We start from the raw sequence: 112,606 nt of genomic DNA, 5'->3' as shown, positions 1-112,606 counted from the left end.
GATCCAGCGTAGTGGCCATCTCCTGATGCATGCGCTGTGGATCATCGCCACAGACAAAGAGCGGCTCATAGCCATACCCGCTGAAGAGCTGCTGCAAATCTTCGTCGCTGGTGCGCCCCAGCAGCGTCGGATTAGCGATCTTGTAGCCATTGAGGTGAAGAACAGGCAATACGGCCCCGTCACGCTGCGGATTAAGAAAATGGATCCCGTGCCAGCTGGCGGCCAGCGGACCGGTCTCTGCTTCACCGTCACCAATAACGCAGGGCACAATTAAATCCGGATGATCGAATGCGGCGCCAAAAGCGTGCGAGAGCGAATAGCCCAGCTCTCCCCCTTCATTGATTGAGCCTGGCGTTTCAGGCGCCGCATGGCTCGGAATGCCGCCGGGAAAAGAGAACTGTTTGAACAGACGCTGCATACCCTGCTCATCTTCACTGACCTGCGGGTAGATTTCACTGTAGGTTCCCTCCAGCCAGCTATTGGCCACCATACCGGGGCCGCCATGCCCGGGGCCGCAGACGTAAAGCAGGTCAGCGTTGCGCTGGCGAATAACGCGGTTGAGGTGGGCATAGATAAAGTTGAGTCCGGGCGTGGTCCCCCAGTGTCCCAGCAATCTTGGTTTAATGTGCTCAGGCAGCAACGTTTCACGCAGCAGCGGATTCGCCATCAGGTAGATTTGGCCCACAGACAGATAGTTCGCTGCTCGCCAGTAGCGATCAAGCAGTTCCAGTTCAGCCGTGGTCACAGAGTCGGTCATCACCTCTTCTCCTCGTTACAGGGTAATAACTAACCTTAATCGAGAAAACAACATGCTGCGAATCAGCCCGCCGACAATATTCATCTGATGCTTCAATAAATTAATTGTTAACCGAAGCGCATAAATATATTTAAGCGATGCGTTAATTGTCGCTGCGCTTAAATATAATAAAGACTACAAAATCAGACTCTGCAGATAATTCTTATGAGCACATAATCAAACCGTCCCGCTTGCAGATTAAAGAAACGCGATTACTATTAAATACGCAGCTCGCACATGATTGGTCATTCAGATCATGTCATTATCAACTCATGAAGAGGAAATATATTATGACTCAACATCGAGGCGGTTCAGGTAATTTCGCAGACGACAAACAGCGGGCATCTGAAGCGGGTAAAAAAGGCGGACAGCATAGCGGCGGAAGTTTCGGCAACGACCGTGAAAAGGCGTCTGACGCTGGCAAGAAAGGGAGTCAGAGCGGCAATCGCGGCGCCTGACAGCTTATTTCAGGGATGACCCCTGCGGTGCAGTGATTGCGCGTTTAATGACTATTCCGCATCAGAGAACGCTAACCTCTGCTGTCTGAAATCTCATATTAATGAATAAACTACATACGTCATTCGACGTCTGCTTTGCTGTTTATTACTGCATGGAGAACGCTTATGAAAGTTGAATCTTTGCTCGACCTTTTTATTCACGATCTTTCAGATGTTTATAGTGCAGAAAAACAGATTACCCGCGCGCTGCCCAAAATGGCGCGTGCAGCTTCTGATGAAACGCTTAAAGCAGCTTTTAAACAACATCTGGAAGAGACCCAGGGACAAATTGATCGTCTTGATCAGGCAGTGGAAGCGCACGAAGAATTACGCATTAAACGCATGAAGTGCCATGCGCTGGAAGGTCTGGTAGAGGAAGCGCAGGAGCTGATTGACGCGACCGAAGCGGGCCCGGTGCGTGATGCTGGCCTGATAGGCGCGGCGCAGAAAGTTGAACACTACGAAATTGCCACCTACGGCACGCTGGTGGCCATGGCCAAAAAGCTGGGCCTCGATCAGGCCGCCAGTCTGCTGGCAGAAACGCTGGCTGAAGAAAAATCTACCGATGAAAAACTCACAACCATTGCGGAACAGCAGTAACGCATTATTACAAAGGCCAGCCTATCGGCCTGACTGTTAACACTGAGGTGAGCCATGTTTCGACACGTTAAAAAATTGCAGTACACCGTCAGGGTAAGTGAACCGAATCCCGGACTGGCTAATCTGCTTCTGGAGCAGTTTGGCGGCCCGCAGGGCGAACTGGCAGCTGCCATGCGCTATTTTACTCAGGGTCTGGGAGATGACGATCTCGGACGCCGTGACATGCTGATGGACATTGCGACCGAAGAGCTGAGCCATCTTGAAATTATCGGTTCGCTGGTAGGTATGCTTAATAAAGGAGCCAAAGGCAAGCTGGCTGAAGGCACGGAAGCGGAGGGCGAACTTTATCGCTCTATTACCGGTGCGGGTAATGACAGTCATCTTACCTCTATTCTCTATGGTGGCGGCCCGCCACTGACAAACTCAGGTGGCGTGCCATGGACCGCAGCGTATATCGATACTATTGGCGAAGTGACGGCGGATTTGCGCTCCAATATCGCCGCGGAGTCACGCGCTAAGATTATTTATGAACGCCTGATTAATGTGACTGATGACGTCGGCGTAAAAGATGCACTGGGCTTTCTGATGACGCGTGAAGCCGCCCACCAGCTCTCTTTTGAAAAGGCGCTCTACTCTATCCGCAATAACTTTCCACCGGGTAAACTGCCGCCAATCGAAGAGTATGCGCATACTTATTTCAGTATGTCTGACGGGGATGATGTACGCGGCAGCTGGAATTCAGATGAGAACTTCAACTATGTCGCCGATCCTCAGCCTGCCGTAGATGGCGGCGATGGTCACGCCTCAGTGGTGCTCTCTGCGGATGAAGCGGCAGCGCTGAAGGCTATGGCCACCAGAACCGCCTCGAATCCTGATGTTAATCCGGAAACCGGTGCTGAACTGGGTAGTGAAAAGCCACAGACGTAACCCGTAAGGAGAGATCAATGCATCATAAACCTCTACAGCGTGCTCACGCAGGTTATCAGCCTGGTAAAGATGAGCCTGAACTGCCTGATGATGATGCGGGCAGTGCGCCAGAATCGGGTGATAAGCAGCCTGAATAGACGCCCCTCCTTCTGACCGCCTTCGGGCGGTTTTTTCATCTTAAAAGCAATTTTTTTAACGGCGTAAGCCAGCCTCAGGCGCAAAAATAATAAGCGAGACGGTAAAATCGCGTTAATTAACGCAGCAAACTCAGCACGTTAAAATTTTTATTTTTTTATTCTGGCGTTTTTCTGATTCTGGTCTATGTTCCTTTAGTCACGTTAGTACCAATAATCACTATAAGAAGTTAAGGAACTTTTATGGATTTCGCTCGATTTAAAACACGGTTACAGCAATGGGAGCATTTGCACTTTACCAGCGTAGAATTACAGCAGCGCGATGGCCGCTTTGAAATCTACGCTACTGCAGCAGAGCATCAGACGCTCAGCCAGCTCTTTATCTGCAATGTCAGCAATGAATCTGCCGCGCAGGAAGAGATAAAACAGTTGCAAAGCTGGCTACAAAAAATTAAGTCCGGCAGAAGTAAGCGTCTGAATGCGCGCCCGGTTCGTCAGGTCACGGTAAATGTTCCTGGAGTGAGCCTGAGCCGTTAAGCAACCGAATAGCTATTTCAGCGTTAATCAGGCAGATGTACAACTTTAAACTGAATGACGTTAATTAAGCGCGCTGCTTTTAATTAACTGTACAACTCAGCTAAAAGTGTACAGAAAAAAAAGAAACGCATGAGCAGGATTGAAAGGAAAATGGAAGAAGCTCTTCACGGATGGAAGAGCAGAAAGCGTGGTCAGGCATCGTCTGGCGTATAGCCAACAACAATTTCCAGTGTGCGACGCAGAACGTCAGCTTCAGCGCTGCCACTGGCCGATTCCAGCGCCATAATCAGGTAAAGAATAATCGACTTATTAGTCACTCGTCCCTCAGTAGCAAGGATGCTGCGTATTACCCCATCCAGCACCTGTGACTCATCGCTTAACGCATGGCCGGCATCGCGAAAATGCGCAGCCAGCTCATTATCAGGCAGCACATTGTATAAGTTTTGAAAATCTGCCATTTTCCGTCTCAAACTGTTAAAGATAAGGCCGCAGTATACCTTATCGGGCTGGATTAATGTTTACGGCTATTGCCGGATGACTGGTCATTGCCAAACAGGGGATGAACGTTATCTTTTTCCGGTTCGTTTCGTTGTTGCTGACCAAGAGAAATGCTGGTCCGGACCTCTTTCAGGGCCATGCTGATTGCGGTGCGATACTCTTCATCGGTGGCCTGCATCTGCATATTCTGCAGCTCTGCCATCAGCGCGTGGGTATTAACAGGCCCGGAGCGCTGAAGCAGCGTCAGGGCAGCTTCACCGATGATTTCGTCTATACTCTTCTGGTGTTTGCTCATCTTCATAGTGAATCTCTGTTTGCCGCCACTTCAAGATGAAGTACGACAGTAAAACAGCGCCACGCAGTGCGTGGCGCGATACAGCTGGTCACAGGTTATACATGAGGTTGTGCACTCTTCCCTGTTTACTTAGTCTGAATATAACCCGGTCGTAAATCTGGTATTAGCTTTCCCGCTCAAACAGCAAGCCGATAAGCTGATGATAATGCTGCTCTTCTTCTGCTTCTGTTGCCAGTTCAAGGCGACGTAACAGCTTAGTGCAAATGGATTTGCGATTCAGGTTGCGGCCTTCACGCAGAATCTCCACGACAATCTGTCCCAGCGTTTCCTGCTGAGACGGCAGCGATGCTTTACTAAAGTAGTTGGCAATCGCCTCAACTGAGTTCGGAGCATATCCGTTCTGGCGCATAAGTGACTCCCGTAAAATGTTAAAATTAACAATAAAAAGTGGAAATCTAACCTGTTGTACAGGATTTCCAAAAAACTTGTACAGAGAATAATGAATGGTGAGGTAAGTTTTTTTTGCAAAAAGTGCTATCAGATGAGGATTGAGACAAATTTACGCACATTTTCAGACGGGAGATCAGCGGGAAGTGCGCTCATCGCCGCCACAGGCTGACGATGAGCAGGGAGCTTAATGGCGGCGTGCACCGTTACCGGTGCCGGCAACGGTAACGCTATCCGATCGCTCTGACAGCGCTTTTAACGGCGAATCAGAACGACGGTCGGCCTGCTCTGTAGAGCGATAGTCCAGCAGCCACTGCTGCGCCTCATGGATCTGGCTGTCGCGCACCGCATCTGTTTCGCGGCAAGCCATCTGATGCAGTTCAGCCGTGAGGGATGCCAGGGTCACATCTGCACGGCGCATCATTAACGCCCAGGCGGCTTCCCCAATAACCGGATACTCATTTTTCATACTTTACCTCCTGAGAATGTGAGCTTGCGCCAGGTTCTCAGGTTTCAGTATAGACCACTACTGGCAAATGTCGTCCGTTATAGCTACACGCCTGGCGGCATTGCGCCATACGATATTTATCCCTTTGCCAGATCTGTTATTTATCGCCCTGCCCTTGCCCCGCTACGCTTATATTTCAATGCAGAATCTGTAATTACCATACGACAGAACCCCTGCCTGATTAATAAGCAACCCCTTCGGATTGACCCGCCCCGCTTAATATATTCTTCTGCTGAGTTCATATTAACCAGATAAAACGGACTCACCATCTATAATAATTATCATCCGGCAACGTTTATTTAATCGAAGCGTGGCTGACTGACATTTAAATAATAAATCGGGATGCATATATGAATCAGGAATTAATCGAAACGGCAACTATTCTGGGCGATCTTCTGCTTGAAAGAAAACTGACTGTCACCACCGCAGAATCCTGTACTTCAGGCTGGGTCGGCTCTACCCTCGCGGCCGTCGGCCAGAGCAGCCAGTTTTACAGCAGCGGCTTTATTACTTATACCGATCAGGCGAAACATCGGGTGCTGAACGTCAGTGAAGAGACGCTGGCACGTGACAGCGCCGTCAGCGAAGCCGCCGTGCGTGAAATGGCCGCAGGCGCAAAAACGCTTTCCGGCGACGATAGCAGCATTGCAGTGAGCGGTTATGCCGGACCAGATGGCGGCGAGGATGGTACACCAGCCGGCACCGTCTGGTTTGCCTGGGGCCTGCCTGATGGCACTATTCAGACCTGTTGTCAGCGTTTTTCCGGCGAAAGCGAAGAGGTCGTCCGGCAGGCAACAAAATATAGTCTTGAGCAGCTGACGGCACGACTCCAGGCTCTGCTCAGCCAGTCCGCCCCGGACAGCTGAGTACGTTTTACCTGAACAGCCTGTGCGGTCTGCGATTATCGGGTTGAATTCCGCTCCGTTCACCCGCACTCTTAAGCTTTCGACCTGACAGGAGTAAATGTAATGGCAACCGAATATGCGATCGTTGCGGGCGGCTGTTTCTGGTGTACCGAAGCCGTTTTTAAAGATGTAATTGGTGTTGAATCGGTTGAAAGCGGCTATACCGGCGGGGAGCGCCCTGATCCGACTTATGAGCAGGTATGCAGCGGGGCAACCGGTCATGCTGAAGCTATCCGTATCGGGTTTGATCCGGCGCAGATAAGCTACGGCGATCTGCTGGATATTAGTTTTGCCACGCACGATCCTACCCAGCTTAATCGTCAGGGAAATGATATCGGAACGCAGTACCGCTCAGCGATTTTCCCTGCTAATGCTGAACAGGAAGCAGAAGCGATTGCAGCCATTGCGCGCGCGCAGGAAGATCATGATGTGCCGGTGGTGACAACCGTAGAACCGCTCAAAACCTGGTATCCGGCGGAAGCCTACCATCAGGACTACTGGGAAGGTGCGGGTCAGCGCAACGGCTACTGCATGGCAGTCATCCCGCCTAAACTGCAGAAGCTGCGTAAAAGCTTCGCCAGTCGTGTGAAAACCGCTTAAGTTCTGCATACCGTCTTATCTGCAGGCCATTATTCAGAGTGGCCTGTTATATTTTCCGCAACCGCGCCGCCATTATCCGTCATAATAGGCCCCTTTTCCGCTAAGTGAACGCCACCATGACGCCTTCAGTCCCTGCTACGCCGATGCGCCGGCGGACAATGAAACTTAATACGCTGGTCACGCTGATGCTGAGCGCCGTGATTGTCCTGGTGCTGTGTACCGTGCATATGTTCTATTTCTTTCAGATTGGTGCCTCTACCCGGTCACAGCTGGAAGATAAAGCGATGGCCGTCGCGCGTACGCTGGCCACATCGCCAGATGTTCAGCGAGCGCTGCTGCTCTCCCCCGCTGAAGCTCATCTGCAGCCGGTCGCAAAAGCGGTTGAGACCAGCAACAATCTGCTTTTTATCACGATCACTAATATGGCGGGCATACGCTACTCCCATCGTAATCCGGAACTGGTTGGTCAGCATTTCATCGGCAACGATATTCAGCCTGCGCTGCGCGGTCAGGAAAATGTCTCTGTTAATCAGGGCTCTCTGGTTCGGGCACTGCGTGTTTTTACCCCGGTGTTCAATGCCCAGCATCAGCAGATTGGAGTGGTGGCTATCGGTATCTCACTGGATGCCGTCACCGATCAGATTAACCAGAGCCGCTGGATTATCCTCTGGACTATTCTGATCGGCGCGCTGGCGGGCGCGCTGGGTACGCTGATCCTGGTGCGCGTGCTGAAACGTATTCTGTTCGGGCTGGAACCTTATGAGATTTCTACCCTGTTTGAGCAGCGTCAGGCCATTCTCAATTCCGTCAAAGAGGGCGTGGTGGCGATGGACGATCGGCATGAAGTGACGCTGATCAATCAGGCTGCTTGCCATCTGCTGAGCGACGCAGCACAGACGCAGCGCGCGCCTGATGAAAGCTGGCGCGCTGACACCACCGCCGTCGAACCGCAGCTGCGCAGCGTGCTGCAGAGCGGACGGGCGCGGCGCGATGAGGAGATTAACGTGAATGGCCGACTGCTGCTGACCAATACCGTTCCGGTACGCACGGCGGAGCGGATTATTGGCGCGGTCTGTACGTTCAGGGATAAAACTGAGATCAGCCAGCTGATGCAGCGCTTAAGCGGCATGGTAAACTATGTCGACGCCCTGCGTGAACGCTCGCACGAGTTTATGAACAAGCTGCATGTGATCCTCGGCCTGCTGCATATGAAAAACTATGCGCAGGTTGAAGCGTATATCCTGAAAACCGCCAATAACTATCAGACAGAGATCGGCTTTTTGCTGGATAAGATCAAATCCCCGGTGATTGCGGGGATCCTGTTAAGTAAAATCAATCGCGCCTCAGACTGCGGGCACCGGCTCACTATCAGCGACGCCAGCTACCTGCCAGACAGCGGCAGCGAAGCGCAGATGGCGGCGCTGATTACCGTAACCGGCAATCTGGTCGAGAACGCGCTTGATGCGCTGCGCGAGCAGACCGAAGGAGAGATCCACCTGATGCTCCATTATCAAAACGGCTGGCTGACCTGCGAAGTGAGCGACGACGGACCGGGCATTGATGCTGCGCATCTGGCGACCATTTTTGATAAAGGTTTCTCCACCAAAGGTGAGAACCGCGGAGTCGGACTGTTTCTGCTTAAGCAGCAGGTGGAAAGCCTTGGCGGCAGCGTCAGCGCAGAGTCTGAGCCCGGCGTATTCACGCAATTTTTAGTCCAGCTACCCTGGGATAAAGGAAATTAAACCGCATGATTAATGTTTTAGTGGTTGACGATGATGCCATGGTTGCCGAACTCAACCGCAGTTTTATCGGTCAGGTACCCGGTTTTAACTGCTGTGGTACGGCGGCAACGCTGCAGCAGGCGCGCGATTTTTTATTCAATAGCGACACGCCGATCGATCTGCTGCTGCTGGATATCTATATGCAGCAGGAGAATGGCCTGGATCTGCTGCCTGAGCTGCGAAAAGCGCAAAGCCCGACAGAAGTGATTATTATCTCCTCTGCGGCTGATGCAGAAAATATCAAAACATCGCTGCACTACGGGGTGGTGGATTATCTTATTAAGCCGTTTCAGTTTCCGCGTTTTGAAGAGGCGCTGACCAGCTGGCAGCAGAAAAAATCGCTGATGGATAACCACCAGCACTATCAGCAATCTGACGTCGATCTGCTGATCCACGGCAATCCGGCAACGCATCACGACAATAAGCGTCTGCCCAAAGGCCTGACGCCACAAACGCTGCGCACGCTCTGTCAGTGGATAGATGCGCACCCCGCACAGGAATTCTCGACCGATGAGCTGGCTGCAGAGGTGAATATTTCACGCGTCTCCTGCCGCAAATATCTCATCTGGCTGGCGCAGATCAATATTCTGTTTACCAGCATTCACTATGGCGCCACCGGACGTCCGGTCTATCGCTATCGTCTGCAGCCGGAATATCGCTCGCTGCTGCAGCAATATTGTCAGTAGTGCAGTTTCCACGTGGTATCAGCTGGCCGGAATCGGTAGTGACGCGGTGAAGAGCAGACGATCTGCCGATCGCGGGTGACAAAAATGGCATCGATGTCGGACTGGCTGGCGAGCCAGTTCAGTCCCTGTTCTGTGCCCATGCCATACAGTAGCGTGGTATAGATGTCGCCATCCAGCGAGCGGTCACTTATCACCGTCACGCTTAACAGTTCATTATCCAGCGGATAGCCGGTACGCGGGTCAAAAATATGGTGCCAGCAGCGCCCCTGCTGTTCAAAGTAACGCTCATAGATCCCGGACGTGACGACTGATTTCTCCCGCACCTCGATTACGCCGAGTAACGCGTTATCGTCAGCAAAGGGCTTTTTCAGCCCAATTTGCCACCCCTGCGGTTCATGCGGGGGCGCACCCAGCGTCTGCACATTGCCGCCAAGATTGATCAGCGCCTGCGTCACTCCCTGCTGACGCAGCCACTGCTGCACCCGATCGGCAATATAGCCTTTGGCTATGGCACCGAGATCGATCTCCATACCGCGCTGCGGCAGATAAACCGACTGCGCCGCAGCGTCCAGCACGACCTGATGCGGGTTGGTAAGGGGCAACAGCGCGGTGATGTCAGCGGCAGCGGGCACGCTGTTACCCTGAAAACCAATTTTCCAGCGCTTAACTATCGGACCAATGGCGAAGTTGAACGCGCTGTCCGGCAGCGTGCTGACCGTATGGGCCACCTGAATCAGATTAAACACTGCGGGACTGACCGCCACCGGTCGCTCGCCAGCGGCATGGTTAATTGCCATGACCTCTGACTGCACCCGGTTGACGGTAAACAGATTCTCCTGCTGTGCAATCAGGCGAAACACCTGCTGTGCCAGCGCGGCGTTATTTTCAAAGAGTTTCAGCAGCACAGGCGATCCCATCTGAACGGCTGAATAGCTGTAGACACCTGCCTCGTTAGCCATAGTTGCCTCATTACTACCGGTGCCCGCGCAGACGGGCACCGGTGCAGGTTAATTACCTAAGGCGAGTTTAGCGGCGTTATGCCCCGCTTTGATACCAAAGATGATAATATCCGCTACGGCATTCCCGCCGATGCGGTTGGCGCCGTGAATACCGCCGACCACTTCCCCGGCAGCCCAGGCGCCGGTGATCGCCTGGTTCTGCGCATTCAGCACTGCGGTTTCCGTGTTGATGGTGACGCCACCCATGGTGTGATGAACGCCAGGCGCCACGCGAATAGCGTAGTAAGGCCCCTGATTCAGCGGATGGCGCAGCGCCGTTTTGCGGCCAAAATCTTCGTCATGCTGGTTAATCACACACTCATTGTAGCGACCCAGCGTACTCTGCAGTGATTCCTGGTCCATATTGAGCTTAACCGCCAGCTCGTGCGGCGTGGGTGCGCTGATGACAAATCCTTTGGCGATATATTCATCAGCGGCTTTGTTATTACGGCGCACCTGCTCATCGAAGATGATCCAGGCACTTTTCTCCGGCAGCGCAATAATCTCCGCAGAGACTTTATCGCGCGTCTCCATTTCGTTATAGAAACGCTTGCCCGCCTGGCTTACCAGAATTGCCCCGCCGCCGCGCATCGCTTCTGAAATCAGATAGGAGGTGGTCTGTTCAACCGTGGGATGGATCTGAATCTCGCCCATATCAACCGTACCGGCGCCAATATGCTGCAGCATCGCAATGCCGCTGCCGGTGGCGCCGGCGTGGTTAGTCGTGACAAAGCCATCCAGTTCCGGGCGATATTTCACTACCATCTCCCGGTTGGCGCTGAAGCCGCCGGTGGCAACAATCACACTTTTTGCGTTGAGAATGCGGCTGTCGTTATACTCATCCACCACCTTAACCCCGGTTACCACGCCGTTTTCACACAGAATTTCAGCGACTGAGGTCTCAAGCAGCACCTCAATGTTGCGCTGGTTAACATTTTTCACCAGCCCGCTGATCAGGAAGCCCCCTACCGCTGAGCGATCTTCAGGCCGGTGCGTACGGTCAATGCTCATTCCGCCCGTGATAGTGATATCGCTGAGCTCAATCTGCTTCGCTGCCAGCCACTCAATGGCTTCCGGCGCGCGTTCGACAAACTCATGCAGCAGCTGCGGATTATTTTTACCTTTACCGCCTTTCAGCGTCTCTTCATAAAACAGCGCTTTGCTGTCTTCAATGCCTTTCAGCCTCTGATAGCGCGTCTCGGCGGCGTTCATCCCCACTGACGCCTTAATGGTATTTCCGCCAATGGTGGGCATTTTTTCAATCAGTACCACGCGGGCGCCGTCGTCATGTGCCTGAATAGCCGCCGCGAGACCTGCGCCGCCGGTGCCGATGACCACAACATCGTAATTGACCGGCGCGTTCGGGTTGCCCCCTTCCTCAATCACATACTCTTTGCTGGAGGTTGCCAGCGCACGCGATACCGCTTTTTTCAGCGCCTCGCTTTGCGTAGTGGCCCCGGTAACCGCATCGACGTGCGGACTGTTTGCAACCAGAATGCGCTCGCGCAGGCTTTCAAACGTACTGGTGAAGTCAACATCCAGCGCCGGATCCGGCACCAGTTCGATGTCGGTAATACGATCGGTATCCAGCGTGACGTTGATTTTCAGCTTCAGCGCTTCCGCCTCTACCTTCGCCTGATACACACCGGCTTTATATTTGCGATGGCCGTCGCTGACGTCGCGGATCATGGCGTCCACCAGCGAGAAGCGCCAGAGCGGCTCCGGAATTGTCAGCTCCTCGCGTTTGGTACTGTCGATGTAGAGTTCAAGGTGCTCATTGTTAATAATGCGATCCGCCCAGTTGGGCCAGGCGATACAGGCTTTCCCGACGGCAACCAGATCGAAGCCCGATTCCAGCGCCAGTTCGGCATCCTCTTTATTCACCACGCCGCCGACGCCAATAACCGGAATGCGGGCCAGCTGTGCTGAACGCTGCGCAATGTATTTGGTAATCAGAGGCGTGGGGTCGCTGGTGTCAACAATGGAAGGACGCAGCAGCTGACCGACGGAGAAGTGCACGTAATCAAGGCCGCGCGCGGCGAGCTTCTCCAGCAGATAGAGGGTGTCATCCCAGCGAATACCGGGCACTTCAATCTCTTCCGGTGAAAAGCGATAGCCGATAATAAAGTCCGCGGCAGCAAAGCGATCGGCCATCTGATGCGTGATTTCCAGGACCTCCAGCGGAAAGCGCGCCCGGTTATCGCGACTGCCGCCCCATTTGTCACTGCGCTGGTTGGAGTTAGGCGAATAGAACTGCTGAATAAGATAGGTATTGGCACCGTGAATTTCCACGCCATCAAAACCCGCTTTGATGGCACGGTTCACCGCATCACCAAACTTTTTGATCATGACATCAACTTCATCTGCGGTCAGCGCCTGCGGTGTGGTGGCCCCTTCGCGCGGCGCGGCGATGGCGCTGGGCGCGACAGGCGTTTTCCCGCCAATCAGCGCCGGCTCAACCATGCGGCCACCGTGGTAAATCTGCAGGATAGCTTTAGAACCCTGAGATTTGATCGCATGCGCTATTCTGGCCAGTCCCGGGATCTTATTGTCGCTGTCGATGGCGATGGCGCCAGGAAATGCCGGACCACGATTATCGATAAACGCACACTCTACGATGACGGTGCCGATTGTGCCGGCACGCACCTGATAGTAGTCAACCAGATCGCTGGTGACGCCACCGTCGTAATAGCCGGTACAGGTTGTCATGGGTGCCATCACCAGACGATTCTTCAGCACGGCACCTTTAGGCAAGGTAAGGGGTTTTAGCAGCGGGGTAAGCGTGTTCATGATAAGCGACTCCGAAAATCAAAAATGAAATTCAATTCCTGGCAGTGTGACCGGTTAAATAATTAAAGTGGTCCGACTTCATGCTGTAAATATAACATTTAATTTAGTTACATAACTTATATCATTAGTTATATAAAATACCGATAAGGAAAGCCTATTTTCAGCAAGGAGGGAGCGTAACGCGTTCCGCTAAGTTTCGTTCAAAACTTGATTAAAATCAAAGTTAAATCAAAACATGAAAATAAACTATATATTTCATTGATTTAAAAATCAAGCGCCTGCCAGATATTGGAAAGAAAGCGCTTCACATCCTGCATTAGATCGTGAGGCAAGCCCTGAATAAGCGTCATAACACACTGAAAATAACGCAGATAAAAATAAGCGCTCTATTTTATTGATCTGGATCAAAATAGGTATTTTAATTAATCGCATCATAGCAACATAAATTAGATAATTCGCGAAACAAAATTGCTTTCTGCTTTAACACAAGCGTCATGAACTTCCTGTATCGATGCCGCAAAATGGATCATCCAGGTATAAAGGCACCCGGTACTGATATCGCATTCTTCTCAACGTGCAGACAAAAACTATGAACCTATCAACGCAATCGCATGAACCCACCAAAGCGCCGCCTGCGGCGCCGGGTAAAAAAAATCGCCTGCTGATGCTCTGCCTGCCGGTACTGGTTGCACTCCTGTTGCTGCTGGTGCCTGCACCTGCCGGACTGGAGCCCTACGCCTGGCACTTCTTCGCCATTTTTGTCGGTGTTATTGTCGGCCTGATTTTTGAGCCGCTGCCGGGCGCCGTGATTGGGCTTACCGGCGTGGTGGTCATCGCGCTGTTTAGCCAGTGGGTGCTGTTTAGCCCGGCAGAGCTGGCCGACCCGGCATTTAAAACGGCAGCGCAGTCGTTCAAATGGGCAGTCAGCGGCTTCGGCAACTCTACGGTCTGGCTGATTTTTGGCGCCTTTATGTTTGCAGCCGGCTACGATAAAACGCAGTTTGGCCGCCGGCTGGCGCTGATTCTGGTGAAATATCTCGGTCGCCGCAGTCTGACGCTGGGCTACGCGATTACTTTCGCTGACCTGCTGCTGGCGCCGTTTACGCCGTCTAACACCGCCCGCAGCGGCGGGACTATCTATCCGATTATTGCCAACCTGCCGCCGCTCTATGGCTCTAAGCCTAATGACCCCAGCGCCCGCAAAATCGGCTCTTATCTGATGTGGGTGGCGATTACCGCAGCCTGTATCACCAGCTCGATGTTTCTCTCTGCGCTGGCCCCTAACCTGCTCGCACTGGCCCTGGTTAAGAGCGTTATTGGTTTCGATATCAGCTGGGGGATGTGGTTCCTCGCTTTCCTGCCGCTGGGGATCCTGCTGATTCTCACTATGCCGCTGCTGGCTTACTGGCTCTATCCGCCGGAAGTCAAAGTCAATGATGAGGTACCGCGCTGGGCGACCGCCGAGCTGGAAAAGCTGGGCCGCCTGTCGCGCAATGAGATCCTGCTGCTGCTGTTTGTCGTCGCAGCGCTGATGATGTGGATTTTCGCAACGGCATGGATAGAGCCCGCTATGGCCGCGCTGCTGGTGATTGTGCTGATGCTCTGGACCGGCGTACTTAACTGGAGTGATATCACCAGCAATAAAGCCGCCTGGAACACCTTTGCCTGGTTTGCCACGCTGGTGGCGCTGGCCGATGGTCTGGCACGCGTCGGTTTCATTGCCTGGCTGGGCAAAGAGGGGGCGGTGCTGCTACAGGGTTACGATCCTCAGGTCTCCGCAGTGGTGCTGCTGATTGCCTTTTATCTGCTGCACTATCTGTTTGCCAGCACCACGGCGCATACCACCGCCCTGCTGCCCGCCATGCTGACTATCGCCGCCTCAATTCCAGGCATTAATATGCCGGTGTTCTGCCTGATGATGTGTACCTCGCTGGGTGTGATGGGCATTATCACCCCTTACGGTACCGGCCCAAGCCCTATCTATTACGGCAGCGGCTATCTGCCGACCAAAGATTACTGGCGGCTTGGCACCATCTTTGGCGCCCTCTTCCTGGTGGCGCTGATGGTTATCGCTTATCCCTGGATGGTCATGATGTTCTGATGATGTTGCTTTGATGTTAAAAAACGCAGCCGCGTCAGCCTGTTTCAGTGTTACTATGCTCGCCAGTCAGCTCCTGATACGGGCTGGCGAGAGAAAATAGCACCACAGATCGCCTAATTTGCCGCCCGCCGCGCAGGCGGGCAACACGAAGCTAAGTGAGCCAACATGTCGAACAAACCCTTCTATTACCAGAACCCCTTTCCTCTCGCCAAAGATGATACTGAATATTACCTGCTGAGCCGCGAGCACGTTTCGGTCGCCAGCTTTGAGGGCGAGGAGGTGCTGAAAGTCGCACCAGAAGCGCTGACGCTGCTGGCTCAGCAGGCGTTTCATGACGCCTCTTTTATGCTGCGCGCCTCACACCAGCAGCAGGTTGCCGCTATTCTGGCGGATGATGAAGCGAGTCAGAATGACAAGTATGTCGCGCTGCAGTTTCTGCGTAACTCAGAAATCGCTGCTAAAGGCGTACTGCCAACCTGCCAGGATACCGGCACCGCGATTATCATGGGTAAAAAAGGCCAGCGCGTCTGGACCGGCGGCGGCGATGAAGCGGCGCTGTCGCAGGGCGTCTATAACACCTATATCGAAGATAATCTGCGCTACTCGCAGAACGCCCCGCTGGATATGTACAAAGAGGTCAATACCGGCACCAATCTGCCGGCCCAGATCGATCTCTACAGCGTGGATGGCGATGAGTATAAGTTCCTCTGCATCGCTAAAGGCGGTGGTTCAGCGAACAAGACCTACCTCTATCAGGAAACCAAAGCGTTAATCACGCCGGCAAAATTAAAAAACTACCTGATTGATAAAATGATGTCGCTCGGCACCGCTGCCTGTCCGCCCTACCATATTGCATTTGTGATCGGTGGCACCTCTGCGGAGAGCACGCTAAAAACGGTTAAGCTCGCCTCAACGCATTACTATGACTCGCTGCCAACGGAAGGCAACGAGCACGGTCAGGCGTTTCGCGATACCGCACTGGAGCAGGAACTGCTGGAAGCGTCGCAGCAGCTCGGACTGGGCGCGCAGTTTGGCGGTAAATATTTCGCTCACGACATTCGCGTGGTCAGACTGCCGCGTCACGGTGCCTCCTGCCCGGTAGGCATGGGCGTCTCCTGTTCTGCTGACCGTAACATCAAAGCTAAAATCAACCGCGATGGCATCTGGATTGAGAAGCTGGAAGATAATCCGGGACGCTATATTCCGGAAGCGCTGCGCCAGCAGGGCGAAGGCGAAGTGGTGCAGGTAGATCTTAATCGCCCGATGCAGGATATTCTGGCCCAGCTCTCCGCTTATCCGGTGGCTACCCGCCTGTCGCTGAACGGCACCATTATTGTGGCACGCGACATCGCTCACGCCAAACTCAAAGAGCGTATCGATAATGGCGAAGGGCTGCCGCAGTACATTAAAGATCATCCGGTCTACTATGCCGGTCCGGCCAAAACGCCGGAAGGACACGCGTCCGGTTCCCTCGGCCCTACCACCGCAGGCCGGATGGACTCTTATGTCGATCTGCTGCAGTCGCACGGCGGCAGCATGGTAATGCTGGCCAAAGGTAACCGCAGCAAACAGGTGACTGACGCCTGCCATAAGCATGGCGGATTCTACCTGGGCAGTATTGGCGGCCCGGCAGCGGTACTGGCGCAGCAGAGTATTAAAAGCCTTGAGTGCGTTGAGTATGCCGAACTGGGCATGGAGGCGATCTGGAAAATTGAAGTGGAAAATTTCCCGGCGTTTATTCTGGTCGATGACAAAGGTAACGATTTCTTCCAGCAGATCCACAATCAGTGCTCTGCCTGCGTAAAGTAAAGCGCTGAAGCAGACCCTGTAAAAAATCCGCGGCACCAGGCTGCGGATTTTTTTATTAATCTGAGAGCGCTTTCTTATGCGCGCAGCGACATTTCCCGCGCGGCGTCGCGCTCGGCACTCTGCTGGCGCGCATGCTGCAACGCATCATAAGTGGGCAGATTGACGCTGATAATGTCCTGTTCGACCGCATCCAGCACCTCATCGTGCTGCTCCATATAATCATATCCTGCGTTCATGATCTCTCCTTTGCGCAGAGGCGTTTCTCATATCCTGTCCTGCAAAGATGACAGGTTTATGAAAATATAGCCTCTGCAGCGACCGCCGGTACGAAAATCAGAAGAACCCGAGCGGCTGTGTGCTGTAGCTCACCAGCAGATTTTTAGTTTGCTGATAGTGATCCAGCATCATTTTATGCGTCTCCCGCCCGATGCCCGATTTCTTATAGCCGCCAAACGCAGCGTGAGCCGGATAGAGATGGTAGCAGTTAGTCCAGACGCGTCCGGCTTTGATTGCTCTCCCCATACGGTATGCGCGGTTGATATCCCGCGTCCAGACGCCAGCGCCAAGCCCGTAAATCGAATCATTAGCAATGGCCAGCGCCTCCGCTTCATCTTTAAACGTCAGTACGCCGACCACCGGTCCGAAAATCTCTTCCTGAAATACGCGCATGCTGTTGTTGCCTTTCAGCAGCGTGGGCTGAATATAGTAGCCGCCGCTGAAGGCTTCACCAATCTGCTCAACGTTACCACCGTGCAGCACTTCCGCCCCTTCCTGCTGCGCAATCTCAAGATAAGAGAGGATCTTATCAAACTGCTGCTGCGACGCCTGAGCGCCAATCATGGTTTCCGTATCCAGCGGATCGCCACGTTTAATGGTTTTGATGCGCTTCATCACGGCCGCCATAAAGGGCTCAAAAATCGATTCCTGCACCAGCGCGCGCGACGGACAGGTACAGACTTCCCCCTGGTTCAGGAAGCCGAGCACAACCCCCTCGGCCGCTTTCTCAATAAAGCTCTCCTCCGCCTGCATGATATCTTCGAAAAAGATATTTGGTGATTTCCCGCCCAGCTCCACCGTGGACGGGATCAGGCTTTTTGCCGCCAGCTCCAGAATATGGCCGCCGGTCGCTGTTGAGCCGGTAAATGCGATCTTGGCAATGCCCGGATGCGATGCCAGCGCTTCGCCCGCCTCTTTACCGTAGCCGTGCACCACGTTAATGACGCCGGGCGGGACCAGATCTTTGATCAACTCAACAAACAGCGTGATGGAAAGCGGCGTCTGCTCGGCCGGTTTCAGCACCACGCAGTTACCTGCGCCCAGCGCCGGTGCCAGCTTCCAGGCGGCCATTAGCAGCGGGAAGTTCCACGGAATGATCTGCCCCACCACGCCCAGCGGTTCATGGAAGTGATAGGCGGCCGTGAACTCATCGATTTCGGCGGCGCTGCCTTCCTGCGCCCGGACACAGCCGGCAAAATAGCGGAAATGGTCCACCGCCAGCGGCAGGTCAGCGGCCAGCGTTTCGCGTACCGGCTTGCCGTTATCCCAGGTTTCATTAACGGCGATATATTCCAGATTCTGCTCCAGGCGGTCAGCAATCTTCAGTAACACCAGCGAGCGCGCCTGCGGTGAGGTCTTGCCCCACTGCTCTGCCGCCGCCTGGGCCGCCGCGACCGCATTATCAACATCTGCCCGATCGGAACGCGGGAATTCGCCGATTGCGCTGCCATTAACCGGTGAGGTGTTGGTAAAATAGTGACCGTTAACCGGCGCAGTAAACTCGCCGTTGATAAAGTTGCCGTACTGCGATTGCAGAGTGATCAGAGAACCCTGTTCTCCCGGAGCAGCGTAACGCATGGTATTTCCCCTTACAGAGCGAATGGAAGTTAACAACTTTTAAACTGTTGATTAACATTGCGCGATCGTTTTTAGCCTGTCAGGTCTGCAGGCGGGAAACTGTGAGCCGACGCGGGAAATCGGTGTTAAAGCGGGACAGAATCATTTGTGCCGGAATGTTCTGAGTTTGGCTTTTTTGCCGCGCTAAAGCGAAACCTGAGCGTTATCTGTGGTCAATACCCTGCAGACCACAGATTCAGGAGAGAAAGATGCTGGCTTCAGCCATGATGCTAATGCGGGCCAAAGCGAACTTTGTACAGCAGTTTATTCGCGATCCGCGCACAATCGGCAGCGTCACCCCTTCATCAGCGGCGTTATGCCGCTGTATGTGCAATGCGGTAGAGTGGGATAGCAGCCTGCGGGTGGCTGAACTGGGCGCCGGCGATGGCGTGCTGACCCGCCAGCTGCTGTCGCGTATGGTACCGGCCGCGCAGCTTGACGTGTTTGAAATTAATCCGCAGCTGGCAGCAGAACTGCGTCAGTGGCACGATCCGCGCATGCAGGTCCAGGCACACTCAGCGGAGCTGCTGCAGGGTGAATATGACGCTATTTTTTCCGGCCTGCCGCTGCTGTCGCTGCCTGCGGCCACGCGTCACACCATTCTGAGCGCGGTGCATAATGCGCTGGCGCCCCAGGGCGTATTTGTCCAGTTTCAGTACACCTCGCTCACCCGGCACGATCTGTCGCGCTATTTTGTCTGGCAGCGGCAGCGGGTGCTGAAAAACATGCCGCCCGCCTGGGTTTATCGCTGTCAGCGCTGCGACGCTTCCTGATCCCGGGGCCGTACCTGCTGCCAGAAGCGCTGCAGCAGCGTACGCGCCCAGTCAGTATCCCCCATTACCGCGCTATCCGGCTGTACGTCAGCCGGTGTACAGGCCGTCATGATCTCGCGACTGAACTCCGGATGAAACTGAACGGAAAATGCCTGCGGCGAGTAGCGTAATACCTGACACGCATCCAGCGCTGAGCGCGCCAGAACCGTGGCCTGCGGCGGCGGGGCCAGTACCGACTGCCGGTGCGACAGCCAGGCGCAAAAGTGCGCCGGTAACCCGTCCAGCCAGGGATCAGAAGCCGTGCGCGTGACGGTCTGCAGCCCGCGCTCCCAGCCGCGGGGATTATCGCCCACCTCACCCCCCAGCGCATACGCCATCAGCTGATGGCCGTAGCAGACGCCAAGCAGCGGCATCTGCGCCTCCATTGCGCCGCGTATCCAGGCCGCAGTGCGCTCACTCCATCCGGCGTGGTCGGTTACCATCGCCCAGGAGCCGCTGAGGATCGCCCCGCTAATCTCCTGCCAGCCGGGAAGTGCGTCACCCCGGTGCGGACGCACGATAATATAGTCATCCGCCTGCAGCTGCAGCGCGTCAATAAACCACGCAGGCTGTTCGCCAATTTTCGCCACCACCTGCGGGGGCGGAACTTCAAGCTGTATTAATGCCAGGGGTAAAGTATAACTCTCCGTCATTGCCGGCAGGCTCCTCTGCTGCGTCCGCTGTTAAGCGCTACTGTGACAGCAATTGCCAGCCGTGTCTTATGTTATTCCGCAACATGCTTATGCAGAAGCGAATGTCAGGATAGCGTTCAGATAATAGTATGTTGTAATTATAAGGCGGCGATTTTGCTGTTGAGTGCTAAACCGCCAGGTTGATGTGTCCTGTGCGGCAGGCTTCATGCCATTATTAAGCGTAAGTTCATTTTTCTGTGAAGGATAACAGCGTGGCCGTACGGCATTTTTTTCTGATTCTGTTTGTGGTTTCAATCTGGGCGTTTAACAACGTGGCGGTTAAATGGGGCCTTCTGGAGCTGCCGCCGCTGTTTCTGACGTGGATGCGCTTTGTCGTGGTCGCTCTGATTCTGGTGCCCTTTTGCCGTGTCACGCGCGCGCAGCTGCCGTGGCTCATTACCCTCGCATTTACCTTTGGCTTTATGCATTTCTCGCTGCTGTTTGTCGGCATGCGCTATACCGATGCCGGTACGGCGGCTATCGTTGTACAGCTGGGCACACCCATTGCGATGCTGCTGGCGATGGCGATCCTGAAAGAGAAGCTGCGGCTGGTGCAGCTGTGCGGCATCGCTATCTCTCTGAGCGGCGTGGCCGTGCTCTCGGGCAGCCCGACTATCCCTGCCTGGTGGGTACTCTGTATCCTGCTGTGCAGCGCGTTTGGCTGGGCGGTCAGCAACATGATTGTCAAAAAGTCGCCGCCTATTAGTCCGCTGACGCTGACCGGCTGGATCTCATTCCTCGCCGTGCCGCTGGTTGGCGCTGCCTCATGGCTGACAGAGTCGAATCAGTTCAGCGCCCTGCAGGCGGCGGGCTGGCACGGCTGGTTCGGCATTCTTTACAGCGCTATCGCCTCTTCGATTGTTGCCTATACGCTGTGGTACGCCCTGCTGAAAAAATATAATGTTAATCTGATCATGCCCTATTCGCTGCTGACGCCGGTGCTGGCTGTCATCATGGGCGTGACGGTGCTGGGCGACAGCATGAACAGTTTCAAAGTATTTGGCGCATCGCTGGTGGTGCTGGGCACCGCCATTGCCGTGCTTAACCTGCGCAATCTGCGCATGCACGCACGTTTTCCGCGTCTGCGCCGGCGTTAGTCTCTCTTGGCTTAACCTGCATCCGCCGGAGTCTGCAATCTTTAGCCGCACGTCACTGCTTGTTGTGCAGCTGCAGCGAACGTCTCCGGCAGCCGCTCCCCCTGCGGGGAGCGATTACGCCTGCGGCGTATCGTCTTCGCTCAGCTCATCATACATCGTCTGGATCGCCTCGCGGCTCAGCTCAGCCAGCGTACGATAAAACGCCGTGGTGGCGTGCGCTTCAACTTTGCCGAGGAACGCACCGCACCACGGCAGCAGATAAGATTCAAACAGCGCGCGCTGCGCGTCTGATTCATCTTCTGCAGACTGATCTTCCAGCCACGACGCCGCCAGCAACAGTACGCCAAAGTGATCGGCAGGCGCGTCACTGAGCGGCATGCCGCGCGCGCTGAGAAACGCCCGGATCTCCGCTTCCGGCGCGCCTTCCGGCCACTGTGACGCGTAAGGCGGCACGCTGCACTCCTGACCGACAAACAGCGCGTTGTAATCCGCTGCCAGCGCCTGCGGATCGCTGCTCTGCTGCAGACGCGTCAGCAGCGCATCCTGCTCCAGCGGCCACTGTGCCTGCATTTTGCCTTCGCGCAGCAGCGTAAACAGCGGCATCAGCAGCGGATCCTGGGGCTGACGGTTAAACAGGGAGCCGATCACCCGGCAAAGCATAGAAAATTCATTCATCTGGCAGCATTCCTCACTACAACATTAAAAATCCAGTAATTCCGCGATCCGTTTACCGCTGCGCTGCTCCAGAAAATCGAGCAGGCGGCGCGGCGTGACATTTAACACCCGATCTTCAGGGAAATCCACCTCGCGCGTGATGCGCAGGCAGTGCTCAAAATGCCCCAGCGTAAAGGCGGTATGGGAATCGGAGCCAAATGCCAGCTGTCCGCCCGCGTCACGCACCGCCTCCGCAATCGCACGGCAGTTGGGTTCGCTGCCCGGACGCGAATGGGTAAACGAGGAGTTATTGATCTCCAGCGCCACGTTGTAGTGGGCTGCGGCTTCGGCAATGGCGCGAATATCCACCGGGAATTTGGGGTTGCCCGGATGGCTGATGATATGCACCAGCCCGCCTGCCATCGCGGCGATCATCGCCTCGGTATGGTGTGCTTTATCGCGCGGCGTGTAGACCGGCTCGTGAAAGCCCGCCACGATCAGATCCAGGGCATCCAGCATCGGCCCGCTGCAGTCGATCTCGCCCTGCTGATTCTTAATGTTCGCTTCAATTCCGCGCAGGATGCCGACGCCGTCAATAACCCGCGGCCAGATGCGCATATTGATGAAATGCCAGTGATGCGGCGCATCCGCCATATCGGGGCCGTGGTCGGTAATGGCAAATAGCTTCAGGCCGTTCTGTTTCGCCTGGGCGACATAGTCGTGCAGCGTGCTGTAGGCGTGCGTGCTGGCAACGGTGTGCATATGCAGATCAACGGGATACATATTTTGCTCCTCTGAGATAAGTTAATAGCCGCGCTGGCGATCCACGCGCCCCGGGGGCTGCTGCCCTTTTTCCAGCTGCTGAATGGCGCTGGCGATGGCGTCCATCGCCTGCTCCGGCAGCGTAATAGCGGCACTGTGGGGCGTGATGGTGACGTGCGGATGCTGCCAGAGCGCATCGTCCGCCGGCAGCGGCTCCTGCTGAAAGACATCCAGCGCGGCGGCGGCAAGTTGCCCGCTGTTAAGGGCTGCCAGCAGGTCCGCTTCAACCACGTGCGCGCCGCGCGCCAGGTTAAGAAAGTATGCGCCGTGCGGCAGCGCGCGCAGGAAATCAGCGTTGATAAGATCGGTGGTTTCCGGCGTGGCGGGCAGCAGATCAATCACGACCTGGCAGCCGGCAAGGAAGTCGTGCAGCGCGGCGGCACCGTGGAAGGCGTGCACGCCAGGCAGGCTCTTCGGCGTGCGACTCCAGCAGCGCAGCGGGAATCCCCACTGCTGCAGGCTCTCCAGCACGCTGCGGCCCAGTACGCCCGCGCCAAGCACGCCAATGATGAAGGCGTCGCGCGCCGGCAGCGGCAGCGGCTGCCAGCAGTGCGCCTGCTGCTGGCGCTGATAGTCAGCAAAGCGGCGATACCAGCCCAGCACGCACCAGTTCGCGTACTCCTGCATCTGCTGTGCCATGCCGGTATCCTCGAGGCGATACAGCGGCACCTGGGCGCTGAGCCTGTCAGGGTGCTGACGCTGCTGCTGCAGAAGTTCATCGACGCCCGCACCCATCGCGAACACTCCCTTCAGGCTTCGCTGCGCCAGCATCTCCACCGGCGGCGAACGTACAACGGCATAATCTGCACGGCCATTATCGCCTGGCTGCCACAACCGGATTTCCGCGTCCGGCAGCCGCCGGCCGAGGCCCGTGAGCCAGCGCTGCGCGTCCATTGACGGGTGATACCAGATAATCTTCATACGCCTCCTTATTTTCTTTCAGCCTCCGGTAAACCGCGCGACGGAGCAAGTAAAAACCGTCAGCGGCAACAATTTCCCACGTAATTACCCGGCAGCGCTTCACATTTCCATCGCCCTGCAGCGCCAGCCAGCACGATAGCGACTAAAGTTGGTTGAGTGGTCAATACGTTAGCGCACCACGTTTTCGGACAAGGAGAAAAACCGATGAGAAAAAATGTCATATTGATGCCCGCGCGCCTCTCTCTGCTGCTTACCACTGCCCTGCTGGCAACCAGCACGCTGGCCCATGCCGAAACCGGAAGCCGGATGCTGAGCCAGCAGCCGCAGCCGCCCGATGTACGCCTGGGGCCGCTCTTCAGCGCCGTGCAGAAAGCGCAGTTCTATCCCGATCAGAAAACCTTTGCTGACGCGATCCCGAAATACGATCCCGCCTCGATTCTCGCTGACTGGCAGATGCAAAAGAAGCAGCGCAATTTCGATCTCAAACGCTTCGTTGACATGAACTTTACCCTGCCCAAAGAGCAGGATAAATATGTACCGCCCGCCGGGCAGAGCCTGCGTGAACATATCAACGGTCTGTGGCCGGTGCTGACGCGCAGCACGCCTGATGCCAGCCAGTATGATTCACTGCTGCCGCTGCCGAAGCCTTACGTTGTGCCGGGCGGACGTTTCCGCGAGGTCTATTACTGGGACAGCTATTTCACCATGCTGGGCCTGGCGGAAAGCGGTAACTGGGACCGCGTGCAGGATATGGTCGATAACTTTGCCACCGAACTCGATCGCTACGGGCATATCCCTAACGGCAACCGCAGCTATTATCTCAGCCGGTCACAGCCGCCGTTCTTTAGCCTGATGGTGGACCTGCTGGCCACGCATAAAGGCGATGAGGTTTACCGGCACTATCAGCCGCAGCTGCAGAAAGAGTATGACTACTGGATGGCTGACAGCGACAGCGTGGCGGCCGGTCACGCCAGCAAGCGGGTGGTAAAACTCTCCGATGGCACCCTGCTTAATCGCTACTGGGACGCACGCGACGTGCCGCGTACAGAATCCTGGCTGGACGATGTGAAGACGGCAGAAAAAACCCCGGAACGTGACAAACCGCAGCTCTGGCGCGATCTGCGCGCCGGCGCGGCGTCGGGCTGGGATTTCAGCTCGCGCTGGTTTACCGATGCGCATAATCTCGCTTCGATCCGCACCACAGCGCTGGTGCCGGTCGATCTCAACAGCCTGCTGTTTCATCTGGAGCAGACGCTGTCAAAATCAGCCAGGCTGGCAAAACAGGACGACCAGGCGAAAGCCTTTGCCGCGGCGGCAGAAAAACGCCAGGCCGCGATCAATCGTTATCTGTGGGATGAGAAACAGGGCTGGTATGCTGATTACGATTTCAGTAAAAAACAGGTTCACAACCAGCTGACGGCGGCCGCTCTTTTCCCGCTCTATATGCAGCTGGCCGGAGATAAGCAAGCTGAACGTACCGCCTCTGCAGTTGAAAAACAGCTGCTTAAACCTGGTGGTCTGGTGACAACCACGGTCAATAATGGCCAGCAGTGGGATGCGCCTAATGGCTGGGCTCCGCTGCAGTGGGTAGCGGTAGAGGGGCTGGAGCATTATAACCAGCCGCAGCTGGCACGACAGATTGGCCAGCGCTTTCTGCAAAACGTCCAGCAGACCTATGACAAAGAGCATAAGCTGGTAGAAAAATATGTGGTTGAGGGCGCGCAGCTGGGCGGTGGCGGCGGTGGCGAATATCCGCTGCAGGATGGCTTTGGCTGGACCAACGGCGTGACGCTGATGCTGCTGGATAAATATTGCCCGAAAGAAAAAACCTGTAACAGCGCCAGTGATATCCCTGATATGCCGGCGCTGCAGCGCGCGAATTAATTTCGCACCGGCTACAGCCGAAAAAAAACCGCAGCCCCGGGGCCGCGGTTTTTTTTATGCGGGCAGAATTAACTGCGCACTTTACGGTAGATAAACAGCACGACAATGGCGCCGATCACCGCGACAACAAAGCTGCCGAAGTTGAACCCGTCAACTCTGCCAAAACCAAACAGGGTACTGATCCAGCCGCCGACAACCGCACCGATAATACCCAGTACCACGGTCAGGATAAAGCCGCCGCCATCTTTACCTGGCATAATCCACTTAGCGAGAATACCGGCGATCAGACCAAAAATAATCCATGAAAGAATACCCATTTGTTGCTCCTTACGTTATGAATCAAGGTGTTCACTGCGATAAGTATAGACGGGATTTTTTTCCCTGCAGCGCGACTGCCGCTTTAATCATCAGCCAGCCGCTAAAGCTTCAGAGCGTTACGCCGATAATCGTCGCATAACGATGATAAGCGCAGCAGCGGGGAGCAGGATGTGAAAGATGCCGATAACGAACAGTATCTCAAGCGGGGTACGTTAGCGGTCTTGAATGTGATGAGGGATCTGTCGCGCTACCAAACTCCGCTAATGGTGACCTTTAATCGCGGGCAGTTTATCAGCCGCCTGCTGGTTGCCGATGAGGAGTGCATCATTTTCGATCTGGGCAGCAATGCGCTGAGCAATGAGTGGGTGCTGGAGAGTCCCGACTTCAGCGTCTGCGCCGAAACCTACGGCGCCAAAATTGAGTTCACCCTCGCTGCCCTGACGCTGGTTGAATATGAAGGCTTACCCGCATTCAGCGCACCGCTGCCGGCGTGCGCCTGGCAAATCCAGCGCCGCGAATTTTTCCGCATCAACGCCCCGCTGGAGCCGGTTTTCTGGTGTTACACCCGGTGGCCGGACGGCAGCCAGGCGCGCTTTCGCCTGCAGGATCTTTCGCTGGGCGGGGTCGGGGTATTGCCGGAAGGGCCGCTGCCGGAGGGCCTTACCCGGGGGGATAAGTTCAGCCAGCTGCGGGTTGAGCTGGGCGAATTTGGTCAGTTTGAGGTTACCGCAGAGCTGCTGCATATTGGCGAGCGCAGCGTAGTCCGTAAAGGCGAAGCCTGCGTAATACCGCGGCTGAGCTTTCGTTTCACTGCCATTGAACCCGTGCAGGAGCGTCAGCTGCAGCAGGTGATCTTCGCGCTTGAACGGCTGGCACGCGATAAGGCGAGCCGCTTTCAGTAACTGCCGTTACGCCTGCAGGATATCTCAGACAGGCTATGCTTCTCCTTGCCCTTTATTTTAACCAGCGCCCGGCAAGGAGAAACTCCCCCATGGAAAACTGGCTTTCAGCCTCTGGCTGGCAACGCATTTTTCTTAATCAAACCGTCTGGATCAACAGCGCCATCATCCTCTTTGGCACCCTTATTGTCTGGTGGCTGTTGCGCACCGCTATCCGCTTTGTTTCGAATCGTATCGCCCGCTACAGCGAACAGCGCCATGTGCGTTTCACTGCCATTCTTGTTGAGATCCTGCGCAGCACCAGCCAGTCGCTGCTGCTGATCTTCTCACTGCTGATTTCGCTGAAGTTTGCGGACCTGCCGGCCAACTGGAGCGTGGCGATTGCCCACAGCTGGTTCCTCGCGCTGATTTTGCAGTTCACGCTGTGGATCGACTGCGGCATCCGTTTATGGCTGAAAAGCATGCTGCGCGATCCGCTGCACGTACGTAATCCGGTCACCACCGTGATCCTCGGCATTCTGCTGCGAGTGGTGGTATGGGTAATGATGCTGCTGGCGATCCTCTCCAACATGGGCATCGACATTACCGCACTGGTGGCCAGTTTAGGCGTCGGCGGTATCGCCATTGCGCTGGCGATTCAGACCGTGCTGAGCGATGTGTTTGCGTCGCTGGCGATCGGCTTTGATAAACCGTTTGAGCACGGTGATTTTATTGTATTCGGCGATATTGCGGGTTCCATTGAGCACATCGGCCTGAAAACCACGCGTCTGCGCAGCCTCGGCGGCGAACAGATTGTCTGCTCAAACACCATTCTGTTACAGCAGACGATCCACAACTACAAACGGATGCAGCAGCGGCGCATCGTGTTTAAGTTCGGCATTAACTACGGTACGCCGGCGGAGAAAGTGCGGCAGATTGGCGGCATGGTGAAAACGATTATCGAAGGCGTGCCCGACACCCGTTTTGACCGGGCGCACTTTCTCTCGTTTGATGAGTCGCAGCTGACGTTTGAAGTGGTCTATTTCGTGCTGAGCGCGGATTACAATGTTTATATGGATATTCAGCAGGAGATTAACCTGCAGCTGATGGCGCAGCTGGAGCAGAAGCAGATCCGCTTCGCCTTCCCGATGCGCCGCGTCGAGTTTACCGGTGGGGTACTGCCGCGTATCAATCTCAGCGATGCGTCCAACGAAGCACCGGCACAGAGTGCGCAGCGCTAAGCTGCGCACCGCGCGCTAGCCAATTGTGCGGTAGGCGGTGGTCACTTTCCACAGATAGCGCGGTGCCTGCGCGGCCGGATGTTTGTTTTGCACGTGCTGGTAAAACTCATCCGGCGACATCGCGTTAATCATCGCAATGGCGCGGTCGCGGTCGCGTGAGAAGGTGCGCAGTAGCGCACCGGCTCCATTGGCATAGGAGACAATGGTGGCGTAGCGCAGCGTCAGCGGATCGCGGATACCGGCCAGCGCCGACTCCTGCAGAATACGCAGATAGGCGACCCCGATATCGATGTTTTTAGCCGGATCGCGCAGCTCGGCCGTTGAGGGCTGCCCGTGACGGCCCTGCACGCGATAGACTTCGCGCCCTGCCGTCGAGGCTTTGATCTGCATCAGACCCACCGCGTTAGAGCGGCTTACTGCAGCAGGATTACCGCCCGATTCGACACTGATAATGGCGCTGATTAACTTCTCATCAACGCCATAATGAGTGGCAGCATCTTCTGTAAACAGCGCCCAGGCATCATTAATTTTTGAGGGCGGAGCCTGAGTGAGAGGCGTATTGCGCTCAGGCACTCTGGGTTTTTCCGGTTCACTGGCACAGCCTGCCAGCAGTAAAGCAGAGAGCATAAGTAGTCGAAATTTCACTGTTTTTCAGGTTCCGCTATAAGAGAGGCGCAGGCTATCATAGCCATGACGGCCGGCAGTAAAATTACCGTTATTCTGAAAATGACAAAATTCATTTTGCTGTCGTGACGCCGTTCACGCAGTTTGTCACTATGCACACTTAAGCAGAGAGCAGGAAAAGCGCAATGCACCCAGCCCGTTCCTTTCGTTTAATCGCCCCTTCTGGCTATTGCCACAACCAGGATGCTGCCCGGCGCGGCATTGAGCGGCTTCAGCATGCAGGCCACCGGGTGGAGAATGGCGCAGTGGTTGCCCGCCGCTTTCAGCGCTTTGCCGGTACGGACGCAGAACGTCTGGCGGATATCAATGCGCTGGCTGCATCAGACCCGCTGCCGGACATTATTCTGGCAGTGCGCGGTGGCTACGGTGCGACCCGCCTGCTGGACAAGCTGGATTACCGCGGTATCGCGCAGCGTCTCAGCAGTGAGCCAGTCGCGCTGTGCGGCCACAGTGACTTTACCGCTATTCAGCTGGCGCTGCTGGCGCAGACCGGCCTGATAAGCTTCAGCGGCCCGATGCTGGCCGGTAATTTCGGCGCGGATCCCGTTTCAGCGTTTACCGAACACCATTTCTGGCAGGCCATTTCCTCTCCGGAACTGAGAGTAAACTGGCAGAGTGAAAGCCCGGACTGCGGCAGCTGGCAGGGCCGCCTGTGGGGCGGTAACCTGGCGATGATCTGCGCGCTGGTTGGTACGCCGTGGCTGCCGCAGATTGAAGGCGGCATTCTGGTGATTGAAGATGTCAATGAACATCCGTTTCGCATCGAGCGCATGCTGCTGCAGCTGCAGCAGTGCGGCATTCTGGCGCGTCAGCAGGCGATTATTACCGGTAGTTTTACCAGTACCTCCCTCAGCGCCTATGATAACGGCTTCGGTTTCGACACTGTCTGGCAGCGCCTGCGCGATGAGTATCAGCTGCCGGTGATAAGCGATCTGGCGTTTGGACATGCGCCTGATACCGTCACGCTGCCGCTGGGTGCGCATGCTACGCTTGATATGAGTGCCGGTAACGCGCGGCTCAGCATCACCGGACATCCGGTGCTGCGATAATATGACATGCAGGAGATCGCCCTCTGAAGCCGCTTTATGAAGACTTATGGATCTCCACACCGGAATTTCCCGCTGAAGAGACCGCTAATGACCTGATGATGCATGGCTTTATGCTGCGGCATCCGCGCGGCAACCTGCTGATTGGCCGGGTTGAGAATCCGCTTGATCATGAGTTTCTGGCAGAGGCGGGTGGCGTTATTCGTCACTATCTTACGCACTGGCATGAGGCGGCGCCGGGAGCACGGCTTATTCAGCAGCGCTTCAGCAGTGCGCTTTACTGCCACAGCCGCTCGCTGGGGCCGGTTAGCCTGGTGGTTGAGCCGGATGAAACCTTTACCCGCAGGGAGGTGCATTTTGGCGACTTCCATCTGCTGCCAACGCCCGGCCATACGCCGGGCAGCAGCAGCTATCTTTACCACTCTCCGCTCGGGCAGACCTATCTGTTTGTCGGCGACACCCTCACCTGCGACTACAACCGCTGGATCAGCGTGCTCAAGCCTGACAGTAATCCTGCCGAGCTGCAGCAGTCGCTGGAACTCTACCGCACGCTGCGACCCGATGTGGTGCTGATGAGCACCACGCGGGGTCACCTTTCATGGGTAAAGACAGACCTGTCCGGCTGGCTGGCAGCGATTGACGAAGCGGAGCAGTCGCCACTGGATCTGCGGCAGCAGCCGCTGCTGTAGTCAGAGAGCTTTGGTGAGATAGTGGCGCTGATGATGGCGCGGATAGTTATTCAGGCTGAACCGGAGCTGATAACCCTGTTTTTCATAGAACGGACGCGCCTGAAAGCTTGCCGTATCCACCTGCGCATAGACGCAACCCCGCGCCCGCGCTTCGTTCTCTGCTGCCGTTATCAGCCGGGTGCCGGCCCCCTGCCCGCGCAGCGCGTCACTGACCCACAGCATGTCGATACGCAGCCAGTTACCGCAGGTTGATCCTGTCAGGCCTGCTATTTTCCCGCCGTCTGCATCATGAATAAACACGCCCAGCACTTGGATCTCGCTGACGTCAATAAAGCGGCTGTTGAACGCGTTAAGACCCTGTCTGATATCGTCGAGATCCTGCGCAGTAACGCTGTCAGTAACGCTGAGTGACATGGTGTTGTTCCTGTCGGTGTTAAGAAGAGGCGTGCTGACGATCGTCATAACGATCGAGAGAGACGATGGCGGCATCGCGCTTCACTGAACGCTGACAGGGAACCAGTTTGTCGCTCTGCGCATAAACAAAAAAGGTTTCACCGCTCTCTTTATTGATGACCAGCCGGTCGCCGTTGCGGAACCGCGTGATGGCAACGCTGTCGCCCCCTTCAAGGTGGAAACGCTGTTGTCCGGCGGCCACCTGAAAATGCCGCTTCGGCCACATCAGCGTGCTGAGCCCGTAACTGGCGCGGGATACCGTCATCGTGGCCCGCCCCGGACAGGTGATCTGAAATTCACTTTCGCTCCATGCCGGCGCAATCTGACAGGCCAGCAGGCCCGCGGCTATAACCAGAATTTTCATGCTGTTTTTCGCCTGAGTGTGATGTAAAGGTTCGCAGGGTAACATAGCGGGAAGCAGATTAATGCATGGCGTGCCGTACATCAGAGCGGGCGCGCCGAACATCTACATAGTAATAAAGCAGAAACAAAGCCGATATTGCATCGGCCTGAAGCTTACTCTGCGGCCACCTGAGCGGCCACCAGCATCAATGCCAGTCCGGCATCTTCTGGATCGAATTTATGCATCACATCGTGGATCGCCGTAACACAGTTTATGACCTGTTTTTTCTTATCGGCGTCCAGCTGATCTATCGCCTGCTGAAGAATCATTAAGCTGGCTTCTTCTTCTCTCATTCAATTACCCTGTCTTTTTCCTGTCTGGTGCACTGCGCTGGCAAGAATACCGTTTATCTGCTACCAAAGTCACCCCTTTACCTGCTTACCGCTTAACAGTTAAACAAAATGCAAATGGGAAGTGCAGCCAGACCTGCTATGCTCATATAAGCGATACGCGTTATCGGGCCACTGTCAGACAGGGAAAGAACCAGGAACAGGACCATGTTAAGACTGACTTATTTCATCATTATTATTGCGCTGACAGGCTGCAGCTCGACGCCAAAAGGGGTGGATTGTCCCGGTGAGGTGACCACGATTTATGGTCAGTCGCTGGGAAACACTCACGCCTGGATTTTTGATCTGGCGACCGCTTTCTCCGTCAGACGTGACAACGTCACGGTAAGCAGTGGCCCGCTCCACTCGACCGATCGCTTCCGCTATATCCCCTCTGCCATTACGACCGAAGGTTTTTATGCCCAGCGCCTGAGCGATAAACAGTTCCGGCTTATCAATCCTTACGAAAACACCATGATCACCTGGCAGTGTCCATAGCCCGTGCACCCCGCCGCGGGATAGTTTATTGTCAGGGTTTACGCTTGCGGCAGATACCGATAATGGAAAAGAGTCTCGATAATAACGGCTACATCGATTTCCCCTTCCCGGCCACCACCAATGAAGATGGCTCAGTGAATCCCTGCGGGTTTGATCTGACGCAGCAGCCCGAGCGGATCGACGAAATTAAAGCGGGTAATGATTCTGAAAATATGCGCCGGCTGCTGGAAGAGGTGAATCTGCAGGAGGGACTCTTTATGACGCTCGCCTGCGATCGTCAGCAGCGTGAAGACAGCGTCTGCGGATTTATCGACATCGCTTTTCGTCCGGATGTACTGCATACGCATGATGAAGCTGAACAGCTGGAAGCACGCTTTGAGCACTACCTCGGCTGTCAGGAGAGTCAGCATGAGATGCCTGCCGGCTCGCTGGTCAACTATGCGCGCGCCGTGCTGGACTGGGGCTGGTCGCCGCTGCACCTGCGTCAGCAGCGCTATGAAAAAGTGACCGTCCGGTTTTACTGCCAGCAGCCCGAGGATGCTGAGTGGTGTTTTGATCATTTACGCCACTTCCTGGTGAGCTGGTACCCCTCCTGGCGCTGCCGTCAGGGGTAAACCGTTCCTGAACAAGCGTCGTTAAACAGAGATTGTTACATAACCTTTACCGCTGTCGGGTTGCCGGTCCGCCATTCTCTGACTACGCTGAAAGTGACATTCACCACTATCAGGGAGTCAACATGACTGACAAAGCGGAAGCAAAATTGAATGAAGCAGCAGGTGCAGTTCAGGAGAAATTTGGCGAACTGACGGGTTCTTCCCGTCATCAGGCAAAAGGTGCAGCACGGCGCTATCCGGCGCAGGCGAGCTATGCCGTACAGGATGCAGCTGATTGCGTGGTGAGGTCGGTCCGTGATAACCCGACTACGGGTCTGGCCGTGGCTGCCAGCATCGGCGTGATCGTCGGTTTCCTGCTGGGCCGCAAATAATCTGGTCAGCGGGGCCAGCCGGCCCCGCTGTTCCTGCGCTTACGCCGCCGCGCGTCGTGCTTTATAGCGCGCTACCATGGTACGCAGCGCCTGATAGATTAATCCCGCATACAGACTCATTACCACTGCCATGCCCGGCTCTTTTCCCTGCGCCTGCCAGGAGACAAACCACATAAACACGCCCCACAGCAGTGAAAAAAGTAGCCAGCCTTTCACAAACTTCACGATACCCTGCATAGTCTCTCCCCCGATACTGAGCGCTGACGATAGCGGCTTCTGCTGCAAAAGGCACGGCTATCCGGTTCAGGATGTTAACTGCTTCAAACTATGAGACTGGCCAGCGCGCAGATGGCACGGGTAATTATCTGATGCCGCTCGTCAGTCAGGCGGGCTTAGTGGTATAACTGCAGCCGGCAGTCAGCGGTGCTGAACTATTTTCTGACTGACACCGCAATTGCGCACGCGTCGCTTATCGCCCCGTACGGCTTTATGCTTGAATTCCCGCCACCCCGGACCGGCTACTGATTAACATGAGCTACTTCTATACATTCCAGAATTTTCTTGCCGGTGACACGGCGCTTGCGGCAACGGTCAGCCTGCTGCTGCTGGTCGCGGCGGCGATGATTGCGCACTTTATCTGTAAATTTTTTGTGGTAAAGGTGGTGCGTAAAGTCTTTTTCAGCGCGCATAAAAATCAGGTACCGCTGGATAAAGATGTCCGCCTGTCGGAAAAACTCTCTAATTTTATTCCGGTCGTTATCGTCTACTATCTGCTGCAGTTTATGCCGGGTCTGCCGCAGCATCTGCAGATTGCGGTCAAGACCATCTGCGGCATTCTGTTTTTTATCTATCTTTCGCTGTTCTTTACGGAAGTGCTGGAAATCATCAACATCTCCTATACCAAAAAGTCGCGGCGTAAAAATCACTCGATTAAAGGCTATATCCAGATCGGTAAGATTCTGGTGCACATCCTCTCTGCGATCATGATCCTGGCAATTATGTCGAATAAGTCGCCGGTGATTATTATTTCCAGTCTGGGTGCGGTGGCGGCCGTTCTCATGCTGGTATTTCAGCACACGCTGCTGTCGCTGGTGGCCAACATTCAGGTTTCATCCAATGATGTGCTGCAGCTCGGTGACTGGATTGAGATGCCGGATAACGGCATCAGTGGTGAGGTCATCGATATTGCGCTGCACACCATTACTATTCGCAACTGGGACAACACGCTGTCGCGCATTCCCACGAAGAATTTTCTGACCGAAACCTATACCAACTGGCAGGCAATGTTCTCCTCCGGTGCGCGGCGTATCATGCGCAGCTTCTATCTTGACCAGACCTCAATTCGCTTTCTGGACTATGAGCTGGTGCAGCAGATGATGCAGATACGCGGGGTCAGTGAGCAGCTTTCCGTGCTGATGGATGGACGTGAACCCAGCGCGCCAGGCGACCGCTGGTTTGCCGAAAATGGCCTGACTAATCTGACCATATTTCGTAAATATCTGACCGCCTGGCTGACGCAGCGCGATGATATTAAGAAAGATATGTATATCGTGGTACGGGCACTCAAACCCTCACCCGAAGGGCTACCGGTTGAGGTCTACTGCTTTACCTCTTCCGTCATGTGGGCTGATTACGAAGATTCACAGTCAGCGATATTTGAGTATATCTATGCCATCGTCGGACAGTTCGCCCTGCGGATTTATCAGCATCCGGGCGGCCACGATTTCTGGCGCCTGTCGCAGGCGCGCGATGGGACGCTGCGTCAGAGCGATACAGCAGGCGAATAAAAAACGGGAGCCAGTGGCTCCCGTTTTGCACTCTGCCTGAAGCAGATTACATGTTGCTGATGATCGCGTCGCCAAACTCTGAACATTTCAGCAGTTTAGCGCCATCCATCAGACGTTCGAAGTCATAGGTCACGGTTTTAGCCGCAATTGCGCCTTCCATACCTTTGACAATCAGATCAGCCGCTTCAAACCACTCCATGTGACGCAGCATCATCTCAGCAGACAGGATCACTGAACCCGGGTTCACTTTATCCTGACCCGCATATTTTGGTGCAGTCCCGTGCGTGGCTTCAAACAGCGCGCACTCGTCACCGATGTTTGCGCCAGGTGCGATACCGATACCACCAACCTGTGCCGCCAGGGCGTCAGAGATGTAGTCGCCGTTCAGGTTCATACAGGCAATAACGTCATACTCTGCCGGACGCAGCAGGATCTGCTGCAGGAAAGCATCTGCAATCACATCCTTGACGATGATCTCTTTGCCGGTATTTGGATTGTTGAATTTCATCCACGGGCCACCGTCAATCAGCTCACCACCAAACTCCTCTTTCACCAGCTGGTAGCCCCAGTCCTTGAAAGAACCTTCGGTGAACTTCATGATGTTGCCTTTATGAACCAGCGTCAGCGAATCACGATCGTTAGTGATGGTGTATTCTAGCGCCGCACGGACCAGGCGTTTGGTACCCTCTTCCGAACACGGCTTCACGCCGATACCGCACTGCTGCGGGAAGCGAATTTTCTTCACGCCCATCTCTTCACGCAGGAATTTGATCACTTTATCCGCTTCCGGCGTACCCGCTTTCCATTCGATACCGGCATAGATATCTTCGGAGTTCTCACGGAAGATCACCATATCGGTCTCTTCCGGACGTTTGACCGGGCTTGGCGTGCCTTTGTAGTAGCGTACCGGACGCAGGCAGACGTAAAGGTCCAGCTCCTGACGCAGTGCCACGTTCAGCGAGCGAATACCGCCGCCAACCGGGGTGGTCAGTGGGCCTTTGATGGCAACGCGGTACTCTTTGATTAAATTCAGGGTTTCCTGCGGCAGCCAGACATCCTGGCCGTAAAGTTCTGTTGATTTCTCACCAGTAAAGATTTCCATCCAGGAAATTTTACGCTCGCCGTTGTAGGCTTTCTTCACGGCAGCATCAACCACTTTCAGCATGACCGGGGAAACGTCAACGCCGATACCATCACCCTCGATGTAAGGAATGATTGGGTTATGCGGGACATTCAGTTTGCCCTGATCAAGGGTGATTTTCTGACCTTCTGCCGGAACAACTACTTTGCTTTCCATTAACCTCTCCTTCGAGCGATTTTTTGTTAATGATTTGTAAGATGCGGGTCAATACTACTTGAATATTTCCCCTACGCCAATCACCGTAATTTCGCGTTATAATGCGCCGATTGTTACTTACTGCAAAGCTCATGCGAAAAACATCTCAGAAAATTCACCCACCTAAACGCACCGCGGCGTCACGCCACGCTGCGCGCCGCCCGGCACGCCCCGTCGGCCCGCGCCGCGTGATTTTATTTAACAAACCCTTTGATGTGCTGCCGCAATTCAGCGACGACGCCGGGCGCCGCACGCTGAAAGATTTTATTCCGGTCAGCGACGTCTACGCGGCAGGCCGTCTGGATCGCGACAGTGAGGGGCTGATGCTGCTGACCAACGATGGCGCGCTGCAGGCGCAGCTTACTCAGCCCGGCAGGCGCACGGGGAAAATTTACTTTGTTCAGGTCGAGGGTGTGCCGCAGGAATCAGATTTATCCCGGCTGCGCAGCGGCGTTGAGCTTAACGACGGCATAACGCTGCCGGCGGGTATCGAAGCGGTCAGCGAGCCGGAGTGGCTATGGCCGCGCACGCCACCAGTGCGCGAACGCAAAACCATCCCCACCAGCTGGCTGAAAATCACCCTGTATGAAGGGCGCAACCGGCAGGTACGACGCATGACGGCGCATATCGGTTTCCCGACCCTGCGCCTGATTCGCTTTGCGCTGGGAGAGCATCAGCTTAACGGGCTTGCTCCCGGCGAATGGCGCGATATCAGCGCTGAGTTTCAATAACCGCAGGTTAATCAGAGCGAGCGAACGATGTTTAAACCTCATGTAACCGTCGCCTGTCTGGTACAGGCGCAGGGTAAACTGCTGGTGGTTGAGGAGCGTGTCGCCGGACGCGTGACCTGGAATCAGCCAGCGGGCCATCTCGAAGCGGATGAGACGCTGCAGGAAGCGGCGCTGCGCGAGCTGTATGAAGAGACCGGCATCCACGCAGAGCTGCACTATTTTCTTGGCGTGCAGCAGTGGATTGCGCCGGATAATACACCTTTTGTGCGGTTTCTCTTTGGTGTTGATCTGCCAGCACCGTGCGTGACCACGCCGCTCGACAGCGATATCGATTGCTGCTGGTGGCTAACACCCGAGCAAATTCTTACGTCCGATCAGCTACGTTCGCCGCTGGTCGCGGAGAGCGTGCGGCTGTGGCAACAGGGCGTGCGCTACCCGCTACAGCTGGTGGCGCCGTTTAACTGGCCGTTTCACAAGGGTGCGCATACCGTGACTCCATGATAGAATGCGCCGCCTGTTTTACTGTAATCAAGAGTGCGTCATGTCTGACAACAGCCAGAAAAAAGTAATCGTCGGAATGTCCGGCGGCGTCGATTCTTCCGTTTCCGCGTGGCTACTGCAGCAGCAGGGCTACCAGGTTGAAGGCCTGTTCATGAAGAACTGGGAGGAGGATGACGGCGAGGAGTATTGCACCGCCGCAGACGATCTGGCTGATGCACAAGCCGTGTGTGACAAGCTTGGCATAAAACTGCACAAAATTAATTTTGCCGCTGAGTACTGGGACAATGTGTTCGAGCATTTTCTCGACGAATATAAGGCGGGGCGCACGCCTAATCCCGATATTCTCTGCAATAAAGAGATCAAATTTAAAGCCTTTCTTGAGTTCGCTGCTGAAGACCTCGGCGCAGATTATATCGCGACCGGCCACTATGTGCGTCGGGCCGACGTGGCGGGCAAAAGCCAGCTGCTGCGCGGACTCGATGGCAATAAAGATCAGAGCTATTTCCTCTACACCCTGAGCCACCAGCAGATCGCCCAGAGCCTGTTTCCGGTCGGTGAACTGGAGAAGCCGGAAGTGCGCCGCATTGCCGAAGAGCTGGATCTGATTACCGCAAAGAAAAAAGATTCTACCGGCATCTGCTTTATCGGCGAGCGCAAGTTTCGCGATTTCCTCGGCCGTTACCTGCCTGCGCAACCGGGCGAAATTGAGACGGTCGAGGGTGAAATTGTCGGTGAGCATCAGGGGCTGATGTACCATACGCTCGGTCAGCGCAAAGGTCTGGGCATTGGCGGCCGCAAAGAGAGCAATGACGATCCCTGGTACGTGGTGGACAAAGATGTCGCACGTAACCGGCTGATTGTCGCCCAGGGCGGCGACCATCCGCGCCTGATGTCTGTGGGCCTGATTGCCCAGCAGCTGCACTGGGTCGATCGTCAGCCGGTGACCTCCCCGCTGCGCTGCACGGTTAAAACCCGCTACCGCCAGAGTGACATCCCGTGTGAAATCCTGCCGCTTGGCGACGATCGCATCGAGGTGCGTTTCGATGAAGCGGTTGCGGCGGTGACGCCGGGCCAGTCTGCGGTGTTCTATCTGGATGACGTCTGTCTCGGTGGCGGTATTATTGAGCAGCGTCTGCCGCTGCCTGAGGCGTAAAACGGCGCCGCTGATTTTTCTGCAGGAGTAGAGCGTGGCTAAAAATTTTTATGATATTACGCTGGCGCTGGCGGGCATTTGCCAGGCTGCACAGCTGACGCAGCAGCTGGCGCATCAGGGCCAGTGCGACAGCGCGGCGCTGCAGGTATCCATACGCAGCCTGCTTGATCTCAATCCCGCCTCCACGCTGGCGGTGTATGGTAATGACGAAGCCAATCTGCGCACCGGTCTGGAGACCTTGATGGCAGTGCTGAACAGCGGCAGCCGTCAGGGTGCCAGTGCGGAAGTGACGCGCTACACGCTGGGTCTGATGGTGCTGGAGCGCAAGCTCAGCGGCAACAAAACCGCGCTGGCGGCGCTGGCACAGCGTATCGGCCAGCTCGATCGTCAGCTGGCGCACTACGGTCCCGAATCTGACACCATTACCAGCGCCATGGCGGGCATCTATGTCGATATCATCAGCCCGCTGGGCCCGCGCATTCAGGTTACCGGCTCACCGCAGGTGCTGCAAAATACTCAGGTACAGAACAAAGTACGCGCGGCGCTGCTGGCGGGGATCCGTTCAGCGGTGCTCTGGCAGCAGTGTGGCGGTGGCCGCCTGCAGCTGATGTTTTCGCGTCAGCGCCTGCTGAATGAAGCCAAAGCTATTTTATCCCGGCTGGGTCCGGCGTATTAAACGCCGCCCTGCCCTCATCTGTTAACGTTTCAGGAGTTGCACTGATGGAATTATCCTCTCTGACCGCCGTCTCACCCGTTGATGGCCGTTACGGCGATAAAGTCAGCCCGCTGCGCGCCATTTTCAGTGAGTTTGGTTTACTGAAATTCCGCGTGGAAGTGGAAGTTCGCTGGTTACAGAAACTGGCTGCGACCGCAGAGATCAGGGAAGTTCCTGCATTTGATGGTGACGCAAACGCTTTCCTTGACGCGATTGTCAGCAATTTTGATGAAACTGACGCTGCACGCATCAAAACCATAGAGCGCACTACGAATCACGATGTCAAAGCGGTTGAATACTTTCTGAAAGAGAAAGTGGCTGATGTGCCTGCGCTGCAGGCGGTCTCTGAGTTTATCCACTTCGCCTGCACCTCTGAAGATATCAATAACCTCTCCCATGCGCTGATGCTGGAAACCGCACGCCGCGACGTTATCACGCCCTACTGGCAGAAAATCATCGCTGCGGTGAAGGGACTGGCGCAGGAGTATCGCGATATTCCGCTGCTCTCCCGTACGCACGGCCAGCCCGCTACCCCTTCAACCATGGGCAAAGAGATGGCCAACGTCGCCTACCGCATGGAGCGGCAGCTGCGTCAGCTGGGCAACATTGAGGTGCTGGGCAAAATCAACGGCGCCGTCGGCAACTACAACGCGCACATCGCTGCTTATCCGGAAGCGGACTGGCATCAGATCAGCGAAGAGTTTGTCACCTCGCTTGGCATTACCTGGAACCCCTACACCACGCAGATTGAGCCGCACGACTACATTGCAGAGCTGTTTGACTGTATCGCGCGTTTCAACACTATCCTGATCGATTTTGATCGCGATATCTGGGGCTACGTTGCGCTGAACCACTTCAAACAGAAAACCATCGCGGGCGAAATTGGCTCCTCAACGATGCCGCACAAGGTCAACCCTATCGACTTTGAAAACTCTGAGGGCAATTTAGGCCTGGCAAACGCGGTACTGCAGCACCTCGCCAGCAAGCTCCCGGTGTCACGCTGGCAGCGCGATCTCACCGACTCAACCGTTCTGCGCAACCTCGGCGTCGGCGTCGGCTATGCGCTGATTGCCTATCAGTCCACGCTGAAGGGCATCTCAAAACTGGAGGTGAATCGCGATCGCCTGCTGGATGAGCTGGATCACAACTGGGAAGTGCTTGCCGAGCCGATTCAGACCGTGATGCGCCGTTACGGGATTGAAAAACCTTACGAAAAGCTTAAAGAGCTGACGCGCGGCAAGCGCGTGGACGCGGCGGGCATGCAGGCCTTTATCGACAGCCTGGCGCTGCCGGAAGAGGAGAAAGTGCGTCTGAAGCAGATGACCCCGGCTAACTATCTGGGCCGCGCGGTGCAAATGGTCGATGACCTGAAGTAATTCCGCCTGCACAGGCGCGCACCGCGCGCCTGTTGCGTTGTTCTCTGGTTTAGCTCCCTTCACGTATACTCACTTTATTATCACTGAGTTTGCAGGTAAGGAAAAAGTATGCGTGTTCTGGTTGTGGAAGATAATGCTCTGCTGCGCCACCATCTCGCCGTTCAGCTGCGTGATATGGGGCATCAGGTTGATGCCGCTGAAGATGCGAAAGAAGCTGACTACTTTCTTCAGGAACATCTGCCTGACATTGCGCTGGTTGATCTTGGCCTGCCCGACGAAGATGGCATGTCGCTGATTCGCCGCTGGCGTAGCGACGCGGTGCGCCAGCCGATCCTGGTACTGACCGCACGCGAAGGCTGGCAGGCAAAAGTTGAAGCCCTGGAAGCCGGCGCGGACGACTACGTTACCAAGCCTTTTCATATTGAGGAGGTTGCTGCCCGCCTGCAGGCGCTGATGCGCCGCAATAGTGGCCACGCATCGCAGATCATCTCCCTGCCGCCGTTTCAGGTCGACCTGTCACGTCGCGAGCTGGCGGTGAACGACGTGCCGGTGAAGCTGACAGCATTTGAATATACGATTGCGGAAACGCTGATCCGCAACGCGGGTAAAGTGGTCAGCAAAGATTCGCTGATGCTGCAGCTCTATCCTGACGCTGAACTGCGCGAAAGCCATACCATCGATGTGCTGATGGGCCGCCTGCGCAAGAAAATCCTGGCACTGCATCCGACCGAAGTGATCAACACGGTACGCGGTCAGGGCTACCGTTTCGATCTCTGACGCCATGAACTGGTTTCGCCAGCTGCGCCCGCTCTCGCTCCGTACCCGCTTTCTGCTGGCGACCGCCGCCGTGGTCCTGTTTATCTCTCTCTCCTATGGCATGGTCGCGGTTATCGGCTATGTCGTGAGTTTCGATAAAAATACCTACCGCGTGCTGCGCGGTGAAAGTAACCTCTTTTTCACTCTGGCGCAGTGGCAGGATAACAAACTCACCATCGCGCAGCCGGAGCGCATGACGCTGAATTTCCCGACGCTGGTCTTTATCTACGATGAGCGCGGCAAGCTGCTGTGGCAGCAGCGCGACGTGCCGGAGATCCGGGAAAAAATTCAGCCCGAGTGGCTGCTGAAGCCTGACTTTTATGAAATTGACACCAGCAACCGCACCAGCCTGACGGCATTAGGCGATAACATTCAGGCGCAGCAGCAGCTGCACGCGCTGGACAGCAACAGTAACGACACCTTTACCCATTCGGTTGCGGTGAATCGCTACGATGCGACAGTCAACCTGCCGGCGATGACCATTGTGGTGGTGGATTCCATCCCGCAAGAGCTGCAGCACTCAGACGTAGTCTGGTCATGGTTCAGCTATGTGCTGGCGGCTAACCTGCTGCTGGTGATCCCGCTGCTCTGGCTGGCCGCTCACTGGAGCCTGCGCCCGATTGGCGATCTTACCGCGCAGGTGCGCGAGCTGGAGACTGGCCAGCGGGAAAACCTGGGCGACAATCCGCCACAGGAGCTGAAAAGCCTGGTGCGCAACCTCAACCTGCTGCTGACCAACGAGCGTCAGCGCTATACCCGCTATCGCACCACCCTCTCTGATTTAACCCACAGCCTGAAAACACCGCTGGCGGTGCTGCAGAGTACGCTGCGCTCACTGCGCAACGGCAAATCGCTCACCATCGAACAGGCGGAGCCGGTGATGCTGGAGCAGATCAGCCGTATTTCACAGCAGACAGGTTACTATCTGCATCGCGCCAGCATGCAGGCCGATCACAATCCGCTGCAGCGTGATTTTCACTCGGTTTCCGCCCTGCTCGACAGCCTCTGCTCTGCGCTCAACAAGGTTTACCAGCGCAAGGGCGTGGAGATCACGCTCGACATTCCCCCCGAGCTGGTGTTTGTCGGCGATCAGAACGATTTTATGGAAGTGCTCGGCAATGTACTCGATAACGCCTGTAAATATTGCCTGGAATTTATTGAAGTCAGCACGCGCCAGACTGACCAGGCGCTGCATCTGTTTATCGACGATGACGGGCCGGGTATTCCTGAAAGCAAGCGCGATCTGATTTTTGTCCGCGGCCAGCGGGCCGATACGCTGCGGCCGGGACAGGGGCTGGGGCTGGCGGTGGTGCGGGATATTCTTGAACAGTATGCCGGAACCGTCAGCGCCTCTGCCAGCCCGCTGGGCGGCACGCGCATGGAAGTGGTGTTCAGGCGGCAGGAAGTTACACATCACCGCGAGTAGAACCGGCTGCGGACTGTTATACTTGCCAGCAATTATTGCTCCAACCGGAACGCTTCGTATGGATTATCAGCTCGATATCAACCAGACCGACTTTATTCAGCGCTACTGGCAGAAACGCCCGGTCGTGCTTAAGCGCGGCTTCAAAAATTTCGTGGATCCCCTCTCGCCGGATGAGCTGGCGGGACTGGCGATGGAAAATGAGGTGGACAGCCGCCTCGTCAGCCACCATAACGACAAATGGCAGGTCAGCCACGGCCCGTTTGAGAGCTATGACCATCTGGGTGAAAGCAACTGGTCGCTGCTGGTTCAGGCGGTTAACCACTGGCATGAGGGCTCTGCTGCCCTGATGCGCCCGTTCCGCTTTCTGCCCGACTGGCGCATCGACGATCTGATGATCTCGTTTTCAGTCCCGGGCGGCGGCGTGGGTCCGCATTTCGACCAGTATGATGTCTTTATCATTCAGGGTACCGGCCGCCGGCGCTGGCGCGTGGGTGAAAAGGTCCCGATGAAACAGCACTGCCCGCATCCCGATTTGCTGCAGGTTGCGCCGTTTGACGCCATTATCGATGAAGAGCTGGAGCCGGGCGATATTCTCTACATTCCGCCGGGCTTCCCGCACGAGGGCTACTCGCTGGAAAATGCGCTCAACTATTCAGTCGGGTTCCGGGCGCCAAATGGCCGCGAGCTGATCAGCGGCTTTGCTGATTATATGCTGGCTCATGAGCTGGGCAGCTATCGCTACAGCGATCCGGAAGTACCTTCACGCAGCTGCCCGTCGCAGATCCTGCCTTCTGAAGTTGAAGGCATTCGTCAGGTTATGCTGGATGTGATCAACCAGCCGGAGCAGTTCAGCCAGTGGTTTGGCGAATTTATTTCGCAGTCGCGCCATGAGCTGGACGTGGCGCCACCGGAGCCGCCGTATCAGCCGGATGAGATTTACGATGCGCTGCAGCAGGGTGACACGCTGACGCGGCTTGGCGGCCTGCGCGTACTGACGCTGGGTGATGCCGTCTATGTTAATGGCGAGCAGATCACCAGCCAGCATCCGCAGGTACTGGCCGCGCTGGCGCACCAGCATGAACTTGCTCTGGCAGATTTTGGTGACGCGCTGGATGACCCGTCACTGCTGGCGCAGCTGGCTGGTCTGGTAAACAGCGGCTACTGGTTCTTCGCTGATTAAAACCATGCGCCTCTCCCGCTTCCGGGAGAGGCGCTCTTCTGCGTTATGTCCGCTTTTCTGCCGCCAGCGCAGAGAGCCGCACAATCACTTCTGTCGCTTTTTGCATCACATTCAGTGAGGCAAACTCATGTTTGCCGTGGTAGTTATAGCCACCGGTAAAGATATTCGGACAGGGCAGCCCTTTCCACGACAGCGCGGAACCGTCAGTGCCGCCGCGAATCGGCTTCACGTCAGGCTCAATGCCGCAGTCGCGCATCGCCTGCAGCGCCAGCTCAATAATATGCGGATGCGGCTCCACTTTTTCGCGCATATTGCGATAGCTGTCGCTAATCTCGACTTTAACCGAACATTCGCTCTGCAGCCCTTTGCCCACCCGCTGTCCGATGTTCTCCAGCAGCTGTTTGCGCTGTTCATAGCTGTCTGCATCAAAATCGCGGATCAGATACATCAGCTCAGCGTGCTCCACCGTGCCTTTGATAGAGTGCAGATGGAAAAAGCCTTCGTAGCCGTCGGTAAACTGCGGCTTCTCCTGAGCAGGCAGCTCGGCGTGGAAGCGCATCGCCAGATCCAGCGCATTCACCATGACATTCTTTGCGCTGCCGGGATGAACGTTATTCCCGGTGATATAGACCATCGCAGTTGCGGCGTTGAAGTTCTCAAACTCAAACTCGCCGAGACCGCTGCCATCCATGGTGTAAGCCCAGTCAGCCGCAAACCCTTCCACGTCGAAGTGCGACGTGCCGCGGCCGATCTCCTCATCCGGCGTAAAGGCAACCCGGATAGCGCCGTGCGGCACGTCACCCTTTGCCAGCTCCGCCATCGCCGTCATAATCTCCGCAATGCCCGCTTTATCATCCGCACCCAGCAGCGTTTTGCCGTCGGTCGTGATCAACGTATGTCCGGTCAGCTTATGCAGCACCGGGAACATCACCGGCGACAGCACTTCATCCCCATTACCCAGCGCAATGTCGCCGCCGCGATAGTTCTCCACGATCTGTGGATTGACGTTTTTCGCCGTGTAGTCGGGCGAGGTATCCATATGAGAAATAAAGCCGATAACCGGCACTGGCCAGTCGACGTTGGCCGGCAGCGTGCCCATTACGCAGCAGTGGTCGCTCAGCGATACATCGACAAAGCCCAGTGCAATCAGCTCTTCCTGCAGCTGACGCGCCAGGATCCACTGCCCCTCACTGCTCGGCACCTGCCGCGCCTGCGGTTTAGCCTGCGTCTCTATCGCTACGTAGCGCAGAAAGCGTTCCAGTAACTGTTCCATCCGTTATCCCCCCTGTTTAAGCCGGTGTTATTATTGCGGCGGCAGCTGCCCGCCGTGTTGCGCGATATCACTCTTCTTTAGGTTAGCCTGCCTGCCATAGCGTGTACCAGGTAAATTATTGCCGGCTGGCCTGTCACGCACAGTTCGGTAGTTTGCCCTCTTTTCCAGGTAATTCAGCGGTAAATTATGGCATTAGATAAATTTTCAGGTATTATCCCGCCTTCACTACGGCTCGCTGTCGCCGGCAGCGAGCCGCTATCCTGATCCCTTCAGACTGAGTGACTAAAATGACGCAAACATGCGCACAACAGGCGCTGGTTACGCTTTCTGGCATCAGTAAAGCTTTCGATGGGAAAACCATCATCTCTGATTTCAACCTGCATATCGGACACGGAGAGTTTATTACTCTGCTGGGCCCGTCAGGCTGCGGGAAAACCACCATTCTGCGCCTGCTTGCCGGCCTGGAAACCACCGACAGCGGCCGCATCACGCTGGATGGCAGCGATATTACCGATACGCCCGCCGAGCAGCGTCATATCAATACTGTGTTTCAGAGCTACGCGCTGTTTCCGCATATGTCCGTGTTTGAGAACGTCGCATTCGGTCTGCGCATGCAGAAGCGCCCCGCCGGTGAGATCGTTCAGCGCGTTAATGAAGCGCTGGCCATGGTGCAGCTGGAGAGTTTCGCCGACCGGCGCCCGCATCAGCTTTCAGGGGGACAGCAGCAGCGGGTCGCTATCGCCCGCGCCGTGGTTAACCAGCCAAAAGTCCTGCTGCTGGATGAGTCTCTCTCGGCGCTGGATTATAAGCTGCGTCGTCAGATGCAGAACGAGCTGAAAGCGCTGCAGCGCAAACTGGGCATCACCTTTGTTTTTGTCACCCACGATCAGGAAGAGGCGCTCTCTATGTCAGATCGTATCGTGGTGATGCGCGACGGTCGCATTGAGCAGGATGGCACGCCGCGTGAAATTTATGAAGAGCCGGGCAACCTGTTTGTGGCGCGTTTTATCGGTGAAATCAACGTCTTTGACGCCGAGGTGATCGCGTGCGACCGCGCGCCCACCATCCGCGCGCGCGTTGAAGGCATCGCCTGCGATCTGCACTGCCCGTTTCCGGTAGCGCCCGGTGATAAACTGCACGTGCTGCTGCGCCCGGAAGATCTGCGCGTTGAAGAGATTGCTCATGACAGCCGCAGCGAGTATCTGACCGGTTTTGTTCGCGACCGCAGCTATAAAGGCATGACCCTGGAGTCCTCGGTGGAGCTGGAGAACGGCAAGCTGCTGACGGTCAGTGAATTCTTCAACGAAGATGACCCCGATTTTGACCACTCGCTGAATCAAAAAATGGCCATCCGCTGGGTGCCGGACTGGGAGGTGGTACTGCCCTATGAAACTGATGCGTAATCGTCTGCAGAAAGCGATTGTTGCCCTGATTGTCAGCTGGCTGACGCTGTTTGTGCTGCTGCCCAATCTGATGATTATCGTCACCAGCTTTCTGACGCGCGATGATGCGCACTTTGTCAGCATGGTACTGACCTTTGATAACTACCGCCGCCTGCTCGACCCGCTCTATGCCAGCGTGCTGCTGCATTCACTGAATATGGCGTTTATCGCCACCCTGTGCTGTCTGCTGCTGGGCTATCCGTTTGCCTGGTGCCTGACCCGCCTCTCGCCGCGGCTGCGTCCGCTGATGCTGTTTTTGCTGATTGTCCCCTTCTGGACCAACTCGCTGATCCGCATCTATGGGCTGAAGATCTTTCTCAGCACCCGCGGCTGGCTGAACGACTTTCTGCTCTGGCTCGGCGTAACAGATAAACCTTTTCGCATCATGTTCACCTCTGAAGCGGTGATTCTGGGATTAATCTATATCCTGCTGCCGTTTATGGTGCTGCCGCTTTACTCCAGTCTGGAGAAGCTCGACCGATCGTATCTTGAAGCGGCGCGCGATCTCGGTGCCAGTAAGCTGCAGACGTTTGTACGCATTATTCTGCCGCTGACCCTGCCCGGCATTGTCGCGGGCTGCCTGCTGGTATTTATCCCGGCGATGGGCATGTTTTACGTTGCCGACCTTATGGGCGGCGCCAGAAATCTGCTGATCGGAAATATTATCAAAAGCCAGTTCCTGAACATTCGCGACTGGCCCTCTGGCGCAGCCACCAGCGTGGTGATGACGCTGCTAATGGGCATTATGCTGCTGTTTTACTGGCGGGCGGCGCGGCTGCTGAATAACCGGATGGATCTCTCATGATAGCGCGTCTGCTACGCGGCGGCTTTATGGCCGCAATCTATGCCTGGTTCTATATTCCGATGATTATCCTGATCGTGAACTCCTTCAACGCCTCGCGCTTTGGCATTAACTGGCAGGGATTAAGCACGCGCTGGTATCAGCTGCTGCTGAACAACGACAGTCTGATTCAGGCAGCGCAGCACTCACTTGTCATGGGTGTGATCTCCGCAACCTGCGCCACGCTGATTGGCGCGCTTACGGCTGTTGCGCTCTACCGCTACCGTTTTCGCGGTAAACCCTTTGTCAGCGGGATGCTGTTTGTGGTGATGATGTCGCCGGATATTGTTATGGCGATCTCCCTGCTGGTGCTGTTTATGCTGCTGGGGATCTCGCTCGGCTTCTGGTCGCTGCTGTTTTCGCATATCACCTTCTGCCTGCCTTTTGTGGTGATCACCGTTTACTCGCGGCTGAAAGGGTTTGATGTGCGCATGCTGGAGGCGGCAAAAGATCTCGGTGCCAGTGAAGTAACGATTCTGCGTAAAATTCTGCTGCCGCTGGCGATGCCGGCCGTGGCAGCGGGCTGGCTGCTGAGTTTTACCCTCTCTATGGATGATGTGGTGGTCTCATCATTCGTTACCGGGCCGGGTTTCGAAATCCTGCCGCTGAAGATCTACTCCATGGTGAAAGTTGGTGTTTCACCCGAGGTGAACGCGCTGGCGACGATCCTGCTGCTGCTGTCGCTGCTGCTGGTGGCGATCAGTCAGCTACTGCTCCGTGATAAAACCCAATAGAGGATACCCCATGAAAAAACACGCTTGCTGGCTGATAGCGGGAGCGATGGCGCTGTGTATGCAGAGCGCGCAGGCTGACAATAAAACGCTCTACTTCTATAACTGGACGGAGTATGTGCCGCCGGGTCTGCTGGAGCAGTTTACCAAAGAGACCGGGATCAAAGTGATCTACTCCACCTATGAATCCAATGAGAGCATGTACGCCAAGCTGAAAACCTGGAAAGATGGCGCTTACGATCTGGTGGTGCCTTCGACCTATTTTGTCGCCAAAATGCGCAATGAGGGGATGCTGCAGAAGATCGATAAATCGCAGCTGAGCAACTTTAAGAATCTCGATCCCGACCTGCTCAACAAGCCGTTCGATCCCGATAACGACTACTCCATTCCCTATATCTGGGGCGCGACCGCTATCGGTGTCAACAGCGATGAGATCGATCCTAAAACGATCACCCGCTGGGCCGACCTCTGGAAGCCGGAATATAAGCAGAGTCTGCTGCTGACGGACGATGCGCGCGAAGTGTTCCAGGTGGCGCTGCGCAAGCTCGGTTATTCCGGCAACACGCAGGACCCGGCGCAGATCGCTGCCGCGTCAGAAGAGCTGAAAAAGCTGATGCCGAACGTGCTGGCGTTTAACTCCGATAATCCGGGCAACCCGTTTATGGAGGGCGAAGTCAACGTCGGTATGATCTGGAACGGCTCCGCTTACGTGGCGCGTCAGGCGGGCACGCCGCTGAGCATTGTCTGGCCGGAAGAAGGCGGCATTTTCTGGATGGATAACCTGGCGATCCCGGCCAATGCGAAAAACCGGGAGGGGGCGCTGAAGCTGATTAACTTCCTGCTGCGCCCCGATGTGGCAGCTCAGGTGGCGGAAACCATCGGTTACCCGACGCCAAATCTGGCGGCAAAAAAGCTGCTGCCTGCGGCCGTTGCGCAGGATCCGTCACTCTATCCGCCTGCTGACGTCATCAGAAAAGGCGAGTGGCAGAATGATGTCGGAGCCGCCAGCATACAGTATGAAACGCTGTTTCAGAAGCTGAAAGCGGGCCGCTGAAAGGCGTAACGGGCGCCGCACAGGCGCCCGGTTTAGTGCTCCAGGCTCTGCAGCAGGCGCTGCACAAACGCCGGTACCTCTTCGCTCGCCAGGCCATATTTTCCTTCGGCAAACTCATTGCCCACCTGACTTGGCTCCAGGTTCAGCTCAACCGTATGCGCGCCTTGCAGCGTGGCTTCATGTACAAATCCGGCGGCAGGATAGACATGGCCTGAGGTGCCGATGGCGATAAACAGATCCACCTGCTGCATCGCCTCATAGATCTCTTCCATGCCGAGCGGCATTTCGCCGAACCACACCACGTGCGGCCGCAGCCGCGCCGGAAACTGGCAGCAGGTGCAGCGATCGTCGGCGGTCACGTCGCGATGCCACGCCACCACCTGGCCACTCTCCTCACAGCGCACTTTCAGCAGTTCGCCATGCATATGCAGCACGCGCTGGCTGCCGGCACGCTCGTGCAGATTATCGATGTTCTGTGTGACCAGCAGAAAGTTATCGCCCAGCGCCTGTTCCAGCTCTGCCAGCGCCAGATGTGCGGCGTTAGGCTGGATCTCCGGCTGCTGCAGCTGCTGGCGGCGGATATTATAAAAGCGCTGCACCAGCGCCGGATCGCGGCGAAAGCCCTCCGGCGTAGCAACATCTTCAATACGATGTTCTTCCCACAGGCCGTCGGAGGCGCGAAAAGTACGAATGCCCGATTCAGCAGAGATGCCGGCACCGGTCAGTACCACCACGCGCGGCAGCGGATGCGCGGCGAGTTCAGCGCTGCGATCGCGCTCAAAGATGCGCTGGCGAAAGCGCTGATGCACTTTACGGCGGTTTTTCCGGTCGCGGGCGAGCCTCAGGCGGCGGCGCTGTATGCGCATAAAAACTCCTTGATCTGCGGCGCAGTACGCCGTGTTTCGGGTGTTGTAGTGGGCAATGCTGTCCCGGTAATAGCGACTGCGTGGCGACTCCGTCGTACGCAGGCGCTGAAACCGGACGCAGCCGCCGGAGCGGCTGCGTCCGGGCGGTTACTGACCGCTCAGCACGCGGGCCGGATCGAGGCGGCTGGCGCGTCGCGCCGGGTACCAGCTGGCGATCAGGCTCAGCACGATAGCGGTTACCAGTACAATGACAACATCCAGCCAGTGCAGTTCCGACGGCAGAAAATCGATAAAATAGATATCGCCTGCCAGCAGCGTATGCCCGGTCAGATGTTCGATGCCGCGCATCACCGGCGTCAGGTTCAGCGCCACCAGCACACCGGTGACAACGCCGCTGACGCTGCCCAGCAGGCCCGCCAGCAGCCCGTACCAGATAAAGATAGCGCGGATAAGCCCATCTTTAGCCCCCAGGGTACGCAGTACGGCAATGTCTGCGCTCTTATCTTTAACTGCCATCACCAGCGTGGAAACGATATTGAAACAGGCGACGCCAATCACCAGTACCATCGCCAGATACATAATGGCGCGGATCATCTGGATATCGCGATACATATAGCCGTAGGTGCCAATCCAGCTTTTGATATAAACATAGGCGTGGGCTACCTCACCGGCCGTGCGCACCAGCTTTTGCGCCTGAAACGGATCGCTCATCTTCAGTGCGATACCGCTGACGCTGTCGCCCAGGCCCAGATAGCGCTGCGCATCCGCCAGCGGAACCAGCGCCAGGCTGTGATCGAGCATGCCGCTCAGCTGAAGAATACCGCTGACCTGCAGCCGGATGCGCTTTGGCTGCTGCAGCTTATTATCCGCGCTGCTGTTAGGGATCATGATGGTGATCCAGCTGCCCTGCTTCACGTTCAGTGACTTGGCGATACCGCCGCCCAAAATAATCTGCTGCCTGCCGGCGGCAAACTGTGCCCAGGCGTCGCCGGCGACAAACTGCGGCAGTGCGCTGAGACGCGACTCCTGCTGCGGATCAACCCCTTTGACCTGCAGCGCCTGTAGCCTGGCGCCGCTCTCAATCAATCCGGTAAAATTAACGTAGGGGGCCGCCGCCGCGATGCCGGGCACCTGCTCCATCGGGGCAATCAGAGATTGCCAGTCGCGCAGCGGCCCTTCGACCGGCTCAATTTCACCATGCGGAACGACAGCCAGAATGCGGTTATTCAGCTCACGCTCAAAACCGTTCATGGCGCTGAGGCCGATGATCAGTACCGCCACGCCCAGCGCAATTCCCACGGTGGAGATCACTGAAATCAGCGATACCATGCCGCCGCGCCGCCGGCCCCGGCTGAAACGCAGCCCCAGCAACAGCGAGAGTGAAGAGGTCATGCCTCTGCTCCCAGCGTCAGGCGATCGCTCAGCTGTCCGTCACGCATCTCCATCTGCCGCGTCAGCCGTTTTGCCAGCTGCAGATCGTGAGTCACCACCAGAAACGCCGTGCCCTGACGCACGTTAAGCTCGCCCAGCAGTTCAAATATCGCGTCGGCGTTGCGCGCATCGAGATTGCCGGTGGGCTCATCCGCCATCACCAGACGTGGACGGTTAACCAGCGCCCGGGCAATCGCCACGCGCTGACGCTCGCCGCCTGAGAGCTCAGAAGGACGATGCGCGGCGCGCTTCTCCAGCCCGACCGCCGCCAGCATTTCGCGGGCGCGACTCTCAGCTTCCGCTTTGGCGGTTTTGCCAATCAGCAGCGGCATCGCCACGTTCTCCAGCGCGCTGAAGTCAGGCAGCAGGTGATGGAACTGATAGATAAAGCCCAGTTCGCGGTTGCGCAGCTCCGCTTTTGCGGCGGCGCTCATGCCATTAAGCGAGCGGCCATCAAACACCACGTCGCCCGAGGTCGGCGCATCCAGCCCGCCCAGCAGATGCAGGAGCGTACTTTTACCAGAGCCGGAGCTGCCGACAATCGCCGCCAGCTCGCCGGGCTGCAGGCTGAAAGCCACGTTGCGCAGCACGTCGGTCTGCACGCTGCCTTCCTGATAGCGTTTGCACAGGTCGCGACACTGCAACAAAGGGGTATTACTCATAACGTAAAGCCTCAGCGGGTTGAACGGCGGCAGCGCGCCAGGAGGGGTAAAGGGTTGAGAGCAGCGCAACCGTCATTGAAATCAGGGCGATCATCACCACCTGCCAGGGATTGATGTCCACCGGCAGCGCCGCGCCATCGAGAAACAGGCCGATGACCGGCATCAGCGTGTTCAGCTGGCTGGCAAGCAGCACGCCAAGCAGCGCACCCAGCAGCGCGCCAATAATACCGGCACTCGCGCCCTGCACCATAAAGACCGCGACAATCTGCCGCCGGGTTAAGCCCTGCGTCTGCAGAATCGCCACTTCGCCCTGCTTCTCCATAATCAGCAGACCCAGCGAGGTGATGATATTGAACGCCGCTACGGCGATAATCAGACTCAGCAGCAGCCCCATCATATTTTTTTCCATGCGTACGGCCTGGAAAAGATCGCCTTTGCGCTCGCGCCAGTCTTTCCACACCGTGCCCTGCGGCAGCGGCTGGGTACTCAGCGTATCCACGCTCAGCGGCTTTTCCAGCCAGAGCCGCCAGCCGGTGATGCTGCCTGCCGGATAGCGCATAACGCGCGATGCATCCTGCTGATTAACGAGGATCTGGTAACCATCTACCTCACTATTTGCCGCGTAAGTCCCGGCAACGGTAAAGATGCGCTGGCTGGGCAGGCGCCCGACCGGCGTAAACTGGCTGACCGAAGGCACCATCAGACGCAGCGCGTCGCCCCGCTTCACGCCGAGCTGTGCAGCGAGCTGCTCACCGAGGATCACATTATATTTGCCCGCCTGCAGCACCTGCTGCTGCGTGTTAACCAGGTAAGGCGTGAGCGGATCGGGTTCGTCCGGATTAACCCCCAGCATCACGCCGACCGAGACGTTGTGCGCACTCTGCAGCACCACATCGGCCGTGGTCAGGGGAGCAACGCGCGTGACGCCCTGCAGCTTCAGGCTGTCAGCCGGCAGCTGCTGCGGATCGATACTGCCTTTGTCACTGGTAATGAGCGCCTGCGGCATCAGCCCCAGGATATTCCCCTCCAGCTCACGCTCAAAGCCGTTCATCACCGACAGCACGGTCACCAGCGCCATTACGCCCAGGGTAATACCGATAGTTGAGAGCCAGGAGACGAAGCGACCGAAGCGGTCTGAAGCCCGTCCACGCATGTAGCGTAAACCGATAAATAGCGCAACTGGTTGATACATGAGTTCCGTTCTGGCCATTGCCTGATAATAAGGTAGAGGGATGATAATGGAGCCGCCTGCTTTATGAAACCTCTAACCCACTGAGTGATGAGCGAAGTTGCATCAAAATGCGTCCCTGCCGCGCCACAGGAGAGATTTCTTTCGCCGCAACGGTTCTGCCCCGCCGTGCGGCCGGATAAAAGCTGTACGAACGGTTGCCGCTGGCGGCGCGCGCATACCATCACTGGCATATCGGGACTATTATATCTGTCAGGCTGATAGCGCGGAGTCGCTGTCGCTCCCTTCCGGCCTGCCTGCGGGCACAATGGAGAGATGATCATCAGGGCGGTTTATGGAATGATGACGCCCTGAAATACAAGGAGAGCACGTCGAGACCCTATGTCGGAACAGCATCGTTATACCCTGCCTGCCAAAGCAGGAGACCATCGTCAGCTCGGCCAGCTGGTGGGCGCCGCGCAGGCGGTTGAGTGCGCCAGTATCACCGAACGCCATCAGGGTCCGGTGTTGATGATCACCCCGGATATGCAGTCCGCGCTGCGGCTGCAGGAGGAGATCCGTCAGTTTACCGACCTGCCGGTGATTAATCTGCCGGACTGGGAAACGCTGCCCTACGACAGCTTTTCGCCCCATCAGGATATTATTTCAGCGCGCCTCTCTACGCTTTACCAGCTGCCGATGCTGGCTCGCGGCATGCTGATTCTGCCGGTCAATACGCTGATGCAGCGCGTCTGCCCGCACAGCTTCCTGCACGGGCACGCGCTGGTGATGCAGCAGGGACAAAAACTGTCCCGCGACGCGCTGCGCGATCAGCTGGAACAGGCGGGTTACCGCCACGTCGATCAGGTGATGGAGCATGGCGAATACGCCACGCGCGGTGCCCTGCTCGATCTCTTCCCGATGGGCAGCGACCAGCCCTATCGCATCGACTTTTTTGATGATGAAATTGACAGCCTGCGCCTGTTCGACGTCGACAGCCAGCGCACGCTGGAGTCAGTGGATGCGATTAATCTCCTGCCGGCGCACGAATTTCCCACTGACAAAGCGGCGATTGAGCTGTTTCGCACCCGCTGGCGCGAGATTTTCGACGTGCGCCGCGAGCCGGAGCATATCTATCAGCAGGTCAGTAAAGGCACGCTGCCCTCCGGCATCGAATACTGGCAGCCGCTGTTTTTTGAGCAGCCGCTGCCCACGCTGTTCAGCTACCTGCCCGCCAGCACGCTGGTGCTGAACTGCGGCGATCTGCCTGGCAGCGCGGATCGCTTCTGGCAGGATGCGCACGCCCGCTTTGAAAACCGGCGCATCGACCCGATGCGCCCGCTGCTGGAGCCGGCCACGCTCTGGCTGCGGCCCGATGCGCTGCTCAGCGAACTGAAAGCCTGGCCGCGCATGCAGCTCACGGCAGAAACGCTGCCGGAAAAAGCCGCCAATACCAACCTGGCATATGAACCGCTGCCGGAGCTTACCGTGCAGGCCCAGGCGAAAGCCCCACTCGACCTGCTGCGCCAGTTTCTGGAGCAGTTCAGCGGCCAGGTGATTTTCTCGGTAGAGAGCGAAGGCCGCCGGGAAAGCCTGCAGGAGCTGCTGGCGCGCATTAAGCTACGCCCTCAGCCGGTTGAACACTTCAGCGAAGCGGCGGCTCAGCCTTACAGCCTGATGATTGGCGCCAGCGAGCGTGGCTTTATCGATACGCTGCGCGATCGCGCGCTGATCTGTGAAAGCGATCTGCTGGGCGAGCGCGTCAGCCGTCGCCGGCAGGATAATCGCCGCACCATCAATCCGGACGTGCTGATCCGCAACCTGGCGGAGCTGCATCCGGGGCAGCCGGTGGTGCATCTGGAGCACGGCGTCGGACGTTATATCGGACTCACCACACTGGAGGCTGGCGGGATTGTGGCGGAGTACCTGATGCTCTCCTACGCCGGCGACGCCAAGCTTTATGTACCGGTCTCCTCACTGCATCTGATCAGCCGCTACGCCGGTGGCGCCGATGAAAATGCGCCGCTGCACAAGCTGGGCAGCGACGCCTGGTCACGCGCGCGGCAGAAAGCGGCGGAAAAGGTACGCGACGTGGCGGCGGAGCTGCTGGATATCTACGCCCAGCGTGCTGCGAAAAGCGGCTACGCCTTTAAGCACGATCGCGAGCAGTATCGGCTGTTCTGCGAGGGCTTCCCGTTTGAAACCACGCCGGACCAGGCGCAGGCAATTAACGCCGTGCTGAGTGATATGTGCCAGCCGCTGGCCATGGATCGCCTGGTGTGTGGCGACGTGGGCTTTGGTAAAACGGAAGTGGCGATGCGCGCGGCGTTTCTGGCCGTGGAGAACACCAAGCAGGTGGCGGTACTGGTTCCCACCACCCTGCTGGCGCAGCAGCACTATGACAACTTCCGCGATCGCTTTGCCAACTGGCCGGTGCGTATCGAGATGCTGTCACGCTTCCGCAGCGCGAAAGAGCAGGCACAGGTGCTGGAGCAGGCGAGCGAAGGCAAAATCGATATTCTGATCGGCACGCACAAACTGCTGATGAGCGATCTCAAATGGCGCGACCTCGGGCTGCTGATTGTGGATGAAGAGCACCGCTTTGGCGTGCGGCACAAAGAGCGCATCAAGGCGATGCGCGCCGACGTCGATATCCTGACGCTGACCGCTACGCCTATTCCGCGTACGCTGAATATGGCGATGAGCGGCATGCGCGATCTGTCGATTATCGCCACGCCCCCTGCCCGTCGCCTGGCGGTGAAAACCTTTGTGCGCGAATATGACAGCCTGGTGGTGCGCGAAGCGATTCTGCGCGAGGTGCTGCGCGGTGGTCAGGTTTACTACCTCTATAACGACGTGGAAAACATTGAGAAAGCGGCGCAGCGGCTGGCGGATCTGGTGCCGGAAGCGCGTATCGCGATTGGTCACGGCCAGATGCGCGAGCGCGATCTGGAGCGGGTAATGAACGATTTCCATCATCAGCGTTTTAATGTACTGGTCTGTACCACCATCATTGAAACCGGTATCGATGTACCCAGCGCCAACACCATCATCATTGAACGTGCCGATCACTTTGGTCTGGCGCAGCTGCACCAGCTGCGCGGGCGCGTTGGCCGCTCGCACCATCAGGCCTACGCCTGGCTGCTGACACCGCACCCGAAAGCGATGACCACCGATGCCCAGAAGCGGCTGGAGGCGATCGCCTCGCTGGAAGATTTAGGCGCCGGCTTTGCGCTGGCGACGCACGATCTTGAAATCCGCGGCGCCGGTGAGCTGCTGGGCGAGGATCAGAGCGGTCAGATGGAGAGCATCGGCTTTACGCTCTATATGGAGCTGCTGGAAAATGCGGTGGATGCTCTGAAAGCGGGACGCGAGCCGTCGCTGGAAGATCTCACCAGCAATCAGACCGAGATTGAACTGCGGATGCCGGCGCTGCTGCCCGACGATTTCATTCCCGATGTCAGCACCCGTCTTTCACTCTATAAGCGGGTTGCCAGCGCCGCCGACGAGCAGGATCTGGCTGAACTGCGGGTAGAGATGATTGACCGCTTTGGCAAACTGCCTGACGCCGCGCGCAATCTGCTGGATATCGCCGCGCTGCGCCTGGCCGCGCGCGAGCTGGGCGTGCGCAAAATTGAAGCCAGTGACAAAGGCGGCTTCTTTGAGTTTGCCCCGCAGAACCAGATCGATCCCGGCTGGCTGATTAGCCTGCTGCAGAAAGATCCGGCACAGTGGAAGCTGGATGGCCCGACGCGGCTGCGCTTCACGCGCGATCTGGCTGAACGCAAGCTGCGCATGGAGTGGGTTCAGGAGTTTATCACCGAACTGGCAAAGCACCGGCTGCCGGCGGGCTGATGCAAAAGAAAAAAGCGCCTTACGGCGCTTTTTTTATCTGGTTTGCTGTGAAATAGCTTTGCCCAATCAGGCCTGATTCGAATTCAGGATGAGCTGACCGTTGCGATCAAGCGGGATGCGGGTGCCAGGGTCATTCTCCATACGGATTTTGCCCTGCTGGTCGCCTATTTTATAGGTCACATCATAACCCAGCATCTTTTCCTGTTTACTGTATACCGTTCTGCAGCGCTGTTCGCTGGTGGTGTAGGTGTCCCGCTCCTGCAGAGCGCCCTGCACCTGATTACCGCCGTAGCCGCCGGCCAGCGCACCCGCTACGGTAGCCACATCGCGACCGCGACCGCCGCCGAACTGATGACCCAGCACGCCGCCAGCGACGGCACCCAGCACTGAACCGGCAATGCGGTTCTCATCCTGTACCGGACGACGGTGCGTCAGCGTAACGTTACGGCACTCCTGACGCGGCTGTTTGATACTCTCTTTAATCGGGGTGGCTGACAGCACCTGAGCAAATTGCGGACCGCGATCAAACACGTTCATGCTGGCGACCGCCGCCACGCCCAGCGCTGCTGCTACGCCGATTCCGATACCCGCAAGCATTGATTTATTCACAGGAATATCCTCCTGACAGTGTTACCGCGCATTCCCGTCGCTACAGGCTGTAGCGGAGGCATAACCGGCGTGCGCGCCGCGCCGTGTTCCTGAAGATAAGTTTTGCAGATGGTCCGGAATTGCAACATCAGATTAATGGAGGAAACGCAGCGTAAGCGCAGCAGGGCCAGCTTTTAGGAGAGTTCCGAGCCGCGGATTCGGGGCGGGTAATGTTGCGGTGAACTGATGATTATCAGCAGCTTATTGCGGGCAAAAAGGGAGCGGGCGACATTATGTCGCCCGCTATTGATTAGTGCAGTTTAAGTCGCGGACGCAGTACGCGGTTCAGACTGCCAACCAGCATCATCAGGCCGGTCTTGAAGTATCCATGGAGCGCAATCTGGTGCATACGATACAGAGAGATGTAGACAAAGCGCGCAATGCGCCCTTCCACCATCATTGAGCCGCGCATCAGGTTACCCATCAGACTGCCCACGGTGGTAAAGCGCGACAGCGAAACCAGCGAGCCGTGATCTTTATAAACGTACGCTTTCAGCGGCTTGCCTTTACGCTGTGCGAGGATGTTATCCAGCACCCGTGACGCCATCTGATGCGCCGACTGCGCGCGCGGCGGCACGAAGCCGCCACCTGGCAGCGCACAGGAGGCGCAGTCGCCGAGCGCGTAGATATTTTCATCGCGCGTGGTCTGCAGCGTCTCTTTAACCACCAGCTGGTTAATGCGGTTGGTCTCCAGGCCGCCGATCTCTTTCATAAAGTCAGGCGCTTTGATGCCTGCTGCCCACACCATCAGATCGGCAGCAATATACTCACCCTCTTTGGTGTTAAGCCCTTTCGCATCGGCGCTGGTCACCATGGTCTGCGTCAGAACGCGTACGCCCAGTTTGGTCAGCTCCTGATGGGCCGCCGCAGAGATGCGCGGTGGCAGCGCGGGCAGAATGCGCTCACCCGCTTCCACCAGCGTGACGTTGAGCGCGCTGCTGTCGAGACCTTTGTAGCCGTAGCTGTGCAGCTGCTTCACCGCATTGTAGAGTTCAGCGGAGAGCTCCACGCCGGTGGCGCCGCCGCCAACAATGGCGATATTGACCTTCTGCAGCTCACCTTCGCTGGCAGAAAAACGCAGGAACTGATTCAGCATCTCATTATGGAAGCGACGCGCCTGATGCGGATTGTCGAGGAAGATGCAGTGATCTTTTACGCCCGGGGTGCCGAAATCATTGGACGTACTGCCCAGCGCCACCACCAGACGGTCCCACGCCAGCTCACGCTGCGGCACCAGAATCTCGCCCTGAGCGTCGCGGATTTCCGCCAGCTCAATGGTTTTGCGATCGCGATGGATCTGCGTCAGCGAGCCCAGCTGAAACTGAAAGCCGTGGTTGCGGGCGTGAGCCAGATAGCTCAGCGCGTCAATGCCCTCATCCATAGAGCCGGTCGCCACCTCATGCAGCAGCGGTTTCCAGAGATGACTGTGGTTGCGGTCAACCAGAATAATCTCCGCTTTTTTGCTGCGCCCCAGCTTATGCCCCAGCTGCGTTGCCAGCTCCAGGCCACCGGCGCCTCCGCCAATAATGACGATCTTTTCCATGGTTGTAGTCAATGCAGACCCCCTCAAAGTTGTAAACCAAAAGTTAATTAATGGTTAAATAAAACCTTAATAAACATAGGGTTGGCGATGTTTAATCGCGCGCTGAGGGCAGAATATCACGCCGGTCTAACCAGATCATAAGGAAATTGATGCAGATCAATCTTTCGCGGGGATTATCAGAATGTTACACGTTTTGTGAATAGCATCACACGACAAACGCCGCATTCCCCCAGGGAACGCGGCGCTTCGCAACGCTTACTGCTGTGCGTTATGCGCCAGCCAGCGCGCCTGCAGATCGCTGAGCTGACGCTGATTCTGCCGCCAGCGCGCGCTGCTCTGCAGCTCATCCAGCGTATGCTGCCCGCGATGCCAGAGCCGTGCAATACGTTCTGCCGGACCCGCCTGCAGATTATCCAGCACGCTAATGGCGCCCGCCCGCTGGTTGCAGACCAGAATCATATCGCAACCGGCATCCAGCGACTGCTGCGCCCGTTCGGCGTAGCTGCCCATCACGGCGGCGCCCTCCATTGAGAGATCGTCGGAGAAGATCACGCCGTCAAAGGCGAGCTCCTGACGCAGCACCTGCTGCAGCCAGTAAGGCGAGCCGCTGGCGGGCAGCGGATCGACCTGGGTGTAGATAACGTGGGCCGGCATCACCGCATCCAGCAGCTGTTCACTGATGAGCTGCTGAAAAATAGCCATATCGTGCTGGCGCAGCGTGGCGGCGTCGCGCGTATCACGCGGTGTCTCTTTATGCGAATCCGCGCTGACCGCGCCGTGGCCGGGAAAATGTTTACCGGTGGTTTTCATACCGGCTTCGCGCATGCCGTTAATAAAGCGCCGCGCGATCTGCAGCGCAATGGCCGGATCGGCATGAAACGCCCGATCGCCGATTGCGGCGCTGATGTGGCCGATATCGAGCACCGGTGCAAAGCTGATATCGATATCGAGCCCGGTGATCTCCGCCGCCATCTGCCAGCCCGCCTGCTGCGCCAGCTCGCCTGCCGCAGTCAAATCGTGCAGGGCAGCAAAGGACTGCATTGCCGGCAGCTGCGTGAAGCCTTCGCGGAAACGCTGCACGCGCCCGCCTTCCTGATCCACCGCCACCACCAGCCGGTTACGGGAAGCGGCGCGGATCTGACGCACCAGCTCGCGGAGCTGAGCAACGTCATGAAAGTTGCGCGTAAACAGAATAAGTCCGCCCACCAGCGGGTGCTGCAATATCTCGCGCTCTTCTGCGTCCAGCGTATAGCCCGCCACGTCCAGCATCAGCGGGCCGGGTGCATTGATTGTCATAGCTCAGTTCCTGAATTAAATATCCTGCCAGCTGGTCTGCGCCAGCTGCTGTAAAGTTGCCTCGCCGCTCTGCTCGGCGCGCAGCTGATACCAGCTCGCCATCAGCAGCTGCAGCCACGGCTGCCAGCGCGCGATCTGACGCGCCAGCACGGCCGCATCCATGTGCGTCCGTGCGGCATACTCTTCTGTCCACGCCGCTGCCTGCGCCGGCGCCCATGCACAGATGGCAGCCAGCTCCAGCGCCACGTCGCCATCGGCTGCATACTCCCAGTCAATCAGCCTCAGCCCGGCTGGCGTCGCGATCACATTGCCCGGATGGACGTCCATATGCAGCGGCGCAAGGCGCAGCGGGCGCGGTTCCCCCTGTCGCTGCAGCCGCTGCAGGCGCGCCAGCCAGCGCCAGTGCCGCTGGCGGCAGCGCTGCCAGTAGAGCTGCAACAGCGGCAGCAGCCGCAGGGGATAGCCGGTCAGCGGCTGCCGGTGCAGCGTGCTTACCAGCGCCACTATTGCGCTGCGCTGTGCGTCAAAGGCGGCAGGCGTCAGCGCCTCACCCGGCAGCCAGCGCTGCAGCAGCCACGGGGAGCGCCAGCTGAGCGGCTCCGGCCCCAGGCCGGCGTTACGCAGCTGGCGTAAAATACGGTATTCGCGCTGCCGGTTAACAAAAGGAATCGGCTGCAGAGGCGTGCGCCGGGCCAGCAGCGTCTCCTGCCCGCCCGCAATCTGAAAACTGTTGCCGCTCAGACCCGGCAGCGCGAAAAAATAGCCGGCGGCGGGTGCCGTCGGCCACTGTTGCTGCACCAGGTCAACCAGTGCGGGATCAGGGTTGTGTTGCACCATTACCTGACCAGATGATTTCGCCGGTCTGCACCAGCATCAGCTGCATCTGCAGCGTGGGTGACTTCACCTCGCCTTTCGCATTGCTGTAAAGCACATACTGCGCGTTGACGATGCGCGCCAGTCCAATCGCTTTGCTGCGCGAGTTCAGACTATCTTCCGGTGAGAGGCCCAGCGTCTGGCGAGCCTGATTCAGCTGATCATCAGATACCAGGGTAAACTTGCCGTTGTTCGCCAGCGCGCTCTGAATGGCACTGGTGGCTTTTTCGGTCTGCAGCGCGCCGTTGGTGCTGTTTTTAAGGCGATCGACCAGCAGCACGCTGCCCGGATTCACCCCGGCAGACTGCACCATATTGGCCACCAGCGGTGAGACGCTGGCGCTCCAGTTAATGGTCTTTAGCTTAGGGGGCTGCGGCACATTTTGTGGCGGCGGCACGGGTTGCGGCTCCGGCTGCGGTTCCGGCTGAACCGGGGTCGTCGGCTGCGTCGGTTCGACCGGCGCCGGCGTCTGCTGTTTTACCACACAGCCGGTAAGCATCAGCGCAAACAGTAGCGCGCCAGAACGTTGAACACTGCGGATCACGGGGTTACTCCTTAGAGATAAAGATAAAGCCGCACTTTGCTGGCGGTAAGATTGCCCATTTGCGAAGCCACCATCACGCTGCCGTGTGCGGGAACAGTTTGCGTCTGTGCCGGCTCCTGCGGCTCAATTTCCAGTCCCTTATCGTCATACCAGTAGAAACGATAATGAACCGTAACAGGCGCTTCACGCAGATTCTGCAGCGTGCTGGCCGCCTGCAGCTGACCGTCGCGGCTGGTAAGCTGTGGCTCGTCAGTAATAATCCCCGCTGACAGCACGGATGACTCCATCACCAGCGATTGCGAGGTATTAATCATCGGTTTATCACTACTGCAGCCTGCCAGAGTCAATAATAGCAGGCCGCTCAGCCATCGACGCATATCAGGTCCGCCTGAGGTTAATAAGCAAGCATCGGGCCCAGGGGTTCACCACCCACCAGGTGCATGTGTATATGATAGACCTCCTGACCGCCGTGGCGATTGCAGTTCATGATCAGGCGATAGCCATCTTCAGCAATGCCTTCATCGCGGGCAATTTTCGCCGCCACGGTGATCATCCGCCCGAGCGCATGTTCATGCGCAGGCTTAACGTCGTTCGTCGTGGGGATCAGGACATTAGGGATAATCAGCACGTGAGTGGGCGCTTTGGGTGCAATATCACGAAAGGCGGTGACCAGTTCATCCTGGTAGATAATATCGGCCGGAATTTCACGGCGAATGATTTTACTGAAAATAGTCTCTTCAGCCATGGTGCGGTTCCTTTTTACCTGAGTCAGTCTGGCAGTATGCGCGAGAAAATCCGCTTCTTTCAACCTTCTCCCGGCTTTTCTTCACTGACTGGCTGCTTTTACAGCGTCGCGCAGACAAACAAAAACCCCCTCACGGGAGGGGGTTTTCAGTAACGGTGCACAATCTTACTGCAAAGGCGTTACATGCTGCGGATGTAATCATCCATTTCCGTTTTCAGATTATCTGATTTAGTGCCAAAGATAGCCTGTACACCGGAACCGGCAACTACCACGCCGCGGGCGCCCAGGTTTTTCAGCTCAGCCTGATCAACCTTTGCCACATCGGCCACGCTGACGCGCAGACGGGTAATACAGGCATCCAGATTGGTGATGTTCTCTTTGCCGCCAAAGGCGCTGACCAGCTTGCCCGCCATTTCACTGCCGGTGACGCTGCTCTGCTCAATCGCGGTATCTTCACGACCTGGCGTTTTCAGATTCAGTTTTACAATCAGCACGCGGAAAACGGTGTAGTAAACCAGGCCGTAGATGATGCCAACAATCGGGAACAGCCAGATTTTGCTGCTGTTACCGCTCAGGACGATAAAATCGATCAGGCCGTGCGAGAAGCTGGTACCGTCACGCATACCCAGCAGGATACAGATAGGGAACGCCAGACCTGCCAGAATCGCGTGGATCACGTAGAGGATCGGTGCCACGAACATGAAAGAGAACTCAATCGGTTCGGTAATACCGGTCAGGAACGAGGTCAGCGCGGCAGAGATCATGATACCGCCAACTTTGGCACGGTTCTCAGGCTTCGCCGAATGCCAGATAGCAATAGCAGCAGCCGGCAGACCATACATTTTAAACAGGAAGCCGCCTGAGAGTTTACCGGCAGTCGGGTCTCCCGCCATGTAACGCGGGATATCGCCGTGGAATACCTGGCCGGCCGCATTGGTGAACTCACCAATCTGCATCTGGAAAGGAACGTTCCAGATATGATGCAGGCCGAAAGGCACCAGCGCACGCTCAATCACGCCGTAGATGCCAAAAGCGACAACCGGGTTCTGATACGCAGCCCACTGGGAGAAATCCTGAATTGCCGTACCTACCGGTGGCCAGATAAACGACAGCACAATACCGGTAAAGATAGCGGTCAGACCGGAAATAATCGGAACAAAGCGTTTACCGGCAAAGAAGCCGAGGTACTCCGGCAGCTTGATACGGTAAAAGCGGTTAAACATATAGGCAGCGATCGCACCGGCAATGATCCCACCCAGTACGCCGGTGTCCGCCAGATGTTTCGCTTCAATCTCTGCGGCTGGCAGATGCAGTACCAGCGGTGCCACGACCGCCAGCGTTTTAACCATAATGCCGTAAGCGACAACCGCCGCCAGCGCTGAGACGCCGTCGTTATTGGTAAAGCCCAGCGCCACACCGATCGCAAAAATCAGCGGCATATTGGCGAACACCGATCCGCCCGCCTCGGCCATAACGTGGGAGACCACGGCCGGCAGCCAGCTGAAGTTTGCAGAACCAACACCTAACAAAATACCGGCAATCGGCAGAACCGATACCGGCAACATCAGCGATTTACCTACTTTCTGCAGGTTCGCAAATGCGTTCTTGAACATAGAAGCTCCTGAGTATGAGTGCATAGTTGCGCGATGCGCGTGGCAGCGGGGGAGGTTCCGCAGCCGGATGACGCTGAGCGTCTTTTGATTTATTACGAAGAGTAAAATAAATGGGGGCGCGTTACTTTGACGGCTATCACGTTTCCTCAATGAGAGCCGGCAGCTTTCAACACTTTCTGACTGACCTGCCGGATAATAGCGCAATAAAACACTGCCTGCGTCGGGAATAACCTGACACAGGCTGTTCATTACGGATTAATTACAGCGTTTGAAATAAAGGTCAGGCGCCCAGACGCGCCATGGGGATGTGAAACAGGCGTGAGAAATTTTGCGTAGTCGTCGCGGCCAGGGTCTCGATATCCACTCCTTTCAGCACCGCCATATAATCGGCCACGTCGCGGGTAAATGCAGGCTGGTTCTCTTTACCGCGATGCGGCACCGGCGCGAGATAGGGAGAATCTGTCTCTACCAGCATCCGATCCAGTGGCACAAAGCGCGCGGCGTCGCGGATCTGCTCCGCATTACGGAACGTCAGAATACCGGAGAAGGAGATATAAAAGCCGAGATCCAGAAGCTTAGCTGCGGTTGCGCGATCTTCGGTAAAACAGTGCAGCACGCCGCCGCACTTTTCGACCTGCTCTTCACGCAGGATCGCCAGCGTATCGTCGCGGGCGTCCCGGGTATGCACGATGATCGGCTTATTCAGCGCAATACCGGTGCGAATATGTTCGCGGAAAGCGGCCTGCTGCTGCGCTTTGGTCTCCTGCTGATAGAAGTAGTCGAGGCCGGTTTCACCCAGCGCTACCACCTGCTCTTCCGCTGCCAGGCGACGAAACTCCGCCACATCCCAGGGTTCATCCTGGTTCAGCGGGTGTACGCCGCAGGCCAGCGCAATATTCTGTCGCTCGCCGACCAGCGCTTTGATGCGATAGTAGTCTGGCAGCGTGGTGGCAATTGCCAGCATAAATTTTACGTCGCGCGCGGCGGCTTTGGCGATAACGTCATCCAGGTCGCGGTGCTGACTTTCATAGTCAAGGCCATCAAGGTGGCAATGGGAATCAACGATAAACATAATTTTCTCAGATAATTACGGGCTAATGACAGGCGGTGCCAGTAAACGGCTCCACGCCAGCAGCCGGTCGGTCAGAATAAGTTCGCGGTTAAGCGACGTCACGTGCAGCAGCTGCTCACGACAGGCGAGCCACTGCTGTGCGCTGCTGTTCAGGGCACTGCTGTTCAGCCGCCGGGCCAGCGCGGTCACCACATCAGGCCGGTCACCATTACTCAGCCACGCCGCAGCACCCTGCTGCATTTTCATGGCGTCCACCAGCAGCGAGATAAGCCAGCTGAGGCGATCGGCCACGTCATCACTGTTCAGCGCAGGCAGCAGCTGCAGAATGTCATCATTCAGCACCGCGATCAGCGTATCGCACAGTGCCTGACGCGTCTGCCAGCGCGCGGGCTGCAGCAGCGCCAGCGCTGCGGCGGGCGCACCGCCGCTCAGACGCAGCGCAGCGCGCAGCGCCGCTTCTGGCTGTGTTACTTCACGGCCCAGCCAGGCGAGGCTCTGCGACTCCTCCGGCGGAATTAGCGGCCAGCTGAGACAGCGGCTGCGCAGCGTAGCCAGCAACCGGGAGGACTCACGCACGCTGAGAAAGAACCAGCAGTTTGCGGGTGGCTCCTCCAGCGTTTTCAGCAGCGCATTGGCAGCCGCTTCCGTCAGCTGCGCGGCGTCCGGCAGCCAGACCACTTTCGCACCGCCCTGCTGCGCAAAATGATAGAGCTTTTCCGTAACGTCGCGCACAGCATCCACGCCCAGCGACGCCTTTCCTTTTTCTGCTTCCAGCCGATACCAGTCCGGATGCGTATGCGCCTGCATCAGTTCACAGCCGTGGCACGTGCCGCAGCTTTTAGCGCCTTCCCGCCGCTGACACATCAGCCAGCGGCTAACGCCCCACACCAGCGCGTCATCCCCCATACCTTCAGCTGCCTGCAGCAGCAGCGCATGATGCGCTGCGCCCTCCTGGTGACGGGCAATAATCTGCCGGTAGGGCTGGTTCAGCCACGGATACCAGTTCATGGGCGCTGCCCGGCCAGCCAGCGATGCAGGGCCGCTTTAAGTGACGTTGTCACCTCATCGATAGCCTGCGTTGCATCAACAGTGACGATGCTGGCGTCCGCCTGCGCCAGCGCAAGGTAGCGCGCGCGGGTCCGCTCGAAAAAGCGCAGCGACTCCTGCTCAATGCGGTCCAGCGCGCCGCGCGCACGGGCGCGCTGCAATCCGATTTCCGGCGTCACATCGAGATAAAGCGTGAGGTCGGGGCGAAAATCGCCCAGCACCGCATCGCGCAGCGTGGTCATCAGCGCGGCATCCATTTCACGGCCACCGCCCTGATACGCCTGCGAAGAGAGATCGTGACGATCGCCCACCACCCACGCGCCGCGCGCCAGCGCCGGTTTGATCACGTTCTCCACCAGCTGCACCCGGGCGGCGTAAAGCATCAGCAGCTCCGCTTTGTCGGTAACCTGTTCACCTTCAATACCCTGCTTTACCAGCACCCGCAGCTGTTCCGCCAGCGGTGTGCCGCCCGGCTCACGGGTAAAGACAATGTCGTGGATACCGTGCTGCTGCAAAACTTCCACCACCGCCTCGCGCGCGGTGGTTTTGCCGGCGCCTTCCAGCCCCTCAATGACAATAAACTTACTCTTCATTTTTTTCCTTCAGCGCCTGACGATAAGCCTGTACCGCCCGGTTATGGCTGGCAAGGTTGGTGGTAAAGGTATGCCCGCCTTTGCCATCCGCAACAAAATAGAGATAGCTGCTCTTTTCCGGATGCGCAGCGGCTTCCAGCGAGGCGCGTCCGGGCATCGCAATCGGTCCCGGCGGCAGGCCGCTGATGCTGTAGGTATTATAGGCGGTCGGCGTGTCGAGATCGCTGCGCGTCAGCGTGCCGTTATAGCGCTCACCCATCCCGTAGATAACGGTGGGATCGGTCTGGAGCTTCATTCCGGTCCGCAGACGATTAATAAATACTGACGCTACCCGCGCGCGCTCCTCGCTTACGCCGGTCTCTTTCTCGATGATTGACGCCATCGTCACCAGATCCCGCGGCGCTTTGTAGGGCAGATTCGCCATGCGCGTCTGCCAGACCTCATCGACCAGCTTGTTCATGCGGATATGCGCCCGCGTCAGCACCGCCACGTCCGTAGTATTGGCAGTATAGAGATAGGTGTCGGGATAGAAGCTGCCTTCAAGCTGTGCCGCGTCCAGCTTCAGCGCCGCCGCTACGCTGGCAAAGCTGTCGTCCGGCAGCGTATGCTTCAGATAAGGCGCTTTGCGCAGCTCGCTCAGCCACTCGCTGAGGCGTGAGCCCTCGATAAAACGAAGCGGAAACTGCGCCTCTTTACCGCTGGCCAGCAGCTGCAGCAGCTGACGTACGGTCATGCCCTGTTCCAGCCGGTAGGTACCCGCTTTAAACTCCGCCAGCTCCGGCTGCAGCCTGAGCAACGGCCCAAACCAGATAGTGTGCGGAATAATATGCTGACTCTCCAGCTGCGCTTCCAGCACAACGCGTCCGCTACCCGCCGGCAGCGTATAGAGCGTTTCCTGGTGAATGGTCAGCGGCGTATCTGCCAGGCGCTCTGTCTGCCAGTAGCTAAACGCGGCAGCGGCGGCAGCGATAACTGCCGCGCCCGCAATAATTTTTTTGATTCGACTCATGTTACGTCCATTTTCTGGCAACAGGTAAAAAGTTGCTGGTACAACGTGCGTTCACTGAAAATAATGTTATCGATTTGCCGCACCGGCAGCACCGGCATCAGTGCATTACAGATCACGACTTCATCAGCGCCAAGTACGCTTTCGCGCGGCGCGCTGATTTCCTGACAAGCCTGGCCGCTGGCCGCCAGCTGCGCCATCAGAAAACGTCGCATAATGCCGTTTACGCCCGCCTGGCCAAGGTGAGGCGTAAAAATCTGGTTGCCGCGGCGCCAGAAGAGATTGGCAGCGCAGCATTCTACCACGCATCCCGCGGTGTCCAGTACCAGCGCCTCATCAGCATCCGTCTCATCAAGGTGGTGGCGAATCATCACCTGCTCCAGCCGGTTGAGATGTTTGATGCCCGCCAGCAGCGGATTGCGCGCCAGCGGCACCGGGCTGGTAATCAGCCTCACCCCCTGCTGCTGCAGCGCGGCGTAATGGTGCGGCCAGGGGGAGAGCGAGAGGATGCGCACCGGGTCCTGACAGCCGCGCCGGCTGTAGCCGCGTCCGCCAGCTCCCGGCGTCAGGATGATCTTCATCACTGCCCGGTCGTGACCCTGCGCAATGCAACGCATTTCATCTGCCAGCAGCGTCAGGTCGGGCAGCGGCAGCAGAAGCTGCCTGCACCCCTGCTCCAGGCGCTGCAGATGCGCCTCAGCCATCACGACGCTGCCGTTACGCACGGCGGCCGTGGTGAAACAGCCGTCGCCAAACTGGACAGCTCGATCGCTGGCCGGCAGCATTGTTTGCGGGATACCGTTAATCCACACCGCGCGCTCCTCAGGCAGTCAGCCCTGAAATGATCTCACCTGCCCGGACAGTTGTGCTGAAGAGCAGATCAGAAAAAAGGCCCGCATTGCGGGCCTCTGTTCGGCAGAATAGCGATTATACCTTGCGGAAGATCAGCGAGCCGTTGGTGCCGCCAAATCCAAAGGAGTTACATAGTGTATACTCCAGACCGCTAACCTGACGCGCCGTATGCGGCACAAAGTCCAGATCGCAACCCTCATCCGGATTATCCAGATTGATGGTTGGCGGTACAATCTGGTCGCGCAGCGCCAGAACCGAATAGATCGCTTCTACGGCACCGGCAGCACCCAGCAGGTGACCCGTCATCGATTTGGTCGAGCTGACCATAACGCTGTGCGCTGACGCGCCAAATACGGATTTCACCGCCTGCGCTTCAGCTTTATCACCGGCTGGCGTAGAGGTGCCGTGCGCGTTAACATAGCCGATCTGAGCCGGGTCGAGTCGGGCATCACGCAGCGCGTTGACCATCGCTGCAGCGGCGCCTGAGCCATCTTCCGGCGGTGACGTCATGTGGTAAGCATCGCTGCTCATGCCAAAACCAACGATTTCAGCATAGATTTTCGCACCGCGCTTTTTGGCGTGCTCATACTCTTCCAGAACCACAATACCGGCGCCGTCACCCAGTACAAACCCGTCACGATCTTTATCCCACGGACGGCTGGCCGCCTGCGGATTGTCGTTTCGTGTTGAGAGCGCACGCGCCGCGCCAAAGCCGCCAACACCCAGAGGCGTACTGGCTTTCTCTGCGCCACCCGCCAGCATCACATCAGCATCATCGTAAGCAATGATACGTGCAGCGTGGCCGATGTTATGTACGCCTGAGGTGCAGGCCGTTGCAATCGAAATACTCGGGCCTTTCAGGCCATACATAATAGTGAGATGACCGGCGACCATATTAACAATGGTAGAAGGTACGAAGAACGGGCTGATTTTGCGCGGGCCGCCTTTAACCAGCGAGCTGTGGTTCTCTTCGATCAGACCCAGTCCGCCAATACCTGAACCAATAGCCGCGCCGATACGTCCGGCATTCTCATCAGTTACGACCAGACCGGAGTCCGCCATAGCCTGAATGCCAGCCGCGATACCATACTGGATGAAATCGTCCATCTTGCGCTGATCTTTCCGCGAGATGTACTCATCACAATTAAAATCTTTCACCAGGCCCGCAAAACGCGTTGCATAAGCACTGGCATCAAAATGGTCGATCAGGGTAATGCCGCTCTGACCGGCAAGGAGAGCACTCCAGGTAGACTCTACGGTATTGCCGACAGGAGACAACATGCCAAGACCGGTCACAACTACACGACGCTTAGACACGTTCGTCCTCCAGGGAGGGAAAAATAACGCTATGTGGGGCAAACATAAAACTCAGGCGGTCATATGACCGCCTGAAGATATTCATTAGCCTTGATGGCTAGTGACGTAATCGATCGCTGCCTGAACGGTAGTGATTTTCTCAGCTTCTTCGTCTGGAATTTCAGTATCAAACTCTTCTTCCAGAGCCATTACCAGCTCAACGGTGTCAAGAGAATCTGCACCCAGGTCTTCAACGAAAGAAGCAGTGTTAACCACTTCGTCTTCTTTAACGCCCAGCTGCTCAGCTACGATTTTCTTAACGCGTTGTTCGATATCGCTCATACTATTTAATTTCCTATCAAAACTCGCTTTCGCGATGGTTTTCGTAGTGTATAAAATGGTGAAAAAGATGCAACAAAATCCCGGCTGGTCGAACCACGATTTTGCGCTATTCTGCGGTGTTTACCGCAAATAATGCAAATGATTTCGTGATTATCAGACCATGTACATGCCGCCATTGACGTGCAGCGTTTCACCTGTGATGTAGGCTGCTTCGTCAGAGGCTAAGAATGCAACAGCATTGGCAATTTCCTGCGGGTCGCCTAAACGGCCTGCAGGCACTTCTGCCAGAATGCCCGAGCGCTGATCTTCATTCAGTGCACGCGTCATGTCCGTCTCAATAAAGCCCGGAGCCACGACGTTTACGGTAATGCCACGTGACGCGACTTCACGCGCCAGTGATTTGCTAAAGCCAATTAAACCCGCCTTTGCTGCAGCGTAGTTAGCCTGGCCCGCGTTACCCATGGTCCCAACTACAGAACCGATGGTAATGATACGGCCCACACGTTTTTTCATCATGGCACGCATGACCGCCTTGGAGAGGCGGAAAACTGATGTCAGGTTGGTATTAAGAATATCATCCCACTCATCATCTTTCATGCGCATCAGCAGATTGTCACGCGTGATGCCTGCATTATTGACTAAAATATCCACTTCGCCAAATTCAGCGCGCACTTTTGCCAGCACGTCGTCGATAGAGGCCGCATCCGTCACGTTCAGCGCCAGGCCTTTGCCGTTGACGCCAAGATAGGCGCTGATGGCTTCAGCTCCGCTTTCGCTGGTTGCTGTGCCGATAACTTTTGCGCCGCGCGCCGCCAGTGTCTCTGCAATGGCCCGGCCAATACCGCGGCTTGCGCCCGTTACCAGCGCAACTTTACCTTCAAAATTCATGATTTTCCTCTTATTCCTGAGAGAGAGCCGCAGAAAGCGACGCAGGATCGTTCACGGCAGTAGCCGTCAGGTTATCAGCAATCCGTTTGGTCAGACCGGTCAGGACTTTGCCCGGACCCATCTCCAGCAGCTGAGTCACACCCTGTTCTGCAATAAATTGTACTGATTCGGTCCAGCGTACCGGGCTATAAAGCTGACGTACCAGCGCGTTGCGGATAGCCGCAGCATCGTTTTCGCATTTGACATCAACGTTATTCACTACCGGCACATCTGGCGCATTAAAGGCGATCTCTTCAAGCGCAACAGCAAGCTTAACTGCAGCAGGCTTCATCAGCGCACAGTGCGATGGCACGCTGACCGGCAGTGGCAGCGCACGTTTCGCGCCGGCCGCTTTACAGGCAGCGCCAGCACGCTCAACGGCGTCTTTGTTACCGGCAATCACCACCTGGCCTGGCGAGTTGAAATTCACCGGCGAGACCACTTCACCCTGCGCACTCTCTTCACAGGCTTTACGAATCGCCTCATCATCGAGACCGATAATTGCCTGCATAGCTCCCGTCCCTTCCGGAACCGCCTCCTGCATCAGCTTGCCGCGCAGTTCTACCAGCTTAATGGCATCTGCAAACGCCAGCACGCCTGCGCAAACCAGCGCCGAGTACTCACCCAGGCTGTGGCCTGCCAGCAGCACCGGCTGAGCGCCCTGTTTCTGCTGCCAGACGCGATAGATAGCGACTGAAGCTGCCAGCAAAGCGGGCTGCGTCTGCCAGGTTTTGTTCAGCTCTTCAGCCGGCCCCTGCTGAACCAGCTGCCACAGATCGTAGCCCAGCGCATCAGACGCTTCGCGAAACGTCGCTTCAACCTGAGGGTTGTCAGCAGCGAGTTCAGCCAGCATGCCAACGGTCTGAGATCCCTGTCCCGGGAAAACAAAAGCTAATTGCGTCATCTGTCCTTCCTGTCAATCAAAAGCGTACCAGCGCAGAACCCCAGGTAAAACCACCACCAAAGGCTTCCAGCAAAATCAGTTGTCCCGGCTTGATGCGGCCATCACGCACTGCTTCATCCAGCGCGCTCGGCACCGAAGCCGCAGAGGTGTTTCCGTGACGATCGAGCGTGACCACAACTTTGTCCAGGCCCATGCCGAGTTTACGGGCAGTTGCGCTGATAATGCGCAGATTTGCCTGATGCGGCACCAGCCAGTCGAGCGCGCTGCGATCGAGATTATTCGCCTGCAGCGTCTCATCAACGATATGCGCCAGCTCGGTTACCGCAACTTTAAAGACTTCATTACCCGCCATGGTCAGGTAGGCAGGTTCATCCTGACGCGCGCGATCCTGATAAGGCAGGGTCAGCAGCTGGCCATAGCGGCCATCGGCATGCAGATGGGTCGAGAGGATACCCGGCTCGCTGCTCTGGCCCAGTACCACGGCGCCCGCGCCGTCGCCAAACAGAATAATTGTCCCGCGATCGCTGGGATCAAGCGTACGCGCCAGGACATCAGCACCAATCACCAGCGCGTGTTTAACCGCCCCGTTTTTAATATATTGATCGGCAACGCTCAGCGCATAGGTAAAGCCGGCACAGGCGGCGCCAAGATCGAAGGCTGCGCAGTCGTTGATCTCCAGCATCTGCTGAATCATGCATGCGGAGCTGGGGAACGCGTGGCTGGATGAAGTTGTGGCGACGATAATCAGACCAATGTCGCTGGCGGCAACGCCGGCCATTACCAGCGCGCGCTGTGCGGCGTTAAAGCCCATGCTGGCAACCGTTTCATCCGGTGCAGCAATACGGCGCTCGCGAATGCCGGTACGGGTGACAATCCACTCGTCTGAGGTTTCCACCATTTTTTCCAGATCGGCATTGGTGCGGATCTGTTCAGGCAGATAGCTGCCTGTTCCGATAATTTTGGTATACATCTACGCTTTGTCACTCCTGGCTAATACAGCGTCAAGGCGCGCGGCAATTCTTTCGGGAACTTGCTTACGCACCGCCTGCTCTGCCTGTTCTATCGCCACAGCGAATGCCTGAATATTGGCCGCGCCGTGGCTTTTGATCACTGTTCCGCGCAATCCTAACAGACAAGCGCCGTTATACTGGTCGGGGTTTAGATGACCGAAACGCCTGATCATACGCTTTTTCAGCCAGCGTCCCAGCAGTTTCAGCCACCAGGTCCCTTTACCTTTATTACCTTCGCCTGACGATTTCAGCAGCGACAGAAACAGCCGCACCACACCTTCCATCGTTTTCAGCGTTACATTACCGGCAAAGCCATCGCACACCAGCACATCTGTTTTGCCGGTCAGCAGGTCGTTACCTTCAAGATAACCAATATAGTTGATCTGAGGGCTTGCCCGCAGAACCGCAGATGCGGCGCGAATCGACTCAAGCCCTTTGGTCTCTTCCTGACCAATATTGAGCAGCGCAACGCGCGGTTGCCGGATCTCCAGCACCTCTTCCGCCATGACAGCTCCCATGATGGCAAACTGCACCAGCATATCGCTGTCAGAGTCGACGTTAGCCCCCAGATCAAGAATGACCGTTTTGCCCTGCTGCTGATGGGGCAGAACGGTCATCAGTGCCGGACGTGCAATGCCGTCCAGCGGTTTTAACAGGAGTTTAGCCAGCCCCATCAGCGCACCGGTATTACCGGCACTGATACAGGCCTGCGCCTTACCGGCCACAACCAGCTCCAGCGCCACGCGCATAGAACTGCCACGGCTCTGACGGATGGCCTGCGAAGGCTTCGCATCACTTGCAATAACCGATTCGGCAGGGATAACCTGCACACGCCTCAAAAGTGAGGAATCCGCTTTGGCAAGAAATGACGAGATTGTGTCGGGATCGCCGACCAGAAGAAGAACCAGCTGCGAATGAGAGGCCAGTGCCTGCAAGGCTGCAGGCACTGTCACGCAGGGACCGAAGTCCCCGCCCATGGCATCAACTGCCAGGGTCAAACGTGTCAAGGTATCGCCTTGCGTAACCGCAAAGAATTACTTGGTGATAACCTTGCGACCGCGGTAGTAACCATCCGCAGTGATATGGTGACGCAGATGAGTTTCGCCAGAAACTTTATCTACTGACAGAGCGGCAGTGGTCAGGGCATCGTGCGAACGACGCATGCCACGCTTGGAACGGGTTGGTTTATTCTGTTGTACGGCCATGGACCTTACTCCTATTACTTACGCTTTAAACTGGCTAATACGGCAAATGGATTTGGTTTTTCTGCCTCTTCAGGCAGCTTACCAAAGACCATGTCCGCGTCGGACACTTCACAGTGTTCAGAATCATGCACCGGAACCACCGGCAGTGCGAGGATGAGCTCATCTTCTATCACTGCCAGCAGGTCGATCTCACCAAAATCGTTGACATCAACCGGCTCGTAGGCTTCCGGTAGTGCCTCAGCCTGGTCGTCAGAAGAGACCGGACTAAAGCAATAGCTTACGTGTACAGCTTGCGGAAATGGCTGGTTGCAGCGTTGACACATTAACGTCACCTGCACATCCGCCGTTCCTTGCAGAACCGCGAGGCGCTGGTTGTCAACCGCAAACGACATGGTACATTCCACATCACTGTCCACACTCACGACCGTTTCGGCCAGACGCGCCACCAATTCAGGTGCATAAACACCATGATAATCCAGGCGTTTTTGCGCGGCGCGGACCGGATCGAGCGTCAGGGGTAATTTTACCTTTTGCATAGGGCGCGCATATTAACTTTGTAACGTCTTAGAGTCAAAGAAAAAGGCCGTTTTACGGCATCTTTCACCTGCTATTCGCATCCAGTGCGGCGCATAGTTTAAAATGCCCGTCATGTTTACGCTATCTATTCTGTAAAAAAATGATGATGCCACTGGTTTTAGCCTCAACCTCCCCGTTTCGTCAGGCGCTGCTCAGCAAGCTTGGCGTACCGTTTGTGACTGCTGCGCCTGACTGCGATGAGACTCCGCAGCCCGAAGAGAGTGCGCCTGAACTGGTGCAGCGCCTGGCGCTGGCCAAAGCGCAGGCGCTGGCTGCGCAGTTTCCGGATCGCTGGATTATCGGCTCCGACCAGGTGTGCGTACTGGAGGGCGCTATCGCCGGCAAGCCGCACACCCGCGAAAACGCCTGCCGCCAGCTGGCTCAGGCGAGCGGAAAAGCGATTGTGTTTTATACCGGGCTGGCGCTGCTGCAGCCCGCCAGCCGGCAGCAGTTTGTGCTGTATGAGCCCTTTACAGTGCACTTCCGCACGCTGAGCAGTCAGGAGATAGCGCGCTACGTTGAGCTGGAGCAGCCGCTGGCGTGCGCCGGCAGCTTTAAAAGCGAAGGATTAGGCATTTGTCTGTTCGACAGGCTGGAGGGGCGCGACCCGAATACGCTGGTCGGGCTGCCGCTGATTGCACTTAATCAGCTGCTGATTAAGGCCGGCATCAACCCGCTGGGCTGATGCCGGTATCGTCAGCTTTTTTTCTGCCGCAGTCTGGTCAGGCAGTGTCTGAGTGCCGCATCCAGCGGCGCCTCCATGCGTAATGTTTCGCCGGTGGCAGGATGCGTAAACGTCAGCGCTGCCGCGTGCAGAAACAGGCGCGATAACCCCGTGCCAGCCAGCTGACGATCAAATTCGCGATCGCCATAGCGATCGTCAAAGGCGATCGGATGGCCACCATGCAGGGTATGCACGCGGATCTGATGCGTGCGGCCGGTTACCGGGCTGGCTTTAACCAGCGTCGCCAGCCCAAAACGCTCTTCTACTTTGAACCGGGTTTCTGAAGGCTTGCCTTCTGCGCTGACGCGCACTACCCGCTCTCCGCTCTGCAGAATGTTTTTCAGCAGCGGAGCCTGCACCACTTTCAGATGAGAAGGCCAGTCGCCGCGTACCAGCGCCAGATAATCTTTCTGCATCCCCTTTTCACGCAGCTGCTCATGCAGTGAGCGCAGCGCCGAACGCTTCTTAGCCACCAGCAATACGCCTGAGGTGTCGCGATCCAGCCGGTGTACCAGCTCCAGAAAACGCGCCTCCGGACGCAGTGCCCGCAGCCCTTCAATAACCCCAAAGCTCAGGCCGCTGCCGCCGTGTACTGCCGTACCGGACGGCTTATTCAGCACCAGCAGGTGATCGTCCTCATACAGAATGGCATCCGCTAACGCCGCGACTTTATCAAGCTTTGGCGACACGGCCTGCTCTTCCCGCTCTGCGACCCGCACCGGTGGTACGCGGACTTCATCGCCATCCTCAAGCTTATATTCAGGCTTCACGCGTTTTTTATTTACCCGCACTTCGCCTTTCCGCAGAATGCGATAAATCATGCTCTTTGGCACCCCTTTGAGCTGGGTGCGCAAAAAGTTGTCTATACGTTGTCCGGCATTTTCAGCCGTGATGGCGACAAAATGTACGCCGGGATTCTCTGTTTTCATGCCGGCGATTCTAAATAGTGTCCCCTGATAGCGCCACCCCTTTTTCTGTGCTTAACTCTCTCTTGTTTCAGGCTTCTGACCGCTCAAAACGGTGGCTTTTTCAGCAAACTGCCGATTAGCCCCGCAAATGAACAGGTTAAGGGCGTACAAACTTCACAGCTCGACAAAAGTCGCCTTGCTATATGCGGGTGAGCAGTGGAATAATGCTGCTGTTTCTGCACCAGAAAGATTCGGGCAGAAAAAGAGCGAAATTAAGGTAATTTGCCGGATAAAACGAGCACGCTGCAATGGCGTAAGACGTGATGCTTTATCAGGCACTTAGCGGGCTGCGGGTTGCGGCCTGGACAACAGACTGGGATGTGTGGATTTTCAAAAATTTTGTATTATTTCCACCTTCAGGCGCTGGTTTTCCTTATGAAAAGCAGGCCACCGACAAGATTTGCGCCCCTTTAGCCGCCGACAACCGTGAGGTTGACGTCAGTGCATGCAGACACGGGGCCATCGGTTGATTCTCGTCCAGGGTAACGATGCCCGCAGCTTTATCACTCATGTGAGAATAACGAGTAAGTCACGATGAAAAGAATGTTAATTAACGCAACTCAGCAGGAGGAGTTGCGCGTTGCCCTTGTTGACGGTCAGCGTCTGTACGATCTGGATATCGAAAGCCCCGGACACGAGCAGAAAAAAGCCAATATCTACAAAGGTAAAATCACCCGCGTTGAACCCAGCCTTGAAGCGGCATTTGTCGATTATGGCGCTGAGCGTCACGGTTTCCTCCCTCTGAAAGAAATTTCCCGCGAATACTTCCCAGCTAACTACAACGCGCACGGCCGTCCTAACATCAAAGATGTGCTGCGTGAAGGCCAGGAAGTGATCGTTCAGATTGATAAAGAAGAGCGCGGTAATAAAGGCGCTGCACTTACTACCTTTATCTCTCTCGCAGGCAGCTACCTGGTTCTGATGCCTAACAACCCGCGCGCCGGAGGCATCTCCCGCCGGATTGAAGGCGATGACCGCACTGAACTGAAAGAGGCACTCTCCGCGCTGGAATTGCCGGAAGGCATGGGCCTGATTGTACGCACCGCAGGCGTGGGGAAATCAGCTGAGTCGCTGCAGTGGGATCTGAGCTTCCGTCTCAAACACTGGGAAGCGATCAAAAAAGCGGCAGAGAGCCGTCCTGCACCCTTCCTGATCCATCAGGAAAGCAACGTTATTGTGCGCGCTTTCCGTGACTACCTGCGTCAGGACATTGGTGAAATTCTTATTGATAACCCTAAAGTTCTGGAGCTGGCGCGTCAGCATATCGCTGCGCTGGGCCGCCCTGACTTTAGCAGCAAGATCAAACTCTACACCGGTGAAATTCCGCTGTTCAGCCACTACCAGATTGAGTCGCAGATCGAGTCCGCCTTCCAGCGTGAAGTCCGTCTGCCTTCTGGCGGCTCAATTGTTATCGACAGCACCGAAGCGTTAACCGCGATCGATATCAACTCCGCTCGTGCAACCCGCGGCGGCGACATCGAAGAAACGGCCTTCAATACTAACCTTGAAGCAGCCGATGAGATTGCCCGCCAGCTGCGCCTGCGCGACCTCGGTGGCCTGATCGTTATCGACTTTATCGATATGACGCCGGTCCGTCATCAGCGCGCCGTAGAGAACCGGCTGCGCGAAGCGGTACGTCAGGATCGTGCACGCATTCAGATTAGCCATATCTCCCGTTTTGGTCTGCTGGAGATGTCGCGTCAGCGTCTCAGCCCGTCACTGGGTGAGTCGAGCCATCACGTCTGCCCGCGCTGTAGCGGTACGGGTACCATCCGCGATAACGAATCACTGTCACTCTCTATTCTGCGTCTGATTGAAGAAGAAGCGCTGAAAGATAACACCAAAGAAGTACACGCCATTGTGCCGGTGCCGGTTGCCTCCTACCTGCTGAACGAAAAACGTGAAGCGGTGAGTGCGATCGAGAAGCGTCAGGGTGGCGTACGCGCCATTATCGTGCCTAACGATCAAATGGAAACGCCGCACTACTCCGTGCTGCGCGTGCGCAAAGGTGAAGAGACACAAACGCTCTCTTATCATCTGCCGAAGCTGCACGAAGCTGAAATGGCGCTGCCATCAGAAGAGGAGCACGCCGAGCGTCGTCGTCCGGAGCAGCCTGCGCTGGCCGCCTTTGTGATGCCAGATGCCCCGCCTGCACCGGTTGAAGTCACTGCCGAAAAACCTGCCGCGAAGAGCGAGCCAGACGCCCAGGCTACAGCGCGTCCTGCTGCTGCACCTGCCACCGTCAGTACGGGTCTGGTGGGTCGCCTGCTTAACGGTCTGAAAAAGCTGTTTGCGAGTGATACTCCGGCAGCAGCCCCGGCGGAAGCACAACCTCAGCAGGTGAGTAAGCCGGCCGAAGATGAAAGCAGCACGCAGCAGCGTGGTGAACGCCGTAACCGCCGCAACAATAATCGTCGCGATCGCACGCCGCGTAATGGCGAGCAGGCTCAGAACCGTGAGCCGCGTGAAGCGCGCGAGCCACGGGAAGCCCGTGAGCCCCGTGAAGCGCGCGAGCCGCGTGAAGCCCGTGAGCCACGTGAAAATCGTGAACCGCGTGACAATCAGGAGAATCGTCGCAACAAGCGTCAGAACGAGCCGCGTGCCGAGCGCCCGGTCCTGACTGAAGAGCAGCAGCAGCAGCGCGATGAACAGCAGCAGCAGCGCCGCGAACAGCGTGCCGAGCGTCAGCGTCGTCGTCAGGAAGAGAAGCGTGCTCAGCAGCAGGAAGAGAAAGCCGTTGAGTCCGTTGCAACCGAAGAGATCCCTGCAGTTGACGCAGCGGTACAGGAAGAAGAGCGCGTTCAGGTCATGCCACGTCGCAAGCCGCGTCAGCTGACTCAGCGTATCCGCAGTGGCGAGGTTATGGAAGCATCACCAGCCGCAGCGCAGCCAGAGGCAGCAGCGGAGATTGCACCGCCGGTTAACACCGCTGAGCAGCCGGAAATGAGTGATGAGCAGGATGATAACGAGAACCGTGAAGGCGCGAATATGCCACGCCGTTCACGTCGCTCTCCGCGTCACCTGCGCGTCAGTGGTCAGCGCCGCCGTCGCTATCGCGATGAGCGCTATCCGCTGCAGTCGCCGATGCCGCTTGAAGCTGCAGCTGCCTCGCCAGAGATGGCATCAGGTAAAGTCTGGGTTTCCTATCCGGTTACGCAGACGCACGAGCAGTTCACCTCTCAGGCGCCGCTGAACGAAATGACCGAATATGGTTATCAGGATGCAGCAGACGCGCTGCCGGTGGCTGCCGAAGCCGCCTCAGCGGGCGTGCCGCAGCCTGAAACGTCAGAGGTTGTACATCAGGCTGAACCGCAGGCGCACACCGAAGTGCCAGTGGTAAACACCGATGACCTGACCCCTGTTGCCGCGCCGGTTGATCATGAGCCTGCCGTTATCTCTGCCGCCGATGAAGCGGTGGCGCAGGAGACGGCTGCGGAAGCCGAGCCTGCGATCGTAACTGAGAACGTGTCAGAAGAAGCGCCACAGCCTGCTGTGCAGGATGCGGTACAGCCAACTGTGACCGAAGCCGCTGCCGCAGCAGAACAGGCACCGGCGGATGTGACTCCTGCTGTTGAAACGCAGGTTGAAAAGGTGCTGTCAGCGCCAGTCGCGGCGGAAGCCCCTGCTGCGCCAGTGGCTGAACCTCATGCGCCGGTTCCGGCACGCGATGTGTCAGTTGAGCAGCCAGAGTCACGCTTTAAGCTGCACGCCACGGCACCAATGACCCGCGCGCCAGCACCGGCCTGGGAACCAGAGCCGGCACGTCACAGCGACTGGGTACGTCCGCCGTTCAGCTTTGAAGGCCGCGGCTCTGCCGGTGGTCACAGCGCGACGCATCAGGCTACCGCACCGGCAACCCGTCCGGACAGCGTGTAACTCTGCGCGGATAAAAAAACAAAACCCCGGCTGGTCCGGGGTTTTTTATTGCCTGCTGTTTACCGGGAGCGGCCTGAACCGCAGCCAAAAAAAACCCACCGCCCGCGAAGGCGATGGGAAAAACAAGCGCACCCGGTTAAGTACGCTGAATGTCAGGTCAGTTACGAATTAAGCTGGAACAGCGACATCTTTGACATATCGCTAAAGGTTTTATACGACGCCTGCAGGGCTGTCTGCTGCATGGTGTAGCTGGAGATCGCCTGGGTGTAGTCAACCTGTACCAGATCGCTCATCTGCGTGGTCATGATGGTATTGCGATCGTCACCCTGCTGATTGAGCGCACTCACCTCAGCCATCTGGATCCCCACAGCAGAACGTACCGTCAGCACGTTATTAAGTGAGTTGCTCAGCCCGCGGTTGGTTTTATCCATTGCGGCCTGAAACGCCTGCTTTGTGGCGTCGTCCGCGTTATCCTGCGGCGTTTTCAGCGCGGCAATTGCGCTGTCGAGCATGCTGAACAGGCTGGTCTCGCTGGTGCCGTTATCGGGCTCTGGCTTTGCATTGCTGGTGATCGCCATAAACACGGACTTACCGGTGCTGCCCACCTGCATGGTGCGGCTTTCATCGACTTTCTGCGTAATCGGCTCATCCCCGCCCACATAGGCCACGCCGGTGCTGCTATCGCTAAACGGCGGCGCATCGGTCTTATAGCCGGCAAAAATATAGCGCCCGTTACCATCCTGACTGTTTGCCTGGTTCAGCAACTGCGCGCGCAGCCCTTCCAGCTGCGTAGCCAGGGAGCCACGATCTTCATCACTCAGGGTGCCGGTGGAGGCATTTACGATGGTGGTCTGCGCATCCTGTATGGTACTGACCACGCTGGAGAGCGCATTCTCTTCCATCGAGAGGCTCTGATTAGCAAAACTGCGTGCCGTGGCATACTGGCTGCTTTTTACCTGCGACTGTGACAGCACCACCGCGCGTGAGGCTGCGATAGGATCGTCAGAGGGATTACTGACCCGCAGCCCGGTTGCCAGCTGCTGGCCTACCTTCAGCCAGGAGGATTGCGAGTCGGTGATCCCGCGCACCTGCTGGTCAAAAATCATACTTGAGCTAAGACGCACTTTCTTCTCTCCTCTGCTTAGCTGCGAATGCCCATCAGCGCATTAAACACCGCGCTGGCGGTCTGCAATACCTGCGCATTCGCCATATAAAACTGCTGATACTTCGTCAGGTTGGCGTACTCTTCATCAAGGTTAACGCCGGAGACGGACTGCTGCCGGTTGTTCAGCTGCGTGACCACGTTTTTCTGCGTGGTGCTGGCGGTTTCCAGCGAGTTGGTTTTGTTACCTACGCTACTGACAAGGCTGGCATAAGCCTGCGCAATCGTTGCATTTCCGTTAACCAGCTTGCTGTCCTGCAGATCGAGCAGCTTCTGTGCGTTGCGGTTGTCGCTTTCGCCGCTGCCTTTCGCTGCTGCTGCTGCGATCTCTGACTCGCTGGTGATGGCAACCGACATGCCGCCAATCACGTTCTGTACCGGCTTAACCAGAAAACTGTCACCGCTCTTCGCGCTGCCGCTGACCGTCAGCTGCAGACCATCAAAATTCAGCGTGCCGTCGGCCGCCGGCGCTACGTCAAAACGCACGTTATCGGCAGCACGGGTAACGGACCAGGTGCCGCTCTCATAGCTAACGGTATAGTTGGACGCTTTCAGGGCGCTGGCGTCACTCCAGCTGGCGCTGACCGATGCCGTTGAGGTGTTTTTCAGGTTGCTGACCACATCCGGACTGCCGATAGTAAAAAACGCTTTTCCTGCATTGCCTTCGCTGTCAAAACCGCCCTGATGCACGTCGTTAAATGCGGTGGTAAACGCTGCGGCCAGCTGACCCAGCTGGTTCTGGGCGCCGTCCAGATCCTGCGTACGAAACGCCAGCAATCCACCCAGCGAGCCGGTGGTCAGCGTTTTTTCCGGGATCGCTACGTTACCGGCCTGTTTGTCGCTGTAGCCAACGGTAAGGCGCGTAGAGTCGGCGCCGGAAGGCATCGCCACCAGGCTGGTCGCATTACGACCGTTAACCAGGGTGATATTGCCTGCTGAGACGATATAGCTGCCATCCTGCTGCGCAACTTTCACGCCCACCACGTTGTTCAGACTATTGACCAGCTGATCGCGCTGATCCAGCAGATCGTTAGGCGCAGCGCCACCGCCGGTGGTGAGCTTTGCAATCTGCGTATTGAGGTCGGCAATCTGACGCGTAAAGGTATTGACCTGATCGACGCTGGCAGCGATATCGGTATTCACGCTGGTCTGCATGTTATTAAGGTATTGCGACGTGGTCTGGAACTGATTAACCAGCCCCTGGGCATAACTCAGCATCGACTGACGCGCTGACGGATCGTTGGCGTTACTGACCACGTTCTGTACGTTGGTAAAAAAGCTCTGAATCGATGTTGAGAGGCTGGTGGTAGACGTAGAGAGCAGATCGTCGATATTGGAGATCTGATTATGCTGGGTATTGACCGCGCTGTAGCTGGCGCTGGAGCCACGCAGCTGCGTCGTGATGAACTCATCATACTCACGCTGTACACCGCTGACATTCACGCCGTTGCCATAATAGCTGTTGCCCTGCAGCGTGCTGTTAGCCTGCGACAGCAGAATAGTCTGCCGCGAGTAGCCCGCCACTGTATAGTTACTGATGTTGTTACTGGTGGTGCTTAATGCGGCCTGTGCGGCGCTCAGCCCGCTCATTGCGGAGTTAATTATACTGGACATCTCGGTTCCTTTCTTTCCCGTTAACCGGGCTGGCAGTCATCAGTGCAGTTGTGCGGACGGCAGGCGCCCGCAACATATGAAGGTTATCGGCGTGCTTAAGGGAAACTTGAGGCTAAGACGTCAGAACAGATCGGTGATATCCTGGCCGTAAGCTTTTACGACTTTTTCGCCCATGTTTTTGAATTGCTGAATCATTCCCACCAGTTTTTGCGCATATTTCGGATCGGTAGCGTAACCCGCCGCCTGCAGCGCGCGCGCGCCCTGTTCAGCACTCGGCGCGCTGGTGACCGCCGCATAGCGCGGATTTTTCGACAGCAGGCGCACATAGTCGGTCAGCGCCTCCAGGTAGGAGCCATAGACGCGGAAGCTGGCGCGCACTTTCTTCGCCTCACCCGCCTCATACTCGGTGGTCATGATATCCGTGGTTTCGCCTTTCCAGTCGCCGCTCGCCTTGATACCAAACACGTTATAGCTCGGCTTGCCGTCGCGGGTCAGGATCTGACGTTGACCCCAGCCCGACTCCAGCGCCGCCTGCGCCAGAATCAGGTGGTGCGGTATACCGCTCTGCTGGCTGGCGAGTTTCGCCGGCTGCGCCAGCTGGGCGATAAACTCACTGCTGTCAGAAGGCAGGTTCGCAGGCGTTACCGGCAGACGCGGTACCGCTTTGCGCACAATCTGTTCCAGCTGCATTGGCACGCTGTTGCTGCTGCTGTAGATAAAGCTGTTATCCAGCTTCATCGGTAGCGTGCCGGCCCGCTCATCCGGTGCCTGCGCGGGCTGCATCTGTTTGACAATCGTGTCAGCCAGACCCAGTCCGCGTTTGCCTATATCCTGCGCAATCTGCTGATCGTAGAGCGAGGTGTAGAGTCGCGTCTGGTCGTTGCTCAGCGCGCCATCCTGCGGCAGCGCGTCGCGCATGCTTTTCAGCATCATCTGCACAAACATGCCCTCTACCTGTTTCGCCACCTGCAGCGCTTTTCCTTTGGGATCGGCAGCGGCCTGGCGTTTCAGCTCGTTCAGCGAGCGGCTGTCATACGCCGCATTGTTCAGCGATTGCATATCGGTCATCAGATGATTTCCAGCTTCGCGCGCAGACAGCCTGCGCTCTCCATCGATTGCAGAATCGACATCAGCTCTATCGGCGTTGCACCCAGCGCATTCAGGGCACGCACCACATTGTTCAGATTTGCGCTGGCGTTGACGCGCTGCAGTGCGCCACCGCTCTGCCGCAGATCGATCTGCGTCTGCGTTGTCGCCACCGTCTGCCCGCCGGCCAGCGGCGTATCAGGCTGACTGACGTTCTGCTGCTGATTCACCGTCACCGACAGATTCCCCTGCGCCACTGCACAGGTGTTCAGCGTAACCTCCCGGTTCATCACCACTGTGCCGGTGCGTGAGTTGACGATCACTTTGGCATCTTCCAGCGGCACAGAGACATCGATGTTCTGGATCTCCGCCAGCGCCCGCACCTGAGAGCTGTTGTTGGGTGAGACGCGGATCTGCACGGTGCGCGCATCCAGCGGCAGTGCCGACCCGACGCCGCGGCTGTTGATGGCATCCGCAATGCGCTGCGCCATGGTGAAATCTTCATTATTCAGCTGCAGGTTAATGGTGTTCTGGCTGCCAAAGTTGCTCTGCAGCTCGCGTTCAACGGTGGCACCGCCGGTAATACGGCCGCCGTTAAGCTGGTTAACCTGTACGCTGCTGCCGCCGGCCGACGCGCCCGCGCCGCCAACCAGAATATTTCCCTGCGCCAGCGCATACACCTGATTATCCACCCCTTTCATCGGCGTCATCAGCAGCGTACCGCCGCGCAGGCTTTTGGCGTTACCCAGCGAAGAGACCACGACGTCCAGCGTCTGTCCCTGACGGGCAAACGAAGGCAGCTTCGCTGTCACCATTACTGCCGCCACGTTTTTCAGCTGCATATTGGTGCCAGCCGGCACGGTGATCCCCAGCTGGGAGAGCATGTTGCTGACCGTCTGGGTGGTGAACGGTGTCTGGGTGGTCTGATCTCCGGTACCGTCCAGTCCCACCACCAGCCCATAGCCAATCAGCTGGTTTTCGCGCACGCCCTGGATGCTGGTCAAATCGCGAATGCGATCTGCCTGCGCCATCAGACTGCTGACAGCGAGCAGTAAACCGAGACCCGCGCGCAGCAAAATACTTTTTTTCATCATGACCTCTTACATCGGCGAGATGTTCAGGAAGAAGCGCTGGAACCAGCCCATAGTCTGCGCCTCATTGATATAACCGTTACCTACATACTCAATGCGCGCATCGGCCACCTGAGTAGAGAGCACGGCGTTGCTGGCACTGATGGTGCGCGGATTGACCACGCCAGAGAAACGAATAAATTCGGTGCCCTGATTAATCTCAATCTGTTTCTCACCCACGACGCGCAGGTTGCCGTTAGAGAGCACCTGATTCACGGTCACGGTGATGGTACCGGTAAAGGTGTTGTTGGCGGTGGCGCCCCCTTTACCTGCAAAATCATTTTTGCCGCCGGCGCTCAGTGCGGCTTTCTCACCGCCTGCGCCCAGCAGGCCTTCCAGCCCGGTCGGCACGCCGGTTACGCCAAAGCTGTTGCTGCCATTGCGGTTAGCGCTGGCGGAGGAGCTTTTGCTCGCGCTGACGTTCTCCTGCAGCGTGATGGTCAGCGTGTCACCAATATTGCGTGGACGACGATCCTCAAACAGCGGCTGGTAGCCGTAGTTCAGCGGCGCAACGCCCTGAAAAATAGAGCCGTTCACCACCGGTGGCGCAGACGGCGTAGGTTCTGCCGTGGTTACCCCTTGTACCAGTGGCGTGCGCGGCACCAGCGCACAACCGTTGAGCGTCAGTAGCAGCGTCGCTACTAACCAATGACCAGGCTTGAGAATCGCTTGCTTCGCCACGGAGTTCTGACCTTCTGTATGTTCTTAATCGGGCCAGCGGAGTGGCCCAACGATCCCGGCCTTAAAGCTGGGTGAGTTTCTGCAGCATCTGATCGGAGGTACTGATCGCCTTGCTGTTAATTTCATACGCGCGCTGCGTCTGGATCATGGTCACCAGCTCTTCCGCCACGTTGACGTTTGAGGTTTCCACATATCCCTGATAGAGCAGGCCTGCGCCGTTCTGACCAGGCGTGCTCTCAGTAGGCGCGCCGGACGCCTGCGTCTCCTGATAGAGGTTCTCGCCGACGCTGTCGAGACCGGCATCGTTCATAAAGGTGCTCAGCGTGAGCTGGCCCACCTGTGCGGGCTGCGCCTGCCCCTGCTGCGTCACCGTAACCACACCGTCGCGGGCAATCGTGATGCTGGTGGCGTTTGCCGGGATCGTGATACCCGGCTGTACCGGGAACCCGGCGTTGGTCACCAGCTGACCATTCTGATCCACCTGGAAAGAGCCATCACGCGTATAGGCAGAGGTGCCATCCGGCATCTGCACCTGAAAATAACCCTGTCCGTTTACCGCCACATCTTTTGAGTTGCTGGTCTGCGACAGGTTGCCCTGGTTATGCAGACGCTCAGTGGTAACCGGGCGTACACCGGTACCGATCTGCAGACCAGACGGCAGCGTAGTCTGCTCAGAGGATTGCGCACCAGGCTGACGCAGCGTCTGATACATCAGATCTTCGAAGACCGCGCGCGAACGCTTAAAGCCGTTGGTGCTGACGTTTGCCAGGTTGTTGGCAATGACGTCCATATTGGTTTGCTGTGCGTCAAGACCGGTTTTCGCGATCCATAAAGAACGAATCATTCTGTTTTCCTTACGCCTTAGCTGCTCATATTGAGCAGCTGATTAGCGCGCTGTTCGTTTTCATCAACGTTTGAGATCACTTTCATCTGCATCTCAAACCGTCGGGCGTTGGCGATCATATCGACCATGGTTTCAACCGGCTTGACGTTGCTGCCTTCCAGCACGCCCGGCATCACCTGCACCGTCGCGTCGTTAGCCAGCGCAGCACCGCGCTGCGCCTGGGTCGCCGCGCTGGGGCGAAACATGCCGTCGTCACCGCGCGTCAGCTCCTGCCCGGTGGCGCGCACCAGCTTGAGCCGGCCGAGCTGAACCGTGGCGTTAGGCGCATCGCCCGCATTGAGTGCGGTGATCGAGCCATCTGCCGCGATGGTGAGCTGGGCACCCTGCGGCACCGCAATCGGTCCGCCGTCACCCATGACGGGATTGCCCTGAATGGTCAGCTGACCGGTGGGACTGATCTGCATATTCCCGTTACGGGTATAGGCTTCACTGCCATCCGCGGTGCGTACGGCCAGCCAGCCATCCTGCTGTACCGCTACATCCAGCGGACGCTCGGTGTAGTCGAGCGAACCCTGCGTCATATCGGCACCCGGCGTTGAGGCGGCTACCAGCGTGCGCGTTGGCAGAGACCAGCCGCTGACCGGCACCGCGCGCAGCGCATTCAGCTGCGCCCGGAAGCCCGGTGTCGAAGCATTGGCGAGGTTGCTGGCGGTAACAGACTGCTGCTCCATCGTCTGACTGGCCGCGCCCATCGCGGTATATATTGCGTGATCCATAAAGCAATCCCGTTAGCGTATTAACGAAGGTTAACCAGGGTGTTAAGGATCTGATCCTGGGTTTTAATGGTCTGGCTATTCGCCTGGTAGTTACGCTGTGCCACGATCATATTCACCAGCTCTTTACTCAGATCGACGTTGGAGGCTTCCAGCGCACCAGAGGTCAGGCTGCCGTAGGTGCCGGTACCGGCCAGACCGATAGCCGCCTGCCCGGATGAGCTGGAGGCGGACCAGACGTTATCCCCTTCTGACTTCAGCCCTTCCGGGTTAGAGAAGCTCGCCAGCACGATCTGACCCAGCAGCTGGGTTTTACGGTTGGAGTAAGTCCCGCTGATGGTGCCGTCATCGTTAATGGTGTAACCGGTGAGGTCGCCAGGCGCATAGCCATCCTGCGTCGGGTTACCAAAGTTAGTCGCGCCGGTGTTCTGCTGCAGGCTGCCCAGCACGCTCAGTGCAATCGGCTGGCCCGCTGCGGCGCCGTTAGAGCCGTCAATGGTCAGGCCGATGGTGTTAGCGGAGGTCAGCTTGCCGCTGGTGTCAAAGGTCATCGTAAAGTTACCGGCGGTTTTACCGGTGGTAGAGTCGATCGCGTGCACCGCCCAGGTATTATCCGCGCTCTTGGCGTAGTAGAGATCCAGCGCGTGATCGTTACCCTGCGAGTCATACACGGTCACGGTGCTTTTCGCGTTATAGCTGTCCACTTTGCTGGTATCAAACGGCGTGACGGTCGGGATCGCATCGGTTGAGTTCAGGTTAGACACCAGCGTCGCGCTGCTGGTGGCGCGCGCTGACATCTGCGTGGTGGGAATGCTCAGCGCAATCGGGTTCGCACCGTTCTGGATGGTTGGCGGGGTGCCGTTTGCCGGATAGCCGGTCACTTTCATCCCCTGGGTGTTCACCAGGTTACGGTTCTCATCCAGCGTAAACTGACCGTTGCGTGAATAGAACACGCCGCCGCTGGCGTCGGTCATACGGAAGAAGCCGTTACCGCTCAGCGCCACATCCAGCCCGCGGCTGGTTGAGGTGGTGGTGCCGTCATTGAAGTTCTGGATCACCGCCGCCACTTTGGTTCCCATACCGACGTTAGAGCCTGCGAACATATCGGCAAAGGCGATGGTGCTCGACTTAAAGCCCGCCGTGGCGGAGTTGGCGATGTTGTTACCAATGACATCAAGGTTGCTGGAAGCAGCACCCAGGCCGCTCACCGCTTGTGAAAAAGACATGTAATCTCTCCTGCTAAGGGGTTAGTCAGAGAATCTGACGAATTTCATCGAGGGTCGCGGAGCCCATGGTGCCGAGATCCAGTTTCGCGGTGTTGTTCACGGTGCTGACGCCATTGACATAGGCGTAGTTCAGCGGCTGTGCCACCAGCTGTGTGCTGCCATTGCTGGCGGCGAGTGCTACAGAATATTTGCCATCCGGCGCGACGCTGCCGTCATCGAGCTTGCCATCCCAGGAGAAGGTGTGTACCCCTGCGGTCAGGCCGCCCAGATCGATGTTACGCACCACGTTGCCGTTGGCATCTTTGATGGTCACGCCGGTGCCGGTTGACGCCGTGCCCAGCTCCACACCAAACGGCGTCGTGGTGCCTTTACCGACCAGCACCTGATCGCCTTTGACCATCACGCCATGTCCAATCAGCGTTGAGCTCTGCAGTGACTGGCTGGTGCTGATCTGGCCGGAAATCGATCCCAGCGTGGTGTTCAGCTTCTCAATCCCGCTCAGGGTGTTGATCTGCGCCAGCTGCGTGGTGAGCTGGCTGTTATCCATCGGATTGGTCGGATCCTGGTTCTGCATCTGCGTCACCAGCATGTTCAGAAACTGGTTCTGCAGCTCCTGTGCGCTGTTACCGGTGCCGGCCGAGCCGGAACTCAGGATCGTCGGGTCGAGATTGTCTTTAATGCCTACGGTTAAGCTCATCGTATCTCTCCGTTACTGCCCGATGGTGAGCGTTTTCATCATCATCGACTTCACTGTGTTCAGGACTTCGACGTTGGCCTGATAGCTGCGCGACGCAGACATGGTGTTGACCGTTTCAGCGACCACATCCACATTGGGCATTTTGACGTAGCCTTTCTGATCGGCCATCGGATTGCCTGGGTCATAGACCAGTTTTGCGGGCGTGGGATCGTTGACCACGCCCGCCACTTTGACGCCGCCGGTGGCCGCGCCCTGGGCGGCATTGGTCTGGAAAATCACCTGCTTCGCCACGTAGGGCTGTCCATCCGGTCCGGTTACGCTGTCGGCGTTGGCCAGGTTACTGGCGCTGACGTTAAGCCGCTGCGACTGCGCGGTCATCGCCGAGCCGGCGATATCAAATATATTCAGCAATGCCATGCTTATTGCCCCTGCAGTACGCTCATCATGCCTTTAATCTGGCTGCTGATGAGGGTGAGATCGGTTTGATACTTCAGGCTGTTATCGGCGAACTGCGTACGCTCGCGATCCATATCGACCGTGTTGCCATCTGCAGCGGGCTGGTCGGGAATGCGATACAGCAGATCCATCGCGGGCTGCGCCTGCGTTTGTGCTTCAATATGGCGCGATGAGGTCACATTCAGCGCCAGACCGCTGCCCTGCGCGCGGCCGTTCTGCATCACTTTGTTCAGCTGGCTGGCAAAGTCGATATCGCGCGCCTGATACCCGGGGGTATCCGCATTAGCGATATTTGACGCCAGAATCTCCTGACGCTGTGCACGCAGGTTTAACGCTTCGGTACCGAATCGCAGTGCGGCATCGAGTTTGTCGAGCATGCTTCCTCCGCGAATGAAAATTTTGAGCTGACAGCTTAATCGGGGGATTGCAAGGGCGATCGTCTGAATAACAGCAAAAACCACGGCTATTTTTACCCTTGATTTTTTTTTGCAGCGGGTAGACTCATCAGCAACTTTCAGTGGGAGGCGTTATGCGCAGAGCAACACAAGGGCTGTTTCTGGCGGTACTGCTGCTGGCGCTGCCAGGCTATGCGGCCGATCTGAACGCGCAGCTGACATCCTATTTTAAAGCGCGCGATCCGCAGCACGCCGCTGGCATGGTGGTTATTGTTCGTACCCCATCCGCACAGTGGCCCGCCTGTGAGACGCCGCAGCTGCAGCTGCCCGGTAACAGCCGTCAGTGGGGTAATCTGAGCATCGCCGCCAGCTGCGGACAAAATCGCCGCTATCTGCAGGTGCAGGTGCAGGTGACCGGTGACTATCTGGTCGCGAATCACCAGCTCACGCGCGGCACTGCCGTCAGCGCGGCTGATTTCAGAACGGAAACGGGCCGGCTCGATACGCTGCCGGCTCGCGCGCTGGTTGACGGCACGCATCTCGCAGAGGCGATTGCCCTGCGGGATATACCGCCCGGGCAGCCGGTTACGGCTTCGATGCTGCGCCAGCCGTGGCGGGTTAAAACCGGTCAGTCGGTGATGGTCACGGCGAGCGGCGACGGCTTTAATGCCAGCAGCGAAGGCCGCGCGCTGAGCAATGCCGGCGTCGCGCAGACGGTGCGGGTACGTATGGGAAATGGTCAGGTGGTAAGCGGTCGCGTCGGCGAGGATGGGAATATTCTGATATCACTCTAAAGCGCTAAAGAACAGAGGTGTTCAGCCGATAGAGATAACAGCTAAAATATAACCCTATGCCGATTCAGTGGGCGCATTCCACTGTACTTACAGGAGCCAAGCCATGAACGTCGACAAAACCGAACCGTCAAAACCGGTCAGCACGGTACAACCCCGTGACGCCAGCGACAACGCAGGCAGAATCCGTCAGAACTCCGCGCCGGCCGCCCCTGCCGCCAGCGAAAAGAGTGCCGAAGTCAGTCTGAGCTCAAGTCAGGCACAGCTGCTGGAGCCCAGCAGTCGCGATATTAATACCGCTCGCGTTGAGCAGTTAAAAACCGCCATCCGCAATGGCGATCTGAAAATGGATACCGGCAAAATTGCGGATGCATTAATTGCCGATACCCGGAAATATTTAGAAGGCTACTGATCCCGATGGATAATCTGCTGACCACCCTGGATAAAATGCAGGATGTACTGGCTTCACTGACTCAAATCATTGAGGAAGAGCAGCAGCAGCTCGCAGCCGGTCAGGTTAACGGCAACCTGCTGCAGCGCATTACTGAAGATAAAGCCGCGCTGCTGACAACCTTAAATTATCTGGATGAGATGCGCCATAATACGGAGAAAACGCTCGGTACAGAGGCGCCCTATCGCGGTCAGCAGGATATCGCCCGGCGCTGGGCCACTATCGCGCGCGTCACGCAGCAGCTGCGCGACGCCAATCAGCATAACGGACTGCTACTGCAGCATCAGGTCGCGTTTACCCGCGATGCGCTGCAGGTGCTGAAGCCGCATCAGACCCAGGCCTTTTATGGCCCGGACGGACGCGGACTGGGTCAGGCCATGCTGCGCAGCAAAGGCTGAGGCCTCAGCCGCGACCAGGGCAGCCGGGCTGCCCTGGCAATGCGCACTCAGGCAACGGTGCGGCGGGCAAAATCGCGCGGCCGGAACCCGAGCGCGCCAAGCACCACAAAATAGGCTCCCCCGCCGACGGCACAGACCGCCGCCAGGCGCACCAGCCGCCAGGCCATCTCGCCCTCTTCCCAAGCAGGCATCACCTGCAGCATCCCCAGCAGCGCGGCGGCCATGACCGCAACCGCGATAAACAGGCGTAATAAGAAACCCATCCAGCCTGGCTGTGGCTGAAAAATATCCTGTTTGCGCAGCTGCCAGTAGAGCAGCGCGGCGTTGAGGCAGGCCGCCAGCCCAATCGACAGCGACAGCCCCGCATGTTTCAGCGGACCGATAAACGCCAGATTCATCAGCTGCGTCATAATCAGCGTCACTATCGCTATCTTCACCGGCGTTTTAATATCCTGCCGCGAGTAAAATCCTGGCGCCAGCACCTTGACCACAATCAGCCCCATCAGGCCGACGGAATAGGCGATCAGCGCGCGCTGCGTCATTGCCGCATCAAACGCGGTAAATTTCCCGTACTGAAACAGCGCCACCGTCAGCGGTCCGGCCAGAATGCCCAGCGCCACCGCGCAGGGCAGCGCCAGCAGAAAACAGAGGCGTAATCCCCAGTCCATCAGCCGCGAATACTCAGCCTGGTTGCCGCTGGAGAAGCTCTTCGCCAGCGACGGCAGCAGAATGGTCCCCAGCGCCACGCCCAGCACGCCAGAGGGAAACTCCATCAGGCGGTCAGCGTAGTACATCCAGGAGACGGAACCTGACACCAGAAAGGAGGCGAAAATGGTATTGATGATAAGGGAAATCTGGCTGACCGATACGCCGAGGATCGCCGGTCCCATCTGGCGCATCACGCGCCAGACGCCGGCATCGCGCAGATTAATGCGCGGCAGCACCAGCATACCAATCTTCTTCAGGTGCGGCAGCTGGTAGCCAAGCTGCAGCACGCCGCCTACCACCACCGCCCACGCCAGCGCCATAATTGGCGGATTAAAGTGCGGTGCGGCAAATAGCGCAAAGCCGAGCATGCTGATATTCAGCAGCGTGGGCGCAAACGCCGGAACCGAAAAGCGATTCCAGGTGTTGAGGATCGCCCCCGCCAGCGACGCCAGCGAGATCAGCATAATATAGGGGAACGTCACCCGCAGCAGCGCGCTGGTGAGGGCAAATTTATCGGCGGTATCCGCAAAGCCAGGGGCCGTGATCATAATCACCCAGGGCGCGGCGAGCATGCCCAGTACCGTCACCACAGCCAGCGCCAGCGTCAGCAGGCCTGACACATACGCCACAAAGACCTGCGTCGCCTCTTCACCCTGCTTCGCTTTGTACTCCGCCAGAATCGGGACAAACGCCTGCGAGAACGCGCCCTCGGCAAAAATCCGGCGCAGCAGGTTGGGCAGCTTAAACGCTACAAAAAACGCATCCGTCGCCATTCCGGCGCCAAATACGCGCGCCACAATGGCATCGCGGGCAAAGCCCAGCACGCGGGAAAACAGGGTCATCGAACTGACCGCAGCCAGCGATTTTAGCAAATTCATAATGAAGGGTGCGTCCTGAAAAAGTCGGGAAAAAGCGCCATGCAGCACGGGCATCCGCGATGCCCGGCGTTAGTCTACTGAGGTCGCGGCAAATGACCAGTACCGAGTGTTACAAGGCGTTATTCCCGCTCCACCTCGCGGATCAGTTTTTCTGTCAGACGCTGCGCCACCAGCGCCTGCTCGCCGCTGGTTTCAGGCATAGTCTGATTTTCCACGCAGCGGATAAAGTGATGCGCCGCGCCGGTAAAACCGCGCTGCGTCAGATGGCTTTGCCACGCAGGCGGCACCTCACGCAGCAGCCCGCGGCTGTTCTCCTGCTGCCAGTCGCGCATCTCCTCAATCTGGTAGTAGTCTCCGTCGCAGACCGCGGTGACCACCTCCCGCTGCGTGCCGGCGCGCCGGTGCATACTGGTAGAGACCTGAAGCCCGCCGGCGCTGAAATGGTGCTCTGCGTAGAGCAGTGCGCCTTCATCTGTGGTCCGGATATGGCCATCACCCGGCTGCAGTTTGCCCCCCGCCAGCCACAGGGCGGTATCCACCACGTGCAGATAATCATCCAGCAGCGTAAAGCGCAGCCCCTGCGGACCCACGCTGTCCATGCGATGCTTTTCAATCCGCAGCGAGGCGGCGCGCGGCATTTCCTGCTTCAGCTGCTGATAGCGCGGGGCAAAGCGCCGGTTAAACGCCACCATGAGTTTGCGCTGCCGTTTTTCCGCCAGCGCGACCAGCGCTTCAGCCTGCTGCAGCGTCTCTGCCAGCGGCTTATCCACGCAGACATCTTTGCCCGCCAGCAGCAGGGCCTGAACCACTTCAAAATGTGAGGCGGTGCTGCTGTGCACGAACACGGCGTCGCAGGCGGCGGCCAGGGCGTCAAGCCGGTCAAAACAGGGAATACGATAGCGGGCGCATACCGCCTCCGCCTTAACCTGATTGGGTGAAAACGCCCCCACCAGCTGCCAGCTTTCTGCCTGCGAGAGCACCGGCAGCCAGGCTTTCTGCGCAATCCCGCCTAAACCGGCAATACCAATTCGCAGCGTCATCTTAATGCTCCTGTGCCAGCAGCTGAGTCAGCTGCATCTGCAGTTCAGCCACCTGCTGCTCCAGCGCGGCAACCCGATCGCTAAGCTCCGCTTCACCGGCGGCGGGAGACGGCGAGCAGGTCGTCTCCTCTGCGGCCAGCAGGTGCCGGTAGCGGCTTTCGCGGCGGCCCGGCTCACGCGCCATTTTTGCCACCAGCGGTCCCTCCTGCCGGCTCATCAGCCCCTCCAGCGTCTGTTCGGTCTCACTGACATCGCTGAACTCATACAGCCTGCCGCTGCGGGTACGCAGCTCGCCTGGCGTTTGCGCCCCGCGCAGCAGCAGCAGGGTCATCACCGCGACTTCGGCGGCGCTGAGCTGCAGCTGACCAAACGCAGAGTTACAGAAGCGCTGCGCATATTTGCTGACTCGCTGGCTGGCGCCGCTGCTGGCGGTGACCAGGTGCTTTTTAACCAGCTCATCCAGCTGCGCCTGCACCTCCTCTTCGCTGAGCGTCATAACCGGCTCGCGGTTCGATTTCTGATTACAGGCGGCTACCACACCGTTCAGCGACAGAGGGTAATATTCAGGCGTAGCGATCTGCTTTTCCAGCAGCGCACCCAGCACGCGTAGCGCCTGGGAAGAGAGCGCGATTTTCATGGATCCGTTTCCTTTTAAAATTGAGTGCGCTTATCCGGCGTCCACGCGTGCCAGGTCAGCGCCGTCAGTACGTGATCCTGCCAGCAGCCATCAATAAGCAGATAGTTTTTTGCATAGCCTTCCTGCTCGAAGCCGAGCCGTGCCAGCAGATCGCCGCTGCGCTGATTGTGCGGCATATAGTTAGCCATAATGCGGTGCATGCGCTGCTGTCGCTGCATATAGCGAATAGCCGACTGCAGCGCTTCAAACATCATGCCCTGCCCCTGCCACTTTTCGCCCAGCGAATAGCCGAGATAGCAGGCGTGAAAGGAGCCACGCAGCACGTTGCTGAAATTTGCCACGCCGCGGATCTCATGTTCATCGGGGTCCATCAGCACAAAATAGAAAGCTGAGCCCTGCTTATGCAGATCGCCAATCAGGCCGAGCCGCGCCTGCCAGCCGGAGGGATAGCAGTGGCTGTCATCGCGCACCGGCTCCCACGGTTTGAGGAACGCGCGGTTTTCTGCGTAATAGTCTGCCAGCCGCCAGGCGTCGCGTTCATGCACCAGACGCACCACCAGACGATCGGTCGTAAGCCGCACGCGCGGGCCTGCAGAGCGATAGCCAAACATCGAATCTCCTGAAATCCTTAGCGAAAGAGAGCGGAACGCCGCTGGCGTTTTCTTCACTATAACCGCCCCACAGGCTGCGACACAACGTTGCTGAACAGGGGCAGGGTTTGCCCCTTCCACGGTTCTCTTCCATACTTCCGGCAGGATCGGAAAAAGGGTGAATCCCTCACCCGGAAAACCACAGGAGAAACGGGATGAAACTTTACATCTACGATCACTGCCCCTTCTGCGTCAAAGCGCGCATGATTTTTGGCTTAAAGAATCTGCCGGTAGAACTGGTGGTTATGCTCAATGATGACGAGGCGACGCCGGTAAAATTAATCGGCCAGAAAATGGCGCCGGTATTGCAAAAAGCGGACGGCAGCGCCATGCCGGAGAGCATGGATATTGTGCATTGGGTAGACAAACAGGATGGCGAACCGCTGCTGACCGGCAGAACCAATCCCGCTATCGCCGACTGGCTGCGCCACGTCAACGGCTATATCAATAAGCTTTTAATCCCGCGTATCGCCGATGCTGCTTTTGCTGAATTTGCCACCCCGGAAGCGCGACGCTATTTTCACGATAAAAAAGAGGCGAGCCTCGGTGATTTCACCGAGCTGCGTAAACATGCGCCTGGCCTGATCAAGAAGATCAGTGACGATCTGCGCCAGCTGGATCGGCTGATTGTGAAGCCTAACGCCGTTAACGGCGAGCTGTCCGAGGATGATATCAACCTCTTCCCGCTGCTGCGCTCACTGACGCTGGTGTCCGGCATCGACTGGCCAAGCCGCGTCACCGATTACCGCGATAACATGGCGAAACAGACGCAGGTTAATCTGCTCTCTTCTATCGCCGCCTGAATGTTAAACCGGGAGGAACCCGTTCGCGGGTTTCTCATCTTATCTGATGACACCTTGCGCCGATTCAGGCAGGCTTAGCGCTGTTTGCCACACCGGAACGAGGATGCAATGAAAAAGAAATTTTATGGGATCGCGGCGCTGTTCGGCATGCTGCTGCTCAGCGGCTGTAATCAGTTGACGCAATACACCATCGCGGAACAGGAAGTGAACCAGGCGCTGCAAAAGCGCAACAATTTTGAAAAAGAGATCGGCGTATCCGGCCTTATCAATGCGCATATCGTACTCAGCGATCTCAGCAGTGAAATCGGACGTGAAGAACCTGACCGCGTCACCCTCTCCGGTAAAGCGAAAATTGATGTCACCTCACTGTTTGGTCCGCAGCAGGCTGAGATGCTGCTGAAAATGAAGGCACAGCCGGTTTATAACGCGCAGGAAGGCGCTATCTATCTGCACAACCTGTCGATTGTTGATGCGCAGGTCGTACCGGAAAAAATGGCGTCGATTGTGAAAACGCTGACCCCCTATCTCAATCAGTCCCTGCAGCACTATTTCAATGAACGGCCCGCCTACCTGCTGAGCGCTGACCGCAGTAAAGGCGAAGCGCTGGCGAAAAAGCTGGCGAAAGGACTGGAAGTCAAACCGGGTCAGCTGGTGATCCCTTTCACCGACTGATACCGTCCCGTGCGGCCAGCGTTTATCTGGCCGCACGGGTCATCGCTTTCCGGCGATAAAAAGCCGTGCAAACGGTTGCCTGCCCGCTTAAGATATCGCCCCGGCCTGAATACGCCATTCTGTTTTCACTTAAGCCGGAGCCTGACCATGACCTCTCAACCTCAGCACATCACCATTCGCCGCCCTGATGACTGGCATATCCACCTGCGCGACGGCGTGATGCTTGAAAGCGTACTGCCCTATACCAGCGCCGTGAATGGCCGGGCGATTGTCATGCCAAATCTGGTGCCGCCGGTCACCAGCGTGGCGGCGGCCCGTGAGTATCGCGCGCGCATTCTTGCCGCCCTGCCCGCTGCGCACAATTTTACGCCGCTGATGACCTGCTATCTGACCGATTCACTCGAACCCGATGAGATTGAAGCGGGGTTTCGCGCGGGCGTATTCACCGCTGCCAAGCTCTATCCGGCACACGCTACCACTAACTCAAGCCACGGCGTAACAAACACCTCGGCGATTGCTGCGGTGCTGGATCGCATGCAGCAGATTGGTATGCCGATGCTGGTGCATGGTGAAGTCACTGATTCCCACATTGATATTTTTGATCGCGAAGCGCGCTTTATTGAGACCGTACTGCATCCGCTGCGCCAGCAGTTTCCCGGCCTGAAAGTAGTCATGGAGCACATCACCACAAAAGAGGCCGCTGACTATGTGGCTGAGGGCAATGCGCTGCTGGGCGCAACCATTACGCCGCAGCATCTGATGTTTAACCGTAACCATATGCTGGTGGGCGGGATCCGTCCTCATCTTTATTGCCTGCCTGTTCTGAAGCGCAACACACATCAGCAGGCGCTGCGTCAGCTGGTAGCCAGCGGCCATCCGCGCGTTTTCCTTGGCACCGATACTGCGCCCCACCTGCGGCATGCCAAAGAAGCAAGCTGCGGCTGTGCGGGCGTCTTCAACGCGCCGACCTCTCTGCCTGCCTACCTTACCGTGTTTGAAGAGCTTAACGCCCTGCAGCACTTTGAAGCGTTCTGCTCAGAAAACGGTCCGAATTTTTACGGCCTGCCGCTTAACGAGGGAACGCTGACGCTGGTCCGCGAACCCTGGCAGGTGGCTGAAAGCGTCACCGCAGGCGACGATACGCTGGTGCCGTTTCTTGCCGGCGAAACGCTGAACTGGCGCATTAAAGAATAAGCGATAACTGCTTGCCTTCGGCATTAATATACTGTACAAATAACCAGTATATTAAACCGGAGGCGTCTATGCGTATCGATATTACCGTAGCGAAAAACCGCCCGCTGCCCGCAGGTGCACTCGATGCGCTTAGCGCGGAGCTTTCCCGTCGTATTGCACACGATTTTCCTGAAGGCGAGCACCACGTTAATGTGCGCTATGCCACCGGGAATCAGCTGAGCGTGACCGGCGGCTGTAAAACTTCACGCGACCGCATTACCGATCTCCTGCAGGAAACCTGGGAAAGCGCCGACGACTGGTTTACTCACGATTAACCGCCAATGTGCCGTTTTTGCCGGGTTTCGCCCCGGCTTTTTTTGTTTCATTTCCCCTCGCCAGAAAAACAGCCGCCATCTAGACTCAGGTTTATCGATCCCCTATTCTTGCCTCGCCATGCTTACAGGAGGTGTTTGACCGATGATCACAGATAAACCCGAAGAGGCGATGACCTTTGGTGAACTGCTGGCGCTCATTGCCGAGCAGCAGCGCCGTTTAACCGTCCTTGAAACTGCCTTTACCAGTCTGACGCTTTCGCTCGATGCGCCCGCAGTCCAGCTGCTTGCCCATAACCTGACGCAGGAAGCGCAGAACCAGCAGCACGATGCCTCGCTGCAGCAGCAATTTTTCCGCCTGGCGAAGACGCTCCGGCAGCGCACAGATCCGCTCTCTGCTGAAGCGCAGCCCTGATATTCCGCGACTGAGTCCGGCATGTTCCGCTGAAGTTTCTGTCGCTTTCGCCGATAAAACAGGTAATGTTGCCGGGCTGGTTACGTCTGTAGCAGGAAACCAGCCCGTTATCTTCCGGCGCTTTTACAGCATTTTCTGGTGCATTTCGCAGTCATATAGCCGCATTTCATTACTATTGACCTGTCTGACCGCTATTTCATGTTATAATTAGCTCGCTAGTGCATGTAGCAGCCGCATTGAACCTCAAGAAGCACTTCGTTTAACGAGTAATAAGGAGGTTATAATGGACAGTAATAAAGACGTCATCCAGACTCATCCCCTGATTGGATGGGACATCAGCACCGTTGACAGCTATGACGCTATGATGATACGCCTGCACTCGCTCTCCTCGCAGGATCAAAAAGAAGAAGAAGCTGACGTCGGTTTGACCTACTGGTTAACCACTGACGTTGCCAGACAGTTTATCTCCATACTGGAAGCTGGCATTGCTAAAATAGAATCTACTGAGCAAAACCTGCGCGATAGTCGCAAGCACTGACCGTTCCTGTTGCGCGAAAAAGGCACCCATAGGGTGCCTTTTTCATATCGCTCCCGCTTTTGGTATGCTGTTGAAAAATTTCGCCGTTTTGCAGGAGTGTTCGTGTCATGGTTTACGATCTGATTATCGTGGGCAGTGGGTCAGTCGGGGCCGCTGCGGGTTTCTACGCTACGCAGGCTGGCTTATCGGTGCTAATGATCGACAGCGCGCATCCCCCGCATCAGCAGGGAACACATCACGGCGAGACCCGCCTGATTCGCCACGCCTATGGTGAAGGAGAGCGTTATGTGCCGCTGGTGCTGCGCGCCCAGTCACTGTGGGATGCGCTGGAGCAGCAGAGCGGCGAGCGTATCATGCATCGCAGCGGCATTCTCAACCTGGCACCCGCTCATTCGCCATTCATTGAGAATGTTATTCACAGTGCGAAAACCTGGCAGCTGGATGTCCAGCTACTGCAGGCGGATGAGGTGCGGCAGCGCTGGCCGCAGTTTACCGTGCCGGATGGCTACATCGGCGTCTTTGAGCCGAAGTCGGGCTATCTGAAATGTGAAGAGGCGGTGCGCAGCTGGATAAAACTGGCTGAACAGGCTGGCTGTGCACAGCTGTTTAATTGCCCGGTCAGCGATATCGGTCGCGACGGCGAGCTGCAGCAGGTCACCACGCTGGATGGGATCTATCGTGCGCGCAAGCTGCTGGTCAGCGCCGGTACCTGGGTCAGCGAGCTAATAGCCGATCTGCCGGTTACGCCAGTGCGTAAAGTGTTTGCCTGGTATCAGGCTGACGGCCGCTACAGTGAAAACAATCACTTTCCCGGTTTTACCGTAGAGACGCCAGACGGCAGTCACTTTTACGGGTTTCCGGCAGATAATAACGCCCTTAAAGTGGGCCGGCACGATGGTGGTCAGGTCATGCAGACCCCGCAGGATCGCAAACCTTTTGGTGCTGTGGCCTCAGATGGCAGCGAAGCGTTTCGCTTTTTGCGGCAGTTCCTGCCCGGCGTCGGCGTCTGTTTACACGGCGAGGCGTGCAGCTATGACAATACCCCTGATGAAGATTTTATTATCGATACCCTGCCGGATGAACCCAACCGCTTAATCATTACCGGCCTTAGCGGTCACGGTTTTAAATTTGCCAGCGTTCTGGGCGAGCTTGCCAGCGAATTTGCTCAGGATAAACCTTTCAGTTTCGATCTTACGCCCTTTTCTTTACGGCGCTTTTCCTGATACTCAGGCTGGCAGCACCGCAGCTGCCAGCCCTCCCATTTACATTTGTTTACGCCCGACACTCAATAATGCCTCATCCTGTGTAGTAATTATATTTATTACCTTAAAATGCCCTGCTTTCAGTCAATATTACTGAAGCAGTAGCGCGCCGCTATTTTAAAATTTTGACAACGATCCGCTTTTTTATAGAAAAGTAAGGCTCATTGCTTTTAGTTAATGAATTAAGGATGCTTGCAGCACTTATTTCATGGACAGGAATAAAGGCTATGTGGCGCAACACTGCAGATCGATTCGGCCTGCTCTCAATTATTATCCACTGGAGCATGGCGGTTGCCCTCTATGCGATGTTTGCCCTGGGATTATGGATGACAGGCCTGGGCTATTATGACAGCTGGTATCATACTGCACCGGACATTCATAAAAGCGTCGGGACAATACTGTTTATTCTGCTGTTGCTGCGCCTGCTCTGGCGCTGGCACTCCCCTGTACCCGCCCCGCTCGCCAGCTATTCTGCCACGGTTCGCCGTACCGCCCGGGGTGTGCATGCCCTGCTTTATCTGCTTTTCCTCCTGCTGCTCGTTAGCGGCTATCTGATTTCTACCGCTGACGGTAAACCGGTCTCTGTATTTGGCTGGTTTAACCTGCCGGTAGTCGTTGCTGGCGGACCACAGCAGGCGGACCTGGCAGGCACGCTGCATTTGTGGCTGGCCTGGAGCCTGGTTCTGCTTTCAGCGCTGCATGCGCTGGGGGCGGTCAAACATCATATTATCGATCGGGACGCGACGCTCAGGCGCATGCTCGGTTTACGCTCACGTTCACTCTCTCAAAAGGATGTATCATGATCAGAAAAACGCTTCTGGCCGTCAGTGCCGCCGCGCTGTTTGCCACCAGCCTTAATGCCAGCGCCGCAGAGTATAAAATTGATAAAGAGGGGCAGCACGCATTTGTACAGTTTCGTATTCAGCACCTCGGCTATAGCTGGTTATATGGCACATTCAAAGATTTTGACGGCGGATTCACCTTTGACGATGCTAATCCGGCAGCCGATAAAGTGAATGTCACCATTAATACCGGAAGTCTGGATACCAATCATGCTGAGCGCGACAAACACCTGCGCAGCGCAGATTTCCTTAATACCAGCAAATATCCTCAGGCAACGTTCACCTCAACAGAGGTTAAAAAAGAGGGAGAGCGTTATAAAGTCACCGGCAATCTGACGCTGAACGGCGTAACAAAACCCATTACGCTGGATGCGCGCCTGATGGGTGAAGGTAAAGATCCGTGGGGCGGTTACCGGGCAGGTTTTGAAGCCAGCGGCGAGGTCGTTCTGAAAGAGTTTAATATCAGCAAGGATCTGGGCCCTGCCTCTCAAAAGGCTGAGCTGATTATCTCTGTAGAGGGAGTACGTCAGTAAGCGGCAAGCCGCCTGAGATCACTTCCTCAGGCGGCACCCGTCATTATGACTTATCGGGCGCGGGAATGGTCATCGTCATATTCAGCAGACCACGCGATTTGTTAAACACCTTATTGCCGTTTTCGCGTCCGGCACGACGTGCGCGCTGCTCTTCAGGCGACAGTTTTGCTTCTTCCATGCAGATTGGGCTGCAGCAGTTCTGATATTTTTCAGCGCAGGCGGGACACTGAATAAACAGCAGATGGCAACCGTCATTAACACAGTTAGTATGGCTGTCGCACGGCGTACCGCACTGATGGCAGCTGGAGAGAATATCATCAGAAATACGCTCGCCCATACGCTCATCAAAGACAAAATTTTTGCCTTTGAAACGCACCGGTAATCCCTGCTCGCGCGCGCGGCGCGTATATTCAATAATGCCGCCTTCAATGTGATAAACATCATCAAAGCCGTTATGCTTCATCCAGGCGCTCGCTTTTTCGCAGCGAATACCGCCGGTGCAGTACATCACAATTTTTTTATCTTTCTTATCCTGCAGCATATCGACTGCCATGGGCAGCTGATCGCGGAAGGTATCCGCAGGCACTTCCAGCGCATTATCAAAATGGCCCACTTCAAACTCATAGTGGTTACGCATGTCGACAAATACGGCATCAGGATCGTCCAGCATCGCATTAACGTCTGCTGCCTTCAGGTAGCTGCCCACATCGCTGGCGTCAAAACTGCCATCGTCGATGCCATCGGCAACAATACGGTCGCGCACTTTCAGGCGCAGCACCCAGAATGATTTACCGTCATCGTCCAGCGCAATATTCATGCGCAGATTATTCAGCGCCGGATCAAAAGCGTACAGCATCGCTTTCATCGCTTCATATTTCCCGGCCGGCACGCTGATCTGCGCGTTAATCCCTTCCCGGGCCACATAGACACGACCAAATACGCTAAGCTGCGTCAGCGCAATATAGAGGCGATCGCGGAACGCTTTGGGATCGGCAATCTGGAAATATTTATAAAAAGAGACTGTCGTACGCGGCTCTGTTTCCGCCAGCATGCGATCTTTCAGCTCTTTATTGGAAACGAGGTTATGTAACACTGGCATGGTGAACACCTGTTAGCAATGAGAGAATTTCAGGGCGCACATGATACCTGAATTCACAGCTGTGCCTAGCCCCCGAACCGAATTGGTGGTGATACACGCGTGCCGATTTTCTGCGCTGTTCGTCTGTTAATGCGGCAAACACCAGCCTGACGGGTGTTGTGAACGCGGTGTGATTACAGTTAACGACAAAAAATGGCATAATTGCGTTAAATAACAGAAACCGGACTCTCTGGTACAGAACGCAGGATACTGATTCTTCCATGACCCAACTTCCGCAATTTACCCGTGAACTGCTTCATCCGCGCTACTGGCTCACCTGGCTGGGCATTGGATTTTTATACGTGCTGGTTTTACTTCCCTACCCGCTTCTGTATGCATTTGGTTGCGGCCTGGGGCGTATTGCCATGCGTTTTATGAAGCGCCGCACAGAGGTTGCGCGACGCAATCTGGAGCTCTGCTTTCCTGATATGCCCATCAGCGACCGCGAGGCGATGGTTAAACACAACTTTGAATCAGTCGGAATGGGACTGATTGAAACCGGCATGGCCTGGTTCTGGCCCGACTGGCGTATCCGTAAATGGGTTAAGCCGGAAGGACTGGAGAATGTGACTCAGGCGCTGGCAGAAAAGCGCGGAATTCTGCTGATCGGTATGCATTTTCTGACGCTTGAGCTGGGCGCTCGCGTTTTCGGCATGTACAACCCGGGTATTGGTGTGTATCGCCCGAACGATAACAGACTGCTCGACTGGCTGCAGACCTGGGGTCGGATGCGCTCGAATAAAAGTATGCTGGATCGCAAAGATCTCAAAGGCATGATCCGGGCACTGAAGAGTAATGACATCATCTGGTACGCGCCAGATCACGACTACGGCCCGCGCAGCAGCGTGTTTGCCCCTTTCTTTGCCGTTAAGGAAGCAGCCACCACAACCGGAACCCATATGCTGATTCGGCTGGCTAATCCCAGCGTGGTGCCTTTCCTGGCACGTCGTCTGCCGGACGGACGCGGCTACGAGCTGAAACTGATGCCGGATATTCGCCATCAGTTCTCACTGGAAAGTGAGCTTGATACGGCAACGGTGATGAACCGCGTTGTTGAAGAGACGGTGTTACTCGCGCCTGAGCAATATATGTGGCTGCACCGCCGCTTTAAAACCCGTCCGGAAGGCCAGCCGTCGCGCTACTGATGCAGCACAGCGTTCAGGCTATCAGCGATATCTGATAGCCTGAACCGCACCTGATATGTCCATCAGATCCAGCATTATTTCTGGTTTCGTCTGAAAATCATTAGCTCCGGTAACAGGTTATGTTACCGGATTTGCCTGCACAGGCGCTCTGCAGCAGGCAATCAGCCGTCTGACACCGGCTTTCTGGGCCACACTTATCAATTAAAAGAGTGCAATCTGGTCCTGATCATCTATAATTCCAGGCCTAATCCTATTTATTTTTTTCAAAATCGTTTGACTTACTTATCAATGCAGAAAAATTGACTTATTTTACAATGCGTTGTCGATAAAACAGGCTGCTTATTCCATATTGTCATTTTAAAAATTTTTTTAATTACTTTATTACACTGGTTCACTCCGCTGATTCCGGTTAATTTCAGTTGCAACAGTTAACCAATTAACTGTTCTCAGAAAAATAAAAAAGATTACACACAGCAAATCTCATGCAGGACAAAATAATATGAACAAAGGTCATTATTATTACGTTACGATCGGTACCGATCAGGAAGGCTATCATCTGCTGCATCGTAAAGAGTGCAAACGGATGCCGCTTAAAGAAGATATGGTGTTTATTGGCACCCTCTATAACCTGAATCAGGCGCTGGCCACCGCGCGTATTAACTTCAAAAAAGTAAAGCCGTGTATCAAATGCTGTATTCGCTACTCTGCACCGGTAATGCGCGAAACTGTCCGTCCGGTTCTGCACTTTCCGCAAAAAATGCTCTGATGCGTATGGGCGGGTGATTTTTTCCTCACCCGCCCGTACTGCTCGCCTGCCCGCCTGCGTTCTGCAAATTTTCGTCTATCCTTCTGTAAAATCCCCTTTTTACAGTCAAGGAGTCATCAATGGATCTGTTCAGCACTTTAGAAGAAGCAATTGAAGCCGCACGTGAAGAGTTTATGACCAGCCAGCAGGGCGTATCCGAAGAGGATGTCAACGTCAGCCAGTTTGGCCTGCAAAAATATGTCATGCAGGATGGCGACATCATGTGGCAGGCGGAGTTCTTTGCCAGTGAAGATGAACAGGGTGATTGCCTGCCGCTGCTTAGCGGTGAGGCGGCGCAGGCGGTATTTGACGGCGATTTCGACGAAATTGAGATGCGTCAGGAGTGGCAGTCTGAAAATACCCTGCACGAATGGGATGATGGCGAATTTCAGCTGGCGCCACAGCGCGATCTTGAAGAGGGTGAAGTGGCTGCTGAAGAGTGGGAAGATGACAACACGGATTCAGATAATCTGGCGTAATCTCACTCATAAGGCCCATGCTGCGCGTCAACCGGCAGCAGCAGCGTGTCCACTATCAGCGACAGCGGCAAATCGAGGATGGTGACGATGCGCCACGGGCCGTCGCGCACATCCCACTGCACGCCGGGATAATAGTGGTTACCGTGCCCCTGTCCGGGCACGGTACGGCTGATAATGCTGCCGCACCCGCTCAGCATCAGCACACTGCCTGCCAGTATGACCGCCAGAACGCTTTTCACATCGCTTATCCTCACTGATTGACCTGCTACTATACCTGCCCTGCCCGGCTTTAGCAGCGGCAATAAAAAAGCGGCATCGCTGCCGCTTTTACTGTTTTACTGCTGCTCAGGCACGCGGTGGCAGTGCCTGCGGATTCAGCGTCAGCTTCTGATAGCTCTCCAGCCACTGATGATACTTATCCGCGTTTTCCCACAGCCGGGTATGCACGCGCGCCAGAACCACAGGATCGCTGATCAGCTGCAGACGCTGTTCGCGATTCAGTTTTTCCGGTGCATCGCTCAGCGCCTGATCGACATGCCGGTCACGGGCGTGATCCAGCAGCGTGCTCTGTTTATGACGCGACGTAGCCAGTGCGGTTGCCAGCGCATTGAACGCCGGGTTAAACAGCGCATGCATAAAGCCATGCTTCAGCGCCCGCTCGCGGTTGATCTGCAGATAGTGATCTGTATCAACCAGCTCTTTTGGCGGCTCATACTCTTCCGGGATCAGGAACAGTTTCGCCCGCCGGCTTTTCAGACCCACGGTCGCGCGGCTCGACATCACCGACACAAACGGCGACAGGATCAGCGAGAAGACAATAGGTGCCAGCCACCACAGGAAGTTGAGGTCCAGCACGCCCATGCCCACGGCCCAGACGATGCCAAGCAGCATCTGCGAACCGTGACGGCGGAACGCTTCGCTCCACGGAGTGGCATCATCATCACGCTGCGGTGAATTCCAGACCACCTCCCAGCCGAGGAAGGCGCTGACCACAAACACGGTGTGGAACAGCATGCGCACCGGCGCCAGCAGCACCGAGAACAGCATCTCCAGCATCAGCGAGATGAACAGACGCAGCGCGCCGCCATAAGCCTTAGCCCCTTTGCACCAAATCAGCACCACGCTCAGCAGCTTCGGCAGGAACAGCAGCACCAGCGTGGTGGAAAAGAGCGCAATAGCCAGATCGGGACGCCATTGCGGCCAGACCGGGAAGAGCTGACGCGGCTGCAGGAAGTAGGTCGGCTCCATCAGGGTATGGACCACCTGCAACGCCGTGGAAAGCGCAAGGAACATAAACCAGAGCGGCGCCGAGAGATAGGACATAACGCCGGTCAGGAAGACGGCACGGTGCACCGGATGCATCCCTTTTACCAGGAACAGGCGGAAGTTCATCAGGTTACCGTGACACCAGCGACGGTCGCGCTTTAGCTCATCCAGCAGGTTAGGCGGCAGCTCCTCATAAGAACCCGGCAAATCGTACGCGATCCAGACGCCCCAGCCGGCGCGGCGCATCAGCGCAGCTTCAACAAAGTCGTGCGAAAGAATTGAACCGGCAAATGAGCCTTCACCCGGCAGCGGCGCCAGCGCACAGTGCTCGATAAAGGGCTGTACGCGAATAATGGCGTTATGTCCCCAGTAGTGCGACTCGCCCAGCTGCCAGAAGTGCAGCCCTGCGGTAAACAGCGGCCCGTAAACGCGGGTGGCAAACTGCTGGCAGCGCGCATAGAGCGTATCCATACCGGAGGCTTTTGGCGAAGACTGGATAATCCCGGCATTCGGGTTCGCTTCCATCATACGTACCAGACCGGTCAGGCACTCACCGCTCATCACGCTGTCAGCGTCCAGCACCACCATGTAGCTGTAGTTGCTGCCCCAGCGGCGACAGAAGTCATCGATGTTACCGCTTTTACGCTTCACGCGGCGGCGGCGGCGGCGGTAAAAAATCTTGCCCGCTCCGCCCACGTCGCGTACCAGCTCCATCCACGCTTTTTGCTCGGCAATCGCGATATCCGCATCGTAGCTGTCGCTGAGAATATAGACATCAAAATGCTCAGCATTCCCGGTGCGCTTTACCGACTCCCAGGTGGCGCGCAGTCCGGCAAAAACACGCTCCACATCTTCGTTACAGATGGGCATGATCAGCGCGGTGCGGTGCTCCGGGTTCAGCGGCTCATCACCCGTGGTTGAGTAAGAGATACTGTATTTATCGCGTCCAATCAGCAGCTGCAGGAACCCCATCAGCGCCGTCCAGAAGCCCGCCGATACCCAGCAGAACAGAATAGCGAACAGGAACAGAATGCCGGTCTGCAGAATATAAGGCAGGATCAGCTTCACCGACTCGATCCAGTTCTGCTGAAACAGCCCGACAGGATCGAGCAGCGTCCAGCCCTGATAAGGCAGAATGGTTTTCATATACCAGGTCGCGACCACGGTCTGCGCGATGGTCAGAATCAGCAGCGTATAGCGGCGCATCGAACCGACATGACGCCACTTATCCTCCGCGCGCTGCTCCTCTGCGGTTGCGTAACGCGGTTGCACTTTTTGCCCGCGCAGCGAGTTCCAGGCGCGCGCCAGCGGATTGGTACGCCAGGCTTCCGGGAACATCAGCGAGCGTTTAACCGGCGGCATCGCTTTTAACGTCGTGCGATCGAGATAATCTTTACTGAACTGCTGGCCATCCGCTACCGCATCCGGCCATGTCATCGCTATGCGTGATGAGACAGATTTCAGCGGCGCATCGTCAGGCCGATCGCTGGCTGCGTTATCCTGCCCCAGCACCGTATGAATGGCGTGGAAGGCGGGCGCATTTTGCAGCGATGTGCTGAGCCGCGCGCGACCTGCCGCATCAAGCGGCAGCGCCTCCACATAAGATTGAGGTAAAAAAGTCGATTTATTCATTGGCAGGTAACTGATAGCTCCAGGTTTCCGTCAATGTCTTGTCACCGCTTACCAGCGCGGCGCGCATTTCGGTTGATTGCTTGCTGTCTTTCACGCGCAGACGCAGCACCAGACGCCAGCCTTTGGTCACCGGATTGTAGCGTACGCTCTGCTCAACCACTTCGGCGTTATCGCCAACGCTAACCTGCGGTGCTACCTGCGTATCCTCCGGCAGCATGCTCATCGCTTTACCGGTGAAGTCGAGGGTAAAGGCGACAGAACCATCAGGCTGGCGGACCAGATTAGACTGTTTCACATCACCCGCAGAACGCAGGGTATCTTTGACCCAGGCAACATCATCCTGATGCAGCTGATTCTCATCGCGGGTGAAGTGCAGACGATAGTTGAAATTCATCTCTTTGCCCGCGTCAGGCAGTTTTTCCGGCGTCCAGAAGGCGACGATGTTGTCATTGGTCTCATCCGCAGTCGGGATCTCAACCAGCTCAACGCGCCCTTTACCCCAGTCACCCTGCGGCTCAACCCAGGCGCTTGGACGCATATCATAGCGATCGTCGAGATCCTGATAGTGGCTGAAGTCGCGTCCGCGCTGCAGCAGACCAAAACCTTTCGGGTTTTCAATCGTAAAGGTGCTGACCGCCAGATGGCGTGGATTGTTCAGCGGGCGCCAGATCCATTCACCGTTACCGGCGTGGATCGAGAGGCCGTTGGAGTCGTGCAGCTCCTGACGGAAGTTGCTGACCGGCGAAGGCTGATTAGCACCAAACAGGAACATACTGGTCAGCGGTGCCACGCCCAGTTTACCCACGTTATCACGCAGATAAACTTTAGACTGCACATCCACCACCGAGGCTTTGCCTGGCTTCAGCACAAAGCGGTAGGCTCCCGCAGCGCGCGGTGAATCAAGCAGCGCGTAAATAACCAGCTGCTTCGCCTGAGGTTTCGGGCGCTCGATCCAGAACTCTTTAAAGCGCGGGAACTCTTCACCAGAGGGCAGCGCGGTGTCAATTGCCAGACCGCGTGCGGAAAGACCATAGACCTGGTCTTCCCCGATTACGCGGAAGTAGCTGGCACCAAGGAAGCTGCTGATCTCATCCTGCTTTCCTTTGTTATTCAGCGGATAGAGTACTTTGAATCCGGCAAAGCCGAGATTTTTTACCGCATCAGCGTCATGTTTGACGTTGCCGAAATTGAAATAAGCCGGATCGTATTTAATTTCACGCACCGATGAGGCGGTGACTTCGTTAATCTTCACCGGCGTGTCGAAGTACATCCCCTGATGGTAAAACTCGAGCTTAAACGGCGTGCGCAGCTTGCCCCAGTATGCCTTGTCGTGGTTAAACTGGATCTGCTGATAATCCGCAAATTTCATTTCACGAAATTGAGAGGGTAAATTACTTTTTGGCGCTTCAAAACCTTTACCTGCCAGGGCCTTAGCCTGTTTTGCCACATCATCAATGTTAAACGCCCAGCTATTATTTGCGTACAGCGCCAGCAGTACTGCTGCGCTGGTCCAGCGCATCTTCACCAGCCCGCTATTATTTTTCACTTTATTTAGCACATCCCCCCCTTTCGTGTGCTCAGATCAAACCCACTCATCTTAATGGATTATTCGGTTTTCCGACAGCTTATGTAAAACATTGTTCCGCGCAGCGCCAAGCCTCCAGAGCACTTTTCGGAATATTAAACCCGGCAGTTTAAGAAACAGAATCAACTGATAGTATAGGCTGTTAACCGGCAACAGAATGTTCTGCTGCACGATCTGGTTTCAGGGTGAAACCAGCCTGTATAGGATGAACCGGAAGCTTATGAGCGCTGTAAAACCTGAACGCGAATATTTTCTCGACTCGATTCGAGCTTACCTGATGCTGCTGGGGGTGCCGTTTCACGTCTCGCTGATCTACTCGACACAGCGCTGGTCCGTAAACAGCCAGGATGCCACGCTGTGGCTGACCATTTTTAACGATTTCATCCATGCATTTCGCATGCAGGTGTTTTTTGTTATCTCCGGCTATTTTTCCTACATGCTTTATCTGCGCTACCAGCCGGCACGCTGGCTGAAAGTCAGGCTGGAGCGCGTGGGCATTCCGCTGCTCGCCGCTATCCCGCTGATTACGCTGCCGCAGTTCTTTCTGCTGAAATATCTCACTCACAAGCTTGATGGCTGGGATCGCTTTTCAGCGTATGACAAATACAATGCTCTGGCGTGGGATCTGATCTCGCACCTCTGGTTTCTGCTGGTCCTGGTGATCCTGACGGCGCTGGGTATGCTGACATTTCGCTGGCTGCGCAACCAGCAAAGCACGCGTAACTATCAGCAGACAGGCTGGGGTAGCGTAACGCTGGCACTGCTGGGCTACGCGCTACTGTGGTGCCTGCTGCGTCGCACGCTGCTGCTGCTGACGCCGGGCATCATGATGGATGGACTCTTTACCATTGCGGTCATGCAAACGCTGACGTATCTGCCGTTCTTTATGCTGGGCGCGCTGAGCTGGAAACATCCGCCGCTGAAAGCGCTGTTTGTGCGGTTCAACCCGCTGATCTGCTTTGGCACCGTGCCGGTCTTTATCGCCTACTACCTGAATCAGCGCTATGGCAACGGCGACGGCTGGCTCTATGAGACCGATATGCTGCTCTCAACGCTGATGGGCGTGTGCATGCTGAACGTCTGCTATAGCGTCGGGCACCGCCTGCTGAACAGCCACTCTCCGCGTATCGTTTATCTGGTTAACGCCTCGCTGTTTA

119 protein-coding genes (2 of these 119 only partly in view) are annotated in these 112,606 nt (G+C 56.6%); 53 read left to right on the top strand and 66 right to left on the bottom strand.

Translation table 11 applies throughout. The features are described 5' to 3' along the window. Positions 1-757 carry the beginning of a phosphoketolase family protein gene (locus tag B4056_RS06465; protein WP_094111796.1) on the bottom strand. 1,628 nt of this gene lie to the left of the window's left edge, so only the first 757 of its 2,385 coding nucleotides appear in the window; its start codon is at positions 755-757; the stop codon falls past the left edge of the window. Between the two features lie 329 nt (positions 758-1,086). Between B4056_RS06465 and B4056_RS06460 the strand changes: the two genes are divergently transcribed. The 4 genes from B4056_RS06460 to B4056_RS06445 all read left to right on the top strand — a co-directional run bounded on the left by B4056_RS06460 (position 1,087) and on the right by B4056_RS06445 (position 3,491). Then, entirely contained in the window at positions 1,087-1,254 is a 168-nt protein-coding gene (locus B4056_RS06460) for a general stress protein (RefSeq protein WP_094111797.1), read from the top strand. 165 nt (positions 1,255-1,419) lie between these two features. Beyond that, on the top strand, positions 1,420-1,893 hold the full coding sequence (locus B4056_RS06455; protein WP_039383968.1) for a ferritin-like domain-containing protein: 474 nt from the start codon (positions 1,420-1,422) through the stop codon (positions 1,891-1,893). Positions 1,894-1,947: 54 nt separating this feature from the next. Beyond that, positions 1,948-2,820: a manganese catalase family protein gene (locus B4056_RS06450; protein WP_039383967.1), complete on the top strand. Its 873-nt coding sequence runs from the start codon at positions 1,948-1,950 to the stop codon at positions 2,818-2,820. Positions 2,821-3,197: 377 nt separating this feature from the next. Then, the gene (locus B4056_RS06445) at positions 3,198-3,491 is read left to right on the top strand and encodes a hypothetical protein (RefSeq protein ID WP_052246483.1); all 294 of its coding nucleotides are present in this window, start codon (positions 3,198-3,200) and stop codon (positions 3,489-3,491) included. A 191-nt stretch (positions 3,492-3,682) separates the two neighbouring features. On the opposite strand, the gene B4056_RS06440 is transcribed toward B4056_RS06445, so the two are convergent. The 4 genes from B4056_RS06440 to B4056_RS06425 all read right to left on the bottom strand — a co-directional run bounded on the left by B4056_RS06440 (position 3,683) and on the right by B4056_RS06425 (position 5,200). After that, a complete protein-coding gene (locus B4056_RS06440; RefSeq protein WP_039383965.1) occupies positions 3,683-3,949 on the bottom strand; it encodes a biofilm development regulator YmgB/AriR family protein in 267 nt (88 codons plus the stop codon). A 53-nt stretch (positions 3,950-4,002) separates the two neighbouring features. Then, entirely contained in the window at positions 4,003-4,290 is a 288-nt protein-coding gene (locus B4056_RS06435; RefSeq protein WP_039383963.1) for a hypothetical protein, read from the bottom strand. Positions 4,291-4,447: 157 nt separating this feature from the next. Then, the gene (ycgZ, locus tag B4056_RS06430) at positions 4,448-4,693 is read right to left on the bottom strand and encodes a regulatory protein YcgZ (RefSeq protein ID WP_039383960.1); all 246 of its coding nucleotides are present in this window, start codon (positions 4,691-4,693) and stop codon (positions 4,448-4,450) included. Positions 4,694-4,918: 225 nt separating this feature from the next. Continuing rightward, positions 4,919-5,200, bottom strand: coding sequence for a hypothetical protein (locus B4056_RS06425; protein ID WP_094111798.1), 282 nt, complete (start codon positions 5,198-5,200; stop codon positions 4,919-4,921). Between the two features lie 389 nt (positions 5,201-5,589). On the opposite strand from B4056_RS06425, the gene B4056_RS06420 reads away from it, so the two are divergent. The 4 genes from B4056_RS06420 to dcuR all read left to right on the top strand — a co-directional run bounded on the left by B4056_RS06420 (position 5,590) and on the right by dcuR (position 9,211). Beyond that, positions 5,590-6,105, top strand: a complete 516-nt coding sequence (locus B4056_RS06420) for a CinA family protein (protein ID WP_094111799.1) — start codon at positions 5,590-5,592, stop codon at positions 6,103-6,105. A 102-nt stretch (positions 6,106-6,207) separates the two neighbouring features. After that, positions 6,208-6,744: a peptide-methionine (S)-S-oxide reductase MsrA gene (gene msrA, locus B4056_RS06415; RefSeq protein ID WP_039383953.1), complete on the top strand. Its 537-nt coding sequence runs from the start codon at positions 6,208-6,210 to the stop codon at positions 6,742-6,744. Positions 6,745-6,860: 116 nt separating this feature from the next. After that, positions 6,861-8,486, top strand: coding sequence for a sensor histidine kinase (locus tag B4056_RS06410; protein WP_039383951.1), 1,626 nt, complete (start codon positions 6,861-6,863; stop codon positions 8,484-8,486). Positions 8,487-8,491: 5 nt separating this feature from the next. Then, a complete protein-coding gene (dcuR, locus tag B4056_RS06405; protein WP_039383949.1) occupies positions 8,492-9,211 on the top strand; it encodes a two-component system response regulator DcuR in 720 nt (239 codons plus the stop codon). Here the strand turns inward: dcuR and B4056_RS06400 are convergent. Both B4056_RS06400 and B4056_RS06395 read right to left on the bottom strand, forming a co-directional pair. Next, positions 9,205-10,170 carry an FAD:protein FMN transferase gene (locus B4056_RS06400; RefSeq protein ID WP_071668757.1) on the bottom strand — a complete coding sequence of 322 codons (966 nt, stop codon included), beginning with the start codon at positions 10,168-10,170 and terminating at the stop codon, positions 9,205-9,207. The two genes, dcuR and B4056_RS06400, sit on opposite strands and share 7 nt — an antisense overlap. 48 nt (positions 10,171-10,218) lie before the next feature. Beyond that, positions 10,219-12,999, bottom strand: coding sequence for a flavocytochrome c (locus B4056_RS06395; RefSeq protein WP_288654137.1), 2,781 nt, complete (start codon positions 12,997-12,999; stop codon positions 10,219-10,221). A gap of 589 nt (positions 13,000-13,588) precedes the next feature. Between B4056_RS06395 and B4056_RS06390 the strand changes: the two genes are divergently transcribed. Then, the gene (locus tag B4056_RS06390) at positions 13,589-15,100 is read left to right on the top strand and encodes an anion permease (RefSeq protein WP_094111802.1); all 1,512 of its coding nucleotides are present in this window, start codon (positions 13,589-13,591) and stop codon (positions 15,098-15,100) included. 165 nt (positions 15,101-15,265) lie between these two features. After that, positions 15,266-16,909, top strand: a complete 1,644-nt coding sequence (gene fumA / locus B4056_RS06385) for a class I fumarate hydratase FumA (RefSeq protein ID WP_094111803.1) — start codon at positions 15,266-15,268, stop codon at positions 16,907-16,909. Between the two features lie 74 nt (positions 16,910-16,983). Here the strand turns inward: fumA and B4056_RS06380 are convergent, their stop codons facing one another. Both B4056_RS06380 and B4056_RS06375 read right to left on the bottom strand, forming a co-directional pair. Continuing rightward, complete coding sequence (locus B4056_RS06380) at positions 16,984-17,145, bottom strand: hypothetical protein (RefSeq protein WP_158086449.1); 162 nt, start codon at positions 17,143-17,145, stop codon at positions 16,984-16,986. 97 nt (positions 17,146-17,242) lie between these two features. Further along, entirely contained in the window at positions 17,243-18,763 is a 1,521-nt protein-coding gene (locus B4056_RS06375) for an aldehyde dehydrogenase family protein (RefSeq protein WP_039383936.1), read from the bottom strand. Positions 18,764-19,011: 248 nt separating this feature from the next. Between B4056_RS06375 and B4056_RS06370 the strand changes: the two genes are divergently transcribed. After that, the gene (locus B4056_RS06370) at positions 19,012-19,575 is read left to right on the top strand and encodes a class I SAM-dependent methyltransferase (protein ID WP_039383934.1); all 564 of its coding nucleotides are present in this window, start codon (positions 19,012-19,014) and stop codon (positions 19,573-19,575) included. Here the strand turns inward: B4056_RS06370 and B4056_RS06365 are convergent. Further along, positions 19,554-20,267: a glutamine amidotransferase gene (locus B4056_RS06365; RefSeq protein WP_150034427.1), complete on the bottom strand. Its 714-nt coding sequence runs from the start codon at positions 20,265-20,267 to the stop codon at positions 19,554-19,556. The genes B4056_RS06370 and B4056_RS06365 overlap by 22 nt on opposite strands. 251 nt (positions 20,268-20,518) lie before the next feature. Between B4056_RS06365 and B4056_RS06360 the strand changes: the two genes are divergently transcribed. Further along, complete coding sequence (locus B4056_RS06360) at positions 20,519-21,403, top strand: DMT family transporter (protein WP_039385807.1); 885 nt, start codon at positions 20,519-20,521, stop codon at positions 21,401-21,403. Positions 21,404-21,517: 114 nt separating this feature from the next. On the opposite strand, the gene B4056_RS06355 is transcribed toward B4056_RS06360, so the two are convergent. The 3 genes from B4056_RS06355 to ghrA are packed head-to-tail and all read right to left on the bottom strand — an operon-like array spanning position 21,518 to position 23,800. Further along, entirely contained in the window at positions 21,518-22,078 is a 561-nt protein-coding gene (locus tag B4056_RS06355) for a TorD/DmsD family molecular chaperone (protein WP_039383933.1), read from the bottom strand. Between the two features lie 24 nt (positions 22,079-22,102). Continuing rightward, a complete protein-coding gene (locus tag B4056_RS06350) occupies positions 22,103-22,840 on the bottom strand; it encodes a phosphatase (protein ID WP_094111804.1) in 738 nt (245 codons plus the stop codon). Between the two features lie 21 nt (positions 22,841-22,861). Further along, a complete protein-coding gene (gene ghrA, locus B4056_RS06345; protein ID WP_094111805.1) occupies positions 22,862-23,800 on the bottom strand; it encodes a glyoxylate/hydroxypyruvate reductase GhrA in 939 nt (312 codons plus the stop codon). A gap of 204 nt (positions 23,801-24,004) precedes the next feature. Here ghrA and treA point away from each other — a divergent pair, with 204 nt between their 5' ends. Further along, complete coding sequence (gene treA, locus B4056_RS06340) at positions 24,005-25,684, top strand: alpha,alpha-trehalase TreA (protein WP_094111806.1); 1,680 nt, start codon at positions 24,005-24,007, stop codon at positions 25,682-25,684. 68 nt (positions 25,685-25,752) lie between these two features. Here treA and B4056_RS06335 read toward each other — a convergent pair whose 3' ends face one another. Next, positions 25,753-26,001, bottom strand: coding sequence for a GlsB/YeaQ/YmgE family stress response membrane protein (locus tag B4056_RS06335; protein ID WP_039383925.1), 249 nt, complete (start codon positions 25,999-26,001; stop codon positions 25,753-25,755). 171 nt (positions 26,002-26,172) lie between these two features. On the opposite strand from B4056_RS06335, the gene B4056_RS06330 reads away from it, so the two are divergent. Further along, positions 26,173-26,904, top strand: a complete 732-nt coding sequence (locus B4056_RS06330) for a flagellar brake protein (RefSeq protein WP_094111807.1) — start codon at positions 26,173-26,175, stop codon at positions 26,902-26,904. 89 nt (positions 26,905-26,993) lie between these two features. Beyond that, positions 26,994-28,121, top strand: a complete 1,128-nt coding sequence (locus tag B4056_RS06325; RefSeq protein ID WP_039383923.1) for a mechanosensitive ion channel family protein — start codon at positions 26,994-26,996, stop codon at positions 28,119-28,121. A 15-nt stretch (positions 28,122-28,136) separates the two neighbouring features. Here the strand turns inward: B4056_RS06325 and emtA are convergent, their stop codons facing one another. Next, a complete protein-coding gene (gene emtA / locus B4056_RS06320) occupies positions 28,137-28,766 on the bottom strand; it encodes a membrane-bound lytic murein transglycosylase EmtA (protein WP_082032656.1) in 630 nt (209 codons plus the stop codon). 164 nt (positions 28,767-28,930) lie between these two features. On the opposite strand from emtA, the gene ldcA reads away from it, so the two are divergent. Together ldcA and B4056_RS06310 are read left to right on the top strand one after the other, a co-directional pair. Continuing rightward, on the top strand, positions 28,931-29,854 hold the full coding sequence (ldcA, locus tag B4056_RS06315) for a muramoyltetrapeptide carboxypeptidase (RefSeq protein ID WP_104084781.1): 924 nt from the start codon (positions 28,931-28,933) through the stop codon (positions 29,852-29,854). Positions 29,855-29,877: 23 nt separating this feature from the next. After that, on the top strand, positions 29,878-30,540 hold the full coding sequence (locus B4056_RS06310; protein ID WP_094111809.1) for an MBL fold metallo-hydrolase: 663 nt from the start codon (positions 29,878-29,880) through the stop codon (positions 30,538-30,540). On the opposite strand, the gene B4056_RS06305 is transcribed toward B4056_RS06310, so the two are convergent. The 3 genes from B4056_RS06305 to B4056_RS06295 all read right to left on the bottom strand — a co-directional run bounded on the left by B4056_RS06305 (position 30,541) and on the right by B4056_RS06295 (position 31,689). Further along, entirely contained in the window at positions 30,541-30,954 is a 414-nt protein-coding gene (locus tag B4056_RS06305; protein WP_094111810.1) for a GNAT family N-acetyltransferase, read from the bottom strand. Between the two features lie 19 nt (positions 30,955-30,973). Further along, complete coding sequence (locus B4056_RS06300; protein ID WP_039383917.1) at positions 30,974-31,357, bottom strand: hypothetical protein; 384 nt, start codon at positions 31,355-31,357, stop codon at positions 30,974-30,976. 152 nt (positions 31,358-31,509) lie between these two features. Further along, positions 31,510-31,689, bottom strand: coding sequence for a hypothetical protein (locus B4056_RS06295; protein WP_094111811.1), 180 nt, complete (start codon positions 31,687-31,689; stop codon positions 31,510-31,512). A 204-nt stretch (positions 31,690-31,893) separates the two neighbouring features. On the opposite strand from B4056_RS06295, the gene B4056_RS06290 reads away from it, so the two are divergent. From B4056_RS06290 to B4056_RS06280, 3 genes are all read left to right on the top strand, one after another. Continuing rightward, positions 31,894-32,223, top strand: a complete 330-nt coding sequence (locus B4056_RS06290; RefSeq protein WP_039383913.1) for a hypothetical protein — start codon at positions 31,894-31,896, stop codon at positions 32,221-32,223. Between the two features lie 62 nt (positions 32,224-32,285). Beyond that, positions 32,286-32,837 (top strand): hypothetical protein, encoded by a 552-nt coding sequence (locus B4056_RS06285; RefSeq protein ID WP_071668751.1) that lies wholly within the window; start codon positions 32,286-32,288, stop codon positions 32,835-32,837. 122 nt (positions 32,838-32,959) lie between these two features. After that, positions 32,960-33,208 carry a DUF883 family protein gene (locus B4056_RS06280; RefSeq protein WP_065649559.1) on the top strand — a complete coding sequence of 83 codons (249 nt, stop codon included), beginning with the start codon at positions 32,960-32,962 and terminating at the stop codon, positions 33,206-33,208. A gap of 39 nt (positions 33,209-33,247) precedes the next feature. Here the strand turns inward: B4056_RS06280 and B4056_RS06275 are convergent, their stop codons facing one another. Then, positions 33,248-33,445 carry a DUF6404 family protein gene (locus tag B4056_RS06275; protein ID WP_039383907.1) on the bottom strand — a complete coding sequence of 66 codons (198 nt, stop codon included), beginning with the start codon at positions 33,443-33,445 and terminating at the stop codon, positions 33,248-33,250. A 293-nt stretch (positions 33,446-33,738) separates the two neighbouring features. Between B4056_RS06275 and B4056_RS06270 the strand changes: the two genes are divergently transcribed. Further along, positions 33,739-34,995: a mechanosensitive ion channel family protein gene (locus B4056_RS06270; RefSeq protein WP_288654128.1), complete on the top strand. Its 1,257-nt coding sequence runs from the start codon at positions 33,739-33,741 to the stop codon at positions 34,993-34,995. A 46-nt stretch (positions 34,996-35,041) separates the two neighbouring features. Here B4056_RS06270 and icd read toward each other — a convergent pair whose 3' ends face one another. Then, positions 35,042-36,292 carry an NADP-dependent isocitrate dehydrogenase gene (gene icd, locus B4056_RS06265; protein WP_094111812.1) on the bottom strand — a complete coding sequence of 417 codons (1,251 nt, stop codon included), beginning with the start codon at positions 36,290-36,292 and terminating at the stop codon, positions 35,042-35,044. 131 nt (positions 36,293-36,423) lie between these two features. Between icd and rluE the strand changes: the two genes are divergently transcribed. The 8 genes from rluE to B4056_RS06225 all read left to right on the top strand — a co-directional run bounded on the left by rluE (position 36,424) and on the right by B4056_RS06225 (position 44,229). Beyond that, complete coding sequence (gene rluE, locus B4056_RS06260) at positions 36,424-37,062, top strand: 23S rRNA pseudouridine(2457) synthase RluE (RefSeq protein WP_370513548.1); 639 nt, start codon at positions 36,424-36,426, stop codon at positions 37,060-37,062. 27 nt (positions 37,063-37,089) lie between these two features. Continuing rightward, positions 37,090-37,563, top strand: coding sequence for an NUDIX domain-containing protein (locus B4056_RS06255; protein WP_039383899.1), 474 nt, complete (start codon positions 37,090-37,092; stop codon positions 37,561-37,563). Between the two features lie 40 nt (positions 37,564-37,603). After that, complete coding sequence (gene mnmA, locus B4056_RS06250; RefSeq protein ID WP_039385800.1) at positions 37,604-38,716, top strand: tRNA 2-thiouridine(34) synthase MnmA; 1,113 nt, start codon at positions 37,604-37,606, stop codon at positions 38,714-38,716. 34 nt (positions 38,717-38,750) lie between these two features. Then, the gene (gene hflD, locus B4056_RS06245) at positions 38,751-39,392 is read left to right on the top strand and encodes a high frequency lysogenization protein HflD (RefSeq protein ID WP_094112137.1); all 642 of its coding nucleotides are present in this window, start codon (positions 38,751-38,753) and stop codon (positions 39,390-39,392) included. Positions 39,393-39,436: 44 nt separating this feature from the next. After that, complete coding sequence (gene purB, locus B4056_RS06240; RefSeq protein WP_094112136.1) at positions 39,437-40,807, top strand: adenylosuccinate lyase; 1,371 nt, start codon at positions 39,437-39,439, stop codon at positions 40,805-40,807. A 108-nt stretch (positions 40,808-40,915) separates the two neighbouring features. After that, positions 40,916-41,584, top strand: coding sequence for a two-component system response regulator PhoP (gene phoP / locus B4056_RS06235; protein ID WP_039383893.1), 669 nt, complete (start codon positions 40,916-40,918; stop codon positions 41,582-41,584). A gap of 4 nt (positions 41,585-41,588) precedes the next feature. Beyond that, positions 41,589-43,049: a two-component system sensor histidine kinase PhoQ gene (gene phoQ / locus B4056_RS06230; RefSeq protein WP_071668747.1), complete on the top strand. Its 1,461-nt coding sequence runs from the start codon at positions 41,589-41,591 to the stop codon at positions 43,047-43,049. 58 nt (positions 43,050-43,107) lie between these two features. Then, positions 43,108-44,229: a cupin domain-containing protein gene (locus tag B4056_RS06225; RefSeq protein ID WP_094112135.1), complete on the top strand. Its 1,122-nt coding sequence runs from the start codon at positions 43,108-43,110 to the stop codon at positions 44,227-44,229. 43 nt (positions 44,230-44,272) lie between these two features. Here the strand turns inward: B4056_RS06225 and pepT are convergent, their stop codons facing one another. Continuing rightward, positions 44,273-45,502, bottom strand: a complete 1,230-nt coding sequence (gene pepT / locus B4056_RS06220) for a peptidase T (protein ID WP_039383887.1) — start codon at positions 45,500-45,502, stop codon at positions 44,273-44,275. Between the two features lie 287 nt (positions 45,503-45,789). Here pepT and potA point away from each other — a divergent pair, with 287 nt between their 5' ends. From potA to potD, 4 genes are read left to right on the top strand one after another with little or no spacing between them, the layout of a single operon-like run. After that, complete coding sequence (potA, locus tag B4056_RS06215; RefSeq protein WP_039383885.1) at positions 45,790-46,905, top strand: spermidine/putrescine ABC transporter ATP-binding protein PotA; 1,116 nt, start codon at positions 45,790-45,792, stop codon at positions 46,903-46,905. Then, positions 46,898-47,749, top strand: coding sequence for a spermidine/putrescine ABC transporter permease PotB (gene potB, locus B4056_RS06210; protein ID WP_190289145.1), 852 nt, complete (start codon positions 46,898-46,900; stop codon positions 47,747-47,749). The genes potA and potB overlap by 8 nt, the downstream gene beginning before the upstream one ends. Beyond that, positions 47,746-48,519 (top strand): spermidine/putrescine ABC transporter permease PotC, encoded by a 774-nt coding sequence (gene potC, locus B4056_RS06205; protein WP_288654123.1) that lies wholly within the window; start codon positions 47,746-47,748, stop codon positions 48,517-48,519. The genes potB and potC overlap by 4 nt, the downstream gene beginning before the upstream one ends. A 10-nt stretch (positions 48,520-48,529) precedes the next feature. Continuing rightward, complete coding sequence (gene potD / locus B4056_RS06200) at positions 48,530-49,570, top strand: spermidine/putrescine ABC transporter substrate-binding protein PotD (protein ID WP_283341228.1); 1,041 nt, start codon at positions 48,530-48,532, stop codon at positions 49,568-49,570. A gap of 32 nt (positions 49,571-49,602) precedes the next feature. Here the strand turns inward: potD and cobB are convergent, their stop codons facing one another. From cobB to lolC, 4 genes are all read right to left on the bottom strand, one after another. Next, positions 49,603-50,436, bottom strand: a complete 834-nt coding sequence (gene cobB, locus B4056_RS06195; protein ID WP_071668743.1) for a Sir2 family NAD+-dependent deacetylase — start codon at positions 50,434-50,436, stop codon at positions 49,603-49,605. Positions 50,437-50,583: 147 nt separating this feature from the next. Continuing rightward, positions 50,584-51,828, bottom strand: a complete 1,245-nt coding sequence (lolE, locus tag B4056_RS06190; RefSeq protein ID WP_039383878.1) for a lipoprotein-releasing ABC transporter permease subunit LolE — start codon at positions 51,826-51,828, stop codon at positions 50,584-50,586. After that, a complete protein-coding gene (gene lolD / locus B4056_RS06185) occupies positions 51,825-52,529 on the bottom strand; it encodes a lipoprotein-releasing ABC transporter ATP-binding protein LolD (protein WP_039383877.1) in 705 nt (234 codons plus the stop codon). Before lolD ends, lolE begins: the two co-directional genes overlap by 4 nt. Continuing rightward, complete coding sequence (lolC, locus tag B4056_RS06180) at positions 52,522-53,721, bottom strand: lipoprotein-releasing ABC transporter permease subunit LolC (protein WP_039383875.1); 1,200 nt, start codon at positions 53,719-53,721, stop codon at positions 52,522-52,524. The genes lolD and lolC overlap by 8 nt, the downstream gene beginning before the upstream one ends. Before the next feature lie 378 nt (positions 53,722-54,099). Between lolC and mfd the strand changes: the two genes are divergently transcribed. Continuing rightward, the gene (mfd, locus tag B4056_RS06175) at positions 54,100-57,552 is read left to right on the top strand and encodes a transcription-repair coupling factor (RefSeq protein ID WP_039383874.1); all 3,453 of its coding nucleotides are present in this window, start codon (positions 54,100-54,102) and stop codon (positions 57,550-57,552) included. Between the two features lie 66 nt (positions 57,553-57,618). Here mfd and B4056_RS06170 read toward each other — a convergent pair whose 3' ends face one another. The 21 genes from B4056_RS06170 to yceD form a co-directional block, all read right to left on the bottom strand. Beyond that, entirely contained in the window at positions 57,619-58,161 is a 543-nt protein-coding gene (locus B4056_RS06170) for a glycine zipper 2TM domain-containing protein (protein WP_039383872.1), read from the bottom strand. 289 nt (positions 58,162-58,450) lie between these two features. After that, positions 58,451-59,755, bottom strand: coding sequence for an NAD(P)/FAD-dependent oxidoreductase (locus tag B4056_RS06165; protein ID WP_071668742.1), 1,305 nt, complete (start codon positions 59,753-59,755; stop codon positions 58,451-58,453). A gap of 243 nt (positions 59,756-59,998) precedes the next feature. Further along, on the bottom strand, positions 59,999-61,039 hold the full coding sequence (nagZ, locus tag B4056_RS06160) for a beta-N-acetylhexosaminidase (RefSeq protein WP_108569254.1): 1,041 nt from the start codon (positions 61,037-61,039) through the stop codon (positions 59,999-60,001). A gap of 15 nt (positions 61,040-61,054) precedes the next feature. Further along, complete coding sequence (gene thiK, locus B4056_RS06155) at positions 61,055-61,876, bottom strand: thiamine kinase (RefSeq protein WP_039383868.1); 822 nt, start codon at positions 61,874-61,876, stop codon at positions 61,055-61,057. Further along, a complete protein-coding gene (gene lpoB / locus B4056_RS06150; protein WP_071668740.1) occupies positions 61,857-62,456 on the bottom strand; it encodes a penicillin-binding protein activator LpoB in 600 nt (199 codons plus the stop codon). The genes thiK and lpoB overlap by 20 nt, the downstream gene beginning before the upstream one ends. An 11-nt stretch (positions 62,457-62,467) precedes the next feature. After that, complete coding sequence (locus B4056_RS06145; RefSeq protein ID WP_039383863.1) at positions 62,468-62,833, bottom strand: YcfL family protein; 366 nt, start codon at positions 62,831-62,833, stop codon at positions 62,468-62,470. Positions 62,834-62,850: 17 nt separating this feature from the next. Further along, on the bottom strand, positions 62,851-63,201 hold the full coding sequence (gene hinT, locus B4056_RS06140) for a purine nucleoside phosphoramidase (protein ID WP_039383861.1): 351 nt from the start codon (positions 63,199-63,201) through the stop codon (positions 62,851-62,853). A 179-nt stretch (positions 63,202-63,380) separates the two neighbouring features. Then, the gene (gene ptsG / locus B4056_RS06135) at positions 63,381-64,814 is read right to left on the bottom strand and encodes a PTS glucose transporter subunit IIBC (RefSeq protein ID WP_039383858.1); all 1,434 of its coding nucleotides are present in this window, start codon (positions 64,812-64,814) and stop codon (positions 63,381-63,383) included. A gap of 280 nt (positions 64,815-65,094) precedes the next feature. Continuing rightward, positions 65,095-65,886, bottom strand: a complete 792-nt coding sequence (locus tag B4056_RS06130; RefSeq protein WP_113655506.1) for a metal-dependent hydrolase — start codon at positions 65,884-65,886, stop codon at positions 65,095-65,097. Between the two features lie 15 nt (positions 65,887-65,901). Continuing rightward, a complete protein-coding gene (gene holB / locus B4056_RS06125; RefSeq protein WP_039383853.1) occupies positions 65,902-66,894 on the bottom strand; it encodes a DNA polymerase III subunit delta' in 993 nt (330 codons plus the stop codon). Continuing rightward, positions 66,891-67,526, bottom strand: a complete 636-nt coding sequence (gene tmk / locus B4056_RS06120) for a dTMP kinase (protein ID WP_039383850.1) — start codon at positions 67,524-67,526, stop codon at positions 66,891-66,893. Before tmk ends, holB begins: the two co-directional genes overlap by 4 nt. Continuing rightward, the gene (mltG, locus tag B4056_RS06115; protein ID WP_094111377.1) at positions 67,516-68,535 is read right to left on the bottom strand and encodes an endolytic transglycosylase MltG; all 1,020 of its coding nucleotides are present in this window, start codon (positions 68,533-68,535) and stop codon (positions 67,516-67,518) included. The genes tmk and mltG overlap by 11 nt, the downstream gene beginning before the upstream one ends. Next, positions 68,532-69,344, bottom strand: coding sequence for an aminodeoxychorismate lyase (gene pabC, locus B4056_RS06110; protein ID WP_094111376.1), 813 nt, complete (start codon positions 69,342-69,344; stop codon positions 68,532-68,534). Before pabC ends, mltG begins: the two co-directional genes overlap by 4 nt. 115 nt (positions 69,345-69,459) lie before the next feature. Continuing rightward, positions 69,460-70,701 carry a beta-ketoacyl-ACP synthase II gene (gene fabF / locus B4056_RS06105; protein WP_094111375.1) on the bottom strand — a complete coding sequence of 414 codons (1,242 nt, stop codon included), beginning with the start codon at positions 70,699-70,701 and terminating at the stop codon, positions 69,460-69,462. Between the two features lie 84 nt (positions 70,702-70,785). Then, the gene (gene acpP, locus B4056_RS06100) at positions 70,786-71,022 is read right to left on the bottom strand and encodes an acyl carrier protein (RefSeq protein WP_039383843.1); all 237 of its coding nucleotides are present in this window, start codon (positions 71,020-71,022) and stop codon (positions 70,786-70,788) included. A 153-nt stretch (positions 71,023-71,175) separates the two neighbouring features. After that, a complete protein-coding gene (gene fabG, locus B4056_RS06095) occupies positions 71,176-71,910 on the bottom strand; it encodes a 3-oxoacyl-ACP reductase FabG (protein WP_288654113.1) in 735 nt (244 codons plus the stop codon). A 10-nt stretch (positions 71,911-71,920) separates the two neighbouring features. Continuing rightward, positions 71,921-72,853: an ACP S-malonyltransferase gene (fabD, locus tag B4056_RS06090; protein ID WP_071668737.1), complete on the bottom strand. Its 933-nt coding sequence runs from the start codon at positions 72,851-72,853 to the stop codon at positions 71,921-71,923. A gap of 16 nt (positions 72,854-72,869) precedes the next feature. Next, on the bottom strand, positions 72,870-73,823 hold the full coding sequence (locus B4056_RS06085; RefSeq protein WP_094111374.1) for a beta-ketoacyl-ACP synthase III: 954 nt from the start codon (positions 73,821-73,823) through the stop codon (positions 72,870-72,872). Next, the gene (gene plsX / locus B4056_RS06080; RefSeq protein WP_113655736.1) at positions 73,824-74,870 is read right to left on the bottom strand and encodes a phosphate acyltransferase PlsX; all 1,047 of its coding nucleotides are present in this window, start codon (positions 74,868-74,870) and stop codon (positions 73,824-73,826) included. A gap of 27 nt (positions 74,871-74,897) precedes the next feature. Then, the gene (rpmF, locus tag B4056_RS06075; RefSeq protein WP_007885783.1) at positions 74,898-75,068 is read right to left on the bottom strand and encodes a 50S ribosomal protein L32; all 171 of its coding nucleotides are present in this window, start codon (positions 75,066-75,068) and stop codon (positions 74,898-74,900) included. A gap of 14 nt (positions 75,069-75,082) precedes the next feature. Continuing rightward, positions 75,083-75,604, bottom strand: coding sequence for a 23S rRNA accumulation protein YceD (gene yceD / locus B4056_RS06070; protein WP_039383829.1), 522 nt, complete (start codon positions 75,602-75,604; stop codon positions 75,083-75,085). A gap of 140 nt (positions 75,605-75,744) precedes the next feature. Between yceD and B4056_RS06065 the strand changes: the two genes are divergently transcribed. Beyond that, the gene (locus tag B4056_RS06065; RefSeq protein WP_039383826.1) at positions 75,745-76,329 is read left to right on the top strand and encodes a Maf family protein; all 585 of its coding nucleotides are present in this window, start codon (positions 75,745-75,747) and stop codon (positions 76,327-76,329) included. An 11-nt stretch (positions 76,330-76,340) separates the two neighbouring features. Here B4056_RS06065 and rluC read toward each other — a convergent pair whose 3' ends face one another. Then, positions 76,341-77,297: a 23S rRNA pseudouridine(955/2504/2580) synthase RluC gene (gene rluC, locus B4056_RS06060; protein ID WP_104084769.1), complete on the bottom strand. Its 957-nt coding sequence runs from the start codon at positions 77,295-77,297 to the stop codon at positions 76,341-76,343. 299 nt (positions 77,298-77,596) lie between these two features. On the opposite strand from rluC, the gene B4056_RS06055 reads away from it, so the two are divergent. Both B4056_RS06055 and rne read left to right on the top strand, forming a co-directional pair. Then, positions 77,597-77,806 (top strand): hypothetical protein, encoded by a 210-nt coding sequence (locus tag B4056_RS06055; protein WP_139074200.1) that lies wholly within the window; start codon positions 77,597-77,599, stop codon positions 77,804-77,806. Between the two features lie 64 nt (positions 77,807-77,870). Then, positions 77,871-81,212, top strand: coding sequence for a ribonuclease E (gene rne, locus B4056_RS06050; RefSeq protein WP_094111372.1), 3,342 nt, complete (start codon positions 77,871-77,873; stop codon positions 81,210-81,212). Between the two features lie 161 nt (positions 81,213-81,373). Here the strand turns inward: rne and flgL are convergent, their stop codons facing one another. The 11 genes from flgL to flgB form a co-directional block, all read right to left on the bottom strand. Further along, positions 81,374-82,336, bottom strand: a complete 963-nt coding sequence (gene flgL, locus B4056_RS06045; RefSeq protein WP_039383815.1) for a flagellar hook-associated protein FlgL — start codon at positions 82,334-82,336, stop codon at positions 81,374-81,376. Positions 82,337-82,353: 17 nt separating this feature from the next. Next, positions 82,354-83,988, bottom strand: coding sequence for a flagellar hook-associated protein FlgK (flgK, locus tag B4056_RS06040; protein WP_039383813.1), 1,635 nt, complete (start codon positions 83,986-83,988; stop codon positions 82,354-82,356). 120 nt (positions 83,989-84,108) lie between these two features. Beyond that, positions 84,109-85,056: a flagellar assembly peptidoglycan hydrolase FlgJ gene (gene flgJ / locus B4056_RS06035; protein ID WP_071668730.1), complete on the bottom strand. Its 948-nt coding sequence runs from the start codon at positions 85,054-85,056 to the stop codon at positions 84,109-84,111. Continuing rightward, on the bottom strand, positions 85,056-86,105 hold the full coding sequence (locus B4056_RS06030; protein ID WP_233207422.1) for a flagellar basal body P-ring protein FlgI: 1,050 nt from the start codon (positions 86,103-86,105) through the stop codon (positions 85,056-85,058). The genes flgJ and B4056_RS06030 overlap by 1 nt, the downstream gene beginning before the upstream one ends. Before the next feature lie 69 nt (positions 86,106-86,174). After that, a complete protein-coding gene (locus B4056_RS06025; protein ID WP_039383804.1) occupies positions 86,175-86,885 on the bottom strand; it encodes a flagellar basal body L-ring protein FlgH in 711 nt (236 codons plus the stop codon). Between the two features lie 61 nt (positions 86,886-86,946). Next, entirely contained in the window at positions 86,947-87,729 is a 783-nt protein-coding gene (gene flgG, locus B4056_RS06020) for a flagellar basal-body rod protein FlgG (RefSeq protein WP_039383803.1), read from the bottom strand. 17 nt (positions 87,730-87,746) lie between these two features. After that, complete coding sequence (locus tag B4056_RS06015) at positions 87,747-88,505, bottom strand: flagellar basal body rod protein FlgF (RefSeq protein ID WP_039383802.1); 759 nt, start codon at positions 88,503-88,505, stop codon at positions 87,747-87,749. A 20-nt stretch (positions 88,506-88,525) separates the two neighbouring features. Continuing rightward, on the bottom strand, positions 88,526-89,728 hold the full coding sequence (gene flgE / locus B4056_RS06010) for a flagellar hook protein FlgE (RefSeq protein WP_039383799.1): 1,203 nt from the start codon (positions 89,726-89,728) through the stop codon (positions 88,526-88,528). A gap of 25 nt (positions 89,729-89,753) precedes the next feature. Next, complete coding sequence (flgD, locus tag B4056_RS06005) at positions 89,754-90,425, bottom strand: flagellar hook assembly protein FlgD (RefSeq protein ID WP_071668728.1); 672 nt, start codon at positions 90,423-90,425, stop codon at positions 89,754-89,756. A 12-nt stretch (positions 90,426-90,437) separates the two neighbouring features. Then, entirely contained in the window at positions 90,438-90,842 is a 405-nt protein-coding gene (gene flgC, locus B4056_RS06000; RefSeq protein ID WP_039383794.1) for a flagellar basal body rod protein FlgC, read from the bottom strand. Positions 90,843-90,844: 2 nt separating this feature from the next. Next, on the bottom strand, positions 90,845-91,258 hold the full coding sequence (gene flgB / locus B4056_RS05995; protein ID WP_039383791.1) for a flagellar basal body rod protein FlgB: 414 nt from the start codon (positions 91,256-91,258) through the stop codon (positions 90,845-90,847). 152 nt (positions 91,259-91,410) lie between these two features. Between flgB and flgA the strand changes: the two genes are divergently transcribed. From flgA to flgN, 3 genes are all read left to right on the top strand, one after another. Further along, positions 91,411-92,070, top strand: a complete 660-nt coding sequence (flgA, locus tag B4056_RS05990; protein ID WP_094111371.1) for a flagellar basal body P-ring formation chaperone FlgA — start codon at positions 91,411-91,413, stop codon at positions 92,068-92,070. Positions 92,071-92,173: 103 nt separating this feature from the next. Further along, a complete protein-coding gene (flgM, locus tag B4056_RS05985) occupies positions 92,174-92,479 on the top strand; it encodes a flagellar biosynthesis anti-sigma factor FlgM (protein WP_039383785.1) in 306 nt (101 codons plus the stop codon). A 5-nt stretch (positions 92,480-92,484) separates the two neighbouring features. Next, entirely contained in the window at positions 92,485-92,916 is a 432-nt protein-coding gene (gene flgN / locus B4056_RS05980) for a flagellar export chaperone FlgN (RefSeq protein ID WP_288654111.1), read from the top strand. A gap of 47 nt (positions 92,917-92,963) precedes the next feature. Here the strand turns inward: flgN and murJ are convergent, their stop codons facing one another. The 4 genes from murJ to rimJ form a co-directional block, all read right to left on the bottom strand. After that, on the bottom strand, positions 92,964-94,502 hold the full coding sequence (murJ, locus tag B4056_RS05975) for a murein biosynthesis integral membrane protein MurJ (protein ID WP_039385797.1): 1,539 nt from the start codon (positions 94,500-94,502) through the stop codon (positions 92,964-92,966). Positions 94,503-94,621: 119 nt separating this feature from the next. Then, complete coding sequence (locus B4056_RS05970; protein ID WP_094111369.1) at positions 94,622-95,542, bottom strand: Gfo/Idh/MocA family protein; 921 nt, start codon at positions 95,540-95,542, stop codon at positions 94,622-94,624. Between the two features lies 1 nt (position 95,543). Then, positions 95,544-96,179 (bottom strand): YceH family protein, encoded by a 636-nt coding sequence (locus tag B4056_RS05965; protein ID WP_094111368.1) that lies wholly within the window; start codon positions 96,177-96,179, stop codon positions 95,544-95,546. A gap of 14 nt (positions 96,180-96,193) precedes the next feature. Further along, a complete protein-coding gene (gene rimJ / locus B4056_RS05960) occupies positions 96,194-96,790 on the bottom strand; it encodes a ribosomal protein S5-alanine N-acetyltransferase (protein WP_039383776.1) in 597 nt (198 codons plus the stop codon). A 194-nt stretch (positions 96,791-96,984) separates the two neighbouring features. On the opposite strand from rimJ, the gene grxB reads away from it, so the two are divergent. The 9 genes from grxB to B4056_RS05915 all read left to right on the top strand — a co-directional run bounded on the left by grxB (position 96,985) and on the right by B4056_RS05915 (position 103,399). Beyond that, positions 96,985-97,632 (top strand): glutaredoxin 2, encoded by a 648-nt coding sequence (grxB, locus tag B4056_RS05955; RefSeq protein ID WP_039383774.1) that lies wholly within the window; start codon positions 96,985-96,987, stop codon positions 97,630-97,632. A gap of 108 nt (positions 97,633-97,740) precedes the next feature. Then, positions 97,741-98,304 (top strand): lipoprotein, encoded by a 564-nt coding sequence (locus B4056_RS05950; protein ID WP_288654104.1) that lies wholly within the window; start codon positions 97,741-97,743, stop codon positions 98,302-98,304. Between the two features lie 147 nt (positions 98,305-98,451). Further along, on the top strand, positions 98,452-99,498 hold the full coding sequence (pyrC, locus tag B4056_RS05945; RefSeq protein ID WP_039383769.1) for a dihydroorotase: 1,047 nt from the start codon (positions 98,452-98,454) through the stop codon (positions 99,496-99,498). A gap of 68 nt (positions 99,499-99,566) precedes the next feature. Next, entirely contained in the window at positions 99,567-99,812 is a 246-nt protein-coding gene (gene dinI, locus B4056_RS05940) for a DNA damage-inducible protein I (RefSeq protein WP_039383767.1), read from the top strand. 142 nt (positions 99,813-99,954) lie between these two features. Next, complete coding sequence (locus tag B4056_RS05935) at positions 99,955-100,224, top strand: hypothetical protein (RefSeq protein ID WP_094111367.1); 270 nt, start codon at positions 99,955-99,957, stop codon at positions 100,222-100,224. 283 nt (positions 100,225-100,507) lie between these two features. Further along, entirely contained in the window at positions 100,508-100,762 is a 255-nt protein-coding gene (gene bssS / locus B4056_RS05930) for a biofilm formation regulator BssS (protein ID WP_039383762.1), read from the top strand. Between the two features lie 107 nt (positions 100,763-100,869). After that, entirely contained in the window at positions 100,870-101,985 is a 1,116-nt protein-coding gene (gene solA, locus B4056_RS05925) for an N-methyl-L-tryptophan oxidase (RefSeq protein WP_039383761.1), read from the top strand. Positions 101,986-102,251: 266 nt separating this feature from the next. Beyond that, positions 102,252-102,827 carry a cytochrome b gene (locus B4056_RS05920; protein ID WP_071668724.1) on the top strand — a complete coding sequence of 192 codons (576 nt, stop codon included), beginning with the start codon at positions 102,252-102,254 and terminating at the stop codon, positions 102,825-102,827. After that, positions 102,824-103,399, top strand: coding sequence for a YceI family protein (locus B4056_RS05915; protein ID WP_039383760.1), 576 nt, complete (start codon positions 102,824-102,826; stop codon positions 103,397-103,399). Before B4056_RS05920 ends, B4056_RS05915 begins: the two co-directional genes overlap by 4 nt. A gap of 43 nt (positions 103,400-103,442) precedes the next feature. Here B4056_RS05915 and B4056_RS05910 read toward each other — a convergent pair whose 3' ends face one another. Beyond that, positions 103,443-104,498, bottom strand: coding sequence for a rhodanese-related sulfurtransferase (locus B4056_RS05910; protein ID WP_039383757.1), 1,056 nt, complete (start codon positions 104,496-104,498; stop codon positions 103,443-103,445). Positions 104,499-104,758: 260 nt separating this feature from the next. Between B4056_RS05910 and B4056_RS05905 the strand changes: the two genes are divergently transcribed. The 3 genes from B4056_RS05905 (at position 104,759) to B4056_RS05895 (ending at position 106,966) form a co-directional block, all read left to right on the top strand. Then, a complete protein-coding gene (locus B4056_RS05905) occupies positions 104,759-105,682 on the top strand; it encodes a Kdo(2)-lipid IV(A) acyltransferase (RefSeq protein ID WP_094111366.1) in 924 nt (307 codons plus the stop codon). A gap of 499 nt (positions 105,683-106,181) precedes the next feature. Next, complete coding sequence (locus B4056_RS05900; RefSeq protein WP_065649626.1) at positions 106,182-106,448, top strand: hypothetical protein; 267 nt, start codon at positions 106,182-106,184, stop codon at positions 106,446-106,448. A 119-nt stretch (positions 106,449-106,567) separates the two neighbouring features. Continuing rightward, positions 106,568-106,966 (top strand): MysB family protein, encoded by a 399-nt coding sequence (locus B4056_RS05895; RefSeq protein WP_071668723.1) that lies wholly within the window; start codon positions 106,568-106,570, stop codon positions 106,964-106,966. Positions 106,967-106,968: 2 nt separating this feature from the next. Here B4056_RS05895 and B4056_RS05890 read toward each other — a convergent pair whose 3' ends face one another. The 3 genes from B4056_RS05890 to B4056_RS05880 all read right to left on the bottom strand — a co-directional run bounded on the left by B4056_RS05890 (position 106,969) and on the right by B4056_RS05880 (position 111,392). Continuing rightward, on the bottom strand, positions 106,969-107,205 hold the full coding sequence (locus B4056_RS05890; RefSeq protein WP_039383751.1) for a YceK/YidQ family lipoprotein: 237 nt from the start codon (positions 107,203-107,205) through the stop codon (positions 106,969-106,971). Between the two features lie 106 nt (positions 107,206-107,311). Next, positions 107,312-109,864, bottom strand: a complete 2,553-nt coding sequence (mdoH, locus tag B4056_RS05885) for a glucans biosynthesis glucosyltransferase MdoH (RefSeq protein WP_039383749.1) — start codon at positions 109,862-109,864, stop codon at positions 107,312-107,314. Beyond that, a complete protein-coding gene (locus B4056_RS05880) occupies positions 109,857-111,392 on the bottom strand; it encodes a glucan biosynthesis protein G (protein WP_175540467.1) in 1,536 nt (511 codons plus the stop codon). The genes mdoH and B4056_RS05880 overlap by 8 nt, the downstream gene beginning before the upstream one ends. A 277-nt stretch (positions 111,393-111,669) precedes the next feature. Between B4056_RS05880 and mdoC the strand changes: the two genes are divergently transcribed. Next, positions 111,670-112,606, top strand: the 5' portion of a protein-coding gene (mdoC, locus tag B4056_RS05875; RefSeq protein WP_039385787.1) for a glucans biosynthesis protein MdoC. The gene runs 194 nt beyond the window's last position; 937 of the gene's 1,131 nt are visible here — the first part of the coding sequence; the start codon lies at positions 111,670-111,672; its stop codon lies off the right edge, out of view.

This window comes from Pantoea sp. UBA7232, assembly GCF_002473195.1.
Classification (GTDB): domain Bacteria; phylum Pseudomonadota; class Gammaproteobacteria; order Enterobacterales; family Enterobacteriaceae; genus Pantoea; species Pantoea eucrina.
This window is presented reverse-complemented; position numbering and strand designations above follow the sequence as displayed.

Bases quoted from the DNA above. Each gene is read 5' to 3' on its own strand.
- holB (WP_039383853.1), bottom strand. From the start codon at position 66,894: ATGAACTGGTATCCGTGGCTGAACCAGCCCTACCGGCAGATTATTGCC.
- ghrA (WP_094111805.1), bottom strand. From the start codon at position 23,800: ATGAAGATTATCTGGTATCACCCGTCAATGGACGCGCAGCGCTGGCTC.
- tmk (WP_039383850.1), bottom strand. From the start codon at position 67,526: ATGAAGAGTAAGTTTATTGTCATTGAGGGGCTGGAAGGCGCCGGCAAA.
- flgD (WP_071668728.1), bottom strand. From the start codon at position 90,425: ATGAGCTTAACCGTAGGCATTAAAGACAATCTCGACCCGACGATCCTG.
- B4056_RS06305 (WP_094111810.1), bottom strand. From the start codon at position 30,954: ATGTCACTCAGCGTTACTGACAGCGTTACTGCGCAGGATCTCGACGAT.
- B4056_RS05900 (WP_065649626.1), top strand. From the start codon at position 106,182: ATGAACAAAGGTCATTATTATTACGTTACGATCGGTACCGATCAGGAA.
- B4056_RS05970 (WP_094111369.1), bottom strand. From the start codon at position 95,542: ATGACGCTGCGAATTGGTATTGCCGGTTTAGGCGGGATTGCGCAGAAA.
- rluE (WP_370513548.1), top strand. From the start codon at position 36,424: ATGCGAAAAACATCTCAGAAAATTCACCCACCTAAACGCACCGCGGCG.
- B4056_RS06455 (WP_039383968.1), top strand. From the start codon at position 1,420: ATGAAAGTTGAATCTTTGCTCGACCTTTTTATTCACGATCTTTCAGAT.
- B4056_RS06225 (WP_094112135.1), top strand. From the start codon at position 43,108: ATGGATTATCAGCTCGATATCAACCAGACCGACTTTATTCAGCGCTAC.
- B4056_RS05895 (WP_071668723.1), top strand. From the start codon at position 106,568: ATGGATCTGTTCAGCACTTTAGAAGAAGCAATTGAAGCCGCACGTGAA.
- flgC (WP_039383794.1), bottom strand. From the start codon at position 90,842: ATGGCATTGCTGAATATATTTGATATCGCCGGCTCGGCGATGACCGCG.
- B4056_RS06365 (WP_150034427.1), bottom strand. From the start codon at position 20,267: ATGACGGAGAGTTATACTTTACCCCTGGCATTAATACAGCTTGAAGTT.
- fabD (WP_071668737.1), bottom strand. From the start codon at position 72,853: ATGACGCAATTAGCTTTTGTTTTCCCGGGACAGGGATCTCAGACCGTT.
- lolC (WP_039383875.1), bottom strand. From the start codon at position 53,721: ATGTATCAACCAGTTGCGCTATTTATCGGTTTACGCTACATGCGTGGA.
- cobB (WP_071668743.1), bottom strand. From the start codon at position 50,436: ATGCGCATACAGCGCCGCCGCCTGAGGCTCGCCCGCGACCGGAAAAAC.
- yceD (WP_039383829.1), bottom strand. From the start codon at position 75,604: ATGCAAAAGGTAAAATTACCCCTGACGCTCGATCCGGTCCGCGCCGCG.
- potB (WP_190289145.1), top strand. From the start codon at position 46,898: ATGCGTAATCGTCTGCAGAAAGCGATTGTTGCCCTGATTGTCAGCTGG.
- B4056_RS06085 (WP_094111374.1), bottom strand. From the start codon at position 73,823: ATGTATACCAAAATTATCGGAACAGGCAGCTATCTGCCTGAACAGATC.
- B4056_RS05965 (WP_094111368.1), bottom strand. From the start codon at position 96,179: ATGAAAATCGCGCTCTCTTCCCAGGCGCTACGCGTGCTGGGTGCGCTG.
- B4056_RS06410 (WP_039383951.1), top strand. From the start codon at position 6,861: ATGACGCCTTCAGTCCCTGCTACGCCGATGCGCCGGCGGACAATGAAA.
- bssS (WP_039383762.1), top strand. From the start codon at position 100,508: ATGGACAGTAATAAAGACGTCATCCAGACTCATCCCCTGATTGGATGG.
- ldcA (WP_104084781.1), top strand. From the start codon at position 28,931: ATGCACCCAGCCCGTTCCTTTCGTTTAATCGCCCCTTCTGGCTATTGC.
- fumA (WP_094111803.1), top strand. From the start codon at position 15,266: ATGTCGAACAAACCCTTCTATTACCAGAACCCCTTTCCTCTCGCCAAA.
- mfd (WP_039383874.1), top strand. From the start codon at position 54,100: ATGTCGGAACAGCATCGTTATACCCTGCCTGCCAAAGCAGGAGACCAT.
- grxB (WP_039383774.1), top strand. From the start codon at position 96,985: ATGAAACTTTACATCTACGATCACTGCCCCTTCTGCGTCAAAGCGCGC.
- solA (WP_039383761.1), top strand. From the start codon at position 100,870: ATGGTTTACGATCTGATTATCGTGGGCAGTGGGTCAGTCGGGGCCGCT.
- potC (WP_288654123.1), top strand. From the start codon at position 47,746: ATGATAGCGCGTCTGCTACGCGGCGGCTTTATGGCCGCAATCTATGCC.
- thiK (WP_039383868.1), bottom strand. From the start codon at position 61,876: ATGGTGCAACACAACCCTGATCCCGCACTGGTTGACCTGGTGCAGCAA.
- B4056_RS06350 (WP_094111804.1), bottom strand. From the start codon at position 22,840: ATGTATCCCGTTGATCTGCATATGCACACCGTTGCCAGCACGCACGCC.
- B4056_RS06275 (WP_039383907.1), bottom strand. From the start codon at position 33,445: ATGCAGGGTATCGTGAAGTTTGTGAAAGGCTGGCTACTTTTTTCACTG.
- B4056_RS06375 (WP_039383936.1), bottom strand. From the start codon at position 18,763: ATGCGTTACGCTGCTCCGGGAGAACAGGGTTCTCTGATCACTCTGCAA.
- B4056_RS06335 (WP_039383925.1), bottom strand. From the start codon at position 26,001: ATGGGTATTCTTTCATGGATTATTTTTGGTCTGATCGCCGGTATTCTC.
- B4056_RS05915 (WP_039383760.1), top strand. From the start codon at position 102,824: ATGATCAGAAAAACGCTTCTGGCCGTCAGTGCCGCCGCGCTGTTTGCC.
- flgK (WP_039383813.1), bottom strand. From the start codon at position 83,988: ATGTCCAGTATAATTAACTCCGCAATGAGCGGGCTGAGCGCCGCACAG.
- B4056_RS06255 (WP_039383899.1), top strand. From the start codon at position 37,090: ATGTTTAAACCTCATGTAACCGTCGCCTGTCTGGTACAGGCGCAGGGT.
- flgG (WP_039383803.1), bottom strand. From the start codon at position 87,729: ATGATTCGTTCTTTATGGATCGCGAAAACCGGTCTTGACGCACAGCAA.
- B4056_RS06130 (WP_113655506.1), bottom strand. From the start codon at position 65,886: ATGTTTATCGTTGATTCCCATTGCCACCTTGATGGCCTTGACTATGAA.
- B4056_RS06460 (WP_094111797.1), top strand. From the start codon at position 1,087: ATGACTCAACATCGAGGCGGTTCAGGTAATTTCGCAGACGACAAACAG.
- B4056_RS06355 (WP_039383933.1), bottom strand. From the start codon at position 22,078: ATGAATGAATTTTCTATGCTTTGCCGGGTGATCGGCTCCCTGTTTAAC.
- B4056_RS06370 (WP_039383934.1), top strand. From the start codon at position 19,012: ATGCTGGCTTCAGCCATGATGCTAATGCGGGCCAAAGCGAACTTTGTA.
- potD (WP_283341228.1), top strand. From the start codon at position 48,530: ATGAAAAAACACGCTTGCTGGCTGATAGCGGGAGCGATGGCGCTGTGT.
- lolD (WP_039383877.1), bottom strand. From the start codon at position 52,529: ATGAGTAATACCCCTTTGTTGCAGTGTCGCGACCTGTGCAAACGCTAT.
- B4056_RS06450 (WP_039383967.1), top strand. From the start codon at position 1,948: ATGTTTCGACACGTTAAAAAATTGCAGTACACCGTCAGGGTAAGTGAA.
- msrA (WP_039383953.1), top strand. From the start codon at position 6,208: ATGGCAACCGAATATGCGATCGTTGCGGGCGGCTGTTTCTGGTGTACC.
- flgE (WP_039383799.1), bottom strand. From the start codon at position 89,728: ATGTCTTTTTCACAAGCGGTGAGCGGCCTGGGTGCTGCTTCCAGCAAC.
- B4056_RS06420 (WP_094111799.1), top strand. From the start codon at position 5,590: ATGAATCAGGAATTAATCGAAACGGCAACTATTCTGGGCGATCTTCTG.
- flgM (WP_039383785.1), top strand. From the start codon at position 92,174: ATGAACGTCGACAAAACCGAACCGTCAAAACCGGTCAGCACGGTACAA.
- B4056_RS06325 (WP_039383923.1), top strand. From the start codon at position 26,994: ATGGAAAACTGGCTTTCAGCCTCTGGCTGGCAACGCATTTTTCTTAAT.
- rluC (WP_104084769.1), bottom strand. From the start codon at position 77,297: ATGAAAACAGAGAATCCCGGCGTACATTTTGTCGCCATCACGGCTGAA.
- flgA (WP_094111371.1), top strand. From the start codon at position 91,411: ATGCGCAGAGCAACACAAGGGCTGTTTCTGGCGGTACTGCTGCTGGCG.
- B4056_RS06445 (WP_052246483.1), top strand. From the start codon at position 3,198: ATGGATTTCGCTCGATTTAAAACACGGTTACAGCAATGGGAGCATTTG.
- potA (WP_039383885.1), top strand. From the start codon at position 45,790: ATGACGCAAACATGCGCACAACAGGCGCTGGTTACGCTTTCTGGCATC.
- ptsG (WP_039383858.1), bottom strand. From the start codon at position 64,814: ATGTTCAAGAACGCATTTGCGAACCTGCAGAAAGTAGGTAAATCGCTG.
- flgB (WP_039383791.1), bottom strand. From the start codon at position 91,258: ATGCTCGACAAACTCGATGCCGCACTGCGATTCGGTACCGAAGCGTTA.
- rpmF (WP_007885783.1), bottom strand. From the start codon at position 75,068: ATGGCCGTACAACAGAATAAACCAACCCGTTCCAAGCGTGGCATGCGT.
- phoQ (WP_071668747.1), top strand. From the start codon at position 41,589: ATGAACTGGTTTCGCCAGCTGCGCCCGCTCTCGCTCCGTACCCGCTTT.
- B4056_RS05910 (WP_039383757.1), bottom strand. From the start codon at position 104,498: ATGCCAGTGTTACATAACCTCGTTTCCAATAAAGAGCTGAAAGATCGC.
- B4056_RS05935 (WP_094111367.1), top strand. From the start codon at position 99,955: ATGATCACAGATAAACCCGAAGAGGCGATGACCTTTGGTGAACTGCTG.
- B4056_RS06285 (WP_071668751.1), top strand. From the start codon at position 32,286: ATGGAAAAGAGTCTCGATAATAACGGCTACATCGATTTCCCCTTCCCG.
- mltG (WP_094111377.1), bottom strand. From the start codon at position 68,535: ATGAGTCGAATCAAAAAAATTATTGCGGGCGCGGCAGTTATCGCTGCC.
- treA (WP_094111806.1), top strand. From the start codon at position 24,005: ATGAGAAAAAATGTCATATTGATGCCCGCGCGCCTCTCTCTGCTGCTT.
- purB (WP_094112136.1), top strand. From the start codon at position 39,437: ATGGAATTATCCTCTCTGACCGCCGTCTCACCCGTTGATGGCCGTTAC.
- lolE (WP_039383878.1), bottom strand. From the start codon at position 51,828: ATGACCTCTTCACTCTCGCTGTTGCTGGGGCTGCGTTTCAGCCGGGGC.
- B4056_RS06145 (WP_039383863.1), bottom strand. From the start codon at position 62,833: ATGCGTCGATGGCTGAGCGGCCTGCTATTATTGACTCTGGCAGGCTGC.
- B4056_RS06300 (WP_039383917.1), bottom strand. From the start codon at position 31,357: ATGAAAATTCTGGTTATAGCCGCGGGCCTGCTGGCCTGTCAGATTGCG.
- B4056_RS06395 (WP_288654137.1), bottom strand. From the start codon at position 12,999: ATGAACACGCTTACCCCGCTGCTAAAACCCCTTACCTTGCCTAAAGGT.
- icd (WP_094111812.1), bottom strand. From the start codon at position 36,292: ATGGAAAGCAAAGTAGTTGTTCCGGCAGAAGGTCAGAAAATCACCCTT.
- B4056_RS06280 (WP_065649559.1), top strand. From the start codon at position 32,960: ATGACTGACAAAGCGGAAGCAAAATTGAATGAAGCAGCAGGTGCAGTT.
- B4056_RS05920 (WP_071668724.1), top strand. From the start codon at position 102,252: ATGTGGCGCAACACTGCAGATCGATTCGGCCTGCTCTCAATTATTATC.
- pepT (WP_039383887.1), bottom strand. From the start codon at position 45,502: ATGGAACAGTTACTGGAACGCTTTCTGCGCTACGTAGCGATAGAGACG.
- B4056_RS06030 (WP_233207422.1), bottom strand. From the start codon at position 86,105: ATGGCGCAGGCAGATCGCATTCGCGATTTGACCAGCATCCAGGGCGTG.
- B4056_RS05905 (WP_094111366.1), top strand. From the start codon at position 104,759: ATGACCCAACTTCCGCAATTTACCCGTGAACTGCTTCATCCGCGCTAC.
- dcuR (WP_039383949.1), top strand. From the start codon at position 8,492: ATGATTAATGTTTTAGTGGTTGACGATGATGCCATGGTTGCCGAACTC.
- B4056_RS06435 (WP_039383963.1), bottom strand. From the start codon at position 4,290: ATGAAGATGAGCAAACACCAGAAGAGTATAGACGAAATCATCGGTGAA.
- nagZ (WP_108569254.1), bottom strand. From the start codon at position 61,039: ATGACAATCAATGCACCCGGCCCGCTGATGCTGGACGTGGCGGGCTAT.
- fabG (WP_288654113.1), bottom strand. From the start codon at position 71,910: ATGAATTTTGAAGGTAAAGTTGCGCTGGTAACGGGCGCAAGCCGCGGT.
- B4056_RS05950 (WP_288654104.1), top strand. From the start codon at position 97,741: ATGAAAAAGAAATTTTATGGGATCGCGGCGCTGTTCGGCATGCTGCTG.
- B4056_RS06425 (WP_094111798.1), bottom strand. From the start codon at position 5,200: ATGAAAAATGAGTATCCGGTTATTGGGGAAGCCGCCTGGGCGTTAATG.
- phoP (WP_039383893.1), top strand. From the start codon at position 40,916: ATGCGTGTTCTGGTTGTGGAAGATAATGCTCTGCTGCGCCACCATCTC.
- mdoH (WP_039383749.1), bottom strand. From the start codon at position 109,864: ATGAATAAATCGACTTTTTTACCTCAATCTTATGTGGAGGCGCTGCCG.
- B4056_RS06270 (WP_288654128.1), top strand. From the start codon at position 33,739: ATGAGCTACTTCTATACATTCCAGAATTTTCTTGCCGGTGACACGGCG.
- mnmA (WP_039385800.1), top strand. From the start codon at position 37,604: ATGTCTGACAACAGCCAGAAAAAAGTAATCGTCGGAATGTCCGGCGGC.
- murJ (WP_039385797.1), bottom strand. From the start codon at position 94,502: ATGAATTTGCTAAAATCGCTGGCTGCGGTCAGTTCGATGACCCTGTTT.
- B4056_RS06440 (WP_039383965.1), bottom strand. From the start codon at position 3,949: ATGGCAGATTTTCAAAACTTATACAATGTGCTGCCTGATAATGAGCTG.
- hinT (WP_039383861.1), bottom strand. From the start codon at position 63,201: ATGGCTGAAGAGACTATTTTCAGTAAAATCATTCGCCGTGAAATTCCG.
- flgN (WP_288654111.1), top strand. From the start codon at position 92,485: ATGGATAATCTGCTGACCACCCTGGATAAAATGCAGGATGTACTGGCT.
- B4056_RS06065 (WP_039383826.1), top strand. From the start codon at position 75,745: ATGATGATGCCACTGGTTTTAGCCTCAACCTCCCCGTTTCGTCAGGCG.
- dinI (WP_039383767.1), top strand. From the start codon at position 99,567: ATGCGTATCGATATTACCGTAGCGAAAAACCGCCCGCTGCCCGCAGGT.
- pyrC (WP_039383769.1), top strand. From the start codon at position 98,452: ATGACCTCTCAACCTCAGCACATCACCATTCGCCGCCCTGATGACTGG.
- B4056_RS06390 (WP_094111802.1), top strand. From the start codon at position 13,589: ATGAACCTATCAACGCAATCGCATGAACCCACCAAAGCGCCGCCTGCG.
- B4056_RS06295 (WP_094111811.1), bottom strand. From the start codon at position 31,689: ATGAGAGAAGAAGAAGCCAGCTTAATGATTCTTCAGCAGGCGATAGAT.
- B4056_RS06400 (WP_071668757.1), bottom strand. From the start codon at position 10,170: ATGGCTAACGAGGCAGGTGTCTACAGCTATTCAGCCGTTCAGATGGGA.
- flgJ (WP_071668730.1), bottom strand. From the start codon at position 85,056: ATGACCGATATGCAATCGCTGAACAATGCGGCGTATGACAGCCGCTCG.
- acpP (WP_039383843.1), bottom strand. From the start codon at position 71,022: ATGAGCGATATCGAACAACGCGTTAAGAAAATCGTAGCTGAGCAGCTG.
- B4056_RS06380 (WP_158086449.1), bottom strand. From the start codon at position 17,145: ATGAACGCAGGATATGATTATATGGAGCAGCACGATGAGGTGCTGGAT.
- B4056_RS06015 (WP_039383802.1), bottom strand. From the start codon at position 88,505: ATGGATCACGCAATATATACCGCGATGGGCGCGGCCAGTCAGACGATG.
- B4056_RS06290 (WP_039383913.1), top strand. From the start codon at position 31,894: ATGTTAAGACTGACTTATTTCATCATTATTATTGCGCTGACAGGCTGC.
- rne (WP_094111372.1), top strand. From the start codon at position 77,871: ATGAAAAGAATGTTAATTAACGCAACTCAGCAGGAGGAGTTGCGCGTT.
- rimJ (WP_039383776.1), bottom strand. From the start codon at position 96,790: ATGTTTGGCTATCGCTCTGCAGGCCCGCGCGTGCGGCTTACGACCGAT.
- ycgZ (WP_039383960.1), bottom strand. From the start codon at position 4,693: ATGCGCCAGAACGGATATGCTCCGAACTCAGTTGAGGCGATTGCCAAC.